The organism is Bradyrhizobium sp. NDS-1 (assembly GCF_032918005.1).
Taxonomy (GTDB): Bacteria; Pseudomonadota; Alphaproteobacteria; order Rhizobiales; family Xanthobacteraceae; genus Bradyrhizobium; species Bradyrhizobium tunisiense.
Map to the genome: position 1 here is coordinate 7,047,502 of NZ_CP136628.1, position 114,435 is coordinate 7,161,936.

Genomic DNA, 114,435 nt, shown 5'->3' on the forward strand with positions numbered 1-114,435 from the left:
ATGTCCGCATCACCACCTCGACCAGCCTGGTCGATTTCCAGCGCGACAATGTCGATGCTGCGATCCGCTACGGCCGCGGCCAGTGGCCCGGCCTGCGAGCCGACTGGCTGATGGCCGATGAGCTGTTTCCGGTGTGCAGCCCGTCCCTGCTGCGCGGCGACAAGCCGTTGCGCCGTCCAGAGGATCTCCGACACCATCCGCTGCTGCACACCTCGAGCTCCAACAGCGATGATTGGCGGCTGTGGCTGACCGCGGCGGGCCTGCCGGCCGACATCGCCAGGCACCCCGGCATCACCTTCGACATGATCTTCATGACCATCCAGGCAGCGATCGACGGCATCGGCGTGGCGATGGGGCGGACGTCCTACGTCCAGGACGACATAGCCAAGGGCCGCCTCGTGGTCCCCTTCAAGATCGCACTGCCGGCGGATGCCGGCTTCTACCTTGTGGCGCCCGAGGGGCGCCGGGAAGCGCCGAAGCTGATGGCCTTCCGGAACTGGATGCTTGCTGCAACGCAAAATAAGGCCTGAAAAACCAGCGGCTTCCGCGGCAAAAGCGATTGACTTGCACCGCCCCGCGCGGGAAGGGGTATGACAGATTGTCGCAGCATCAATCTGTCGCCTTGCCGGGAAGACGATTTCCGGTCGGCGCGCCTTTCCAAGGGGAGAACGCCATGGCTGGATCAGCCGCATCGACCAATTCACGCGCGATCAAGTCGCGCGTCGGCGCGATCCTGCGCGCCACGTCAGGCAATTTCCTCGAGCAGTTCGACTTCTTCCTGTTCGGCTTCTATGCGGCCGCGATCGGCAAGGCGTTCTTCCCCTCCTCCGACGAGACCGCATCGCTGCTCAACACCTTCGGCGTGTTCTGGCTCGGCGCCTTGATGCGGCCGGTCGGCGCGATCGTGCTCGGCTCTTACATCGATCGCATCGGCCGCCGCCAGGGCCTGATCGTCACGCTCGGCATCATGGCCTTCGGCACCGTGGTGATCGCGTTCTGCCCGAGCTATGCGACCATCGGCATCGCCGCGCCCGTGATCGTGCTGCTCGGCCGGCTGCTGCAGGGCTTCTCGGCGGGCGTCGAGCTCGGCGGTGTCTCGGTCTATCTCGCGGAGATCGCAACGCCCGGCAATCGCGGCTTCTACACCTCGTTCCAGTCGGCGAGCCAGCAGGTCGCGATCTTCGTAGCCTCGATCCTCGGCTTCATCCTGTCCGAAGTGATGCCCGCCGACACGGTGGCCGCCTGGGGCTGGCGCATTCCCTTCTTCGTCGGCTGCCTGATCATTCCGCTGATCTTTGTCCTGCGGCGGACGCTCGAGGAGACGCCGGCCTTTCTCGCCATGAAGAAGCATCCGACAACGAGCGAGGTATTCGCTTCCGCGCTCGCCAACTGGCGCATCGTCGTCCTCGGCATGATGATCGCGATCCTGACCACGACGACGTTCTATTTCGTCACCGTCTACACGCCGACCTTCGGCAAGACCGTGCTGAAGCTGTCGACACAGGACGCGTTGCTGGTGACCCTGCTGGTCGCGGTGAGCAACTTCATCTGGAATCCGGTCGGCGGCGCGCTGTCCGATCGCATCGGCCGCAAGCCGGTGCTGCTCGCCATCGCCGGCCTCTCGCTCGTCACCGCCTACCCTGCGCTGCACTGGCTGGTCATCGCGCCGAGCTTCGGCAAGCTGCTCGCGGTCGAGATGATGTTCTCGTTCTATTTCGGCGTCTACAGCGGCACCATGTTAGGTGCGCTCGTCGAGATCGTGCCGGCGCATGTCCGCACCACCTGCTTCTCACTCGCCTTCGCGCTCGCCGCCGCCCTGTTCGGCACCTTCACGCCGTTCGCCTCGACCTGGTTGATCGAGCGCACCGGCGACAAGGCTTCTCCCGGCTTCTGGCTGATGCTCGCCGCCCTGCTCGGCATCATCGCGGCAACCACGGTGTATCGCGGTGGCGGCAAGGCGGCGCAGGTATATGATGGGGTCCCGGAGCCGGTCGCGGGGCGTTAGGACAGTGTCATTCCGGGCGCCTCTTACCCTCCCCTCCAGGGAGGGTCATGCGCCGCCTACAGCTCCACCACCACGTAGTCGCTCTCGATCCTGACCGGGATGGTCTCGGCGACATACGGCCCCTTCACGACGCTCGCGCCCGGCTCGACATGGGCGGGATAAGCTTTCACGCGGAAGCGGCGAGGGTCGCAATAGGACTGGCCGGTGCGGATGTCGAACTCCCAGCCGTGCCAGGGGCAACGGATGATCTCCCCTAATTTGGTATATTCGATTTCGCCGGGCTCGCTGGATTGCGCGAGCCCGATCAATGGCCCCTCGCACAGCGCGGCGCCCTGATGCGGGCAGCGGTTCATCAGGCCGAAATATTCGCCCTTGATGTTGAAGACCGCGATCGGCCGTCCGTCGATCTCCAGGAATTTCCGCGTGCCCGGCGGAAGCTCGTCGACCGCGGCGATGACGTGTCTTGCCATCAGGAAACGCCGTAGAGCTTCTTCGCATTGCCGAGGTAGAACGCCTCGCGATCGGCCTCGCTGACGCCCGCCGGCAGCACGCGCGACGGCTCGTCATAGTCCCAATGCGGATAGTCGGTGGCGAACAGAAGCCGGTCCCAGCCGATCCAGTTGATGACGTCGAAAAGATCCTCGCGCCGCTCCGGATCCTCCATCGGCTGCGTCGTCCACCACACCTGCTCGCGGATATATTCCGACGGCGGCCGCTTCACATGCGGCACCTCGCTGCGCAGGCGCTGCCAGGCCTTGTCGAGCCGCCACGCCAGCGACGGCGCCCAGCCGAAGCCGGCCTCGATCATCACCATCTTCAGCTTCGGGAAGCGCTCGAACACGCCTTCCAGAACGAGGCTCGCCAGCGCGGATTGCTGGCACTGCGAATGCCCCACCATCTCCTCGATGTAATAGGAGGGCCAACCCGACGGCGTGATCGGATTGCCGCCGAAGCCGAAGGCGTGCACGCCGACGGGCAGCCCTGCTTCTTCCGCGGCCTGATAGATCGGCCAATAGCGGCGCTGGCCGAGCGGCTCGACATTGCGGCTGAGCAGCAGCACTTGCACGAAGTTCTTGTCGCCGGCGCGCTCGCGGATCTCGGCGGCGGCCGACAAACCATCCTCGTTACCGACGACGATCGACGCCTTCAGCCGCTTGTCCCTACTGGTCCATTTGTCGATCTGCCAGTCGTTGATCGCCGAGCACAAGGCGGCCGAGAGCTCGTGATTGCGGATGCCCTGCCCTGTGTTGAGCGGATTGAGCACGCCCAATTGCACGTTGTTGGGATCGAGCAACTGCTTCTGCATGAAGGAAAGCGAGGAGCCCTGCGGCCCGCCTTCCGGTGGATAGGCATCGCGGCGCGAGGCATTGGGCTGGGCTTTGGGATAGGGCGGGCCGTCCATCATGCCCTGATAGGCATGAACCCCGTAGACTTCGAGATGATGCTGCCAGCGTTTGGCGAGATAGGGATAGAGCTCGGTGCGGGTGGCGCGGGCCGGATGGATGTCGCAATCCGCGATCGCGGTTTTCGTCGTCAGTGGGGAAGCAGCGTCTTGGCTCTCGCGGAACTGGATATTCATCGCCTTGCCTCCTTTGGCAGCGGGCTCACCTCAGGCGGGGATAGGTCGCATGCGGATTGTCGATCATGATCTTGCGCACGAGATCGGGGGTGAGACCTTCGGGCAGCGCGTCCTGGCCGTCGAACTGCCAGTGCGGATAGTCCGTGGAGAATAGGACCAATTCGTCCGACTGCATATGATCAAACAGGCGAATTAATGTCGCCTCGTCTGGCGGTGCATCAAATGGCTGCAACGAGAAGCGGATGTTGCTGCGCACAATCTCCAGCGGCGCGCGATCGACCCAAGGCGTCTCCATCCGCACCCCGCGCCAGAACTTGTGCAGGCGCCAGAGATAGGGGGAGATCCAGGAGACGCCCGACTCCAGCATCACCATTTTCAGCCGCGGATATTTGGCAAACACGCCCTCGACGACCAGGCTGGTGAGCTGGGTCTGGAACGCCTGGGCCTGCCCGACATAATCCTCGATATGGTAGGACCCCCATCCCACGGCGGTCGGCGGATTGTGATAGGCGGAACCCGCGTGGACACCCACGGGAAGTTCCAGCCGTTCCGCGGCTTCGTAGATCGGCCACAGCGCGCGCTTGCCGAGCGGCGTGTCACCCATGACCAGCACCAGCACCTGCACGAATCGCTTGTCCTGTGCGCAGCGCTCGATCTCGGCAACGGCCTTCTCGACGCTTTGCGTCGGAATCACGATCGAGCCGCGCAGCCGGGAATCGCGATCGAGCCATTCCTTCGCGAGCCAATCGTTCAGCGCGCGGCAGAAGGCTGCCTGCATGTCTTCCGAAAATACCATCTGCACGCCGTAGAGCGGATTGCATATGACGAGTTCGAGCTTGAAAGGATCGAGCACATGGCGCTGCATGTCCTCCAGGCTCTCGCCCGGCTTGCCGCGTTCGGGACGCCAGTCGGGCCGCGCCGTGATCGGCGAATTCTCCGGATAGGATTGCGAGACCAGATCGACCATGCCGCGCGTCGTCACCTGATCGCGCCAGTAGTCGTTCAGGTACGGCAAAAGGCTGGTCAGATGCGGCACGGCCGGATGCACATCGCAATCGACCCCGCCCGCGATCAGGGACGCCATGAGGTCTCCTTTGCGTTTCCTCGTCTCTCGACTTGTGTTCCCACTATTCAAGCAGGCCTGCCCGTCGCCCGCAACTCGGCTAAGGCTTCCGTCATATGCTAGGAAGGCTGAGCTCGATTGCGAGGGAATGAGAGGTCAAAAGGGATGAAAGAGCTCGTCGGCATTGCGGAACGGGTCGCCGCCAAACTGATCGCAAGCAAACAGACCATCGCGGTGGCTGAATCCTCGACCGGCGGACTGATCTCCGCCAGACTGCTCGCGGTGCCCGGCGCCTCCGCTTATTTCCTCGGCGGCGCCGTGGTCTACACCCGCGATGCCAGGCGCGTGCTGATGGATATTTCGGATGAAGGAATGAAGGGCTTTCGCTCCTCGTCGGAGCCCTACGCAAGCCTGCTGGCCGAGCAGATGCGGACGCGCTTCAAAAGCGACTGGGGCCTGTCCGAGACCGGGGCCGCCGGCCCCACCGGCAACCGCTATGGCGACGCCGCCGGTCATAGCTGCATGGCAGTGGCGGGAGCCGTGCCCGAAGTGATCACGCTGGAGACTGGCAGCAACGACCGGCTTGCGAACATGGAGATGTTCGCGGCGGCGGCACTGAAGTTGCTGCTGAGGAAGCTGGAGGGGTGATGCCGGTGCCGCAAGTGAGTGAGTAGAGACCGCCTCACCACCAACACCACTGTCATCGCCCGGCTTGACCGGGCGATCCAGTACTCCGAGACGGCAGTGATCGAAACGAGACGCCGCGGCGTACTGGATTCCCCGCCTTCGCGGGGAATGACGGCAGAGAGTATGGCGACCTCACCGCCCCAGGTGCCGCATGAAAATCCGCACCACGTAGCCCTGGAATCGCGGTGCCTCGTCGTACAGATCCGACGCGATCCGCTCGATGGTCTCGCGCAGCGACAGGAACTGCGCCTGCCGCGCGCTACTTTCGGTGCCCTGCATGCCCGCGAGCTCGTCCATTGCGGCGTCGCTGATCTGGCACTGCACGACCTCGTCGTCGTTCAGCATGGTGAAGCGAAAGGCCAGCCGTTCGAGATCATGGCCAATGATCTTGTCGCGCATCAGCGGCATCAAGTCGTCCCGGTCGAGCCCCCGCGCCGACAATGCTGAAAATCCGCCGCCTTGTCAGCAGCAAAGAGCGGCTTCGTCCTACTGGAACGCGACTTCGGCGAAACTGCGGAGCTTTCGCGAATGCAGCCGCTCCGATTCCTGCTGCTTGAGCCGCTCCAGCGCCTTCAGGCCGATCTCGAGATGTTGGCCCACGCGGCGGCGGTAGAATTCGCTGGCCATGCCGGCGAGCTTGATCTCGCCGTGCAGCGGCTTGTCGGAGACGCAGAGCAGCGTGCCGTAGGGCACGCGGAAGCGGTATCCATTGGCGGCGATCGCGGCCGATTCCATGTCGAGCGCGACCGCGCGCGATTGCGACAGGCGGCGGATCACCTCAGGACCGCTGATCTCCCAATTGCGATTGTCGACGCTCGCGACGGTGCCCGTGCGCATCAGCCGCTTCAGCTCGAAACCTTCCAGCCCGGTGACGTCCTCGACCGCCTCCTCGAGCGCGACCTGCATCTCGGCCAGTGCCGGGATCGGCACCCAGAGCGGCAGCTCGCGGTCGAGCACGTGATCCTCGCGCACGTAGCCATGCGCGAGCACGTAGTCGCCGAGCCGCTGTGTGTTGCGCAGGCCGGCGCAATGGCCGAGCATCAGCCACGCATGCGGGCGCAGCACCGCGACGTGGTCGGTGACGTTGCGCGCGTTGGACGGACCGGTGCCGATGTTGATCAGGGTGATGCCGCGATAGCCCGGCGCGACCAGGTGGAAGGCCGGCATTTGCGGCGTGCGCGCAGGCGCGCCCCCGCTGATCGCGCCACCGCTGCGCGTGATGACATTGCCGGGCGCGACGAAGGCTTCGAGGCCGGCTTCGCCGGACTGGAGCCGCTGCTGGCAGGCTTGCGCAAATGCGTCGACATAGAACTGGTAGTTGGTGAAGATTACGAAGTTCTGGAAATGCTCGGGATCGGTGCCGGTGTAATGATAGAGGCGGCGCAGCGAGTAATCGACGCGAGCCGCACGAAAAAGCGACAGCGGCTCGGGCGCGCCCGGCTGCAGCTCAAACGTGCCGTCGGCGATGGAATCGTCCATCGTCGCGAGATCCGGCACGTCGAACGCATCGCGCAGCGACCGCGTCACAAGTGAATTCTCGCTGGTGGTGATGGCGGCCTCGATGTTGATGTCGCGGCGGTAGGCGAAGTGGATGGGAATCGGCTCGGAGGATTCCCCGATCTCGACAGGCACGCCATGGTTCTGGATCAGCAGCCCGATCTGTTCGACCAGATAGCTGCGGAACAGATCCGGCCGCGTGACGCTGGTCTCGTGCACGCCGGGACCGGCGACGAAGCCATAGGCGAGACGCGAATCCAGCCGCGCGTGCGTCGCGGTGGTGACGCGCACGAACGGATAGTAGGCCCGCACCCGCGTCGTGATCGCTTCGCCGCCAACATAGGCCTCGAACCGGTCGCGCAGGAACTTCGTGTTGCGCTCGTAGATCTCTTCGAGGCGGGCAACGGCAAGGGCCGCGTCGGAGAAGGATTCGGTGGCGATGGAGGGGAGAGATCGCATGGGTCGACCGCCGGGCTGTCTGAGCTTCGAGTCGAACTATAGCAAAGAAGGCGGTGTCGTAGGATGGGTTAGCGCAGCATAACCCACCACTTCTGCTTCTGCTGACGCAGAAGCGGTGGGTTGCGGCTTCGCCTAACCCACCCTACGAGATCTCCGGAATCACGCGCTTTCGCGCGTCACTTCTCGCGGAACGCGCGCATCAGCTGGTCGTGCAGCGGCTTCATCAGATAGGACAGCATGGTGCGGTCGCCGGTCTGGACGAAGGCTTCCACGGGCATGCCGGGAATCATCTTGACGTCGCCGAGGCGGGCGATCTCCTCGGCCGGCATCGAGACGCGGATGGTGTAGTAGCTCTGACCGGTGCGCTGGTCGGTGGTGACGTCGGGCGAGACGCGGCTGACGAGGCCGTTGAGCTCCGGCGTGGTGCGCTGGTTGAAGGCAGAGAGGCGCAGCAGCGTCTTCTGGCCGATCTGGAGCTTGTCGATGTCCACCGGGTTGACCTTGGCTTCGACCTGGAGATCGTCGGCCTGCGGCACGATCAGCATCAACGCATCGCCGGCGGTGATGACGCCGCCGACGGTGTGCACCGTCGATTGCAGCACCATGCCGTCCTGCGGCGCGCGGATGTCGATGCGGCGAAGCTGGTCTTCGGCGGCGACCTTGCGCTCGATCAGCTCGCCGATCTTGTCGTTGGTCTCGCGCAGGTCCTTGGAGACTTCGCTCACCACGTCCTTGTCGACCTGGATGATCTGCAGCTCGGTCTCGGTGATCTTGCCCTTGGCCTGGGCGCGCGCGGCGATGTACTGCGCGCGCTCACCGTTAAGGCGGGCCGAGTCGCGTTCGAGCTGGGTCAGGCGCGAGATCTGCACCAGGCGCTTGTCGTAAAGCTCCCGCACGCCGGTGAGCTCGTTCTGCACCAGCGCGATCTCCTGGTCCTTGGCCTTCTCCTGGGCGCTGAGGCCGGAGATTTCCTCGTTGAGCTGCGTGATGCGCTCGCGTAGCTGGGCCTTCTGTCCGGTGCGGCCGTTGACACGGACGTCGAACAGCTTGGTTTCGGCGGAAAGCAGCAGCTTGACGTCAGGATCGACGGCGCGATCGAGCAGGGCCTGCGGAAATTCGATTCTGTCCACACCGCGCTGCTCGGCCTGCAACCGCGCCGCGCGCGCCTGCGCGGCGTCGAGATTCTTGGTGACGATGGCAAGGTTCGCCTTGGTGACGGTGTCGTCGAGCCGAACCACGATGTCGCCGGCCTTGACCCGGTCGCCGTCGCGGGCGCGCACCTCGCCGACCACGCCGCCGGTCGGGTGCTGCACCTTCTTGACGTTGGATTCGACCACGATCTGCCCCGGCGCGATCAGCGCGCCCGAGATCAGCACCGTGGACGCCCAGCCGCCGAGACCGACGACCAGGACCAGCACGATCACGAGGCCGAGGATCAGGTGAAACTTGATGGATTCGCGCACGGTCCTCTTCGCGGCAGGCTTCGGGCCGCCGATGGCCATCGTGCTCATGGCTTGGCCACTCCGCCTTCGCTGACGATCTTGATCGGTGCGGGCGGCGACACGCGCGGCTGCAGCACCTGGGCGAGCACCTGCTCTTTCGGGCCGAACGCCTGCATGCGTCCGTCGCGCAGCACCAGGATCTGGTCGACCGCCTCGACGCCGATCGGGCGGTGCGCCACCACGACGACGATGGCGCCACGCTCGCGCGCGGCACGGACGGCGCGGGTCAGCGCCTCATCGCCTTCGGTGTCGAGATTGGAGTTGGGCTCGTCGAGCACGATCAGGAAGGGGTTGCCATAGAGCGCACGCGCCAGCGCCACGCGCTGCGCCTGGCCTGCGGAAAGCGCAGCGCCCTGCTCGCCGACTTGCGTGTTGTAGCCCTCGCGCATCTTGATGATCATCTCGTGCACGCCGGCTTCTTTCGCCGCCGCGATGATGGCGTCGGAGGTCGCCTCGGGATCGAACCGGCTGATGTTCTGCGCGATGGTGCCGCCGAACAATTCGACGTCCTGCGGCAGATAGCCGATGTGCCGGCCGAGCATGTCGGACGACCATTGATCGAGCGCCGCACCGTCGAGCCGCACCTTGCCGCGCACCGGCTGCCAGACCCCGACCAGCGCGCGAATCAACGACGACTTGCCGGAGCCGCTCGGGCCGATCACGCCGAGACCGTTGCCCGCCACGAGCGCGAAGGTGATGTCCTGCACGATGAGGCGTTGATCCCCGGGCGGCACCATGGCGATGCCTTCGACCGAGAGCCGGCTGGTGGGCGCCTGCAACTGCGTCGGCATCGTCTGGGCCGGCATCTGCTCCAACAGGCGGGTGAGGCGATGCCAGCTCTGGCGTGCCGCGACGAAGGATTTCCAGTGCGCGATGGCGAGATCGACCGGTGCAAGCGCGCGGGCGGAGAGGATCGAGCCGGCGATGATGATGCCGGCGGTCGCCTCCTGGTGAATGACGAGATAGGCACCGACCGCGAGCACGGCCGATTGCAGCATCATGCGGAGCACCTTTGCGACCGCGCCCAGACCGCCAGCGACATCGCTCGCACGCTGATTGCCGGCAAGGTATTTTTCGTTGGCCTCGCTCCAGCGCGCGTTCATCCGGCCGGCCATGCCCATCGACACCATGACCTCCGCGTTGCGGCGGCTGGCCTGAGCGATATCGTTGCGCTGCGCGGCAAGTCCCATCGCCTCCTTCGCCGGCTGGCGGGACATGAATTCGGTGACCAGCGTCAGGCCGACCAGGATGATGGCGCCGATCAATGCGGTGACGCCGATCATGACGTGGAAGGCGAAGCAGATGGCGAGATAGAGCGGCAGCCAGGGCAGATCGAAGAACGCGCTCGGACCCATGCTGCCGAGGAAGGAGCGGACATTGTCGAGATCACGCAGCGGCTGGAGCCCTTCGTTGCGGCTGCCGACCAGCAGCGGCAGGCGCACGATGGTGTCGAACACGCGCTTGTTGAGGGCTTCGTCCAGCGCGGTGCCGATCCGTCCGAGGATCCGGTTGCGGATCATGTCGAGCAGGCCCTGCGCCATGTAGAGGAAGCTGGCGAGGATGATGAGGCCGACGAGGGTGGGGATGCTGCGGCTCGGCAGCACCCGGTCGTAGACCTCCAGCATGAAGATCGACCCGGTCAGATAGAGCAGGTTGATCATGCAGCTCATCAAGCCGACGCCGACGAACGCCGTGCGACAAGCGCGCATGGCGTCACCGAGCTCTGAACGGCGGGCGCCAGGGATGGCTGCCATCAGTCTGATCTCTTTCCGGTGAGAGGCAAAGCCCCTGATTTCAAAGGCGAAATCAGGAGTACTTGACTCGGATTAATATGGCGTTTTCCGCCTGTCCAACGCGGCCGACCTAATCCAGGCCTTCATGAGCCACATCTACCCTTGGTGGCCTCACGCGCAAGTCCGGATTTTCACAGGCTTGCGGCTTTTTCTTGCGGTCTTTCAGGCTCTTCCCGGAAAACCAGAGCGCGAAAGTTCCGATCCGTCGGGGCGCGGGCTAGAACCGACCCCCGCCACGCACCAGCCGCACCACCAGCAGCAGGATGACCGCGCCGATGGCGGAATAGACGATCTCCGACACGAGGCCGGTGCCAAGACGAATGCCGAGCTTCGGAAACAGGAAGCTCGCCACCAGCGCGCCGGCGATGCCGACACGATATCGCCGATGATGCCGAACCCGGTCCCGCGCACCACCTTGCCGGCGAGCCAGCCGGCCACCAGGCCGACGAACAGGATGACAAGCAGGCGTTCGTTAGAAATGTGCATAAGTGAGGTCCCTCTCCGTGAACCGCGCCATGGAACGGGAACCGGAATGAATGCGGAGTGAATGCTGTTCCCCGGGGCCGGTTGAGGCCGGAAAGAGGAAAAGTCGAAAAACAACCCCATGCACAGTAGCCAAGTCGGTGTTGTCGCAGAGAAATTTCGAAGGGCGTATTACGGCATCGCGGCCGCCTGCTCCGCCAGCACACATCGCGCCGCCCGGCCCGGCCCGACCTCCACATTTGCAGGCAATTGCTCCAGGCAACGAGGCTGGGCCGCCGCGCAGCGGGGAGCGAAGGAGCAGTTGTGGGGCTGTTCGGCCAGCGAGGGCGGCGTGCCGGGAATGGTTTCGAGGCGCTGCCCGCGCTTGGCGCCGTGGACGGTCGAGGCAAGCAGGCCCTTGGCGTAGGGGTGCACCGGGCTGCGGACGATGTCGCGCAAGCTGCCCTGCTCCACGATCTGGCCGGCATACATCACCGCAACCCGGTCGCAGATCTCGATGGCGACGCCGATGTCGTGGGTGACGAAGATGACGGACATGCCGAACTCGCGCTGCAGCTCGCGCAGCAGCAACAGGATCTGGATCTGCACGGTGGCATCGAGCGCCGTGGTCGGCTCGTCCGCGAGCAGGATCTTGGGCCGGCAGGCCAGCGCCAGCGCAATCATCGCGCGCTGGCGCATGCCGCCGGACATCTCGTGCGGATAGGCGTCCAGCCGGCGCTTGGCCGAGGGAATGCGCACGACCTCGAGCATCTCGAGCGCCCGCGCCCTGCCCTCCGCATGAGATTTTCCTTCGTGCCGCACCACGCTTTCAGCGATCTGCGCCCCGATGGTGTAGACCGGGTCGAGTGCCAGTGCCGGCTCCTGGAAGATCATCGAGACGGTCTGGCCGCGGAACGACGACAGCTCCTCGTCGTTCATGGCGAGCACATCGCGGCCCATCACGTTGACCCTGCCCGAGATCTGCGTGCGCTTCTTCGGCAATAGCCGCATCAACGCACGCAATGTCACGCTCTTGCCGGAGCCGGACTCGCCGAGCAGGCCCAGCACCTCGCTGGTTCCGAGCGAGAGGCTGAGATCGTTCACGGCATAGACCGTGCGCTCGCCGGTGAAGCGGATGTTGAGGCCTGAGATCTCGACGAGGTTGGTCATGACGGCAGTTTCGGCAATCGATCGTGATAGTCGGTGACGCGCTGGAAGGCGGCGCCGATGGTGAGCAGGGTCGCCTCGTCGAAGGAACGGCCGATCAGTTGCATGCCGACCGGCAGGCCGCTTCTGGTGAAGCCGGACGGTACGGTGAGCGACGGCAGGCCGAGATAGTTCACCGGGCGGGTGAACAACGTCAGGCGCTGCACCATGGCCGGCGCGTTCGGTCCGCCGCCGACATCGCTCTCCTCGATGGTCGGCGCAGGCACCGGCGAGGCCGGTGCGATGATCGCGTCGACGCCGGCGGTGGCTGCGTTGTGCGCGGCGAGTGCCGGACCGCGCCAGCGCATCGCCTCGAGATAGGTGATGGCGGGAACGGCGAGGCCGTTCTGAAGCCGCATCAGCACCTGCGGGCCATAATCCTGCGGACGCTCGATCATCCAGCGCTTGTGGAAGGCGGCAGCTTCCGCGGCGAGCACGAGCTGGCTCGCCGCGGACAATTGCCGCTGGTCCGGCAGCTCGACCTTGACGATGTCGGCGCCCTCGCGCTTGAGCACCGCGATGGTCTCGTCCAGCACGCGCGCGACCTCGCTGTCGAGATCGTCGACATAGAAGGCGGCGGGCACGCCGATCTTGAGACCCTTCAGCGAGCCCTTGGTCGCGGCGACATAGTCCGACAGCGGCTCGTGGCTGCATGTCGAATCGGCGGGGTCTGGGCCGGCCATCAAGGCCAGCAGCAGCGCGCAATCCTCGGCGGTCCGTGCGAGCGGACCGACCGTGTCGAGCGATTGCGACAGCGGCATTGCGCCGGCGCGGCTGACGCGGCCCACGGTCGTCTTGAGGCCGGTGACGCCGCAGAAATGCGCGGGCATGCGGATCGATCCGCCGGTGTCCGAGCCAAGCGCCGCATAGGTCAAACGCGCGGCAACCGCCGAACCCGAGCCCGACGAGGAACCGCCGGTAATGTGGGCGACGTTCCAGGGATTGCGCACCGGACCATAATGGGCGTTATGGCCGGTCGGGCCGTAGGCGAACTCCGCCAGATGCAGCGTGCCGAGGCGCACCTGCCCGGCGTCCTTCAGCCGCTGCAAGGCGGTGGAGGTCACGGTCGGCACGAAGTCACGGCGGATCAACGAGCCGCAGGTCGAAACCTTGCCGGCATCGTAATACATGTCCTTGTGCGCGAGCGGCACGCCATGCAAGGGACCGCGGACATTGCCCTTGGCGAGCTCGGAATCGGCAGCTTCGGCCGCCTTCAATGCTGCCTCGGCCTCGACCGACATGAAGGCGTTGAGATGCGGCTGCCACTGCGCGATGCGGTGCAGCAGCGCGCGCGTCGCCTCATGCGAGGATACCTGCTTCATCGCGATCGCGCGCGCGACCTCGGTGAGCGTCATCAATGCAGGCTCAGTGCTCATTTCGAGACCTTCTGCGTCTGCGCGAGCACATAGCCGGCGGGCTCGAGGTCGAACGACAGCGTGCCGGCGATGGCCTCGAAGCCTTCGAAGGCGGGCCCGATGGAATTGGAGATGCGCGTTGCGATCTCATCATCCACGGGGACGCCTGCGGTGTGCGCGATGGGCTTGATCTCTTTCGGTGTGGGTCTCGTCATGCGGTCTTCTCCCTGGGCGCGCGGCTATGGCCTGAGCCCGGTATCGCCATGTAGCACGCGGCCTCGTGGCCCATTTTATCCAGAGCTGTGAGCTTTGGTGTCGCATTTGCGCAGAGCGGCTCCGCAAACGGGCAGCGCGTGTGGAAGCGGCAGCCCGAGGGCGGATCGATCGGATTGGGCGGATCGCCCGTGATCGGCGGCGTCTCGGTGCGCCTGTCGGGATCGGAGGACGGCATCGCGGCCAGCAGCGCGCGCGTGTAGGGATGCGCAGGCCGATCCCAGACCTGGTCGACCGGGCCGAGCTCGACGACCTCGCCGAGATACATCACCAGCACGCGGTCCGAAATGTAGCGGACCACGTTGAGGTCGTGGCTAATGAACAGGTAGGTCAACCCGAACTCGCGCTTGAGGTCGGCGAGCAGATTGAGCACCTGCGCCTCGACGGATTTGTCAAGCGCGGAGACGGCCTCATCCAGGATCACCAGCCTTGGCGACAATGCCAGCGCGCGCGCGATGTTGACCCGCTGGCGCTGGCCGCCGGAGATCTCGTGCGGATAACGGCTCGCGAAGTTCTCCGGGCGCAGGCCGACCTTGCCGAGCAGCTCGCGCGCGAGGGCGCGCGCCGCGCCGTCGGCCATGCCGTGGACCTTGGGGCCGAAGGCGATCGATTCCTCGATTGTCAGGCGCGGATTGAGCGAGGCGTAGGAATCCTGGAACACCATCTGCATGCCGCGGCGCAGCTCGCGCAGCGACAGCGACTGTCCGACGGTCATGCCGTCATAGATGATGTCGCCAGTATCGCGCGGCATCAGATGCATCAGCAGCCGCGCCGTGGTCGACTTGCCGCAGCCGGACTCGCCGACGATGCCGACGGTCTCGCCCTTGGCGACAGTGAAGGAGACATCGTCGACGGCGCGCACGGTACGCTTGGCGGCGAACAGCCCGCCGCGCACGGGAAAATGCTTGGTCAGCCCGTTGACCTGAAGCAGCGGCTGCGCCACGCCACCGACGTCCTCGACCTGCTCCAGCATTTCGACGGATGCGCTGTTCTCGCTCATGGCTAGTTCCTGATGTCCATGGCGCTGCGCAGGCCGTCCGAGAGCAGGTTGAAGCAGATCGAGACCGCGAAGATCATCGCGCCCGGCAATGCTGCGACCCAGGGATTGACGTAGATCGCGGTTCGCAAGGTGTTCAGCATCAGTCCCCATTCCGGCTCGGGCGGCTTGGTGCCGAGACCGAGGAAGGAAAGACCGGCGGCGAGGATCATCGAAACCGAAATGAGACTGGTCGCATAGACGAAGATCGACCCCAGCACATTGCCGAGGATGTGCACGCGCATGATTGTGAAGGGCCCTGCGCCAGAGGCACGCGCGGCCTCGACGAAGTCCATGTTGCGCACGCCCGTGGTGACGCTCTCGGCGACGCGGGTGATCTGCGGCACGAACACGACCGTCAGCGACACGATGGAATTGAGGATGCCGGCCCCCAGCGCGCCGGAGATCGCAATCGCCAGCAACACGGAAGGAAAAGCGTAGAACACGTCGATCGTGCGCATGATCGCGGTGTTGAGCTTGCCGCCAACATAGCCGGCAACGAGACCGAGCGAGGTGCCGATGCAGAAGGCGAGGATCACGGGCAGGATGCCGATGACCAGCGACAGCCGTCCGCCATAGATCAGGCGCGCCAGCATGTCGCGGCCGAGTTCGTCCGTCCCGAGCGGGTAGCCCGCTGTGCCGATGTGGCGCAGGCGGCGGATCATCGATCCCTTGTAGGGATCCTCCAGACCCAGCCATGGCGCGAGGATCGCGGAGAGGACGATCAACAGCAGCACCACCGCGCAGGCCATGCTGACCTTGTCGCGCCTGATGCGGCGGCCGACGGTCGCCCAATATCCGCGCGCCCTGGTGGCGGGCGCGACCTGCAGCGCGGAATCGGCGGTCGCAGACAATGGAAGCTCGCTCATTCCGCTAGCCCCGCTTGATTCGCGGATCGATCGCGGCTTGCGCGATGTCGACCAGGAGATTGAGGAAGACGAAGAACAGCGCCAGGATCAGGATCGTGCCCTGCAGCAGCGGCAGATCGCGCTGGAAGATCGCCGAATTGAGCAGGAAGCCCGATCCCGGCCAGGAGAACACGGTCTCGATCAGGATCGAGCCGCCGAGCATATAGCCGAGCTGAAGTCCCATCACCGCGAGCGCCGTGGGCGCGGCGTTCTTGATGACGTGGCGGAAGACGCCGCGCTCATGGAGGCCTTTTGCGCGCAAGGCCTCGACGAAGTCCTGGCTGAGGATGTCGCCGGTGAGCGCGCGCACGGTGCGGGTGACGATGCCCATGGGGATCACCGACGTCGTGATCGCCGGCAGCACCAGATATTTCAGATGCGCCCAGTCCCAGGCCCAGGAGTTGGAGCCGTTCGGCCCGGCGCCGACCGCGGGCAGCCAGTTCAGCTGCACCGAGAAGATGATGACCAGCACCATGCCGAGCCAGTAATGCGGCACCGACACGCCGGCGATGGCGAAGGAGGTCGCGATCTTGTCGATCCAGGTTTCGCGGAAATAGCCGGCGATCAGGCCGAGCAGGATGCCCATGGTGAAGCCAATGATCGCGGCGGCGATCGCCAGCGTGACGGTGTTGCCGACGGCGCGCATAACCTCGGCGAGCACGGGGCGGCCGGTGGCGATGGAATTGCCGAGATCGCCATGAAGGGCCCGGAGCAACCATAGCCCGAACTGCACCGGCAGCGGGCGATCGAAGCCATAGGCGGTACGCAGTTGCGCGGCAAGCTCCTGCGAGGCGTCGGCCGGCAGCACCGCCACAAGCGGATCGCCCGGCGTGATGTGCACGAGCAGGAAGCACACCAGCGCCACGCTGATGACGATCGGAACGACATAGACAATGCGTCTGGCGATATAGGCGAGCACGTTGTTTCTTCTTCTTCCCTTCCCCCCTTGTGGGAGAAGGTGGCGCGAAGCGCCGGATGAGGGTTCTATCCGCGGAGAGAGTCGTTACGAACGCGAGAGGGTTATCTGCGGAGAGAGACCCCTCACCCGGCTTCGCTTTCGCGAAGCCACCCTCTCCCACGAGGGGAGAGGGTGCACTGAGCCTATGGCACGCACTACTGCGCGATCGACACCGGCGAGAAGTCGATGAACCAGCTCTTCGGCTGCACGACGCCCGTCACCTTGGGGCTCATGGCGCGGGGGCCGACGTCGTGGGCAACGTAGAGGAACGCCGCGTCGTCGACCGAGGCCGCGTGCAGCTCGGCGAGCGCGGCATCACGCGCGGCGGGATCGAAGGTTTGGCGAGCCTTCTTCACCAGCTCGTCGAACTTGGGGTCGTTGATGAAGCCCCAATTGTTCGAGACCGGCGGAGCCATACCCGATTGCAGGAAGCGCACCAGCGCGAAGAACGGGTCCATCGCCGCATAGGTGACGTTGGTCGCGTTCGAGCCGTTGGCCGAGGGGTCCTTGGCGCCGCGGCGCCAGTTGGTGAACAGCGTATTCCATTCGATGACGTCGAGCTTCACGTCAAAATAGCAGTCGGCGAGCGCCTGCTGGAGATATTCGTTCATCGCCAATGGCTGCATCTGTCCCGAGCCCGACGCCGAGGTCTGGGTCTTGACCGTCAGCTTCTTGCTCGGACCGAATCCGGCCTCCTGCATCAGCTTTTGCGCAGCCGCCTTGTCATACTTGATCTGGAAGCTCGGCTTGCCGCGCCAGGGATGGCCGGGCTCGAAAGTGCCGGTCGCGGGCACCATCAACCCGGCGAGCAGACCGTCCCTGAGGCCTTCGCGATCGATGCAGAGGTTCGCCGCCTTGCGCACGCGAATATCGTTCCAGGGCGAACCCTCGACGCGCGAGAACTGCCAGGGCCAGACATGCGGCTGCTCGTTGGCGTAGAGCTTGAAGCCGCGCTGCTTCAATTCGGGCAACGCATCCGGCGCGGGCGCCTCGACCCAATCGACCTGCCCGGAGAGCAGCGCCGCGGTGCGCGCGTTTGCCTCCGGCATCGGCAAGAGCACCATCTTGTCGACCTTGGGCACGCGATCCTTGTTCCAGTAGGCCGCATTCTTCACCAGCTCGAGCCGCTCGCGCGGCGTGAAGCTCGCCATTTTCCACGGACCGGTGCCCGCTGCGTCCTTGGCAAACGCAGTCCATGCGGCCTGCGATTTCGCCTTGGCATCAGCGCCTTCGGCCTTGTCATAGAAGTGCTGCCACTTCGCAGGACTCGCCATGAAGAGGTTGGTGAGGTTGATCGGCAGGAAGCTGTCGGGCTCCTTGGTGGTGAGCTCGACGGTCATGTCGTCGATCTTCTTGGCGGAGGCCAGCGTCGGCATGCGCGAGGCCGTGACGCCGACCTGGCTGGCGTCGAATTGCGGCGCATCCTGCTTCAGCACCTTCTCGACGTTCCACACCACGGCGTCCGCATTGAAGGGCGAGCCGTCGTGGAAAGTCACGCCGGGGCGCAGCTTGAAGACCCATTTGGTCTTGTCGGCATCATCGACCTTCCACTCGGTGGCAAGGCCAGGGATCACCACGCTCGCCTTGTCGGCGGAGGACAAATCCCAGCCGGTGAGCGCGTCATACATGGTAAGGCCGGTGAAGCGGTTGCCCTCAAAGCCCTGATCCGGCTGGCCCAGCGTGCGTGGAATATCGGCAGCGGTCATGCCGATACGCAGCACAGTCTGGGCGCTGACCGCACGCGGCCATGCAGCGGCAGTCGTTAGCGCGAGCACCGCGATCAATGCCGCGCGTGTAGTCTTCTTGGTAAGCATCGCCTTAATCCTTTTCCGGCTTCGATGACTATTTTTGATGCAATCGTATGCAATGGCTATGCCAAAGAGAAACTTATTCTGTCATTTGTCACTGCGACGACAAGTCCTTGTGGCCCGCGCGCGGTTAAGTGCATCACGCTGCCTATTCTGGCATCAAGATTGCAGGTCAGGCTCCGAAATTCGTTGGGAGCTTTGGGCCATGCGTCTTCGTTTATCGACCTGTCTCGCCGTGCTTGCGCTGGCGTCGTTCGCACTCTCGGCGCGCGCCGAAACGGTGGTGCGCTACGGCATCTCGATGGCGGATATCCCGCTGACGACGGGGCAGCCCGATCGCGGTGCCGGCGCCTATCAGTTCACGGCGTACACGATCTACGATCCCCTGGTGGCCTGGGAGATGGACGTCAGCGACCGTCCCGGCAAGCTGGTGCCGGGGCTCGCGACCGAGTGGAAGGTCGATGACACCGACAAGACCAAATGGCGCTTCACGCTTCGCAAGGGCGTCAAGTTTCACGACGGCAGCGAGTTCAACGCCGATGCGGTGATCTGGAATCTGGACAAGGTGCTCAACGACAAGGCGCCGCAATTCGACAAGCGGCAGAGCGCGCAGGTCAAGACCCGCCTGCCCTCCGTTGCAAGCTACGCCAAGATCGACGACTTCACGGTGGAGATCACGACCAAGACGGTCGATTCCTTCTTCCCCTACCAGATGCTGTGGTTCCTGGTCTCGAGCCCCGCGCAATATGAGAAGCTGGGCAAGGATTGGGACAAGTTCGCGAGCCAGCCCTCCGGCACCGGGCCGTTCAAATTGACAAAACTGGTGCCGCGCGAGCTCGCCGAGCTCAGCAGGAATCCGGATTATTGGAACAAGAAACGCATCCCAAAGGCCGACAAGATCGTGCTGGTGCCGATGCCGGAAGCGCTGACACGCACCAATGCGCTGCTCGCGGGGCAGGTCGACCTGATCGAGACGCCGGCACCGGATGCCGTGCCGCAGCTCAAGGCCGCGGGCATGAAGCTCGTCGACAACGTCACGCCCCATGTCTGGAATTATCATCTCAGCGTGCTGCCGGGCTCGCCCTGGACCGATATCCGCCTGCGCAAGGCGCTGAACCTCGCAATTGATCGCGATGCGGTGGTCGGCTTGATGAATGGCCTCGCAAAGCCCGCGAAGGGCCAGGTCGACCCGTCGAGCCCATGGTTCGGCAAGCCGGGCTTCGAGCTCAAATATGATCTGGCCGCGGCGAAGAAGCTGGTCGAGGAGGCCGGCTATTCCAAGGCGAAGCCGCTGAAGGCCACCTTCATCATCGCGCAAGGCGGCACCGGCCAGATGCTGTCGCTGCCGATGAATGAATTCCTGCAGCAGAGTTTCAAGGAGATCGGTATCGACATCGACTTCAAGGTGGTCGAGCTCGAGACGCTCTACACGCACTGGCGCAAGGGCGCGGCCGACGAGATGAACGCCGGCATCACCGCCAACAACATCGCCTATGTCACGTCAGATCCGCTCTACGCCATCGTCCGCTTCTTCCACTCGGGCCAGATCGCGCCCGTCGGCGTCAATTGGGGCGGCTACAAGAACCCGAAGGTCGACGCGCTGATCGACGAGGCCAAGCAGACGTTCGATTCCGTCAAGCAGGACGCGCTGCTGGCGCAGGCGCATGCCCTGATCGTGGACGATGCCACGCTGGTGTGGGTCGTCCACGACACCAATCCGCACGCGCTGTCGCCGAAGATCAAGCAGTTCGTGCAGGCGCAGCACTGGTTTCAGGATCTGACGACGATCGGGATGGAGTGAGAGCGGCAACGCCGGACATCGCTGCGGTAGCCAACCATCACCTTCGTCCCGGGCAAGCGGCAGCGCAGACCCGGGACCCATAACCAGAGGCAGTCCCTGCGTTCGGGACGGCAGCGCATATGTGGCTGCCTTCAAACCACATCTGACTCCACTACTTCGTCAGCAGCGCATACGCTCCGGTCCAGCCCTCGGCCGGTGGATTGATCTGGAACTCCTTGATGCGGGCCTCGTAGAGCCTGAACAGCTTTTCCAGCGTGTCGGCATCTTCGCTGCGACGGCCGCGTTCGATCGCATCCAGCGCACCCTGCCAGTCGCGGCCACGGTAGCAGCCGAGCATCTCGATGGTGATGTTGCGCAGGCGCTGGAAGGCGGCCGAATGCATCACGTCCTCGCGACCGGCGATGGCATAGATCACCTCCGGCTCGGTCTTGCCCTTCACCATGATGAAGTCGAGCTCGAGGATCGCGAATTTATCCTTGACGGCAAGCGCGGTCCTGGAGCCCACGATGATGGGAAAGCCGTATTCCTTCGACTGGCCTTCCAGACGCGAAGCGAGGTTCACGCTGTCGCCGAGCACCGAATAGTTCTTCTTCAGGTCGGAGCCCATATTGCCGACGACGCCGATGCCGGTGTTGAGGCCGATGCCGACATTGAGCGGAATGTAGACATGGCCGCCCTCGGCGGCCTCCTCCTCGCGCTCCTTGTTGACCGCGTCGATCTGCTCGAGCATCCGGATCGCGGCCTCGCAGGCATTGACCTCATGTTCGGCATCGTCGAGCGGCGCGTTCCAGAACGCCATGATGGCGTCGCCCATGTACTTGTCGATATACCCCTTCCGGTCGATGATCACGTCGGTCAGCGGCGTCAGGAAGCGATTCATCAGCGCGATCAGGCCTTGCGGGTCGTGCTTGTAGCTTTCCGAGATCGTCGTGAAGCCGCGCACGTCGGAGAACATGATCGTCATCTCGCGCTCCTCGCCGCCGAGCACGAGCTTTTCCGGCGACTGCGCCAGCTGCTCGACCAGGACCGGCGACATGTACTGCGCGAACATGCCGCGGATCTGCACGCGCTGGCGCTGCTCGCGCACGAAGCTGGCGAAGATCAGGGTCAGATAGATCGCGGTGGTCGAGAGCAGCGGATAGGTGAAGTCGATGAGGTAGCGATGCTGCGCGTAGAAGAACCAGGACACGCCGACCAGGATGGCGGCAAAGGCAGCGCCAGCGAGCACCAGGCGCACCGGTCCGAGATTCGGCGTGAAGATGATGACCAGCAGGCCGATGATCAACGCCGCGATCAGCTCGACACCGAGCGCATAGTTCGGCTGCGAAATGACCGCCTTGCTCAGCACGCTTTCGAGCACCTGAGCGTGGATCTCGACCCCCGGCATGGCCCGGGACACCGGCGTGGTCTTGATGTCGTTCAACCCGCCGGCGGAGGTGCCGACCAGCACCAGCTTGCCGGCGATCTTGGCGGCCGGTACGATGTTGTCGATGACATCGACGGCCGAGACATAGATCGAGGGATCGCGGCGGGCATAGTGGACCCAGAGCTGGCCGTTCCGGTCGGTCGGGATTTCCACGCCCTTGAGGCGGACGCCCTTGAGGCCGGTCTTGTCGGTCCTCACAAGCAGCGTCGGCGTGCCGGTCGCAACGCGCAGGATCTCGAGGCTGAGCGAGGGCATGATGTTGCCCTGGGCGAGCATGATCATCGGCACGCGGCGAATCAATCCATCGCGCTCGGTCCTGATCGAGAACAGGCCGCGGCCGGCCGCGGCCTTCTCGATGACCGGCACGTTGCGCAACAAGCCGGGGAATTCGAACAGGAACCGTTCGGCCCCCTCCTCGCCGACGGTCGCGACGCCGGTGAACGGAAGTGACTTGTCCAGCTCGGACAGGACCTCGGGCAGCCCGGTCTCGCCCAGCACCACGCGCGAGCGCTTGATCGCGTCGGCGAGGATCTGGTCGTTGCTCGGCAGTTCGCGGAGCTTGGCGCGGGTCGCCTCGTCCAGCGAGCGCATCTGGCCCGCGACCAGATCCGGATTGAGACGGTCGGCCTCCGAGAACACCACGTCGAAACCGATCACGACCGCGCCGTGATTGGTCAGGTTCTGGATCATATCCGCGATCCGCGTCCGCGGCCACGGCCATTGCCCGAGCCTGGCGAGGCTCTTGTCGTCGATGTCGACGATGGTGACCGGCCGCGCCGCCTTCTGGCGGGGGTCGATCAGCTGGAACATGTCGAAGGTGCGCAGCCGCAATTCCTGGATCGGCGGCGGATCCCAGAGGCGCGCGCCGGCAAACAGGACCAGCAGCGCAAGGCACATCAGCCGCGCAAGGCCGAACTTGCGCGCAAACCACCGCCGCAGGATTTTGAGCCGTTTCATGATGGATGGATATCACGCTTTTGCGGCGGGCGGCAGCGCGGATCGGCTGAGCAGTCGTTCACGTATCAAGCGGCCATCAGGCGTGGAGTATGTCGTTCGTCTGAAGGCTGCTGACGCCCTTGAGGACCACCGTGTTTGCCGCATCAATCGTGATCAGGGTGTCCTCCGTCCCGGACGGGGCCACATGCTGATTCATCCACGCCGCGATGTCACTGATCGGCCCCAAGGCCGACAGGTCGATGTGATCCGTGCCAGACGTGAAGTCCAGGATCACATCGTGGTTCGAATTGGCAGCGAACACGAACTGATCCTGATAGCCGGTCCCGAACAGCACGTCCTTACCGTTGGTGCTGGCGAGGGTCACCGGGCCTTGTTCGGACAGATTGAAGATCAGGTTGACCGTATCGCTCACGCCGTGGCCGTCGGTGACGGTGATCGCGACCTTGTCCGTCGCAGGCGCGGTCGGGCCCGGATCGGTGTAGGTCAGCGTCTGCAGCGCCGAATTGACGTTATCGAGCGTATCGGAAGTCGATGCTGGGTCCACACTGGTTTGTGAATCTGCCACCGCCGTGAGCGCGAAGGTTTCGTCGGCGAGCGCGTCGGCATCGCTGACCGAGAGGCCGTGAACGAAGACCTGATCACCCTCCTGGGTCACGCTGATCTCAGCGATGTTGATCACGGGCGCATAGGTCGTTTCGTTCGCGCCCGTCACGTCCACCGTGAGCGTGGCCGTGCCGGTCGCGCCATGAGCGTCTGTGGTTTGGATGGTGAACGTATCGACATACGATCCGTCCGCCAGCGCGTTGATCGCCGTCGCGCTGGGAACGTAACTGTAGCTGCCGTTAGGGTTGACCGTCAGCGAGCCGTAGTGCCCGGCTAGCGTCGTCACCGCATGGTGGTCCGCATCCAGAATGGCATAGGACAGCGTTGCCGTCTCGCCGCTGTCGTCGTCGGTTCCGGACAAGAGGCCAGTGAGCTCGGGGAAGGTGTCGGCCGCAGCGGTATCCGCGAGCGTGCCGATGTTGGCATCGGCGAGCGCCGGCGCGTCGTTCGTGCCGGCGATGTTGATGGTGACGACTGCACTCGCACCCATATCGTACCCGTCATCCGGAACGATCGTGTATTGCAGCGACAGCGTCTGCCCGGCGGCGAGGAAATCCAAGGCCTGGCTGCCCGAGCTGAATTGCCAGGCGAACTGGGCGTGCGTCGCCGTGCCGTTGAGAACGGCGCCAGCCGGGACAGAGAGATAATTCAACAGGGTCTCGTGCGACAGCCCGCCGACGCCGGCGGCTTGCGGCGCGCCGTTGAGCGAGACCTGCACCTGGCTGACCGACACCGTGACGTGATCGGTGGCGTCGACGTCGGAGACCGCCAGCACTCCACGCGAGAGCTGGCCGGCATTGGTTTCGATGAGATCGGCGATGGCGCCGCCCGGCCCCGTGGTGCTGCTTCTCCAGTCCGCATCGCCATCGATTGCGAGGTTCTTGTCGGGGTCGACCGTATTGGAGGCCGCGCTTCCGCTGCCATCGCGAAGCTGATAGTACGCGGCCAGATCCGCCTCGTTGCCGGTGAGTGCTGTGAAGTCGATCGACTGGATCTGCGCCTGCGTGAGCGCCGTGGTCCAGACGCTGACGTCGGCGATCGAGCCGGTGAAGCCTTGGGCTGCGAAGCCAGGGGCGTACCTGTCGCTCGCCGCCCCGATCATCATGTAGGACGGCTCCTGGCCGTTCCCGAACGGGTTCACGTTCCCGCTGCCGGAATAGACGGCGTTGCCGTCGACGTAGAGCGTGAAAATGCCATCGTCGCGCGTGAGGGCGAGGTTGTGCCATTGCCCTGCCGACAGCGCGAAGCCGGTATCCTGGATCTCGACGCCTCCCTCGAGGATCTCGAGCTCCAGCTTGCCGGCGACGACCGTGCCGATGACGCCGAAGCCGGCGCTCGAGGTATTGCCGTTATAGAACAAGACCTGACCGTCGGGCGAAGCGTCTCCGTTCCAATTCACCCAGCCGTCCAGCGTCACGTCATCGGTGGCGACCGTCGGCACCTCGCCGACCGCAATCGTCTCGCCGTCGAAGTTCATGTAGTCCGATGTCACATAGGAGACGGCGGGCTCATCGTTGGTGCCGGTGATGGTGACGGTGACGTCCTGCGAGACTTGAGCGCCGTGATTGTCGGTGAAGGTGACGGTGTAGACTTGGGTGATGGTCTGGCCTTCGGCCAGCGACTGCAGCACCGGATTGCTGTTGTCCAACGTGAACTGCCAGTTCAGCGTCGCACCGTTGCTGGTGTCGGCATTGGACTCGGACACCGAACCGATCGAGAAGGTGCCGATATGCGAACCTGTCTCGAAGCCTGGCAGAGCCGAGCTGATCGACGACGACTTGAATCCCGCCTGTGCCGTGTGCGTGTCGATCAGGTCGACGTCCTGGATCGCCAGCGTGCCGCTGGCCGTCAGAGTTGCGCCGGCATCCTCGGTGACGCCGCCCTCTGCCGCGCCTGCATTGCTCGCGATCGTCGGTGCGTCGTTGGCGCCGTTGATGGTAACCGTGACTGCCTGCGAGACTTGCGCACCGTGATCGTCGGTGAACGTGACGGTGTAGACCTGGGTGATGGTCTGGCCCTGCGCCAGCGACTGCAGCATCGCATTGCTGTTGTCGAGGCTGAAGTGCCAGCCCAGCGTGGCGCCGTTGTTGGTGTCCGTGCTGCATTCCAGCACCGACGGATCGATCGTGAAGGTACCGATGTTCGCGTTGGCACCGAACCCCGGCAGGGGCGAGCTGAGGGATGACGACGTGAACACCGCCTGTGCCGTATGGGTGTCGATCAGGTCCAGATCCTGGATCGCCAGCGTGCCGCCGATCGAGAGCGTCAGGCCGCTGTCCTCGGTGACGTCTCCCTTTGCTGCGTCCGCATCGCTCGTGATGGCCGGCGCGTCGTTGGTGCCGGTGATGATGACCGTGACGTCCCGGGTGACGATCCCACCGTGATGGTCGTCGACGGTCACGGTGTAGACTTGCGTGATGATCTGGCCCTCGGCCAGCGACTGTAGCACCGGATCGCTATTGTTGAGCGTGAAGGTCCAGCCTACCGACCCTCGTGTGCTGACACCAGGGTTCTCGCTCACCGCCGTTAGCGCAAAAGTGCCGATATGCGAGGTGCCGCTACCGAAGCCGGGCAGATGCGCGCTCGACGTCGTCGACTTCAAGACAAAGCTCGCGCTGTGCGTGTCCGTGAGGTCGGGATCATTGAAGGAAACGGTGCCGTTCGCCGTCAAGGTTGTCGCCGAATCCTCAGTGACCGCGCCGGTCGGCGTCGTCGAGTCTTCGACGATCGTCGGCAGGTCATTTGTGCCCTCGACATTGACGTCCGCGCCATCGATGGACACCGTCAACGGCGTGCTGACGACACCGCCGTGGCCGTCATCGACCTGTACCACGTAGTTGAGGATCAGCTTCTCGTCCTCGCCGAGGAAATCGAACAGATAGTCCGGAACGCTGTAGGTCCAGGTGGCCGAGCCGTTGTTGCCGTTTCCAGCGCCCTGAACCACGGTCAGCGGCACCTCGACGGCGGCGATCGCCGCGCGCTGCTCCGGCGTCAGCGTTGCGGTGATATCGTTGCCTTCGGCGTCGAGATATTTGAACGGCTGGGCGGACGAGAGCGCCGCACTCACGATCGGCCGGTCGGTCAGATCGACGTCGGTGAAGGTGACCGTGCCCGTGATGACGTCCAGCGCCTCGTTGCCGGTTCCGACCTGCTCGATGACGGTGCCGCCCGACGTCGCGACCGTGGGCTTGTCGTTCGTTCCCGTGACCGTGATGGTGATGGGAATGAACTTGCTCTCGGGGCTCACCGAGAAATTGGTGTCGACGCGGACCATGTAGGTCAGCGTCACCGTTTCGCCGGCGGCAAGGAAGTCGAAGACCTTGTCCGGGATCGTATAGGTCCAGACCGCCGAGCCGTTGTTGTTGTTGCCGGGGTCGGGGGCCACGCTGATCTGGATCTGCGTCGCCGCGATATTCTGCTTCTGGAGCGCGCTGAGCGAGCCGGTGACGTCCTGCTGGCCGGCATTCTTGTAGACGTAGTTCGGCGCCTCGGCGAGGCTGATGCTCACCGTTGGGCGGTCGCCGAGGTTCTGATCGACGAAGGTGATCCGACCGGAGACCGTGTCGGGCTGCGCGTCACCCGTCGTGTCGGCGCGCTCGGTCAGCGCGAACGCCGTCTTCACGTTACCGCTCGAATCGAGGCTTTGCACCAGCGGCTGGCCGGGCATACGGGTGACGATCGGCGTGGAAGTGCCGGGACTGTCCTGTCCCTGCGGATTGAGGTTGACGAATGTCGCGGTCACGATGGCGCCGGCCGCCGACTTCAACAACACTTCCTGGTAGATCGGCGTGAGCGTATCGGTGAAGTTCGTGGTCAGCTTGGTGTTGGTGTTGTTGTCGGTGAACTTCAGCGTGAACACGTCGGTGATCAGCTTCTGCACGTCCGGCGACATCAGTGCATTGGAGATCGAGACGTTGCCGCCGCTGATCTGGATCATCTGGCCGGCCTGGTTGACCGTCGCGATCGGCAGCAGCGTGACCTTGTCGAACAGGATGTAGGAGCCCGTCGTGCCGTTCGGCTCGACCAGCACCTGGAAACTCGCCTGCGGCTGCGGATCGCCGCCGCCGGCGGGAACGACGAAGTTGATCTGGGTCAGCACGGCGGTGCCGCGGATGCCCATGGTCGCGACCGGCGTGTCGATCTTCATGTCGCCGTGCTTGGCGGTCTCGCCGGCGACGAAGGTGATGGTGCCGGCAACCAGGCTCAGCAGCGAGGAATTGCTCGACCCGTTCGGGTCGTAGACCATCTCATTCAGCACCATCCGCGCGTTGGAGGACAGGCCGAACACGGTGCCGTCGATGAAGGTGATGCCGAGCGTCGAGTCGGCGCCGGTCGAGACCACGTCGCCTTTTTCGACGTTGTCGCCGTTGTTCAGGATGACCGAGACGCCGTTGCGGATCGCGGTCGCGCTGCCCACGAGCTTGGTGACGTGGCCGATGACCTGGGCCGCGGCCGCGCCGGGCGCGGCTTGCGCAACCTGGACATGGCCCGTGAGCGCGTTGACGACGTCGCCGGTGAGGTGGGCGCCGTCGGGCGAGGCAAGCGCGGCGCGCTTGTCGCCCCTGAAATAATCGTGAACGACGAACTCGTGCCCCTCGTGGGACAGCACCAGATCGAGACCCGTGCGCTTGAACTCGCCGTTGAAGATCAGATTGGGATCGGGAACAACGAACGCGCCCTCGGGCACGTGCCCCTGCGCCTTTGCCGTAAAGGAATCGACATGGGTCCCCAAAGGCGAACGGGAACCTTGGCCGTCCAAAGAAATCGCGGCGTCAAATTGGCCAGCGTAGTTCAACCGGGCACCGTAAAAAGGGTTAAAATTTAAGTAAGTATCGACTGCCTAAGCTTGCATAGCATTAGCTAGTCCTTAGCGATACCACCTATTGCTTGTGTGATTTCGCATCACTTTGCCCCAGAAGGCGGCACGGGTCAGATCACTTCCAGCCAGGCTGAAGTAATCGCTCGGATATTTTGAAGTCGAATTCAGCCTGTTTCCACGCATTTCCAGTCATCCCAAGTATCCTTTCGTATAGTCGTGGAGCAGATACTTGTGTCATCTTCCCTTCGCGGGGTCCCGCAGCATCCTGCGGCAAATACGGAGTTAAATCTGTGACCTAACTAACAGAACCCCATGAAATAGGGGGTCGTTAGCCATGGAACGCAGATTCGACAGTCCTACAACCTGTGTCTGTATTACTTCCCTTTCGCAGCAACAGGACCTCCTAGCCTCCGAATCGTAAAATTTTACGCAATCTGGACAGGCCGGTTTCAGCCTGTTCCCGCTTTTGGGAACCCCTGCCGGGCGCGTTAAGCAGAACAAAACGGCCCGTCTCGCACTATCTCCACGAAAGCAACAAAGCCCGGCGCGTCGAGGTCGAGGGGGACCTGGCGAAGCTCGGAAGGGGATGTCAGATGGAGACCGCTGCTCGCTCGCGCGCCTGGCGCGCAATCCTTGTCCTGTGCGGATTGGTCCTGCTCGGATCGTCCGCCGAGCTTCGCGCCGGCACGCTGCTGTCGCCGGGAGCAGGTCTTCTCGTGCGCAAATCCGCCGAGCCGTTCGGCGTGTTCGCCTTCGCCATCTCGTCCGGCAGCCTGCAGCAGAAATGGTCCGCGCTGAAGACCAGGCTCGACGACGACATGGTGCAGCTCGCGCTCTGCGACGGCGACCGGGACAATTGCGCATCGCCTGCGGCCGTGAAACTGCTCGCCATTGTCGACCAGGCCCGCACCCGCGATGGCCGCGCGCGGCTCGGCGAGACCAACCGGGCCGTCAACCTTGCCATCCGGGCCGCCAATGACGGCATCGACGACGTCTGGAGTTCGCCGCTTGCGACGTTCGCCCGCGGCGCCGGCGATTGCGAAGACTATGCCATCGCCAAGCTGGCCGCGCTGCGGCTGGCCGGCATTTCGTCCGAGGACCTCCGCATCGTCGTGGTGCGCGACACCCGGGCCGGCGAAGAGCATGCTGTCGTCGCAGCAAAGCTCGACGGGCGCTGGCTGATGCTCGACAACCGCCGCATGGCGATGATCGAGGACAACGCTGCGCAGGGCTACCAACCGCTGTTCACGCTCTACCAGTCGGCCGTGATGAAATATGTCGACGAACCCGCGCGGCTATCGATGCTCGCCTCCGAGGCACGTTGATCCATTCGGACGACATCCTCCACAAACCCATTCCACCGCGAGATCCGAGACGCTAGCATGGCGCCTTCCATGCGGAGGCAACTGGAATGCGGTTCGTGGTACCGACTGTGCTTGCGCTGCTGGTGTTGCCGGCGGCACCGGGCTTCGCGCAGTCCGGCACATCCGACCGCTCCGTCGCCGACCGGCTGCCGCTGTTTGCCAGAAATAACTGCCAGCAGATTCGTGATCCCGGCAATCAGTTGTTCTGCGGTGATGCCGCGCTCGCCGCCGCCGCCGAGAAGCTGAGCGCAGCGATCGAGGCGCGGCTCGCCCGCCTGCCCGATCGCCTGCCCGCGATCGAGGAAAACGCGATCTGGATCCGCCAGCGCAACCTCGGCTGCGGCATCGTCGGCCAGACTTCGATCCGCACCGACGATTTCGATCGGGTCAAAGCCTGCCTGCTCAAGGTGACGGAGGAACGCACCGCAATCGTGCGCGATCCTGATTTCGACTGTCTCGCAGCCAACACCGCAGCGGGCGCACTGATCTGTGCGGACCCGTCGCTGGCGCTGGCCGAAACCGAGCTCAACGGCCAGATGCTCGGCCTGATTGGCAAGCTGGACCCGACCGCGGCACGCTTTGCCTTCGCCGAATATGGCAGGTGGACACGCGAGCGCGATCGCAAATGCAATCTGGTCGGCAAGGAGAATGTGCCGCTCCAGGAGCTCGAAGCCGCGGAGGAGTGCCTTGCGGAGCATTCGCGGCGCAAGACCGACGAGATCCGCGCGGCCAAGGGCGACCCGAAGAAGGTGTTCGGCCGGCAGGTCGCGGCCCGCATCCCCGACACCGACGCGGTCGACTTCTGCGCAGCGCGCATCCATGCCGCCAATTCGTGCGGCAGTTTCCTCCGCATCAACCGCGTCTACGCGCTCGACAGCCAGGTGACAGGGCAGGAGGCGCAGGTCACAGGCGAAATCGAGATGGCCGTGCTCGCGCCCTTCAACATGTGCAGCAGGGTCGCCTCCACCTGCACCGGCACCTGCTGGGACGCCAAGACGGGTCGTCCGCAGCCGGGAGCCGGCAATGAGCGTTCCGCCGAGGCCTTCAACGTCACGCGACGCCTGCGGATCCAGCGAACGTTCGCTTTCGTGAAAGCCGCCGACGGCTGGCGTTGCCGGGAGGACGAGTTGGCGCCGGTGAGTTCGGGCACGGCAAGCGGGGGGTCGTAGGCTCTTACCCTCCCCTGGAGGGGGAGGGTCGCCACGCACGTAGCGAAGCGGAATGCGTAGCGGGGTGGGGTGACAGTCTCTCTACCGGAGTAGTGCCCGTTTAGAGAGATCACCCCACCCCGCTCGCGCTTCGCGCGATCGCCCCTCCCTCTCCAGGGGAGGGCGAATGCGAAGCATCAGAACATCAGATTGTCCTTCACCAGCACCCAGCGGCCGTTCTTCACCTGCTGCACCTGGGTGATGGTCGTGGCGAGATGGTTGGTCTTCGAGAATACGGTCGGCGGCGAATTGAAGATATCCTGGAACTTGTCGCCGGACTCGAGCGCGTCGAGCATCTTCTGGCCCGTGAGATCCTTGCCAGCCTTGTTGGCGTAATGCGCGAACGTCATCACCGCGTTGTAGCCGATGATGGCCTGGGTGTTGGCGTCGGCGCCAAACATCTTCTTGTAATTGACGAGCCAGTCCTTGACCTTGCCTTTCGCGGTGTCTTCATAGGGAATTTCGAAGCCGCTCGCGGCGTAGAGACCTTCGACGGCCTCCTTGCCGAGCGCCGGCACTTCGAGCACGTTAACGGGCGTGGCGCCGAGGAAGGTGACGTCCCATCCGAGCTTCTTCGCTTCACTCATCGTGCCGATCGGCTCACGCAGCACCGCGCCGAGCACGACGAGGTCGCAGCCATCGGACTTCATCTTGGCGACCTGCGCGCTGAAATCGGAGGCGCCGCGCTTGTAGCTCGTGATCGAAGCCGGCTGCACCTTCATGGCGGTGAGCTGCTGGTTGAAGCCGTCGAGCACGTTTTTGCCGTACTCGTCATCCTGATGCATGATGCAGGGCTTCTTGAAGTTCTTCCACTCCATCATGTATTTCAGCGCCGCGCGCGTGCTCTCGACATAGGGCAGGAGGTTGTTGAACTTCAATCGCTCCTGCGGCTTGGCCGGATCGAACTTGAAGGTGAACTCGGCCGCAGTCAGTGGAAAGAGCTGAAGCACGCCGGCGTCGAGCAGGATGTCCTGCGCGGCGAGCACGGTGGGCGATCCCATCGGCCCGACCATCGCGAAGATCTTGTCGCGCTCGATCAGTTTTTGCGACGCCAGCACGGCCTTCTTCGGATCGTAGCCGCTGTCCTCGACCACCAGCCGGATCTTGCGGCCGTTGATCCCGCCCGCAGCGTTGACCTCCTCGACGGCCATCTTCATGCCGTTGGAAACCGGGACGCCCCAGCCCTTGATCGGGCCCGACAGGTCCTGATGGGTGCCGATGACGATCTCGGTTGCCGAGATGCCCTCGTTGGTGATCTTGGTCTGCGCTGTGGCCGGCACACAGGTGAGCACCACGGCACCCACAGCAAGGCCGAATGCGCTGAACGATTTCGACATTGACGTCTCCTCTCCTAAGGGCCCGTATTACGCGAAGGGCGGGGGCCATCGCTCCTTCGCTTTCCCGAACGTGCTTTTCTCTTTTGCGCATGCCCCTTCTCGGAAAACCGGTTCCCACTTTTCCGGGGCATGCGTATGCGTCACGCCACCGCGCGCTGGCGATACATCGCTTCGATCTCGGCGGCGTAGCGCTTGTTCACGAAACCGCGCTTCAGCTTCATGGTCGGGGTCAGTTCTTCGTCTTCCGGCGTAAGCTGGCGCTCGATCAGGTAGAACTTCTTGATGGTCTCGACGCGGGCAAAATTGCCATTGACCTGCTCGATCTCGCGACCGATCAGATCCTGGATCTCCGTCGCCCGGCACAGGCTGGCATAGTTGGTGAAGGGGATGTCGTGGTCCTGGGCGAACTTCTCGACATTCTCCTGGTCTATCATCACGAGGCAGGTCAGGTACGGCCGCTTGTCGCCGATCACCACGGCGTCGGAGATGTAGGGCGAGAATTTGAGCTGGTTCTCGATCTCCGAGGGCGTGATGTTCTTGCCGCCGGAGGTAATGATGATGTCCTTCATCCGGTCGGTGATCCGGACGAAGCCCTCGTTGTCGATGGTGCCGACGTCCCCGGTGTGCAGCCAGCCGCGGGAATCGATGGTCTCGGCGGTCTTCTCCGGCTGGTTCAGATAACCCATGAACAGGAAATCGCCCTTGATCAGGATCTCGCCGTCGGGCGACAGCGCGACCTCGCCCCAGGGCACCGCCGTGCCGACCGAACCGAGCTTGATCCGCTCCGCCGGCATCATGGTGGCGACGCCGCAATTCTCGGTCTGACCGTAGAGCTCGTGCACGTCGATTCCGAGCGCGAGGTACCAGCGGATGAGCTCCGGCGCGATCGGCGCGGCGCCGGTGAAAGCGATACGGCAACGGTCGAGCCCGATCATGCGGCGGATGTTGCGGAATGCGATGCGATAGGCGAGACCATTGGCGATGCGCAGCGACAGCGGCGGCGTCTTGCCTTCGAGCCGATAATCGACCATGCGGTAGCCGATGCCGATGGCACCGCGATAGACCCATTGCTGGAGCGGCGTCGCATCCTTCAGCGCGATGGTGATCGCGGAATAGAATTTCTCCCAGATGCGCGGCACCGCGAGGAAGACGGTCGGCTGCACCTCGCGCAAATTGTCCGGCACGGTCTCCGGGCTCTCGGCAAAATTCATCACCGAACCGAGCGCGACCGAGATGTAGTAGCCCCCGACGCGTTCGGCGACGTGGCAGAGCGGCAGGAAGATCAGCCGCTCATCGTCATCTCGCGCCGGGATGAAGTCATTGGCATGCCGCATCTGGTGCGTGACGCTGCGGTTGGCGTGCATCGCGCCCTTGGGCGGACCGGTCGTACCGGACGTATAGACGAGGATGGCGAGATCGTCGGCGCCGCGGCTGTCGATCATTTCCTGCCACAGCGCTTCGCGGCCGACCATGTGATTGCGGCCCAGCGCGCGAAATTCGTCGAGCGACATCACCATGTCGTCGGAGAAGCCGCTCAGGCCTTCCATGTCGAACACGATGATCTTCCGCAAGCTCGCGCAGCGCGCGCGGCAGGCGAGGATCTTGTCGAGCTGCTCCTCGTCCTCGGCGAAGATCACCTTCGTCCTGGAATCATTGACGACATATTCGACCTGGGACGACGCATCGGTGGGATAGATACCCGAGGAGACGCCGCCTGCGCACAGGACGCCCATGTCGGCATGGACCCATTCGGGAACCGCGTTGGCGATGATGGAGGCGACGTCGCCGGGCATGAAGTCGATCGCGCGAAGCGCGTAGGCGATTTCCTTCGATGCCTCCAGCCACTCGCGCCAGCTCGTCGGCTGCCAGATGCCGAATTTCTTCTCGCGGATCGCCGGCCGCTCGCCCCGCGTCTCGGCAGCGCGCAAAAAGCTTCTTGCGATCGTATCAGCGACCGTCAGCACCGCCGGCCGGACCATGCGCCTCTCCTCCCTGTCGCCCCCGCCGCTGCCTGCCTTGCCGGCGGTCTTTGCTTGCGGATGGGCCATCACATCTTACTGCCGGCTCTTCCTCACCGCCACGTCTTCTTCTTTTTCCAGCGCCGCTCGCCCCGCGCGCCAGCTTCCTTGGCGCCAAGGTAGAACTCCTGGATGTCCTGGGAATGCATCAAGCGGTCGCAGCTGTCGTTCATCACGATGCGGCCGATTTCCAGCACATAGCCGTAATGCGCGGTCTCCAGCGCCACCTTGGCGTTCTGCTCGACCAGCAGGATGGACATGCCCTGCTCCTCGTTGACGCGGCGGATGATGGTAAAGATCTCCTTCACCAGCAGCGGCGACAGGCCGAGCGAGGGCTCGTCGAGCAGAAGCAGCGTCGGCCGGTTCATCAGGGCACGCCCGATCGCCAGCATCTGCTGCTCGCCGCCGGAGAGCTGGCCGGCCGGCTGGTTGATGCGCTCCTTCAGCCGCGGGAAATAGCCGTAAACCCGCTCCAGATCCTCCGCGACGCCGTCGCGGTCCTTGCGCGGATAGGCCCCCATCATCAGGTTCTCGCGCACGGACAGGAACGGAAACACCTCGCGCCCCTCCGGCACGTGACTGAGGCCGAGCCGCACGATCCTGTCGGCTTCCATGCGCTGGATCGGCTTGCCCATGAATTCGATCGAGCCCTTCTGGGGATCGAGAATGCCCGAGATTGTCTTCAGGACCGTGGTCTTGCCGGCGCCGTTGGCCCCCAGCAGCGTGACGATGCGGCCGCGCGGCACTTCCAGCGAGATGCCGCGGATCGCCATGATCGGCCCGTAATAGCTCTCGATATTGGAGAGCTTCAGGATCGTCTCGGGTGTCACCGCGGCATCCATACGTCAGGCTCCCAGATAGGCGGCGACGACATCGGGATGCTGCTGAACCTCTGCGGGCGATCCCATCGCCAGCACCCTTCCATAGTTCAGCGCGATGACGCGGTCGGAGACGCGGTTGACCAGCGACATGTCGTGCTCGACCATCAGCACGGTGATGCCGAGCTCGTTCTTCAAGTCGCGGATCCAGAACGACATGTCGTCGGTCTCCTCGACATTGAGGCCGGACGACGGCTCGTCGAGCAGGATCAGCTTCGGCTCCGAGCACAGTGCGCGCGCCAGCTCGATCACCTTGCGCACGCCGTACGGTAGGCCGGAGATCAACTTGTCGCGATAGGGCTCGAGATCGAGGAGTTCGATGACCTGCTCGACCCGGCGGCGGTGCACCTTTTCGTTGGCCCGCACGCTCGGCAGGAACAGGAATTCCTGCCAGAGCTGCGTGGTCGAATGCCGATGGCGGCCGACCAGGAGGTTGGCGAGCACGGTCGCATTCTCGAACAGCTCGATGTTCTGGAAGGTCCGGGCGATGCCGAGCTTCGCGATGTCGTAGGGTGGCTCCTCCGTGATGTCCTGGTCCTCGAAGAAGATGCGGCCCGAGGTCGGCCGGTAGATCCGCGAGATCAGGTTGAAGATCGAGCTCTTGCCGGCGCCGTTCGGCCCGATGATCGACAGGATCTCGCCCTTCTCGACCGCAAAGGACACCGCATCGACGGCCTTGAGGCCCCCGAAATGCAGCGACAGGTTCTCGGCGCGAAAATAGCTCATCGGTTCCGCTCCGACTTCACGTAGATCTTCTGCCGCTTGAAGGTGGCGCGCTTGTAGAGCGGGAACAGCTGGAAGAAGAGCTTGATCTTGAGCCAGCGGCCGTAGAGTCCGAGCGGCTCGAACAACACGAAAAGCACGATGATGATGCCGTAGATCGCGCCCTTCAGGCCGTTGAGCGAGGCGAAGGCCGCGACGCTCGACTGGATGTTGGCCGCGGTCGCCGCGCCCGCGCCGAACGCGGCGGCGATGCCGGCGATGATGCCGGGCATGTCGTCCTTCAGGTAGGTCAGGAACGGATCGATCATCACGATGAAGATCGCGCCCAGGACCGCGCCGTGCAGGCTGAAGGTGCCGCCGATCAGGATCACGATGATGAACTCGATCGAGAGCTGGAGCGTGAACATCTCCGGCGAGATGAAGGAGAGCTTGTGGGCGAACAGCACGCCGGCAAAGCCGGTGATTGCCGCCGAGATCGCAAAGGACTTCACCTTGTAGAGCGCGACGTTGACGCCCATGCTGCGCGCCGCCGTCTCGGAGTCGCGGATCGCAACAAAGGCCCGGCCTGTCGGCGAGCGCAGCAGATTGAGCGTGCCGACGATGGTCAGCACCAGCACGGCGAGGCAGAGGAAATAGAAGGCCGGGCTGTCGCGCGGCACTGCGACGCCGAGCAGCGACAGCGTCTTGACCCGCATGCCCTCATTGCCGTGAGTGACGCTCTCCCAGCGCGCCAGAATCTCCTCGACGATCAGGGCAAAGGAGATGGTGGCGATGACGAGATAGATGCCGGTCAGGCGCAGCGCCGGAAAGCCGACCATCGCTCCGATCAGGCCGGCCAACGCGCCGGCGGCGAGGAAGTAGACCGGGAACGGAACATTGTATTTCTGGAGATATGCGGCAGTGTAAGCGCCGATCGCGAGGAACGCGGCGTGGCCGAGCGAGGCCTGGCCGGTAAAGCCGGTCAGGATCAGCAGCGCGACTCCGACGGTCGCATAGATGCAGACGAAGACGAGCTGGCTCATCAGATAGCTGGAGAGCACAAAGGGTGCGATCAGCAGCAGCGTGAGCAGGATGCCGTAGGTGACGATGTAGCCCGAATGCGGGAACAGCTTGATGTCGTCTTCATAGTCGGTCTTGAACAGGAAGCGCATGGCGTTCAGACCTTCTTGCGGACGTGATGGCCGAACAGACCTTCCGGCTTCAGGAGCAGCACCGCGAGCAGCACGAGGTACGGCGCGACGTCCTTCCAGCCCTCGGGCAGGTAGAAGCCCGCCATGCTCTCGATCACGCCGATCAGGACGCCGCCGACCACCGCCCCCGGGATCGAGCCGAAGCCGCCGAGGACCGCGGCGGGAAACGCCTTCAGGCCGAGCACGAGGCCGACATTGGAATGGATGAAGGTGATCGGCGCCAGCAGCACGCCGGCGCAGGTCGCGACCGCCGCGCTGATCGCCCAGACGATCGACACCACGCGCTTGACCGGGATGCCCATGTAGTAGGCAGCGAGCATGTTCTCGGAACTGGCGCGCATCGCAGTGCCGAGCGTGGTCTTGTTGAAGAAGAGATAGAGCAGCGTGCACAGGATCATCGTCGCCGCGATCACCGACAGCTTGTCGTAGGCGAGCACCAGCGATCCGATCCGCAGCACGCCCTGGCTGAACGGTGTCTCGATCTTCAGATCATCGGTGCCCCATATCATGCCGGCGATCGAGCGCAGGAAATAGCCGAGGCCGATGGTCGCCATGATGATCGAGAACTGGGGATAGCCGAGGATCGGCCGTACCACCACGCGCTCTGCCACCATGCCGAACAGCGCCATTGCGGCCACCGCGCCGGCAAAGCCGAGCCAGTAGTTCAGGCCCATCATGCCGATGAAGGTGAAGGCGAAGAAGCCGCCGAGCATCATCAGATCGCCCTGGGCGAAATTGACGACCTCGGTGGCCTTGTAGACGAGCACGAAGCCGAGCGCGATCAGGCCGTAAACGCAGCCGAGCGCAACACCGCTGACCAGCTGCTGAACGAAATCCAGCATTGACGCGCGTCCTCCCGATACAACGGGCGGTTCTTCCCGACCGCCCTGCCGCATCTTGTGTCCAGTCGCTACGCAGTCGTTTCGCCGCGTCAGCGCCATTTGTCCGGAACCAATTCAGCCTGAACCGTCCAGCGCTGTCAACAAACGGTGACTTGTCGGGGTGGCTTGCCTTTAGTCCAATCCGGAGCACGGAATTTGCGGCAGCGCGATTCACGGTGCCGAAACATCTTCGAGTCATGGTCGCGGGCGATGCAGAACCGCATGGTATGGCCGTCATGAAGCCGGATAGCTCGGCGCTGGAAGTGCTGGGGTTAACGAAGCGTTTTGACCGTCTGGCGGTCGACGGCCTCGATCTCACCATCCACGCCAGCGAATTCTATGCGCTGGTGGGGCCCAACGGCGCCGGCAAGACCACGACGCTGCGCATGGTTGCGGGCCTGCTGCGCCCCGATGCCGGCTCGGTCTCGATCTTCGGCGTCGATGCGCTCCAGGACCCCGTCGCGGCCAAGCAGATGATGGCGTGGGTCTCCGACGAGCCGATGATCTACGACAAGCTGACCCCGCTCGAATATCTCGAATTCGTCGCCGGCCTCTGGGGCATCGCACCATCGGCCTCGGAGCCGGTCGCGCAGGAGCTCCTCACCTCGCTCGGCCTCGCGCCGCACCGGCACGAGCGCTGCGAGGGCTTTTCCAAGGGCATGCGCCAAAAGGTGGCGCTGGCCGGCGCGCTGGTCCACGATCCCCGCCTCATCATTCTCGACGAGCCGCTGACGGGGCTCGATGCCGTCTCTGCCCGCCACGTGAAGGGTCTTCTCGGCGAGCGCGTCCGCGCCGGCTGCACCGTCATCATGACCACGCATATTCTCGAGGTGGCCGAGCGGATGGCCGACCGCATCGGCGTGATCGCCTCGGGCCGCCTCGTCGCCCAGGGCACGCTGACCGAGCTGCGCCAGCAGAACGGCCACGCCGACACCAGCCTGGAGGATCTCTTCATCGCGCTGGTGACGCTTCCGGAAGCCGCATGAGCTCGGCAACCGCGCTCTCCTGGTTTGCCCGCCACGAGCTGCGGCTCGCCTGGCGCGAATGGCTCGCCATGATGACCGGCGGACGACGCAAGCGGACGCGCGCCGCCATCATCGGCCTGATCTGCTTCGCCGCGCTGCTGCACCTGCCGGCCTGGGCGGTGATCGGCCGCTTCGCCGATCTGCAATTGCCGCTCGACAAGGCCTCGCTGATCGTGATCTCGGCGACGATTTTTCTCGCCTGGACCTTGATGCTGTCGCAGGCCATCGAATCGGTGACGCGGGTGTTCTACGCCCGCGCCGATCTCGACCTGATCATGTCCTCGCCGGCGAGGCTGGCCAATCTGTTCTCGGTCCGCATCGCCGCGATCGCGCTGACCGTCACCGCGATGGCGCTGCTGTTCTCGACACCCTTCATCGACGTGCTCGTGATCGGCGGCGGGGCACGCTGGCTCGCGACATTCGGGGTGGTCGTCGCCATGGGCCTGTCGGCCGCGGCGATCGCGATCGCCGTCACCATCCTGCTGTTTCGTCTGATCGGCCCGGCGCGGACGCGCCTCATCGCCCAGATCCTCGCCGCGATCATCGGCGCCGGATTCGTGATCGCGCTCCAGGTCGCCGCGATCATGTCCTACGGCACGCTGTCGCGCATCACCATCCTGACCTCGGGCAGCGTGGCCGCTCATGCCCCCGATGTCGACAGCATCTGGTGGTGGCCTGCGCGGGCTGTGATGGGCGACAGCGAAGCGCTGCTGCTGCTCCTCGCGCTCGCTTTGGTGCTGCTCGGAAGCGTCATGGCGATCTTCTCGCACCGCTTTGCCGACACGGCGATCGATGCCGCAGCCTACGGCACCTCCGGCAGCAAGCGCACCAGGGAGCGTCCGTTCCGCCGCGGATCGCGGCAGCAGGCGCTGCGGCGCAAGGAATTCTCGCTGCTCTGGCGGGATCCCTGGCTGATCTCGCAGACATTGATGCAACTGCTCTATCTGGTGCCGCCGGCGCTGCTGCTCTGGCGCAACTTTGCCGACAGCTCAGCGGCGCTGACGCTGATCACGCCCGTCATCGTGATGGCGGCCGGACAGCTTGCCGGCGGGCTCGCCTGGCTGACGATCTCGGGCGAGGACGCCCCCGACCTGGTCGCGACCGCGCCGCTGACACCGTCGAGCGTCACCCGCGCCAAGATCGAGGTGGTGCTGATCGCCATCGCCGTCATCTTCTGCCCGCTGGTGGCGGCACTCGCCTTCGCCTCGCCCTATCAGGCCGCGATCAGTGCCGGCGCGATCATCGTCAGTGCGGCTTCGGCAACCGCGATCCAGCTCTGGTTCCGGGTGCAGGCGCGGCGCAGCCAATTTCGCCGTCGCCAGACCTCGTCGCGGCTCGCGACCTTCGCCGAAGCCTTCTCCTCGATCGGCTGGGCCGCGACGGCAGCGCTGCTGCTTGCGCTCCCCATCGCGGGCCTCATCAGCGGCCTGATCACCGCGAGCCTCGTTGCGATCACCTGGAAGCTCCGCCCAAGACGCGAGCAATAGGTGCGACACTGACGCGCTGTTGATCCCAGCCCATTGGCGAGGCGCTGCATTGCACGTTAGACTTCGCCGTGAAGTCATCGGGGACGGATACATGCGGCGACTGGTTTCGGCGGCTCTGGCTCTGTTCGGTGCATTCCTCACCCCTGCTCTCGCCCAGCAACCGCAGCGCAGCGAGTGCCTGGCGATGGCCAATGCCGCGCCGCGGGCCATGCCGGTCGCGTTCCGGCAGGCCGCCGGCTCCGCCGAGGTCGAGATCACTTACGCCGGCCATTCGACCTACTACATCGACACGCCCGCCGGCTTGCGTATCGCCACCGACTATAGCGGCGCCTATCAGGTCGGCCGGCTGCCCGACGTCGTCACCATGAACCGCGCCCACAGCACGCACTACACCTTGTTCCCGGACAGGCGTATTCCCCATGTGCTGCATGGCTGGAGCGAGGACGGCAAGCCCGCGATCGTGTCGACCCGCGTCGGAGACACCATCATCCGCAACGTCACGACCGACATCCGCCGCTATTTCGGTGATGATGCCGGCGCCGACATGATCCGCGACGGCAATTCGATCTTCATCTTCGAGGTCGCCGGCCTCTGCATCGGCCATCTCGGCCATCTCCACCACAAGCTCGACGACAGCCATTTCGCCCAGATCGGACGGCTCGACATCGTGATGGTGCCGATCGACGGCACCTATACCATGTCGCTGGGAGGCATCTCCGAGATCACCAAGCGCCTGCGCTCCTCCGTGGTGCTGCCGATGCACCGCTTCGCCACGCCGCTCGACGATTTCATGCGCCGGATCGGCCAGGACTTCGAGATCGACCGCCGTACCGAACGCTCGTTCCGGATGTCGCGGGATGGACTGCCGTCGAAGCCGACGGTGATCATCCTCGACGGGGTCTGAGGCGCAATTTTCTCCAAGTCGTCTGCGGCCGGTCGTGCTGGTCTCCTCGCAACAGGAGATCGACATGACCGACTTTGCAAGATTGTTGCACGCGGACGGGCCAAACCTCGAACATGAGGCGGCGCTCCAACTTTACGGCCGCTTCGTCGGGGACTGGGATGCCGAGATCACCGCTTACAGCTCCGATGGAACGAGGCATACCGCGCCAGGCGAGATCCATTTCGGCTGGGTGCTGCAGGGCCGCGCCGTGCAGGACGTCTGGATCATCCCCCGGCTTGCAGGCGCGCCGGAATTTCCGATCGCCGGCAATTGGTACGGCACGACGTTTCGAGTATATGACCCGACCATCGCGGGATGGCGGATTTCCTGGTTCGACCCCGGCCGGAGCTTGTTCCGCCAGCAGATCGGCCGTCCGCGCGGCGATGACATCGTGCAGGAAGGCACGACCGAGGCGGGCGAATCGACGCGCTGGAGCTTCACCGAGATCACCGGCGATTCCTTCCATTGGCTTGGCGAGGTCAAGCCTGCCGCGGCTGCGGACTGGCGGCTCACGGTGGCTGTGAGAGCGAGGCGGCGCAAGGGCTGACGACGACCCGGCTGTGCTCACGACGATAGGCGCGGTTGCATAGCGCGCGCTGCTGCGCGTCGAGATGAAGTGCTAGGCTCCCGCCACAAGAACAAGGAGGGAGCGAATGCCGATGGCTGCAAGCGGAGTGCCCGCCAACACGAGCGGGCTGTTCGTCGAGCCGCGCGAGGACTGGCTCGCGCTGCACCAGGAGGAGATCATCGATCCGGCGCGGCCGATCGTCGATCCCCATCACCATCTCTGGAATCGCGGGCACCGTTATCTGATCGAGGAGATGGCCGCGGACATCGCGAGCGGCCACAACGTCATCGCCACGGTCTATGTCGACTGCCGCTCGATGTACCGCGCGCATGGGCCGGAGGCGTTCCGGCCGGTCGGCGAGGTCGAGTTCGCCAACGGCGTCGCCGCGATGAGCGCGAGCGGCGCTTACGGCAAAGCGGCGATCTGTGCCGGCATCGTCAGCCACGCCAATCTGTTGCTCGGCGACGCCGCCAAGGGGGTGCTGGAAGCCGAGATCGCGGCCGGCAACGGCCGCTTCCGCGGCATCAGGCATTCCTCGGCCTGGGACCAGGACCCCGTCGTCGCCGGCATGTACGCCAACAGGCAGAAAGGCCTGTTGCAGGACCCAGCCTTCCGCCGAGGCTTTGCTTGCCTCGCGCCGCTGAACCTTAGCTTCGATGCCTGGCTGTTCCACCCGCAGATCGGCGAACTGACTGAACTGGCCCGCGCCTTCCCCGATACCAGGATCGTGCTTGACCATTGCGGCGGCCCCGCCGGTATCGGCCGCTTTGCAGGACGGCGCGAGGAGGTGTTTCCGCAATGGCGCGCCTCGATCCGGGAAATCGCAAAATGCGAGAACGTGGTGGTGAAGCTCGGCGGGCTCGCCATGTGCCTGCTCGGCTACGACTTCCATCTGCGCGAGAGGCCGCCGTCATCCGAGGAGCTTGCCGCTGCCTGGCGACCCTACATCGAAACCTGCATCGAGGCGTTCGGACACAAGCGCGCGATGTTCGAAAGCAATTTCCCGCCGGACAAGGGCCAGTGCAGCTACCAGGTGATCTTCAACGCCTTCAAGCGCATCGCATCGCCCCTGAGCGAGGCCGAGAAGACAGCGCTGTTCTCGCAGACCGCGATCGACGTCTATCGGCTCGAATTGCCGTCATGACGAGAAGAGGGGCCGGGATGTAATCCCGACCCCTCTTCCGTCGTAGCCGCTGGGAAGCGTCCTTGAAACCTGATTGCGAACTCTAGCCGGCACCCATCAGCGAGGCCGGACGGCGCTCGCCGCCGAAAGCGAAAATCTTCTTGAGCTTGTTGACGACGCGGATCAGGAAACCGATCATCACGGGATTGGTCTTGCGGCAGAAGGCGATCTTCTTGACGTGGCATTCGACATGCCATTTGGCATGCGCGCCGTCGCGGAAGAAGATGACATCGCCGGGGCCATAGCGCTTCGGCGGCATGCCGTCGCTTTCGAGCACGATCGAACCTTCCATGATCATGATCGTCTCGTCGATATCGTAGTACCAGTTGAAACGTCCTTCGGTGCACTGCCAGATGATGGTCTGGGCCGTGCCGTCGGCGCTGGTCGACAGGACGCGTGAGCGCGATACCGGATTACCCTCGATGACCCAGGACGGCTCGATCGGCCGCAGCTCGAGATCCACATTGCAACTACCGACTTCAATCAATGCGCGCGACATTTGCTTCCTCGGAAATGATATTTGCGGCCGATCCGGGCCGGGATTGTTTCGAAAGATATTGGGACGCTAGTCATCCGTTTTTAATTCTTTCTTACATCGACTTCGAGAATCAGCCGGATGCGAAACGTGCTCACGGTTAACGTCGCAATTCCCTTGCAAATCCGCGGACATGCCCCGGTCGTCTTCCCGGGTGCGACAAAATGCGCGAAGGCACGGACGATGCCTATGCCTCGACGCTCGAGCCTCTGCTAGTCGCTCCGGTCGCGCGCTCAACGCTGCCCGGATGAGGGCGGGACCTCTTCAAGGAACGGCGCAACAACTATGGCCGGAGAATCGACCACAGAAAATATGTCGCGCGGCGCTCACGTCTCCCAGAAGAAAGGTACGCGCGCTACTTCGCCCACTCGCCCTTGCGGAATACCGGCACCTTGCTGCCATCGGGCAAAATGCCGTCGATATCCGTCTCGGCCGAACCGATCATCCAGTCGATATGGATCAGGCTCTGGTTGCCGCCTTGCGCCGCGATCTGCTGCGGGGTGAGCTGCGCGCCGTTGACGAAGCATTTCGAATAGCACTGGCCGAGCGCGATGTGAGACGCCGCATTCTCGTCGAACAGCGTGTTGTAGAACAACAACCCGCTTTGCGAGATCGGCGATGAATGCGGCACCAGAGCCACTTCGCCGAGACGGCGTGCGCCCTCGTCGGTGTCGAGCACCTTGTTCAGCACTTCCGCGCCGCGCGAGGCCTTCGCGTCCACGATCTTGCCGTCCTCGAAGCGCACGGCGATGTTGTCGATCAGCGTGCCCTGATAGGACAGCGGCTTCGAACTCACGACATGGCCGTAGACCCGGCGGCAATGCGGCGTGGTGAACACCTCTTCGGTCGGGATGTTGGCGTTGCAGCTGATGCCGTTCTTGGACAGCGAGGCGCCGCCCTCCCATTCGTGGCCGTCGGCAAGGCCGATGGTCAGGTCGGTCCCCGGCCCCGAATACTGCAGTGCGCGGAAACGCTGGCCATTCAGCCAGTTGGTACGCTCCCGCAGCACCGCATTGTGGCTCGCCCAATTGCCCATCGCGTCCTCGCGGTCGACGCGCGAGGCCGCGAAGATCGCATCGGCGAGCTTGCCGATCGCGACGTCCTCGGGGTCATTGGGAAACACCTGCCTGGCCCAGGACGGGCTTGGATAGGCGATGATGTTCCAGTTGGTGTCGAAATTGACGATCTTTTCCAGTGCGGGCTGATAGGCCATCGAATTGGCCTTGCTGGCGCGCGCCACTTTCGACGGATCCTCGCCGGACAACAGCATCGGATTGTCGCCGACGATAGCGAGCCGCGCGGTGTTGTCCGAGAACGCCTTGGCCATCCCCTCGTACAGCCAGCCGGCGGCACGATCGAAACTGCTGTCGTGGCCATGGCGGTAGCGCGCCAGCGTCATCTCCTCGTCCGACAGGATCGGCGTCACGATGCCGGCGCCGGCCTTGTAAGCGTGCACCGCGATCCGCCGCACCAGCGGCAGCGCGATCGCAGGCGCGGTCAAAAGAAGATCCTGCCCCGGCCGCAAGCCCAGGCCCACCTTCACCGCCACCTCGGCCAGCCGGTCGAGTTTGGCGGGATCGATGGGGGTAGCGGAATTGCGGTGATCAGTCATGCGGGTCCCTCTGCCGAAAATCTCTCGTTCAATCTAAGTCTAGCATCGTGGGGCGCAAGTACGCGAGCACCTTGCGACGTCGAGAAGATACGCAGTTTCGCGCATTTTGGTTTTCAACGCGTTGCCGATTTCAGCACCCGGTCAACCATGGCAGGCGCAAGCCCGAGGTAATTTTTCGGTGAGGTGAGCGCCTCGATTGTGGCGCGATCGATGCGGCTCGTGATCCGCGTGTCCCCTGACAGCGCATCGGCCAGGCTCATTCCCTCGTCGTTGGCCCGACGGCAGGCGTCATAGACCACGTCATGGGCCTCTTGCCGGCCGAGTTGCGGCGCGAGCCCCATCATGACCGCTTCGGCCACGATCAGGCCACGGCTGATGGCGAGATTGTCGTTCATCTTCGCCTCATCGACGATGAGACCTGCGAGCGCAAACTTCGCCTGGTGCAGCGCGCCGGCGGTCAACACGAAGCTCTCGGGGATCGCCATCCATTCGGCGTGCCAGGGACCCGTGGCGCGCTCGAAATCCTGCACCATGGCATCGAGCATCAGGCCGGCGTGCTGGCGTACCGCCTTGGAGGCCGCCAGCATCAGTTCCGACGAGATCGGGTTGCGCTTCTGCGGCATGGTCGAGGAAGCGCCGCGTCCCTTGACGAAAGGCTCGTAGACTTCGGCGAACTCGGTCGAGGCCATGATCATGATATCGAGCGCGATCTTGCCGAGCGAGCCGGTGACGAGCGCGAGGAAGTTCACGGCCTCGGCAAAGCCGTCGCGCGCGACGTGCCAGGTCGAGGCGGGAACGCCGAGCTTCAGCTCGGCGCAGAGCGCCTCCTGCACCTCGAAGCCCTTGTCGCCCAGCGAGGCCAGCGTGCCCGCGGCACCGGCGAACTGGCCGACCAGGACGCGCGGCTTCAGCTGCGCCAGCCGCTCGGCATGGCGATCGAACATGGCGAGCCAGATTGCGGTCTTGTAGCCGAAGGTCACCGGCAGCGCCTGCTGGAGATGGGTGCGGCCCGCCATCGGCGTGTCGCGATGGCGTTTCGAGAGGCTCGCCAGGACGCGGCGAAGCTCGTCGATGTCGCGCGCGACGATCTCCAGCGCGGCGCGGAGCTGCAGCACCACGGCGGTGTCCATGATGTCCTGCGTGGTCGCGCCCCAATGCACGTAGCGGCCGGCCTCGCCGCATTGTTTCACCATCTGGTGCACCAGCGGGAGGATCGGATAGCCGACGATGTCGGTCTCCTGCCGCAACAGCTCGAAATCGAGCGCGGCAACGTCAGTCCGCGCAGCGATCTGATCGGCAGCCTGCTGCGGGATCACGCCACATTTCGCCTCCGCCTTGGCCAGCGCCACCTCGACCTCGGCATAGCGCGCCACCAGCGCAAGGTCGGAGAACACCTCCCGCATCTCCGGCGTGCCGAAGGCGTCGCGGAACAGCATGGAATCGAGCACGGTGGTGGAAGCGGCAAAGGCGGGCATGGGCGTTTCTTCGTGGTTAGTGTTTGGTGTGCGCGACAGCTTACGCAGTCGGCGCAGCTCGGCAAAGGACATTCGCCGATCACCACATCTGCCGCGCGACGGCATTATAACGACACCTCACGCTCTCACGCCGTCGTCCTGAGGTACGAGACATGGGACGCACCGCGTCTCGTGGTGAGCCCGGAAGGACGAGCGGCCGCGCTGGAGCCGAGCCGTCCATCCTTCGAGGCCTCCGCCCAGCGGCGCAATTGCGCCGCAAGACTCCGGCGCCTCAGGATGACGGAGCTGGATGGGCGAACATGATACCCATCGGCAATCGGCCCGCAACATTCTGGCCGCGATTGTATTCGCGCCCCGAAAACGACATGACAGCCATCTTTCGATGGCGGTGAACCAATCATGACCTTCGGCAGACTCACAGTTTTCAACCCAATTTTTCACTTTTTGTCATTCTGCCTGTCCGATTTCGTAACGAAGCCTGAGTTTTCGACGTGCAGTTTCTGTTCAGGGACCATCTTCTCGATACCGACCTGCGCGAGCTGAGCCGCGAGCAGGTTCCCGTTGCCGTGGAGCCGCAGGTTTTCGATCTCGTCGTCCACCTCATGCAGAATCGCGACCGGGTGGTCAGCAAGGACGAGTTGATCGACAAGATCTGGCACGGCCGCAGCGTCTCCGAATCCACCCTGACCAGCCGGATCAACGCCGCGCGCAAGGCGATCGGCGACAGTGGCGCGAGTCAGGCGCTGATCCGCACCATCGCCCGCAAGGGTTTTCGTTTCGTCGGCGACGTCGAGGCCAAGGGGGGCGAGCTCACCCCGGAGCACGGCCGCACCGCATGGGCGTCGCGGGCGGCACTCGCGCTTCCCGAGCGGCCCGCGATCGCCGTGCTGCCCTTCACCAACATGAGCGGCGAGGCAGAGCAGGATTATTTTTCCGACGGCATCAGCGAAGATATCATCACCGCGCTTTCGAAGCTGCGCTGGTTCTTCGTCGTCGCGCGGAACTCCTCCTTCGTCTACAAGGGGCGCGCCGTGCACATCCGCGAGGTGGCGCGCGAGCTCGGGGTACGCTACGTGGTCGAAGGCAGCGTGCGGCGGAGCGGCGATCGCGTGCGCATCTCGGCCCAGCTCAACGACGTCTCGACCGGCAGCCATCTCTGGGCCGAGCGCTATGATCGTGAGCTCGCCGACATCTTCGCCGTGCAGGACGAAATCACCGAGGCGATCGTCGCCGCGATCGAGCCTCAGCTCTATGCCGCCGAAAACTTTCGCGCCCAGCAGAAGCCGCCGGGCAGCCTGGACGCCTGGGACCTCGTGATGCGCGCCTTGTCGCATCATTGGCGCAGCACGCGCGAGGACAATGCCGCCGCGCAAGAGCTGCTCGAAAAAGCCATCGCGATCGATCCGGCCTATGGCAAGGCGCTGGGCCTGCTCGCGACGAGCCATATCTTCGGTGCGCATATGGGCTGGGCCGACATGGCCGCGACGGTGCCGATCGCCGAACGCGCGGCGCTCGCGGCGGTGGAGGCCGATCGCGAGGATGCCTTTGCCCATCACGGCCTCGCCTACACCTATCTGTTCCGCCGCCGCTTCGACGACGCGCTGGCGGAGTTCGAACTGGCGCTGCAGCTCAATCCGAATTTTGCAATGGCGCACGCATTCTATGGCGTGACGCTTTGTTATGCCGGACGATGGCAGGATGGCGATGCTGCTGCGCGCCGCGCGCTGCGGCTCAGCCCGCGCGACCCGCTCGCGGCGATCTATTGCGGGATTGCGGCCTATGCCCGGTTCGTCGGCCGCGACTACGGGGGGGCCGTGCAGATGGCGCGGGAGTCGCTGCGGCAACGCGGCGATTTCGTCGGGGCGCATCGCGTGCTGACCGCCGCCGCCGGGATGTCAGGCGATACGGCGCTCGCGGCTTCCGCCCTCGCTGGCCTGCGCCGCGCGCAACCCGCGGTCTCGCTCGCCTGGATCACGCGCGAGCTGCCGATGCTGCGGGACGAGGATCGTGCGCATTATCTCGAGGGATTGCGGCGCGCGGGACTGAAATGACGGCGGCGCGATCGTGACGGCGCACCTTCCACCATTGCGGCCGCGATCCCGGGCCAGCCGCTAATCGTCGTCGGGCCCGAACAGCCTGATCTGCGGGAAGCTGCTGCGCGGCCGGCCGGCGTAATCGCGCGCCTCGGAATCTTCGCGGACGTTGCGGGCGACGTCGTCCCAATCGGGACGGCCGCGCGGCTCGCGGGAATCGTAGTAGCGGCGCTCGGCCCAGCGGTCACGGCGCTCCATCCGGCGCCGCTCGGACGCCGCACGCTTCACGTCGGACTCCCTGGCCTTGGCATAGGCGTTCTCGGATGAGGACGTCGGATCGGCCGAGGCCTGCTGCTCGGTGGATTTAGCGGCCTTCGAGGAGGAGCCGATTGCTGGCTTGGCCTGTTCCTTCGGCGGCTCGACAGCGGCCGCTTGTGAAGGCGGCGGTGCCGGCGGTTCGGCGTTCGCCTGAGTCGGCTGCGTGTCAGGCTTTGCGGTTTCAGGCTTGGTGGTCTCGGGCTTGGTGGTCTCAGGCTTGGCTTCGGCTTGCGCCGGCGCGGCCATGATCGTGCCGAAGGCTTGCGAACCGGTGAGGTAATTGACGCGTTCCGAAGCTGCGTTTGCCGAAGGCGCGTTTGTCGCCGCCGTCGCGCCGGCGGATTCGGCACGCTGCGCCATCTTGCTGGTGTCCGGGCCCCGTTTGGACGTGACCGGATTCATGATGTTGCCGGCAACGATGCCGCCGCCGAGGCCGATAGCAATCGCTGCAACAATGGTTCCGGCACCGACGAAATAGGCGGTCGAGGCGCGCATTGATCCACTCCCTCTTTGGGGCGAGCAACGCACGTTGATTGCCAGATGTTCCTGATGCGAGAGCGGTTCCGAAAGGAACCCGCGTCAGATCTGCTGCGCGACCTTTTCAAGCCCGATGAGGCGGGCCAGCTTACGCACTTCTTCCTTCTGATCGTCACGCAGCTGGAACAGCAGGGGCATTGCTGCCGACTTCAACTGCTGGACCTCATCGCAATTCGGATCGATCTGCGCGCTAGGTGGCGCGTGCGGATTGGAGAGCCTGTTGGCCGAGATCTTGCGGACGACGTTTCTCAGCGCGGTCTCGACCGAAGGCCAGTAATATTCCTGCGACGAGGACAGCTTCAGACGATCCCTGATCCCCGCGATCTGTGCGTCGGAGAGCAGCGAATAGTTTTTCTGCGGCTGCGGCTTCGCCACAACCTTCGGCTTGGCCGGGACTTCGACGGCGGGAACCTCCGCTGCGGCGGGCGCCTCATGCGCGCTTGGTTTCGGCATCGGAAAGTCCGACGGCGTGGCGGCAGCGAAGGCCTGGCGCAACGGCTCGGTCAGCACGGGAGCCTGGGCAAGCCTGTCGGCGGGCACCTGGACCGGCTCATACGCGGCCGAAGCCAGCGCCAGCGTCGGAACCAGGCGGTCGGCCTTGGCGGCGCGGTTGGCTGCTAGCGGCTTCGGCGGAGGGGTCTGCGAGATCATCTCTTCGCTGACGCTGGGTACGCTGTCGCGGCCAAGGATGGCGGTGGTGGCGGCGCCCAGAACGAGGAAACAGGTCAGCACAACGATGGTGATGGCTTTGGACAAACGTCTCTCCGGGAACGGACGCTTCACGAGTTTGTTAACGTTGCCCGGGAAAAGGGCACGAATTAAGGCTTGAGTGTGCCATCGTTGCGACAATCAGTATGTTTGCCGCGACATAGCCCCGTAAAAATCCTGGTAAATCAAGCAGCTACGGCCAGCTCGTAGGCGTCTTGGATGTCGGCGACGATCTCCGAGGCCTCCCAGACCGCGCGCGGCTCGACCGATTGCAGCGCCACCGTCCAGTTACCGCCTCGGCGGGTGCGGGGGACGCTGACGATGTCGAAACGGACGTTGCGGCACAGCGGGTGGCGGGCCAGGGCATGAGCGACGCGAACGCGGATTTCGTCCAGCGAAGCCGCCGTCTTGGTATTGAGATAATCGAAGTCCATCGCCTGTCCCTCTCGGTCCTGATTGGCGGCCGTGAGGGATTCTTGGCGGGCGTTGGTTAATCTGCCGTTAAGCGTGGCGTTTCGAGCGCGCCCTGGATTAACTGTGATCGGACGAGCGCCCCTGACTTTCCGCATTCTTACGGGGAGAGACGTGCCCTCGCCTCACGATATTCGACCCCCGTCCGCGCAACGAGTTCGTCGACAGGGAGCACGTCGGTGACACCAGAGGTGGAGTGCCCGCCGCTCCAGATGTCACGCCACCGCTTCGGCCGGTTTTCGCGCGCGGCCAGATCGATATCCTCGGCGATGTCGATCGCGCCGCGCGCCGGCAGATCGTCGGGATCAAGCCCGGCGGCCACGATCGACGGCCTCAGCATACTGGTCTGCAGGCCGGTAAAGGCGGTGGTGAGCAGGACGTCGTCGGCGCTGCTCTCGACCAGCATCCGCTTGTGGCGGTCGTCCGCCATGCTCTCGCGCGTCGCGATGAACTTCGTGCCCATATAGGCGAGATCGCAGCCGAGCACTTCGGCCGCGTGCAGCGAATGGCCGTCGCTGATGCCGCCCGCGAGCACGATGACGCCGTCGTAGAATGCACGGACCGCGCGGACGAAGGCGAACGGGTTGAGCCAGCCGGTCTGGCCGCCGGCGCCCGCGGTGAGCAGCACCAGCCCGTCGGCACCTGCTTCCGCCGCGCGTTCGGCATGGCGGATGGAAGCGACATCGGCCAGCACAAGCGCACCGGCATCGTGCAGCGGCTTCAACACGGGCGCGGGCGAGCCGACCGACGTAATGACGACCTCGGGCTTGTGCCGCAGCAGCACGGCGAGATCCTGCTCCAGCCGCGCATTGGAGCGGTGCACGATCAGGTTCGGACAGAGCGGCGCCGCCTTGCGGCCGGTCTGGTCTTCGTGCTGGCGCAGCCGCGTCTCGATCGCGGTGAGCCATGCATCGATCTGGTCCGTGCTGCGGCAATTCACGGTCGGGAAGCTGCCGATGACCCCGTTGCGGCAGGCCGCGACCATGAGCTCGACGCCCGACACCAGGAACATCGGCGCAGCGATCAAGGGCAGAGCGAGACGATCGCGAAAGCGTTGCAGTCGATCGGATGCCACCCAATTCTCCTTGTCACTCTTGCCTCGCAGCACGGGCTTTGTCGTTTCATCCCGCGGTCCCTGTGCTAGCGTCATCAGCAACATTGGCACGCCAGAAGCCGGTGACAAGCAACGAGGAAACATATGTCCGATCCGCTCCACGCATCGTCCCCGACTTGCGCGCAGACGCTACGGGCGCTGTCGCGCTATCCCGGCCGCACCGCTTTCGCATGGCCCGGGGGATCGCTGAGCTATCAAGGCACCATCGATCTGATCGGACGCATCCAGGGCGTGTTCGTGCGGCTTGGATTGCAGGCGGGCGCGCGCGTCGCCTTTCTCACCGCGAACCGTGCCGATACCTGGTGCGCCGGCGTCGCCGCGCAATTGTCGCAGCTCTGCATCACCTGGCTGCATCCGCTGGGATCGCTGGAGGACCAGCTGTTCCAGCTCGAGGATTCCGAGGCGGAGATGCTGGTGGTCGATGCAGCCGCCTTCCGCGACCGCGGCGGCGAGCTCGCTGCGAAAGCGAGCCTGCTCAAGGCGGTCTTCACCATGGGGCCGGCCGGCTACGGCGTCGATCTGCTGGCGGCCATCGAGAGCGCGGGACACGCCAGCGCGCAATGTCTTGCCAGCCTCGACGATCTCTCCACGCTGAACTACACCGGCGGCACCACCGGCAAATCCAAGGGCGCGTTGCGCTATCACCGCGAGAATGCCGGGGCCGCCGCTGCGATCCTCGCCGACTTCGAGATCCCCGACGCGGCACGCTACCTCACCGTCGCCCCGATCAGTCATGTCGCCGGCACGAAAGTGCTGCCGACCCTCATGCGCGGCGGCACCGTGCACATGCTGAGGGGATTCGATCCCGATGCCGTGCTTGCCACGATCGCGCGCGAGCGCATCGACTTCACGCTGTTCGTGCCGACCATGATCTACGTGCTGCTCGACCATCCTGCGCTTGACAAGACCGATCTGTCCTCGCTCGATCTGGTGCTCTACGGAGCGTCCGCGATGTCGCCGAGCCGGCTCGTCGAGGGCATCGAACGCATCGGACCGGTGTTCTCGCAGCTTTACGGCCAGACCGAATGCTATCCGGTCTCGGTGCTGCGCAAGGCGGACCACGATCCCAGGACGCCCGAGCTGTTCCTGTCCTGCGGCTTCCCGATCGCGGCCTGCGAGGTCAGGATCCTCGACGATAACGATCAGGAGGTGAAGACGGGCGAGGCCGGCGAGATCTGCGTGCGCGCCCCGCATGTCATGGCCGAATACTGGAAGCGGCCCGACATCACCGCCGAGACGCTGAAGAACGGCTGGGTCCACACCGGCGACATCGCGCGCAAGGACGAGCGCGGCTACATGTTCATCCTCGACCGCAAGAAGGACATGATCGTGTCCGGCGGCTTCAACATCTTCCCGCGCGAAGTCGAGGACGTGCTGTCGCAACATGCCGATGTCGCCATGGTCGCGGTCGTCGGCATCCCCGACGAGAAATGGGGCGAAGCCGTCACCGCCATCGTCGTGCCGCGCGAGGGCGCACGGCCCGATCCGGACGAACTGATCAACCTGGTCAAGACACGAAAGGGCTCGGCACATGCGCCCAAGCAGATCCAGTTCGTCAACCAGCTCCCGATGACCGGCGTCGGCAAGGTCGACAAGAAGGTACTGCGTGCGGGCTTCTGGAGCGGAAGGGACCGGATGGTGGGGTAAAACCCCCGGGATTCTACGGTGTCGTTGTGGCGCCGACACCACAGCGCGCGACGGAGTGCCTGGCGGCGATGCCCACGCAATTGCCTGCGAATCGGGGAATCACCTAGACCGCTGACGGGGCTGGGAAGCGGAGAGTAGGATGAGAGTCGCTTCCCTGGAAAGTGCAGTCGCCGCGATCGCGTTGATCACGGCTATCATCGTGGTGCTGTGGGAGATCAAGATCTTCTACGGAATCTGAACAGGCAGGATGCCTCTGAACACGACCAAGCATCCCTTCCGCGGCGGCGGAAGCCTGCCGTTCAATCGGACCAAAGAGCAATCGCGGCGCTCGCCGTCACGCTCACCGCCTCTCGATCACGAGGCTCTGCACCGCGCGGCCGAAATAGCCCTGGCGGTCGGCGAGGCGCGACATTGCGAGCCCGGTGCCGTCAGCGCCGATCCAGGACTCACCGTCGAGCAGGATCCACTCGCCGACCGGCTGGCGCGAAAAACTCACGGTGAGATCGGCATTGATGTAGGTCCAGGCGCGGAAGTCGAGCATCGAGGCGGTGCCGTTGGAAAAGTCGGCGGCGACCACTGCGCGCATCGCCTGCGAGATCGCCTCGCCCTCGATCAGCGGATTGTCGACGCGAAACCAGATCGCGCCGGCGCCGGCCTGGCCGAAGCGGCCGCGCGCGGCGCGCATCGAGACCAATCGCACGAACGGGCTGGTGACGGCGGCACTCTCCTCGACCAGCGAATCCTCGGGCGAAGGTAATGTGACCGGCAGCTCCTTGACGCCATCGGGCAGCGTCAGCGCCTGGCGCCTGATCTTGAGCACGGTGGCGCCGACCACCTGCACGCCGTCGGCGAGCAGCTTGATCTGGCAGAGCTGAATCTTGCGGCCCTCGCGCAAGACTTCGGTCGCGATCGTGAGCGGCCCGACCGGCACCGGGCGCATCAGATCGATCGTGACGCGCGCGATGTCCATCGCAACAGGCGTCGGAATGCGCTCGGCCGCCCATGTCACCAGCGAAGCCGGCGCCGAGCCGTGCTGCATGCGCGGGTCCCAGGGGCCGGCGGCATCCGGACTGCTGACGACATTGTTGCCGTCGACGCGGTAGACGGGGGGCATATCTGTTCGATACCTCGGCTGGCGTTCCCCGGACGCAGCGCAGCAGCGTTACACGCTGCAGCGCGTCCGGGACACGAGAACTACAACGGCGGATCGATGGCTTCGTCGTATTCCTTCTTGAAACGCGCGATCAGTTCGGCGGCAGGTACGATGCCGTCGATGCTGCCGATGCCCTGGCCCGAGCCCCAGATCTCCTTCCAGGCCTTCGGCTTGGCGCGCTCGCCGGAGGCGTCGGTGCCGAAATTCATCTTGGAGGGATCGGAGGTCGGCAGATTCTCGGGATCCATGCCGGCAGCGAGGATAGAAGGTTTCAGGTAGTTGCCGTGCACGCCAGTGAAGAGGTTGGAATAGACGATGTCGTCGGCCGTCGCGCCCGCGATCATCTCCTTGTACTTCTCGACCGCATTGGCTTCCTTGGTCGCGATGAAAGCCGAGCCGATATAGGCGAAGTCGGCGCCGAGGATTCGTGCGGCGCGGATCGCCTTGCCGTTGCCGATCGCCCCTGACAGCGCGATCGGACCATCGAACCACTTGCGGGTTTCGGCGACGAAGGCCAGCGGTGAGATAGTGCCGGCATGGCCACCGGCGCCGGCCGCGACCAGGATCAGACCGTCAGCGCCCTTCTCGATCGCCTTGTGCGCGAATTTCTGGTTGATCACGTCGTGGAAGACGATGCCGCCCCAGCCGTGCACGGCCTGGTTCAGCTCCTCGCGGGCGCCGAGCGAGGAGATGATCATCGGCACCTTGTACTTGGCGCAGAGCTGCATGTCGTGGTCGAGCCGGTTGTTCGACTTGTGCACGATCTGGTTGACCGCGAACGGCGCCGACGGCTTGTCGGGATGGGCGCGGTCATAGGCCGCGAGTTCTTCGGTGATGCGCGCGAGCCATTCGTCGAGCAATTCCGGCGGCCGGGCATTCAGCGACGGAAACGAGCCGACCACCCCCGCCTTGCACTGCGCGATCACGAGATCGGGCACCGAGATGATGAAGAGCGGCGAGCCGATCACGGGGATCGACAGGCGTCCCTTGAACAGGGCAGGCATGGACATAGCGAAACGATCCTCTGTTGGCCGGTCAATGGAAGGTTGGGCAACATACCAACAAGGCAATCTTTCCACTGTCAAGTATTGCGTTTTGGCGCCGTAGGCGGCCCCAGCGATACTATTCCAAGGTGCGGAATTCTCTCCTCGTCATTCCGGGGCGGCGCGTCAGCATCGAACCCGGAATCCATCGGGCGTCAGCATGCGTGGCGAAATGGATTCCGGGCTCGCGCTGCGCGCGTCCCGGATGACGGCGCCCCCTACCCAATCAAATCCGGATTGATCAGCCGCTCGAACGAGAACATCTCGTCCCACTTCTCCTGCGTCAGCAGCTTGCGCTCGACCACGACGATCTGGTGCAGCGACTTGCCGCTCTTGTAGCCCTCGCGGGCGATCTCGGCGCATTGCTTGTAGCCGAGCAGCGGCTTCAGCACCGTGACGATGCCGAGGGAATTGAGCACCATGTTGCGGGTATGCTCCTCGTTGGCGGTGATGCCGACGATGCAGTTTTCGCGCAGGCTGTTGACGGCGCGTTCCATGGTGCGGATCGAGAAGAACAACGCGAACGAGATCACCGGCTCCATCACGTTGAGCTGGAGCTGGCCGGCCGAGGCCGCGAGCGTCACCGTGGTGTCGAGCCCGATGACGAGGAAGCTGGTCTGGTTGACGACCTCGGGGATGACGGGATTGACCTTGCCGGGCATGATGGAGGAGCCGGGCTGAAGCTGCGGCAAGTTGATCTCGTTGAAGCCGGCGCGCGGGCCGGAGGCAAGCAGGCGGATGTCGTTGCAGATCTTCGTCAGCTTGCTCGCGGTGCGCTTCAGGACGCCGGAGAGCTGCACATAGGCGCCGGTGTCGGACGTCGCCTCGACAAGGTCGCCGGCGAGGATGAAATCGACGCCGGTCAGGGCACTGAGATGCCGGACCGCGAGCTTGGGATAGCCGACGGCCGCGGTCACGGAGGTGCCGATCGCGGTGGCACCGAGATTGATTTCGCGCAGTAATGCTCGCGCTTCCGAGATGCGATCGACTTCCTCGCCGATCGTGGTGCCCCAGCCCCGGAATTCCGCGCCGAGCGACATCGGCACCGCGTCCTGAAGATGCGTGCGTCCCATCTTCAGCACGCGGTCGAACTCGCGGCCCTTGGCGAAGAAGGCTTCCTGGAGCTGGCGCAGCGCCGTCATGTAGCTCTCGAGCCGCAGGATCAGCGCCAGGCGAAAGGCCGTCGGATAGGTATCGTTGGTGGACTGACCATAATTGACGTGATCGTTGGGGCTGACGTGCTGGTAGTCGCCCTTGCCGAAGCCGAGCGATTCCAGCGCGAGGTTCGCGATCACCTCGTTGGCGTTCATGTTGGTCGACGTACCGGCGCCGCCCTGGATGAAGTCGGTGACGAACTGATCCATCATGTCGCCGGCGATGACGCGGTCGCAGCCCAGGATGATCGCGTCCGCGACCCTGGCGTCGATCGCGCCGAGATCGCGATTGGCCATGGCGGCGGCCTTCTTGACGTAACCGAGCGCCTTCACGAAGTAAGGCTCCTGGTTCATCGGAATGCCGGTGATGTGGAAGTTCTCCTTACCCCGGATGGTTTGAACGCCGTAATAGATGTCGTCGGCGATCTCACGCTGTCCGAGGAAATCCTGCTCCGTACGGCTCATGGGCGCTCCTTGCTGCATGCGCGCGAGGCCTTCACGTCAGTTCTGGCACAGCGCGCTGGTCACGAAAGTATCGGTGCGGCAGTCGTCGGGCTTGCGTTGCCGGCCCGGGATCAGGACCTTGGCCGAGCATTTCTCGGCGGAGTCGGCATTCAGGCTCTTGCCTTCCTTGTAGCCCTTGCTCTGGCAGAGCTGGTCGGCGGCCTGCTTGCAGTCGGGCGCGCCGTTCGACGAGGCTGGACAGGCGACGCGACCCGAGACCATGGTCGACGGCTTGGCGAGCCGCGACAGGTCGTTCATGGTTTCACTGGGGCTTTTGATCGGCGGCAGGATCGAGGGCAGCTTGTCGAACAGCTTGCCCATTTCATTGATCAGGCCGGGATTTTCCTCGCGCGCCGGCGGCGCCGATGGAGCGGGCGTCGACGGCTGAGGCGCGGCTTGTTGCCCCTGCTCCTGCAAACCCAGCGCCGGCGGAGCGGATTGCGCCCACCCGGTCCCGTCGGCGCCGAGCAGCACCAGCAGCACTGCTGAAATCAGCGTCCCGAGCCGCAAGGCCGGATTGCCGGATCGAACCATCATGACGGCAACCGTAGCCGAAGCCGGCGCGGCGGCAAAGCCGCTCGCCTCTAGATCAGCTTGATGGCGACGACGAAGCCGAGCACCAGCACGATGGCGCCGACCGCCACCACGAGACCGAGATGCTTCTCGATCTTCACGCGGATCCAGTCGCCATAGCGGTTGAGCAGGATCGCGACGACGAAGAAGCGTCCGCCGCGCGCAACGATCGAGCACAGGATGAACAGGATGATGTTGTAGCCGGCAAAGCCCGAGGTGATGGTGACGAGCTTGTAGGGGATCGGCGTCAGCCCCTTGAGCAGGATGATGACTGCCCCCCATTCCGCATAGGAGGCGCGGAAAGCCTCGACCTTGCCGCCGAGGCCGTAGACGTCAATCAGCCATTGGCCGACCGAGTCGAACAGCAGCGCGCCGATGGCATAGCCGACGATGCCACCCAGCACCGAGGTCACGGTGCAGACCGCGGCATAGAGCCAGGCGCGCTGCGGACGCGCCAGTGACATCGGAATCAGCATCACATCCGGCGGCACCGGAAAGAAGGAGCTTTCGGCGAAAGACACAATGCCCATGATCCAGAGTGCGTAGGGCTTGTGGGCGGCGTCGATGCACCAATCGTAAATACGTTTCAGCATGGCGCCGCGATGAAGCACCATGGGATGGATTTGTCCATGCCGAGATTGAGGCGAATTATGACGTTTCGAGCATGATCCGGCCCCGCGTGACCGCGCCAGCGCAAGGTGCGCAGCGGTCTTCCAAAAAGATCATGCTCAAACAAGAGGCTGAAGCGCGATGCCCCATTCACCCCGGTTTCATCGCGGTTTAGTGGCGCTTGCGCGCGGTGCGGCCCTCGAGCGCGACAATTGGCCGCCTGGCGGCCACGCGAGGTGACGCGACTTTGGGCAGCTTCATCGCGGATTTCGGCAGCTTCTCGGCGATGCCGAGCATGTCTTCACGCCGCGTCATTTCGCGCCAGACGTCCTCGGGGCGCACGCCGGCCGATGCCCAGAGCACGGTGAGATTGTAGAGGAGATCGGCGCTTTCCCGGATCACGGCCTCGCTGTCGCCGTTGACCGCGTCGATCACGACTTCGATGGCCTCTTCGGCCAGCTTCTTCGCCATTTTGGAAGGCCCGCGCTGAAACAGCCGGGCCGTACGCGATGTTGCCGGATCAAGATCTCTGGCCGCGAGCACAGCCAGATATAGCCGCTCTAGCGAATCACTCATGTACTCAAAATTACTCTAAACCCGTGGCGCGGGCGTTAACGCGCGACAATAAAAGCAGAAAACAGGCCGGCGCGGCAAGCGCGACGGCCTGTTCGCCGATGGCGTATGGCCGATCAGCTAATAGCAGCTGTAGCCGGAATAGCCGTGGGCGCAGGGGTTCTTGTAGCCGCCATAGGTGTAGCGGTTGGGCGAGTCGTAATAATAGGATCCATAGCCGGGGCTGCTGTAATAGACCGGGCCGCCGCCGTAATAGTAACCCGGGCCCGGATCGTAGGCGTAGGCGTCCCGGGTGGCTGCGATCGCAAGACCGGTCGCGGCCAGGCCGAACATCGCTGCAGCGGCGGCGCCGCCGCCACCACCATGCCAATGACGACCGCCCGCGTAGGAGGCGGTGGGTGCAGCGGCAGTCAGAGCCACCACGGCGGCCGTGGCAAGGACGGCCTTGCGGCCGACAAACTTCGAAAGGCTGTCAAACATGATTTGGACCCTCCTTGGGACCTCGGATGGTGCCTGACGACAGGCTGATGTCTGTCAAACACGCGCGACCTAAGTAGGTTCCCCAACCCCAACACAAGCTGAACGGGGTTGCGTAACGATGCCGCAACGCCGCTCATCCTCCGTTCATGTTGGCGCGGACAGACTGACTGCCGGCCGGCGCTGCGAGCGTCACGAAGCCATAACAATGCGGGACCGGCGCAACTGATGTCGGAATTCAAGACGATCGCGCTTCGTTGCCTGCTGGCCCTCTCGATCCCGCTTGCGATGCTGATCGCCCGCAATGTCTGCGCGGCCGAGACTGCTTCGCCTTCCGTTGCGATCCACTTCAGCTTCGACCGACCATTGGATGCGAGCATGGCACCGTTCTTCCTTGCGGCGAAGGACGGCAGGTTCAGCGCCGAGCGTCTCAACGTGTCATTCGCCAGCGCAACCGGATCGCCGGAGGCGCTCGCACGCGTCGCCAAGGGCGACAGCGAGCTTGCGCTCGTCGACATCAACGAGCTGATCCGCTTTCGCGACAAGGAAGATGCGGCGCCGGTCAAGGCGGTGTTCGTGCTGTTCAATCGCGCGCCCTACGCGATCGTCGCGCGCAGGAGCCGAGGCATCCAGGTATTGCCGGATCTCGACGGCAAGACCGTCGGCGTTGCCGACGGCGATCTGTCGATGCGGCTGTGGCCGGCGCTGGCACAGCAGAACGGCATCAAGGCATCGCGCGTCAAATTCCACAAGATTGGCGCCGCGGTGCGCGAGCCGATCCTGTCCGCGGGACAGGTCGATGCGGTCGCGGGCTTCAACTATCTCTCGGCGGTGAATTTGCGCGACCGCGGCGTGCCCGGAGCCGATCTCGTCGTGCTGCGTTACGCCGACTATGGCTGCGAAGCCTATGGCTTTGCCGTGGTGGTCAATGCCGCCTTCGCCGCAGCAAGGCCGGATGCCGTGAAGGGCTTCGTCCGCGCCTTGATCGCCGGCATCGCCGCGACCGTCAAGGAGCCTTCGCGTGCGGCTGACGAGGCCGCGAGCCGCATCGACGGCGGCGAGCGCGACCTGGAGCTGGAGCGCCTGCGCACCGTCCTCGCCGAAAACGTCCTGACCGACGAGGTCAGGCGCAACGGTCTCGGCGGCATCGAACCGCCGCGCCTGGAGCGCTCGATCGACCAGATCGCGCAGGAGTTCAAATTCCGCAAGCGGCCGACCGCGGCCGATATCTTCGACGACCGGTTCCTGCCGCCGGTGGCGGGGCGGCTGATCAACTGAGCAAAACTGACAGCTTCCGCTATATCTCGCGGAAATCCCTGCTTAGAATACGGGCACCGTCATCCGTTCGAGTTCGTCGCCCGCATGTCCATCCTCCGCCTCTACACCCGCGTTCTCGAGCTGCTCGGCAAGGAGGCGCGGCTGGGCTGGCTGCTCGCGGTCGCCAATCTCCTGCTGGCGGCTTCGCAATTCGCCGAGCCCGTTCTGTTCGGCCGGATCATCGACGTGCTCTCGGGCAAGACGGTGGCCGGTTCGAACTCGGCCTGGCCGTTCCTCGTGGCCTGGGTCGCATTCGGGATCTTCACCATCCTGTGCAGCGCGCTCGTGGCCTTGCAGGCCGACCGGCTCTCGCACCGCCAGCGCCAGGCGGTGCTGACAGATTATTTCGAGCACATCCTGCAGCTGCCGCTGACATTCCATTCCGGCACGCATTCGGGCCGGCTGATGAAGGTGATGCTCAACGGCACCGATGCCTTGTGGCGGCTGTGGCTCGGTTTCTTCCGCGAGCATTTCGCTGCCATTCTGTCGGTCGTGGTGCTGCTGCCGCTGTCGCTCTACCTGAACTGGCGCCTTGCCATCCTGCTGTTCGTGCTCTGCATCGTCTTCACCGCCCTGACGACCTTCGTGGTGCGCAGGACCTTCGGCATGCAGATGGAGGTCGAGGAGCATTACAGCGAACTCTCGGCTCGCGCCTCGGACGCGCTCGGCAATGTCGCGCTGGTGCAGAGCTTCGTCCGCGTCGAGTCCGAGGTCAAAGGGCTGCGCTCCGTCGCCGACGAACTGCTGGCCGCGCAGATGCCGGTGCTGTCGTGGTGGGCGCTCGTCACCGTCATCACGCGCGCCTCCACCACCATCACGGTGCTTGCGATCTTCACCTTCGGCATCGCCCTGCATGATCAGGGCCTGACCTCCGTCGGCGAGATCGTGATGTTCGTGAGCTTCGCGACCATGCTCATCCAGAAGCTCGAGCAGGTCGTCAGCTTCATCAACAACGTATTCATGGAAGCCCCGCGCTTGCGCGAGTTCTTCAATGTGCTCGACGCCGTGCCTGCGGTGCACGACCGGCCCGACGCAATCGATGCCGGCAGGCTGTCCGGCCTCGTCGAGTTCAACGACGTCACCTTCTCCTATGACGGCAAGCGGCCGGCGATCGAGGACCTCACCTTCACCGCGCTGCCCGGCCAGACCATCGCGCTGGTCGGCCCTACCGGCGCCGGGAAGTCGACCGCGATCGCGCTCCTGCATCGCGCCTTCGATCCGCAATCCGGCTTCATCAGGATCGACGGCATGGACGTGCGCGGCGTGACGCTGACGTCGCTGCGGCGGAACATCGGCGTCGTGTTCCAGGAAGCGCTGCTGTTCAACCGCTCGATCGAGGAGAATTTGCGCGTCGGCAAGCCGGACGCGACCGAGGCCGAGATGCGCAAGGCGGCCGAGCGCGCGCAGGCGCTGGATTTCATCGAGCGCAGCGGCGGCTTCACGACCAATGCCGGCGAGCGCGGCCGCATGCTGTCCGGCGGCGAGCGGCAGCGCCTGTCGATCGCCCGCGCGCTGCTGAAGGACCCGCCGATCCTGATCCTGGACGAAGCCACCAGCGCGCTCGACGCCGTCACCGAGACCAAGGTGAATGCCGCTCTCGACGAAGTGATGAAGGGCCGCACCACCTTCGTGATCGCCCATCGCCTCTCCACCATCCGCAATGCCACCCGGATCCTGGTGTTCGAAAACGGACGCGTGATCGAAAGTGGAACTTTCGATGAACTCGTGGCCAAAGGCGGCCATTTTGCCGAGCTCGCCAGGGCCCAGTTCATGGTCCATGAAACCGCTCAAGCGAGCACACGGGCCAGCATGACAGCGGCTGAGGCTGCCGCGACGGCGGCCAAATCCCCGTAGCAATTCCTCGTAACATCGTCGAAATTCGGCCTATTTCATTGCGGAATACCGCACTGATCCCCCTATTCTCGACGCACCAGCCGGTATAGGTTTGCGGCGCCGCAAGCGGCGGCGCTGGATTTCAAAACCGAACATCAGATCACGAGGACCGTCCGGAACCGGCCGGTCTCCAAGGACCGGAATCGGATAGTGCACGCCCTACGCCCGCTGCTTCGCAAATCCCTGTTCAACCTGTTGGCTGCGAGCCTCGCATGCGCCGCATTGCTCGCGCCGCGCGCGGCGAGCGCCGAGGCGCTGCTGCTGATCGAGGCCGACACCGGCAAGGTGCTGCAGGCGGATAACGCGACCATTCCCTGGTACCCCGCTTCCGTCACCAAGATCATGACGACCTATGTGACGTTGAGGGCGGTCAAGGACCGCAGGCTCACGCTGGACACGCTCCTCACGGTATCGCCAACGGCAGCCTCGCAATCGCCGTCGAAAATGGGTTTCCGTCCGGGAACGCAGGTCACGGTCGACAACGCGCTCAAGATGATGATGGTCAAGTCGGCTAACGACATGGCCGTGGTGCTCGCCGAAGGCGTCGGCGGTTCGGTCGACGGCTTCTCCGCGATGATGAACGACACCGCGAAGAAGCTCGGCATGACGCAGACGAGCTACGTCAACCCGAACGGCCTGCCTGCCGACGGCCAGGTCACGTCGGCGCGCGATCTCGGAATCCTGGCGCGCGCGTTCCTGCGCGATCTGCCGGAATACGAGTACTTCGTGCACATTCCGGCGATCCGCTTCGGCAAGCGCGTCACCGGCAACTTCAACAAGCTGATCGGCCGCTATCCCGGCGCCGACGGGTTCAAGACCGGCTTCATCTGCGCCTCCGGCTACAACCTCGTGGCCTCGGCGACCCGCAACGGCCGCCGGCTGATCGCGGTCGTGCTGGGTGCGAGTTCCGGCACCGCGCGCGCGGTGAAGGCGGCGCAACTGCTCGAGCGCGGCTTCGCGCAGGACAATCTCACTTGGCTGCGCCCCTCTCTCGGCACGGTCGACAACCTCGTGCCGATCGACGCCTCGCCGCCGAACCTGCGCGACGAGATGTGCGGGCCCCACCGCAAGCGGCCGGCCAGCGACGACGACGGTGCACTGATTGCAGCAAATGGCAGCACCGCCGGATCGGCCTCGGCCACCGGCGGAGAAGCCCAGATCACGTTCTTCACCGCCGGCCTCCAGCCGCCCCCGATGAAGGCGTCCGAGCTGATGGCCTTGCCTCCGGCGGCCGCCGAGCCCGTGCCGGTCTATACCGGCCCAACCCGCACCGGCACCGCCCTGATTGCGGCGGTCGCGGCCGATGCCGATCAGCAGGCCGCCTCCAAGCCGCGTGGCAAGAAGTCGCGCGTCGCCAAGAAGCCCGACGCGGCCGACAAGCCGAAAGATCCGGGCAAGGACAGCAGCAAGGATACCAAGACGGCGGCGGCCAAGCCGGATGCTAAGCCGGATGCCAAGCCGGATGCCAAGCCGGCTGCGGCCAAGAGCGACAGCAAGAGCGACACCAGGACAGCGGCGAAGCCGGCGGCGCCCAAGCACGCCGCCGCCAAGCACGATACGGCGGCAAAACCCGCCGAGAAGCCTGCGGCGAGCGGCGATCCGAAGCCCGCCAAGCCCAAGGCCGCGACCAAGCCCGCCGCCAAGCCGGCCAACAACAGTTAAGGGCCCCCTCACCGCGACAGCCGGCGCTTCGCACCTGCGGCAGCGCCGTTCAGGATAATTCCAGTGGCGACACCCCGACCTTTGCCCTAAGCGTCGACCGCTTGCCACGCGTTCCGGCAGGTTCGATACTGGCGGCAATGAGGCAAGCCCGAGACACAACGGGCTCTGGTCAATGAGGGGAGTTTTCCATGGAGCGCATCTGGCTCAAGCAATATCCGCCCGGCGTGCCCGCCGATATCGAGCCGACGCAATACGCATCGCTGGTCGACCTGCTGGAGGAGAGCTTCACGAAGTTCGCCGACCGCAAGGCGTTCATCTGCATGGACAAGTCGATCAGCTACCGCGACCTCGACCAGATGTCGGTCGCGCTCGCGGCTTATTTGCAGGGCCGCGGCCTGCAGCGCGGCGCCCGCGTCGCCCTCATGATGCCGAACGTACTGCAATATCCGGTCGCGACCGCCGCGGTGCTGCGGGCCGGCTTCGCGGTCGTCAACGTCAACCCGCTCTACACCCCGCGTGAGCTCGAGCATCAACTCAAGGATTCCGGCGCCGAAGCCATCATCGTGCTGGAGAACTTTGCCCACACCGTCGAGCAGGTGATCGGGAAGACCGCGGTGAAGCATGTCATCGTCGCCAGCATGGGCGACCTGCTCGGCTTCAAGGGCGTGATCGTCAACCTCGTCGTCCGCCGCGTCAAGAAGATGGTGCCGGCCTGGTCGCTGCCGGGCGCGGTGTCCTACAACGAGGCGGTTTCGGCCGGCCGCGGCATGACCTTCAGCAAGCCGAAGCTCTCGCCGGGTGACGTCGCCTTCCTGCAATATACCGGCGGCACCACCGGCCTCTCCAAGGGTGCCACCCTGCTCCACCGCAACATCGTTGCCAACGTCCTGCAGAACGACGCCTGGCTCCAGCCGGCGATGGCCGCGCCGCCGCATGTCGATCAGCTCATGATCGTCTGCGCGCTGCCGCTCTATCACATCTTCGCGCTGACGGCCTGCTACCTGCTCGCGGTGCGCGCCGGCGGCTGCAATCTCCTGATTCCCAATCCGCGCGACATTCCCGGTTTCATCAAGGAGCTGGCGAAATACCAGGTCAACAGCTTCCCGGCCGTGAACACGCTCTACAACGGGCTGATGCACCATCCCGATTTCAAGAAGCTCGACTTCTCCAAGCTGAAGATCTCGAATGGCGGCGGCATGGCGGTGCAGCGTCCCGTCGCCGATCAGTGGAAGGCGATCACTGGCTGCTTCATCGCCGAAGGCTACGGCCTGTCGGAGACCTCGCCGACGCTGACTTGCAACCCCGCAACCGCGACCGAGTTCACGGGCTCGATCGGCATCCCCGTGCCGTCGACCTACATCTCGATCCGCGACGACGACGGCAACGAGGTGCCGCTCGGCCAGGCCGGCGAGATCTGCGCCAAGGGTCCACAGGTGATGTCGGGCTACTGGAACAGGCCGGAAGAGACCGCGAAGGTGATGACTGCGGACGGCTTTTTCCGCACCGGCGACATCGGCATCATGGACGAGAGGGGCTACACCAAGATCGTCGACCGCAAGAAGGACATGATCCTGGTCTCCGGCTTCAACGTTTATCCAAATGAGGTCGAGGAAGTGATCGCGAGCCATCCGGGCGTGCTCGAATGTGCCGTGATCGGCATTCCCGATTCCAAGTCGGGTGAAGCGGTGAAGGCTTTCGTGGTGAAGAAGGACCCCAACCTCACCGCAGAGGCGGTGATAAAGTTCTGTCACGAGCAGCTCACCGGCTACAAGGTGCCCAAGCACATCGAATTCCGCACTGACCTGCCCAAGACCAATGTCGGCAAGATCCTGCGCCGGCAGCTCCGCGACGAGAAGAAGGCGGAGGCGGCGTAAGGCCGCCTTTGGTTCATGACTGACGTCGGGCACATCACGCCGTCAGGCATTCTCGCCTTCTGGCGCGAGGCCGGCCGCGAGCGCTGGTACAAGCGCGACGCCGTTTTCGACGCGGAGGTCCGACGCCGCTTTCTCGCCCTGTGGCAGAAGGCGGCCTCCGGCGAGCTTGCATCATGGGAGACCAGCGACGACGGCGCGCTCGCGCTGGTCATCGTGCTCGACCAGTTCCCTCGCAACATGTTTCGCGACACGCCGCAGGCCTTTGCCACCGATGCGCTGGCGCGCGACGTTGCCCGCCGCGCCATCGAAAGAGGCACGGATCGCAGGGTCGATCCCATCCTGCTCGAATTCCTTTATCTGCCTTTGATGCATTCCGAGCACCTGCCCGATCAGCTGCATTGCGTCGCGCTGTTTCAAAACGCCGATAATGCCGAGAATCTGAAATACGCCCGCGAGCACGCCGACATCATCCGGCGGTTCGGTCGCTTCCCCCACCGCAACCGTCTCCTCAACCGGGACACCACCGAGGAAGAGCAGGCCTTCCTCGACGGGGGCGGCTTCGCCGGCTGATGACATCATGGTGAAGGGTCCAGACAGAGGCGCGGCTTCCGCCGCCGGCAATATTGTGCAGGCCGGCGCACCGGTCTAAAAAGCGGGATCGATATTCAGGGAGACTGACGATGGCGATCCAGACTGGCGACAAGCTGCCCGAGGCGAAATTCCGCGTGATGACGGCGGAAGGCCCGCAGGTGAAGACCACCGACGATATCTTCAAGGGCAAGAAGGTGGCGCTGTTCGCGGTGCCCGGCGCCTATACCGGCACCTGCCACAAGATGCATCTGCCGAGCATCTTCCTCAATGCCTACGCCATGAAGGACAAGGGCGTCGACACCATCGCCATCGTCTCCGTCAACGACGCCTTCGTCATGAACGCCTGGAAGCGCGACACCGACCAGCGCGACGAGGCCGTCTTCCTCGCCGACGGCAATGCCGAGTTCGCCAAGGCGATCGGCATGGAGCTGGACGCCTCCGCCAACGGCCTCGGCATCCGTTCCAAGCGCTATTCGATGCTGGTCGAGGACGGCGTGGTGAAGAAGCTGAACCTCGAGGCGATGCCCGGCAAGGTCGAGGTCTCCGGCGGCGATACGCTGCTGGGGCAGCTGTAAGGCTCTCGTCGCGACAAGAGACGCTGTCATGCCCCGGCTTGGCCGGGGCATCCAGTGCGCCGAAGCTTCTCGGCTCAATTACGGCCGTCTCTGGGATACTGGATCGCCCGGTCAAGCCGGGCGACGACAGTTGAGAGTGGAGCGCCGATTGCGCCCCCTACTCGCTCACCCTCTGCTGCAACCGTGCCTTCACGATCCCGTCGCGTGCCAGCTGATCCGCACGTTCGTTCTCGGGGTGGCCGGCATGGCCCTTGACCCAGTGCCAGCGGACCTCATGCTGCTTCAGCGCGGCATCCAGGCGCTGCCATAGCTCGACGTTCTTCACCGGCTTCTTGTCGGCGGTGCGCCAGCCGTTGCGCTTCCAGCCGAAGATCCAGCCCGTGATGCCCTGCCGGACATACTGGCTGTCGGTGTAGAGATCGACGGTGCACGGCTTCTTCAGCGCTTCGAGCGCGGAGATCGCCGCCATCAGCTCCATCTGGTTGTTGGTGGTGTGCGGCTGGCCGCCGTTCAGCTCCTTCTCCTTGTCGCCGAACCTCAGGATCGCGCCCCAGCCGCCCGGCCCGGGATTTCCCGAGCAGGCGCCGTCGGTATAGATCGTGACATTGGGAAGCTCGCTCACGCCGCCTGCCCCGACGGCATCAGCCCATAGTCGCGCACGCTCGTCACGCTCTGGTGAAAGCGCAGCTTGCGGACATATTCCAGCGGATCCTTCGGCTTGACCAGCGCGCCCACGGGCACGTTGAGCCAGTCCACCAGCCGCGTCAGCAGGAAGCGGATCGCAGCGCCACGCGCGAGCAGCGGCAGCGCGGCCTCTTCCGCCTCCGAGAGCTTCCGCACCCGGCCATAGGCGTTGAGGAAGGCCCGCGCCTTGGTGACATTGAAGGAATGATCCGGCTCGAAGCACCAGGCGTTGAGGCAGATCGCGACGTCATAGGCCAGCATGTCGTTGCAGGCGAAGGTGAAGTCGATGATCCCGGAGAGCTGGTCGCCGAGGAAGAAGACATTGTCGTTGAAGAGGTCGGCGTGGATCACGCCCTCCGGCAGATCGGTCGGCCAGACCCCGCTTGAGAGATGATCGAGCTCGGCCGCGAGAAACGCGCGCAGGCCCGGCTGCACTTCGTCGGCACGGTGTGAGGCCGCATCGAACAGCGGCCGCCAGCCGGAGACCGACAGCGCATTGGCGCGCCGAATCGCAAAGTTCGCGCCGGCCAGATGCATCTTCGCCAGCGCCGCGCCAACGCCGGCGCAATGAGCCACGTTCGGCTTGCGTGGCCACATGCCTTCGAGAAAGGTGATGATCGCCGCGGGACGCCCCGACAGCTCGCGCAGCGCCTCGCCGTCCGTTCCCTTCACCGGCAGCGGGCAGTTGATGCCGTGCTCCGCCAGATGCGTCATCAGGGCGAGGAAGAACGGCAGATCGTTCTTCGCCACGCGCTTCTCGTAGAGCGTGAGGATGAACGAGCCCGTACTCGTATGCAGCAGGAAGTTGGTGTTCTCGACGCCCTCGGCGATGCCCTTGTAGGAGAGCAGTTCGCCGAGATCATATTGCTTCAGGAAATCCGCAAGCTCGTCGGCGGCAACGTCGGTGTAGACCGCCATAAAAGTCTACTCGGCGGCGGCTTCAGGGCGCACCTGACGGGGCAGCGGGAAGAACTCGTTCTCCTCCGCAGCCGAGACCGTCTCCACATGCAGCGTGTAACGCTCGGCGAACGCGTCCATGATCTCCTCGACGATCACCTCCGGCGCGGATGCGCCTGCGGTGATGCCGAGACTCGTGATGTTGCCGAACTTGGTCCAGTCGATGTCGGTGGCGCGCTGCGCCAGCACCGCGATCCCGCAGCCCTCGCGCTCCGCGACCTCGCGAAGGCGCTGCGAGTTCGAGGAGTTCGGCGCACCGACCACGATCAGCGCGTCGACCACCGGCGCCACCTTCTTCACCGCGAGCTGGCGGTTGGTGGTGGCGTAGCAGATGTCTTCCTTGTGCGGCCCGTTGATGTTCGGGAAGCGCTCCTTCAGGAGCGCCACGATCTCCGCGGTGTCGTCGATCGACAGCGTGGTCTGGGTCACGAAGGCGAGGTTGTTGGGGTCCTTCGGGGCGATGGTCTTGGCGTCCTCGGCAGTCTCGATCAGGGTCACGGCCCCGGTCGGAAGCTGGCCGAGCGTGCCGACCACCTCGGGATGATGGGAGTGGCCGATCAGGAATATCTCGCGGCCACGCTTGAAGTGGATCGCGGCCTCGCGGTGCACCTTGGTCACCAGCGGGCAGGTCGCATCCAGCGAGAACAGATTGCGCGACTGGGCGTCGGCCGGAACCGATTTCGGCACGCCATGGGCCGAGAACACCACCGGTGCGGTGGTGTTTTCCGGGATTTCGGCGAGCTCCTCGACGAAGATGGCGCCCTTCTTCTTCAACCCATCGACGACGTACTTGTTGTGCACAATCTCGTGGCGAACATAGACGGGGGCGCCGTATTTATCGAGCGCCCGTTCCACGGTGTCGATCGCCCGGACCACCCCGGCGCAGAAGCCACGGGGAGAACAAAGCACGATCTTGAGGTCTGGTTTGGCTGACATTGAGCGATCTCGGGACCGAATCACCTCGCCAAATGGGCGGGGAGCGGTCGATGAATGGAATAGGGCTTAGGTACGGGCTTACAGGGAATTGGGCCCCCTTTCGGGCGCTGTCAAGGCACTATCTATAGCAGAACCATTGCGTGGCTACCCCCTCCCGGCTTATATAGCGCGAATTCCCAGTCATCGCTGATGACCACCGGCTTCGCCTCCAGAGGGGTGGGCGAAGCACAAAGGAGATTTGCCATGAGCAACGCACCTCTGATGCCCAAGGCGACCGCCGTCTGGCTGCTCGACAACACCGCGCTGACCTTCGACCAGGTCGCCGATTTCACCAAGATGCATCCCCTCGAGGTGCGCGCGATCGCCGACGGCGATGCGGCCCAGGGCATCAAGGGCATGGATCCCCTCTCCAATGGCCAGCTGACCCGCGAGGAGATCGAGAAGGGCGAGAGCAATCCGGATTACCGGCTCCGCCTCCAGGAAAGCAAGGTGGTGCTGCCACCCCAGCCCAAGCGCAAGGGCCCGCGCTACACCCCGGTCTCGCGCCGCCACGAGCGTCCGAGCGCCATCCTCTGGCTGCTCCGCAACCATGCCGAGCTCAAGGACGCCCAGATCATGCGCCTGGTCGGGACCACCAAGAGCACGATCGCGAGCGTGCGGGACCGCACCCACTGGAATACCTCCCAGCTGACCCCGATCGACCCCGTCACCCTTGGCCTCTGCTCGCAGATCGAGCTCGATTTTGAGGTGGCGCGCGCGGCCAAGGAGAAGCCGATCGACGCAGCCTATGGCGGCGCAACCCTGCTGCCGGCGTCCGAGACCACCAAGAAGGACGAGTTCGAGCCGGCCGAGCGATCGAGCGACGACCTCAACCTCGACGCCGTATTCGCCAAGTTGAAGACGCTCGGCGGCAAGAAGCAGGAAGACGAGGAGGAGTAGTTCCTCTCTCGTTCATTCACCATCGAATGCAAACGCGGCGGGAGAACCCGCCGCGTTTTTGTTTGTGAGAGGGCTTTGAGCGATAGAGCGCGCCACACCCGCGCAGTCGTCCCCGGGACGACTGCGGAGTTGTCGTTCTATGCGAGCGTCCCTCAGAACTTGTACGTCACGCCCGCGCCGACCAGCCACGGATCGATATGCGCGGTGCCGGTGACCGGCAGGCCGGAGACGGTCGCGCTGTAATCCGGACGCAGCCAGAGCTTCTTGACGTCGACGTTGAGACCCCAGTGCCGGTCGATCATGTAGTCGAAGCCGAACTGCACGGCGCCGCCCCATGCATTGCTGACGTGCAGGTTGGTGGTGGTGGCGACGATCGCGGGCGGACCGGCGATGGCGGCCGGCGCATTGGCCGCCGAATTGTTGAAGAACACGGTGTAGTTGACGCCGGCGCCGATATACGGCTTGAACGCGCCGAACTGGTCGAAGTGATATTGCAGCGTCAGCGTCGGCGGCAGCAGCGTGGTCTTTCCGATCGGCAGGTTCGCAAGCGAGCCGGTGCCGCTGATCGAGTGCCGGGTGACGCCGAGGATCAGTTCGGCCGCGATGTTCTTGGTGAAAAAATAGCTGATGTCGAGCTCGGGGACGACCTGGTCGCTGATCGACAGGCCGGAATTCGGCGACGACAGCGAGGGCACGCCCGCCACATTGACGGTCGAGCCGCCGGCATCGGGCAACACGCCGAGCACGCGCAGGCGCACCATCCACGGATTGAACGCCTCCACCTGCGGCGGCGCCTTCTTGTAAACCGGCAAATCAGCCGCCTGCACCGATGCAAACATGCCCGCGATCATCGCACCAACCGTCGCAAGCCGCGCCAGGTTTCTTGTCGTTCTCTGCATTTCAATCCCCTTCAGCCGTCTCTCGCGCGTCGTTGCGCGACAAGAGCGTCAGAGCAGAAAGGGGATGGTGAAGGATTTGATGCCGATCAAACCAGGCGAAGGCCGCCACGATTTGGCCACGGCGTTGCAGATGTGCCACGGAAACAGCGCATGCGTTGTGCGCGGCGCGGCAGGAAAATGCCGCAGCTCACATCAAGGCCGCTCGGGATGGTTCAGCATGTATTCGCCGAGGTCGCGCTGGCGACGGTCGGCACGCGCGGTGGCGGCGTTGCGCTGGACGTCGCGGTCCTTGCGGCAGGCCACGTATTCCGGCGAGCCTACCGCATAGCCGCGGCTCTGGCAGACCGCGTCGTCATCGTCACCACCCGCCGCCACCGGCGTCTGATAGCGCGAGGAGCAGGCGGAGAGCATGAGGCCGGCAAACACAATCGCAAGAAACGGCTTCGAATTCATAGCAGCTCTTTCGTCCTCATGGCGAGGAGCCCGCGCAGCGGGCGTCGCGAACCATGCAGGCCCGGATGCAGCAGCGGGGCCTTTCATCCTTCGAGATGCGCCGGGCGCGCGCCTCAGGATGAGGGTTGAGCGGAAAAATGCGGCCTATTCAAGCCCCATCTGATCGCCTCACACCCTCCCCTTCAGCGCCTCCCCGATCTCGTCGAGCGTCTTGGGATCTTCGATCGTCGCCGGCATGGTCCAGGACTCGCCGTCGGCGATCTTCTTGATGGTGCCGCGAAGAATCTTGCCGGAACGCGTCTTCGGCAGGCGGCCGACGGTGATCGCGAGCTTGAAGGCGGCGACCGGGCCGAGCTTGTCGCGCACCAGCGCGACGATCTCCTTCTCGATCTCCGCCGGCGCACGCTTCACGCCGGCCTTGAGCACCAGGAAGCCGCAGGGCACTTCGCCCTTGATCGCGTCCTTGACGCCGAGCACGGCACATTCGGCGACATCGGGATGCGAGGCCAGAATCTCCTCCATGCCGCCGGTGGAGAGCCGATGGCCGGCGACGTTGATGATGTCGTCGGTGCGGCCCATGACGAAGACGTAGCCGTCCTCGTCCTTGTAGCCGGCATCGGATGTTTTGTAATAGCCGGGGAATTCGGTGAGATACGCCTCCCTGAAGCGCTCATCCTGATTCCACAGCGTCGGCAGGCAGCCGGGCGGCATCGGCAGCTTGATGACGATCGAGCCCATGGTGTTGGGTCCCACGGGCTTTGCCGCCTCGTCGACCACGTCCACCTGGTAGCCCGGCATCGGCACCGTCGGCGAGCCGTGCTTCACCGGCAGCATGCCGAGTCCGACCGGGTTGCCGGCGATGCACCAGCCGGTCTCGGTCTGCCACCAATGGTCGATCACCGGCACCTTCAGCTGCTGCTCAGCCCATTCCACCGTCGGCGGATCGGCGCGCTCGCCGGCCAAAAAGAGCGTGCGGAACTTCGACAGGTCGTACTGCCGGATGAACTTTCCTTCCGGATCCTCTTTCCGGATCGCGCGGAACGCGGTCGGCGCGGTGAAGAACGCGACCGCCTTGTGCTCCGAGATGACGCGCCAGAACGCGCCGGCATCGGGCGTACCGACGGGCTTGCCCTCGTACATGATCGTCGTCGCGCCGTGCAGCAGCGGACCGTAGACGATGTAGCTGTGGCCGACCACCCAGCCGATATCGGAGCCGCACCACCACACCTCGCCCGGCTTGACGCCGTAGAGGTTGAACATCGACCATTTCACCGCGACGAGATGGCCGCCATTGTCGCGCACGACGCCCTTGGGAATGCCCGTGGTGCCTGAAGTATAGAGGATGTAGAGCGGATCGGTCGCGGCGACCGGGACGCAAGGCGCTTTCTTGCCGTCGTTCAGCGCCTTGCGGCGCAGGCTCGCCCAATCATAGTCCCGGCCCGGGGTCAGGTCGCAAGTCAGTTGTGGACGTTGCAGCACGATGCAGGCCTTCGGCTTGCTGCCGGCAAGCCTGATCGCCTCGTCGAGCAGCGGCTTGTACTGCACGATCCGGCCCGGCTCGATGCCGCAGCTTGCGGAGAGAATGAGTTTCGGCTGCGCGTCGTCGATTCGGGTGGCGAGCTCTTTCGCGGCAAAGCCGCCGAACACCACGGAATGCACCGCACCGATCCGCGCGCAGGCGAGCATCGCGACCACGGCCTCCGTCACCATCGGCATATAGAGGATGACACGATCGCCCTTGGCGACGCTGAAATCCTGCATGATCGCGGCGAGCGCCTGCACCTCGTTCAGCAGTTCCGCATAGGTCAGTTGGGTGACGCTGCCCGTCAGCGGCGAATCATGGATCAGCGCGACCTGGTCGGCGCGGCCGCGTTCGACATGGCGATCGAGCGCGTTGTAGCAGGTATTGACGACACCGCCGGCGAACCAGCGGCCGTAGGTCCCCTGCGAGGGATCGAAGATCGTCTTCGGCGGCTCGATCCAGTCGATCTCCTTCGCCGCCTCGGCCCAGAAGCCTTCGGGATCGGCCAGCGAGCGCGCATGGACTTCGTGATAACGACTTTTACCGTCGGCGTTCATTCCCGCGCTCCCGTCCCTTTATTGGCCTGACCTTGAACCTTGCGGCAGAACGGTCGCCCCGCCATGACCCGGATCAAGTATCGGACTTGTTTGGGGGCTATTTTCCCGGGAACGAGCCGCGGTTCAAGCTGAAAAGGATGGGGCATTACTCCCACTCCCTCTCGCGGAGGAGGGGTGGGGGTGCCGCCGCGCCGGGATTGCCAGAGGCGTTCGAGGAAATCCCCAAGGCGAGAAAGCCCTCACCCGCCGCGCTCTTCGAGCGCTGCGACCTCCCCCCAAGCGAGAGAGGTAACCGGAGCCAGCCGCGCGACTTCGGCTCTCGGTTCTCAGCTCTCCATCGCATTCAGCCGTTGCAGATGGTCCTGCATGATCTTCTTCAGGTCGTAGCCGGGACGACCAAAGCTGGCGTTACGGAGGCTGAGGAAATCGCGCTGGGTCTTCCGCAGCTCGCCGGCCGCGCGCTTGCCCGCCGATTTGAGCACGCGCTCGAACGTCTCGGCGATCTGGCGGTCAAGCACGCCCAGTTGCGGATCGGCACAGATCACCTTCTCGACCTCACGCCTGGCCGTCGCGCATGGGAAGGACGGACCATTGCCGGACGCCGCATTCAGCGCCCGCGGCGGCTCGCCGCCGAACTTGGCGATCTCCGCCATCGTGCTGCGGCGGCCGTTCGCTGCATTCTCGTTGCCGGGGTCCAGCTTGAGCGCCGTTTCATAATCGGCCAGCGCCTTCTTCCGCTCTCCCATCTTCTTGTAGAGCACGGCGCGGTTGTTGTAGGTCTTTGCGAAATTCGGATCGAGCTCGAGCGCGGCATCATAGTCGCTCAGCGCAGCTCCGAGCTCGCCCTTGAACTGATGGGAATCGCCGCGATTGGTCAGGAAATTGGCGCGCCGCTCCCGCCGGATCGCCTGGTCGTAATCGGCAATCGCCTTGTCGTACTCGCCCATCGCAGCGTAGGTCAGGCCGCGATTGCCGTAGTATTCCGGCACCTTCGGATCGAGCCTGATCGCCTCGCCGTCATCGGCGACCGCCTTGTCGAGCTGGCCGAGCTTCTTCCAGGCCGCGCCGCGGTTGGTGTAGGTGCGGGGCCGGTCGGGGTCGAGCCGCAAGGCCTCGTCGAAATTCTTGATCGCCTTTTCGTTGTCGCCGCCGAGGTAATAGGCCACGCCGCGGTCGGACCAGGCCTGCGCATAATCCGGCTTCAGCTTGATGGCCTGGTCGTAATCGGCGAGCGCGCGGTCGAGCCGGCGCTGATTGGTATAGACGACGCCGCGCAGCTCGAAGGCTTCCGCATTCTCGGGATCAAGCTCGATCGCCTTGCTGAGGTCAGCCGCAGCGCGGTTGAGGTCTCCGCCGGCCTCGCGCAGAAGGTCTCCCCGCAGGCGCCAGGCCTTTGCATCCTTGCCGTTGAGCGCAATGGCGCGGTCGATGTCTCGCAGCGCCTGAGTGAGGCCGCCCGAGGTGCGCGCATGGGCGTCGGCGCGAACCAGCAGGGCCGCGGCGCGGTCGGAAGCGGGATTGGCGGCCTGGTCGATGATGGTGCTGCAGGCCAGGATCAACTCGGCCGGAGCAGCCTTGCTGCCCGGCACGCAATCGGCGGCAGAGGCCGGGGCGGCGACAAGGAAGCTCATTGCCGCGCTGAACAGAAAGATTCGCAGCGAACTCTTGGCAAACGAAGAGGTTTGCGCGGAAGGTAGCGTGCCGCACATGGCAGAGGACTCCGTGACGTCGGGTTCTCACCATTGTCGCGGCTGGCAAGGGATGGGTTCAATGAGGGCTGTAGTCAGGGGCAGACGATGCTTGCACTCGCTCGCCCCGCTTGCGGGGAGAGGCGAAGAGCTCAAAACCCGTCCACCCCGTTGAGCCGTTGCAATCGCTCCTGCATCGCCTTCTTCAGATCGTACCCCGGCCGGCCGAATTCGGCATTGCGGCGCGCGATGAACTCGTCCTGCTCGCGCTGGAGGTTCTTCGCTTCCGCCGCATTGCGCGCCTCCCGGATCGCACGTGCGTTCGACCCAAAAATCTCGCGATCGAGATCGGCGAGCTCGCGATTGCCGCAGATCGCTTTCTCGACGGCTCGGGCCGCACGCCTGCAATTGAAGCTGGGCTTGCCGGCGAGGGCCATCTGCGCGCCGATCCGCTCGAGCTCGCGTGCCATCGCCTTGTGATTGGCCTTGGCCTTCTCGTGGTTCGGATTGATCTTCAGTGCCGCGCCGAAATCCTGGACCGCCTTGGGCTTGTCGCCCTTCCTGAGCCAGAGCTCGCCGCGCGCATTGAAGATGTCGGCAAGGGTGGGGTCGAGCAGAAGCGCGCGGCTGTCGTCGGCGATGGCCCGATCGATCTGGTCGTGCCGCGCATAGAGCGCCGCGCGTGCGATCAGCGCCTTGATCAGATCCGCCTTCGCCGTCTTTTCATTGTCGATCACGGCGGCGCAGGCTGTGGCGGCCTTGTTCATGTCGTCGACTGCTGCCGCCGCAAGGCATGAGGCAATATCGACCTGTATGACCCCAGCCGGCTCGCCGCCGGTCGCAGCCTGAGCGACGGCGAGCGGGAGCGCGCAAAGCAACAGGCCAGCTGACGATTGAATGAGGTTTCGGAAACGCATGCTCATTGCAGTCGGAGTCTTGCTTTCGGTCTCTTAACTCTTGCTTCAAGTCTTGCCTCGGGGCCGTACTATCCATCATAGACCCGGATTGGTGCTAGCTTGTGGCGCCGCTCATATCGGCTTCGGGGATCATCGTGTCGACATTCGAATGGATCATCACGCTTTTGCTCGGCGCCGTTGCCTTATCGGCGCTGGCGCGGCGGATCAAGGTCCCTTACCCGACCTTTCTCGCCATCGGCGGCGCACTGATCGCCTTCGTGCCATCCAGTCCGTCCTGGACGCTGGAGCCGGACCTGGCATTAGCGCTTTTTGTCGCACCGGTGCTGCTCGACGCCGCCTTCGACACCTCGCTGCGCGATCTGCGCAACAACTGGGTTCCCGTCTCGACCCTGGTCGTCGCCGCGGTCGGCCTGACCACGGCCGGCGTCGCCTTCGTCGCGCACCGGCTGATGCCCGATATGCCGTGGGCCGCCGCGGTTGCCCTCGGCGCCATCGTGGCGCCGCCCGATGCGGCCGCGGCGGTCGCGATCCTGAGCCAGGTCAAGCTGCCCCACCGCATGGTGAAGGTGCTGGAAGGCGAAAGCCTGCTCAACGATGCCACCGCGCTCCTGATCTATCGCATCGCGGTCGGTGCGGTCGCCGCCGAGCATCTGACATGGAGCCAGGTCGCGCCGACCATGGCACTGGCGCTGGTCGGCAGCGTCGTGGCGGGATTCGTCGCAGGACGCATCATTCCGCTGTTCATGGAGCGCGTGACCGAGGCGCCGAGCGCGATCATCGTGCAATTCGCCACGACGTTCATGATCTGGATCGCCGCAGAGCATCTCGGCCTCTCCGGCATCCTCACCATCGTGGTCTACGGCATCACCCTCGCGCGCACGGCGGGGGCGCGCATGCCGGCACGGCTGCGGGTGCCATCCTATGCGGTCTGGGAGACGATGGTGTTCGTGCTCAACGTGCTCGCCTTCATGCTGATCGGCATGCAGATGCGGCCGATCTGGACACGGCTGGACGCGGACGTGCGCTGGGAATATTGCGTGGCAGCGGCCTGGATCCTGCTCACCGTGGTGCTGGTCCGGCTGCTCTGGGTGACGTTCTACCGCACGAGCTTGCGTGTGCTGGTCGCGCAGGGGATCTATCACCCGAAGGATCCGAAGCAGGTCGCTTCGGCCAAGGGCGGCCTCATCATCTCCTGGTGCGGCATGCGCGGTCTCGTCACGCTCGCCACCGCCTTCGCACTGCCGGAGAATTTTCCCTATCGCGACTTCATCGTCTTCATCGCCTTTGCGGTGGTGCTGGGATCGCTGGTGATCCAGGGCCTGACGCTGCGGCCGCTGATTCTGGCGTTCGGCCTCAGGGACGACGATCCCGTCGGCACCGAGGTCGCGCACGCCCGCGCCGTCGCCTATCGCGCCGCGCTCGATGCGATCGAGAGCGATCCGTCGGAGGAAGCGGAGATCCTGCGGCTCGAATATCGCGCGATCCTGATGCAGGCCGAAAACGATCCAGGCGGCGGCATCGCCAATAGCGAACTGCCCGCCGATCCCCTGCGCCGCCGCGCCATCGAGGCGGCGCGCAGATCGATTTTCGATCTCCGCGCCACCGAGGTGATCGGCGACGACGCCTTCCACCGGATCGAAGAGGAGCTCGATCGCGCAGAATTGAGCGCGGGGGGATGAGGCACATACAAAGCCGGTGTCGGCCGGCATTGAACCAAACCCCACCGTCCCAGACTCACTCCTGATGACGACTCTGACCGACGACCGTCGTGTCCGCGCGCGTGATGCGTCGCCTGCACGATATTTTTATCTGCATATGGCCCTGGCTTGCGCGGCCACCGCGTTTCTCGGCTTCGCGCCGACCTATTGGCTCCCCCTCGCCCGCGGTGCGTTGTCCGCAAGCCCCGTGGTTCACTTTCACGGACTCTTGTTCTTCACCTGGTCGCTCTATTTCGTGCTCCAGACCTGGCTCGCCGCCTCGGGCCGCATCGCCAATCATCGTTCGCTCGGCATCGCCGGCGTCTCGCTGGCGACCGCGATGACGATCTTCGGCTTCCTCGTCTCGGTGCACGTGATGCAGCATGCCGCCGCGCTCGGGCAGAAGGAGGCCGGCATCGGCTTCTCGATCGTGCCGATGAGCGGGATCGCGTTCTTCGCGATCGTCTTCGTGCTCGCGATCATGAACACGCGCAGGCCCGAAATTCACAAGCGCCTGATGCTGCTGGCCGCGGTCTCGATCCTCGATGCCGCGATCGCGCGCTGGTTCCTGACATTCCTGGCGCCTCCAGGACCGCCCGGCCCGCCCCCCGTGCCGGTGACGATCGCACCGGCTGTCGTGGCATCGCTGCTGCTCGTCGTCGCCATGGTGCGCGACTGGCGCGCGGAAGGCCGCGTGCATCCGGTCTACGTCTACGGCACGATCGCGCTGCTGGCGGTGAAGGTGCTGAACTGGCCGATCAGCGAGAGCGCGGCCTGGCACGCGTTTGCCGGCGGGATATTGGCGCTGTCGCAGTAACCCCCGCTGTCGTCCCGGACAAGCGAAGCGCAGATCCGGGACGACGGCGAAGGTTGAAGCTACGCCCCCGCCTTGCACGTGATGCCGCCGTCCACCACGAGCTCGATCCCGGTCACATATTTCGCTTCGTCCGACGCAAGGAACAGCGCGGCGTTGGCGACGTCGAAAGCATCGCCCATGTGCCCCATCGGCACTTGCGCGTCGCGGGCGCGCCACATCGCCTCGACGTCGCCTTTGGCGTAGCTGGCGGCAAGGCCTGCGGAATGCTCGACCATCGGCGTCTTCATCAGGCCGGGCAGGATCGCATTCACCCGCACATGATGGCGCGCGAACTCGATTGCGGTCGTACGCGTCATCTGGTTCATCGCCGCCTTCGAGGTGCCGTAGGTCACGTAGGAGATGCCCATGTGCCGAATCGAGGCAATCGACGAGATGTTGATGATCGAACCGCCGCCCTGCTTCACCATGACGGGGATGACGTGCTTCATGGCGAAATAGGCGCTCTTCAGGTTGACGCTGAAGACACGGTCCCAGCTTTCCTCGGTCACCTCGACCACGCTGCCCATCTCGGCGATGCCGACATTGTTGTCGAGAACGTCGATGCGGCCATAGGCCTTCAGGCACGCCGCCACCATCGCCTCGACCTCGGCAGGCCGCGAGACGTCCGCGGTGAACGCGATTGCCTTGCCGCCCTCGCCGGTAATGATCTTCGCGGTCTCCTCGGCCGCAGTGCCATTGCGATCGACGCAAAACACCTGCGCCCCCTCGCGCGCGAAGGTCGCCGCGGTCGCCTTGCCATTGCCCCAGCCCGGCCCGATCGAGCCGGCCCCCACCACCATCGCAACCTTGCCTTTGAGCCGATCCATCGCGTCTCTCCCTTGTTGTTTCTTCATGGCCCGGATGAGCGGAGCGATATCCGGGGACAGTGGTCCGGCATATCGCTCAGCTCATGCGGGCTAGCGATCGTTGCAGGCGCTCATCGTCGTCACGTTAGCACCAATGGGATGTCCGACAATCTCCGACAGCGTCCGGCACTGTCCGTCGTGGCACAGCCGCCACTCCCCCGCCGCGCCCGAATTGCCCAGCACGACCTCTTGCAGGGCTGCGCGCTTCGGCTGCCACTGAAACCAGCCGTCGACCAGCCGCGCCTCCTGCGGCGGCTCCATGCCCGGGCCGGTGCCCTTGATGCGGGCCTGCACCAGCTCCAGGCCGGCGGGCGTGACGCGCCAGTCCTCCTGCCATTCGACCTTCGCGATCGAATGCGTCCAGGCCAGCGTGAAGGTGGACAGCGCCAGCGCCTTCACGCCTGCAGCCGTTGCGAAGCAAAGGCTCACACCGCCTCGACCGTTACAGCCGGACGCTGCCGCCATTGCCACAGCGCGAGCACTGCGGCGAGCACAAAGCCCGCGGTGTCGCTGAACGGGAATTCGCCGAGCAGGCAGAACGCGGCGCCGAGTGCGACCAGGCGTTCGATCAGCGTCAACCGCGTGAACAGGAATCCGATCGCGACCATACCGAACAGCGCAATTGCCACCAGCGCCTTGAAGCTCGCGAGCGCCACTGCGCCGTAGAAGCCGAGCGTGGCTGCCATGGGATCGCCGGGCTGCAGCATCAATGCCGGTGAGAAGACGAAGATGAAGGGGATGACATAGCCGGCGAGCGCGATACGCATCGCTTCCCAGCCGATCTTGTCCGGATTCTCCTTGGCGATCGGCGCGGCCGCGAGCGCCGCCAGCGCGACGGGCGGCGAGAGGTCGGCCATGATGCCGTAGTAGAACGCGAACATGTGGCTCGCGATCAGGGGCACCCCTAACTTGGCCAGCGCAGGCGCGGCGAGCGCGGCGGTGATGATATAGGTCGGGATGGTCGGGATGCCGGTGCCGAGCAGGATCGACAGCAGCATGGTCATGACCAGCGCCAGGAAAATGCTCTTCTCGCCGAGCCCGATCACCCAGCCGCCGAAGATGGTGCCGACGCCGGTCTGCGACATCATGCCGATGATGACGCCGACGATGGCGCAGGCCATGCCGACGGTGATGGCGGATTTGGCGCTTTCGGCCAGCGCATCGCGGCAGGCGCGCAAGGCCGCGAAGCCGCCGCGCACGAATGCCGTGATCACGATCAGGGCGACCACCACGGTTGCGACCGGCGCGATCTGCAGGCCGTCACGCGACAGCGCAGCAACCACGAGCGCAAGCCCGATCCAGAAGATGTAGCGGATCACATTCGAGGAGGCCCCGGTCGTGATGGCGGTGCCGAGGATCAGCGTCACCGTCAGCGCAAGGCCCATGCTGCCGGCATAGAGCGGCGTAAAGCCTTCGAACAGCATGTAGACCAGCGCGGCCAGCGGCAGCACGAGGTACCAGCGCGTCACCAGAGCCTTCCAGGCGCTCGGGATCTCCGAACGCTTCATGCCGACGAGGCCGTGCTTGCCGGCTTCCAGGTGCACCATCCAGAACGCGGACGCGAAATAGAGGATCGCGGGGATCGCCGCTGCCTTCACGATCTCCGAATATTGCACGCCCAGCGTCTCCGCCATGATGAAGGCGACCGCGCCCATCACCGGCGGCATGATTTGTCCGCCCATCGAGGCCGTGGCCTCGACGCCGGCCGCGAAGGCGCGGCGATAGCCGAACCTGATCATCAGGGGAATCGTGAACTGGCCGACGGTGACGACGTTGGCGACGCCCGAGCCGGAAATCGTGCCCATCATGCCCGAGGCGAACACCGCGACTTTCGCAGGTCCGCCGCGGGTGCGGCCGAACAGGCCGAGCGAGACGTCGGTGAAGAGCTGGATCATGCCGGCGCGTTCCAGGAACGAGCCGAACAGGATGAACAGGAAGATGTAGGTCGCCGAGACGTAGATCGGCACGCCGTAGAAGCCCTCGGTGCCGAACGACAGATGCGTGACGATCTGGTCGAAATCGTAGCCGCGGTGATTGAGCGGCGACGGCAAATACTGGCCGAAGAACCAGTAGACGAGGCACGCGCCGCACATCAGCGGCAGCGCCGCGCCCATCAGCCGCCGCGTGCCTTCGAAGATCAGCACCGCGAGCAGCGTGCCGACCGCGAGATCGAGTCGCGTCGGATCGCCGTCGCGTGCGATCAGATCGGCGTAGAAGATCCACTGGTAGAGCCCGCAGAAGAAACCGGCAGCGCCGATAGCCCAGCCGAGCACGCGGCCGAAACTGCTCCTCGCGGTGAAATTGGCGATCAGGCCGAAGGTGAGCAGGACTAGGAAGCCGACATGGACTCCGCGCACCACCTGGCTCGGCAGATAGTTGAAGGCGGCGACATAGAGCTGGAAGGTGGCGAAGGCGATGCCGATCCAGTAGGCGAGACGGCCCCACCAGCCCGGGCCGAAGCCTTCGGGAAAGCCGTGCTCGAAATTGTCGAACTCGACCTTGACCTTCTCGGGCGCCGTCTCGGTGCCCTCTGGCTTTTCCAGCATCTATTCGTCCTCAGTCGTCCAGCGCGTATGCTGCGCGGTCCACCCGCCGTCATGCCCGGGCTCGTCCCGGGCATCCACGAACTTTCTCACCTAGCCCAAGAACGTGGATGGCCGGGACGAGCCCGGCCATGACGCCCTGCTGCGAGAGCCGATCTTACTTGATCAGCCCTTTTTCCTTGTAATAGCGGATCGCGCCGGGGTGCAGCGGAACCGGGCTGCCGCTGGCGGCGGTCTCGAGCTTGATCTCCTTGCCGGCGGCGTGCGCGTTCACGAGTTCCGGCAGCGACTCGAAAACCAGCTTGGTCATCTGATAGGCGAGATCGTCCGACACCGCGGAGCTGGTGACGAGATAGTTGATCACGGCCGCCGTCGGCACGTCCTTGTCTTGGCCGCTATAGGTGTTGGCCGGAATGATCGCGGAGACGAAGGGCGGGCCGATCTTGTCGACCGTCTCCTTCGGCACCGACACCACCGTGATCGGGCTCGAGGTCGACAGGTCCTTCAGCGAGGCGACGCCGAGACCGGCCGATTGCAGGGTTGCGTTGAGCTGCCGGTTCTTCATGAGATCGACGGATTCGGCGAACGGCAGATACTCGACCTTGCCGAGATCCTTGTAGCTCATGCCGGCGGCGCTGAGGATCGCCCGCGAATTCAGCTCGGTCCCCGACTTCGGCGCACCGACCGAGAGGCTCTTGCCCTTGAGGTCGGCCAGCGTCTTGATGCCGGATTCAGTGGTGGCGACGATCTGGATGTAGTTCGGATAGATGGCGCCGATGGTCCTGAGCTTGTCGAGCTTGGTCTTGAAGCCCGCCTCCTCCTCGCCGTCCCAGGCGGCCTTGAGCGAGTCGCCCAGCGTGAACGCCAGCTCGCCGCGGCCCTGCTGCAGCAGGATCAAATTCTCGACCGACGCCTTGGTGGCCTGCACCTGCGTCTTCACGTTCGGAATCTTGTCGCCGTAGATCTTCCCGATCGCGACCCCCAGCGGATAATAGACGCCGGAGGTGCCGCCGGTCAGCACGTTGATGAAGGATTGCGCCTGCGCGCAAGGTGCCGACGCCGCCAGAGCAAGTGCCGCGGCCGCGCCGAAAATCGTCCGTTTCATGGTTGTTGTACTCCCCAAACCGGCGGGGAAATTGGCCGGATGAAGCGAGCGGGTCAACCCATCCAAAAGGCAAAACAGGACTGCGGTAAACGGCCTTTCCGGCTCGATTATTCGGGAACTGACGGGTGCGGCGAGGTGGCACAGCGGGTTGGAGCGGCGTCAGGCGCGATGGTTGGCACGGCTTGCTCGGTCACCTCTCCCGCTTGCGGGAGAGGTCGCGCCGAAGGCGCGGGTGAGGGTTCTTTCCTCCAGGGGAATGCCCTTGTGGAGACACCTTCTCCCCGCCTCCCCCGCGAGCGGAGGAGGGAGCGCACCGTCTACGAGACGATCAACCGCGCGCTCACTGGAACGTCATATCCAGGCACTTGGAGATATCGGAGCCGAGGCCCGAGGAGATGGTGATGCAGCCGCGGATCTTCTGCGCGCCGACGTCGGCGGCCCAGATCGAATAGCCGCCGGGGCCGAAGAACGAGTTGGTGTTCGGCGGCTCGGTCTCGGTGGCGTCGAAATCGTATTTGCCGTCGGTCTCGAAGATGCGCGGCTTCTTGATGCAGCCGCCGTCGGTCTGGACGTTGATGACTTCCTTGTTGTCGCGGGTCAGCGCCAGCGAGACCTGGCAGCGGAAATATTCCGAGGTCTTGGTGTTGAAGAGATAGGTGTAGGATCTGCAGGTCGCCGTGTTCAGCTTGCCCGGCGCAAGACCGCGGCTGCATGAGATGCGCTGGTTGTGGCTGAGCTGGTAATCATCGGCCCGGGCGGCCGGCGCCAGCGCCGTCAGTGACAATGCAGCAGCCCAGCAAAGTTTGATCACATGGCGCATCCGAATCATCCCTACCCCTAATTTTGTCGAGTTGCGTTCTAGACGGAAAGCGGAACATAGTCGCGAGGGGACGAAGGGAAAATCACAAACTACTGGACAAGACGTGATGCGCTGCGGCGCTATCGCAAATTGACCCGGGCACGCCGTTCGTGATTTGTTCAAACCCGGAATGTCCCGACGTGGGAGGATGGGAATGACGGTATTTTCAATCAAGACATTTGCAATCGTAGTCGCGCTCGGCGCCTTCGCCGCGCCCGCATCGGCGCAAGCCCCGGCAACGCCGTGGGAGCTCAAGTCCGACACAGGCTATGCCTATGACAAGGAAGGCAAGACCTTTTCCTACAAGATGGGCACCAGCAACGCCGGCGAACTGCTGAAGGGTGCCAAGAAGGTGCCGAAGGGCACGCTGTTCTTCATTGGTCACAACGGCCAGCTCTACATGCGCAGCGGCCCGTACCTGGAAGGCGACGGCAAGTTCAAGTTCGGCCCGGATCAGTAGGGGCGCCTGAGACAGTCTCGTAGGGTGGGCAAAGGCGCCCTTGCGCCGTGCCCACCATCTCTCTCTATCGCAAAAGGTGCGTGGGCATGCTTCCGCCTTCGCTCTTCGAGCTACGGCGGACAAGTCGCTTTGCCCACCCTACGGCAGCTCGCCAGCGGCTAAAACGCCGCCGCCAATTCCCTTGCGCCGGGCTTGCCGCTGTTCACATCCATGCGCTCATCCGTCACCGCGAGCAGCTTGGCCACCGTGTTGTGGCGGATCGCGACCGGGTTGCGCTCGTAGCCGCCGCGCTGGAAGAAGTTCGAGGTCGGCACCTGCTCGCGCATCGCCTGCGGCATCGTCACCATGTCGAGGCCGGTGCCGTCGCCGGTGAGGTTCATCATCTCGAGCTCGGCCGCGGAGAGCGGACGGGTGTAGCCCTTGGCGCGCGCGAACAGCACCGAGGTCAGGAGCTTATGCGTCTGCAGCATCGGACCGATATCGATGTCGAGCACCATCGCATGCATGGCCCAGCCCTGCGGGGTGACGCCCATCTTTTCGTGCTCCGACCAGGTGTCGGGCACTGACTTGGCATGCGCCACCATCTTCTTGAGCACCACGAGCTTGTGCTCGAGCGCCTGCCGCGCCGGGCCCGTGCTGCGCGCGACCTTATCCGAAAGCGCACGGATGATCTCATGGCCCTGCTCGGCCAGCAGCTCGACGCTGTTGGTGGTCAGGAGCTGGTTGTACCCCATCGCGGTCGAGATCGCGCGCTTGCCGCCATGCTCGATGCCCGCCTGCACGTCGTGCGTGCCGGTGCCGCCGGTCTCGAAGGCGTAGACCCGCACCGCCTGCTCGCGCGTTAGGCCGTTGGCGAGCGCGTAGCGCGCATAGGCGCGTTTGAACTCGACCTCGCTGGAGGGACGCTGCGGCGTGAACTGGTAGAGCTCCTGCGCCGCGCGCAGGAAATCGGTGACGACGGGGATCGGCTTGCGGGGCGGCCGGTCGGGCGTTTCCTCGGGATCCGGGTTCACCGGCTTCTTGGGCCCGTTGTAGAGCGGTGGATGCACCAGCACGTAGTCATCGAGCGTGATCTGCTGTCCGCTGCGCCGCTTGGCGTTGCGGCCTTTCCGCTTCTCCGAGATCTGACTCCAATAGGCGCCGGCCTCGGCGTCGAAAGCGGCACGGGCCGCCTGATATTCGGCGAGCTTGCGGCGATATTCGAGCACGGCCGGCGAGGCCCCGCCTTGCGCAAAGAACTGCGACAGCAACTGGGCGTTGGCATCGCGGATGGCGGGTGGCAACGCGTCGGCCTCGCCGCTCTGCGCGGGCAGCGTGAACAGGGCGAGCGCGAGCGGAACCAGCGCGAGGCTATGTCGAATCGGATGATGCATGATGCCCTCTTAGCAGGCATCCGGTAACCGTCACGTTAACGCGCCGTTTACCATGTCATTTCCACGCGAAAACCGGCTGTTCCAGCTCGGTCACGCGGGTGTGCCGGCCCGCCAGCACCTCGCGGAACTGGTAGATCAGCGCCGCGGTCGGCGCGTGGATCAGGCTCATCTGGTGGTGAAAGCGGATCACGCGGCGCGCGCTCTCGGCGATGGCGACGAAGTCGAAGGCGTCCTCGCGCTCGATCGTGGCGAGCGCGATGCGATGGACGGAAGCGACCTCGTCCGGGTTCGGCCTGATTGCCGTGCTATTGGCGACCCAGACCACGACCGGCGTGATCAGATAGCCGGAGCGTGTCGGATAATCGTCGAGCGTGCCGAGCACGTCCGCGCTGGTGAGGCGAAGACCAAGCTCCTCGTCGAGCTCGCGCAGCGCCGCCTCGACCGGCGTCTCGCCGCCGTCGCAGCGTCCGCCCGGCAAGGCCCATTGGCCGCGATGGGCGCGCAGATGCGACGCGCGCAGCGTGAGCAGGAATGCGGTCTCGTCGCGCTCGCTCGCGGTCAGCGCAACCGCCACCGCAGCACGCTTCAACGCCATTGGTGCTTCTTCCTCCGGCAGACGCGTGAAGGCGGCGCAGGCAGCCGCGATATTCCGCCGTGTGGCATCGTCGAACGGTCTCATGATGCTTGACTACACCACGTGCGGCCCCGATGAAACGAAAACGCAAGCACAGGAATGGACGAGATGACCAGCAAGGCCGCCGCAAGGCTCAAATCAGACGGCTGGAGCATTCTGGAGACCACGGGTTTCCTGCACCTGATCGGCCCCTTGTGGGAACGCAAGGTCGACGGCCATTACGAATTCGCGCTCGCGACCGAAGACAAGCACCACAACCGGCGCGGCATGGTCCAGGGCGGTGTGATGATGACCTTCGCCGACCGCACCTGCGGCATGGCCGCCCGCTACGCGTCGGGCAAGGAATTTTTGGCGACGGTGCAGCTCGACACCCATTTCGTCGAGGCCGGCCAGATCGGCGACATCCTGTTCTCCCGCCCGCGCGTGGTGCGTTCGACGCGCAGCCTGATCTTCATGAGCACGGAGGTGATGGTGGATGATCGTTGCATCGTGATGGCGAATGGCGTGTTCAAGATCTTGAAGGGGCCGGGGTAGATCTGCTCGGCGAGGCTGCCACCGTCGCCAGCCATACACTCCGCGTCATCCCCGCGAACGCGGGGATCCATAACCCCAGGACGTAGTTGTTGCCCGAAGCTGATCACTCCGAGTCTTCGCCAAACAACTCCCTGGGGTGATGGGTCCCGGATCTGCGCTTCGCTTGTCCGGGACGACGAGAGAATGAAGGCGGGCCTTCCTCACCTCGTCATTGCGAGCGACGAAGCAATCCAGCATCTCCCCGCGCACGCAGTTCTGGATTGCTTCGCTGCGCTCGCAATGACGGGCGTTGCTGGCTATGCTGCCTCTCACCAATATCGAGGACCCGCCCATGCAATACCGCCAGCTTGGCCGCAGCGGCCTGAAAGTATCGCCGATTTGTCTGGGCACCATGATGTTTGGCGGGCCGACCAATGAGGCGGCCTCCAAGAGGATCATCGACAAGGCGCACGGGGCCGGCATCAACTTCATCGACACCGCGGACGCCTATTCGAAGGGCGCCTCCGAGGAGGTCGTCGGACGTGCCATTGCCGGCAATCGCCACGCCTGGGTGCTCGCCACCAAGCTCGCCAATCCCATGGGCAACGATCCCAATCGCGTCGGGCTGTCGCGGCGCTGGGTGTTGCAGGCCGCCGACGAGAGCTTGCAGCGGCTCGGCACCGAACACATCGACATCTACTATCTGCACAAGGAAGACCATGCGACGCCGCTGGAGGAGACGGTGCGCGCAATGGGCGATTTGATCCGTGCGGGCAAGGTGCGCTATTTCGGCGTGTCGAACTACCGCGCCTGGCGCGTCGCCGAGATCTGCAACATCTGCGACCGCCTCGGCATCGACCGTCCCGCGGTGAGCCAGCCCTATTACAACGCGATGAACCGCATGCCCGAGGTCGAGCATTTTCCGGCCTGTTCCTATTACGGCCTCGGCATCGTGCCCTACAGTCCTCTGGCGCGCGGTGTCCTTACCGGCAAGTACAAGCCCGATGCCGCCCCGGACAAGGAGACGCGCGCGGGCCGCAACGACACCCGCATGATGCAGACCGAATGGCGGCCGGAATCACTCCAGCTCGCGCAGGAGATCAAGGCGCACGCGGAGAGGAAGGGCATCACCGCCGGCCAGTTCGCGGTTGCATGGGTGCTGAATTCCGCCTTCGTCTCCTCGATCGTCGCGGGCCCACGCACCGAGGAGCAGTGGGACGGCTACGTCAGTGCGCTCGATTATCGCTTCACTGGAGATGACGAGGCGCTGGTCGACAGGCTGGTCGTCCCAGGCCATCCCTCGACGCCCGGCTATAACGATCCCGCCTACCCGATCGAAGGCCGCCACGCGCGGACGGCTTGAACCCCGGAGACGTCCATGGCGCTTGAAGACCGCTACGGCCTGCCGCTCTCCACCGCATCCGACGCAGCGGCATCAGCCTATCGAGAAGGCGTCGATCTCATGCTCTCGGGCTGGACCGGAACGGCAGAGGCGCTGGAGCGTGCGATTGCGGCCGACCCGGATTTCGCGCTGGCCCATATCGCCCGCGCCCGCGTGCACGCCTTCTACCAGCAGGGCGACCTGGCGCGGATCAAGGCGGCGCTCGCGCGCGAGCTGGTGGCGAAGCGCGGCACCGCGCGCGAGCGCTCGCATGTCGCGACGCTGGCACTCGCGATCGAGGGCCGCTTGCCGGAAGCGATCGCATCGACGCTGAAGCACATCGACGAATGGCCGCGCGATGCATTGGTGCTGTCGCTGCCGCTCGGCGCGTTCGGCCTGTTCGCCTTCTCCGGCATGGCCGATCACGACCGTGCGCGGCACGAGCTGTGCGAGCGCGTGGCGCAGTATTACGGCGAGGACTGGTGGTTCCTCACCATGCATGGCTGGGCGATGACCGAGAATGGCGATGTCGCGCGCGGCCGCGGCGTCACCGAGCGCGGCTTCAATTTGCACCGGGCGAACGCCCATGCCGCGCATGCGGTGCTGCATGCGATGTTCGAGGACGGCTCGATCGATGCGGCCGATCGCCTGGTTGACGAGTGGATACCCGGTTACGACCGCGCCGGAATCCTGCACGGCCATATCCGCTGGCACCAGGCGCTCGGCGCGCTCGAGCATGGCGATGCGGTTCGCGCGCTGTCGATCTATGCCGACGTGCTCCGGCCATCAGTCACGCAGGCGCCGCCGCTCAACGTCATCACCGATGCCGCCTCGCTGCTCTGGCGCCTGTCGGCGTATGGCCACACCGTACCGGAGACGCTGTGGCTGGAAGCCGACAACGCAGCGCAAAAACTGTTTCCGAAGTCGAGCCTGTCTTTCGCCGATGTCCACATGGCGCTGTTCGCGGCGGCGACGCAGAACCGCGAGGCGCTCACCGCGCGCCTTGCGGTCATCGAGCAGCGGCTCGCCGAGGGCAAGCTGCCGGCCGGCCCCGTCGTGCCGGCTGTCTTCCGCGCGCTGGCCGCCTTCGCGGATGAGGACTACGCCGCATGCGTGCAAACGCTCGCCCCGGTGCTCGGCGAGGTCGTGCGCATCGGCGGCAGCCATGCCCAGCGCGAGTTGATCGAAGATACCTATATCGTCGCCCTCATGCGCGGCGGTGAACTGCCCCGCGCCCGCGCCCTGCTGGACGCCCGCCTGCACCGCCGGCCCTCCTTACGCGACAGGCGCTGGCAGGCGGCCATGGGTTAGCTCCGCCACGAAAAAAACACCGGCCTCACGGCATGTGGCGGCGGGACGGGTTGGCGATTTGGGTTAATCGCCTTTGGGGTGGCGCAGTGGTATTCCATGCGGGGTCGGCGAGACAAACGGGATCGCAACCAATTTGCGGTTCGATGGTTATGGTGCGGAACCTGTCCCTGGTTCCCTGGCATGTGAGCCCTCCGATGCGCCTCTGCCGACCGCCGCTGGCCGCCATTCTTGCTTTGGCCATCACCCTTGCCGCTTCGGCAAGTCCTTGTTTTGCCGAAACTTCCAGGCCGATTCCGGTCAACAATCCGTCGGCACAGCAGAACGCCTATATCGACCTGCTGGCGCTGATGTCCGGTCACTGCAAGACGTTCAAGGTGGCCGGCCGCACCTTCGCCTGCAAGACGGTGGCCTACGCCCATGGCGACAAGGGCCGGGTCAATTTCGCGGTCGCGGTCGACGATCCCTCGGACGACAGCCACGTGGTGTCGTTCTCCGGCGAGAACGGCAAGCGCGCCGACGACAATTCCTACGAGCTGCCGATCGACCGCATGCTGCTCAACTCGAAGGACCGGCCCAAGGTCGACGGTCTGCCGGTACCGGCCGAGCAGACCTCCACCGGCGTCTGCCGCCAGACCGGCAATTTCGCCGCCAGGAAGGTGACCGACGTCACCTGCTCGGCGACCGACAACGAAGGCCGTCGATATGAACTGCTGTTTGTCTCCGACGGTACGCCGGTGAGCGTGCGCCGCATCCGGCAGTCCGCGCCGTCGATCCAGGATCCGTTCAAGTAGCGACACTTCCGCCCGGCTTGGCGTGGTAGCGCAACCGTCACGCATCGCTCCGTTGAAACTCCAGGCGAGGCGGTTATGCTCACGCGAGCGTCCTCATCGCGGAGACGCGATCGCAGTGGGGACGGGCCGACGGTCCAGTAGCGCGCGTATGATCACCGGGCTGGTGCGCATCCTGATCGTCTGCCTGCTCGCAAGCTTGTCGCGCGACTGCATCGCGGCCGAGAGCAAGCGGCAGCGTTCGATCCTGGTTCTTGAAGAAGCCGATTTTCGCTCGCCGTTTTATTCCGAGATCTTTACCGGCATCCGCGCCGCTGCGAAGCAGAGCGGGACGGCTCACACGGTGATCTACGGCGAGAGCCTCGATCTCAGCCGCTTCCCGGGGCCCGGCTATGAAGAGAGCCTGGTCGGCCACCTCAGGGCCAAATATGCACAGCGGCCGATCGACGTCATCGTTTCAATTGGCGTCACATCGGCGAAATTCCTTCAAAAGCGCAAGCAGGAGATTTGGCCGGCCGCGCCAGTCGTCTACGGCTTTGTGCCTGATCTGCCCGAAACGCGCGCGCTGTTTCTGCCCGATACCACCGCGGTCTTCGCCCGCGTGACGCCGGCACATTTGCTGAAAGCTGCGCGCGCCATCGTCCCCGACCTGACCCGTGTCGTCCTCGTGGGCGATGCCTGGAGGAATCCGCTGGTGTATGGACATTGGAGGCAGGACTTCGCGGCCATGATGCCAGGCCTCGAAGTCACAGATCTCTCCGATGCCGTGCTGCGCGACGTCCGCAAGCAAGTCGCTTCGCTGCCCGACCGTTCCGCGATCCTGACCTCCGCGATGTATTCCGACGGCGAAGGCACCTATTATTCCCCGGCGTCGGCGCTCGCGCTCGTCGCCGAGACTGCGAACCGTCCGATTGTCATCACGTCCGACACATTCCTCGGGCGATCGGGCGTAGGCGGCTTCCTGCTGATGCCGGAGATCATCGGACGGGAAGCCGGCGAAGTCGCTATGCGGATACTCGACGGCGAAGCGCCGTCGAACATCGTCCCCTTCGGCGGGGACAACGTAAAGCCGATCTTCGACTGGCGCCAGCTGAAGCGCTGGAACGTGAACGAGGCCAATCTGCCCCCCGGCAGCGAGGTACGTTTCCGTGAACCGACCTTCTGGGGACAGTATCGCTGGCACGTCACCATCGTTGCGAGCATCGTTCTGCTGCAGGCGATGATGATCGCGATTCTGCTGCGCGAGCGCCACCTGCGCTTCATGGCCGAGGTCGAAGCGCGGCAGCGCATGTCGGAGCTCGCCCACTTGAATCGCCGCGCCACCGTGGGCGAGATGACTGCCTCGCTCGCCCACGAGCTGAACCAGCCGCTCGCCGCCATCATGATCAATGCCGAGTCCGCCCAGCTTATATTGCGGAATCCGGCTCCCGACCTCGGCGAGATCGATGACATATTGGCCCACATTCGCCGAGACGATCAGCGGGCCGCCGAAATCATCAGCCGGCTGCGTGCGTTTCTGAAACGAGACCCGACCGCACGGCACGAGCTCGACCTCAATGCGATGGTCGGCGAGGTGTTTCGCTTCCTATCTGTGCAGGCCTTGACGCACGATGTCGAGCTCGCAACGGAACCCTCGTCCACGGATATCCGCGTCAAGGGCGACAAGGTTCAGCTCCAGCAGGCCATTCTGAATCTGGCCATGAACGGCATCGACGCCGTGGCCCATCTACCGAACAAGCGGCGCCGCGTGGTCGGCCGAACCAGTCTCGCCGAGGGCAATCTGGCTCTCGTCTCCGTCGCCGATGCCGGTGACGGAATCCTTCCAGAGAAGGTGACGGAGATATTCAAGCCGTTCTTCACGACCAAGGCGCAAGGCATGGGCATCGGCCTGTCGATCGCCCATACCATCGTCGAAGCGCATGGCGGGCGGATCTGGGCCGAGAACGCGCCCTCAGGCGGCGCCGTCTTTCACGTCGCCCTGCCGCTGGCGGCGCCGCCATAGCCGCGATCGCAGGCACCAGCGCCGCCGAACCGGCATCACGCGAACGCCTTCTCCAGCGTCGCGAAGATCACCGCGAGCGACCTGTCGTGCCGCGTCACCGGCGGCACCGGGCGATCGACCTTCATGAGCTGATAGACCGCCATCTGTGCTGCCCGCACCGAATATTCGACGGTGAACACGACGTCGTCGGGGATTTCGACGAACTGGCTGACGAACGCGAGGTTGACCGAATTCTTCGGCACCGGCAGCGGCCGATCAGTCAGGTTACGCGGCATGAACATGCTGGTGATGTAGGGCATGCGGCAGGGAACGCAGATTGCGTCCTCGAACACATCGGGATCGAAGTTCAGGTGCCCGCACAGCTCCTTCAAAATATCCGCGCCGCCGCCGTCGGACATCGGCTTGCCGACGAAATTGCCGACGCGATCGGGATGCAGCGCATAGCCCCAGAACACCTGCACGTTCTTTGGCTGCCCTGCGAAATGCGGCTGGTGATAGAGCACGACCGACATCAGCCAGTTGGAATCCTTGAACGTCACGAGCCCGCCGGTGCCGGCCCTGTTGCCGGAGAACGCCTCCATCCGGGCGAAGAAGCGTGGATCCCGGCAGGTGACGGTGAAGGACAGCCAATAGGATTCGGGGATCGAGCTGTTGAAGGCGGCGGGATTGCCGAACTCGGGACGGCCTTTCGCGATCGTCTCCCAGAGCGCCCAACCCTGACTGTCCTTCTTGGTCAGGCGCGGCGGCGGCTCGGTCATCGTGCCCAGGCTCGAGGCGTCCGTCATCGATCCGTTCTGGAAGAACACGAGGTCGCCGTCCTCGATCCGAACGTTGGCGGTGCGGCCGTCGCGGTCGAGCACGAGCTGGCGCACCCGCAAGCGTCCGTCCTCGCTCTCGATCGCCATGTCGGTGACTGCAGTGCCGCGCACGAATTGCACGCCCTGCCGCTTCAGCCAATCGGCGAGCGGCCGCACGATCGCATCATACTGATTGTAGACGGTGCGCTTGACGCCGGCGAGCGTCTCGATGCGCGGAAACTCGCTCATGAAGCGATGCAGATAACGCTTCAGCTCGACCGCGCTGTGCCAGGGCTGGAACGCGAAGGTGGTCTGCCACATGTACCAGAAATTGGACTCGAAGAACTTCGGCGAGAGCCAGTCGGTGATGCGGCTGTTGCCGAGCGTCTCCTCCGACGCTTCGGTGAGCCGCAGCAGCTCCAGCCGGTCGCGTGCGGAAAAACCCATATGCGAGACGTCGACCTTGAAGCGGTTGCGGTCGACCAGCCGCGCCTGCGAGTGCGCCGGGTTCTCCAGATTGAACGCGACGGTCTCGTCGCGCACGCTGAGGCCCGGATGCTCGAGCGAGGGGATGCTGGAGAGCAGATCCCAGGTGCATTCATAATGGTCGGTGGTCAGCATGCGCCCGCCGCGCAGCGAATAGGCGCCGTTCGCGAGCTGGGCGCCGTCGAGACTGCCACCGACCAGCGGCTGCGCCTCGTAGATCACGATGTCACGCCCAGCCTGCTGCGCGTCCCGGATCAGGAACGCCGCGCCCGCGAGCGATCCAATGCCGCCGCCGACGAAATACGCCTTCATGACTTGCCTCGATTGCTGTACGAATTGTCGCGGGCGACATTGCATGCGCAGGCCGCGGCCGAGCTTGCGATGGATCAAGCGCGGCGGACGCGGCGTTCAAGAGCATGTGAGCGCTCTCGCCGGGAGGGCCGAAACGTTCACCTTTCCTCGCATATCTCGTCCGCCTTGATCCTCAGCAAGGCGCCGAAGCTTCGGAGCGATCCATGACGCGCGACCGCCTATTTCTGCTGCGCCCCGGTTTCGAGGATCCGGCCTTTCCGGGGCGCGTGTTCTATTGCTGGCATTGCGCGGTGATTGAGGGCGTGCTGGCCTCTTTTCCGCAGCTCGCCGAAAAGCTGGATGTCGAGCGCATCGCATGGCCGCGTCCCAGGCAGCCGGTGGTCGCGCTTCTCGGCGAGGAGAACCAATCGCTGCCGCTGCTGGTGCTGGCTGACGGAACGACCTCGCCGCACCGGACCGGCATTCATCAGGGTCACGTCTTCATTGCCGACAAGGACGCGATCCTCGCCGCGCTCTCCGAACGGCACGGCTTTCCCGATCCGCATCCGTGACGATGAGAGCGTCGCTCGTCGCATCGCAAGGGAGACGCTGCGCTCAGTCCGGGGCACGAGAGTCACGAAGCCGGTAACGTAATCGCCTTATCCGCGGCCAAGTGATGGCAACAATGCGATCGACGCCGGTGCTGCACGATAAAGCTTACGACATCGTTCATGTCGCGCATGGAACGCCCGCGCTGCGTCCTTTCGACGCCCGCAACTTGCTGGAACGCAGTCGCCGCCCATCTGTTGTCACACGACATTCAACTGGAGTGATGACATGAAGTATCTCATTGTCGCGATGGCCGTCGGAACTGCGGCGCTTGCCGGCGGAACGGCGGCAAACGCGGCCGGCGGTTCAAGCGCGAAACAGAGCGCGCAGGAAAGCCAGACCACCGACATCAGCGCGCATCGCAGGCACCATCGCTGGCATGGTCACCATCATCATTGGCGGCATCATCACGGCTACTACCGTCCGCATTATCGCAGCTACGGCTATTACCCCCGCCACCACGGCTATTACGGCGGTGGACCGTACGGATATTATGGCGGCGGCGGCCCTGGCGTGACGTTCAGCTTCGGCGGCGGACGCTGGTGAGAGATGAGACCGTGAGAGAGATTAAGGCCCGCGGGATGCGGGCCTTTTTCTTGCCGGTCGGTCATCCCCGCAAGATCATCCCCGCCGTTTCCAGACCGCTCGCCAGCGCCGCCTCGACCGTGCCCATGTCGGCTCCGCGATAGAGCGCCTCGCCCGAGAACCGCACCGCGCCATCGGCACGCGCAAGGATCGCTTGCGCCGCGCGCGTTGCCGGCGTCGCCCAGGAATAGGCGCCGCGGGCGAAGGGATCGTGCGCCCAGTTGGTCGCCGTCGCCGCCACGAGCTCGCGCGCGATGGTCTCGCGCGACAGTTTGAAGATGGCGGCGAGTGAACCGAGCCCGGCCTCGATCAGTCCCTGCGGATCGAGGTTTTCCAGTTCCGCCGTGCGCGGACCGCCGAACCAGCCGGTGAGCACGGCATGCCGACTCGGATATTGCGTCCACCACACCGGGATCGTCTCGTCCGATAGCAGGAAGGTCATGCCAGCGAGACCCCGCTCGCGCTCGCACCACCATGGCCGCGCGAAGCCCAGCAGGATCTTGACGACATTGCCGAAGCCGATGTCGCCGCTAGCTGCCAACTTCGCGCGCGCGCTCGCCGGCAGAACCATCTCGCGCAACAGCGGCAGCGGCACGGTGAGGATCACGCGGTCGCAACCATGGACATCGCCGCCGGTGCAGTGAACGGTCAGCATGCGGCCGTCCTCCTCGATCGCCGACACCACACAGCCGAGATGGATGGTGACGCCCAGGCTCCGGCAATCCGCCGCCAGAAAGTCGATCAGCGCGCCATAGCCCCCGTCGATGCGCGCCTGCGGCGCGTGCCCGCCATCCATCCATTCCTCACGCAGCGCCAGCGTCGAGGCGCGCTCGGGGTCGGCCGCGTCATAGCCCTCGACCATTCGCGCGATCGACTGGCGCATCGGCGCATAATCATCTCCGGCAAAATGCCGGCGCAGGAATTCGGCGACGGAGATATCGTCCTTCAAGTCGCGTAGCACGGCCTGAAGCTCCGCCTTGTGCAGATCGTCGCGCCCTTCGCGCGAGAGCGTCGTGCCGTCAAAGCTCCACTGCTCGCCCTCGAGCGCCCGAAGCGACAGCCCGGCCTCGCGCAGCAGTGTGCGCGTGACGGGCGCCTCGCCATGGACGAATTCGGCGCCGCCCGCGGCGGGATAGCCGAACTCTTCAGCAGGCAGCGGATGGATGCGGCCGCCGCAGCGCCTTCGCGCCTCCAGGACCGTCACCTTCCGGCCGGCCCGCGCCAGCTCGCGCGCCGCCATCAGGCCGGCTGCGCCCGCGCCGACGATGACGATATGCTCCGTTGTCTCGGGCATGGCCGCAGCTACCGGCCCGCGGCTTGCGGATCGTTCCTGATCAGATAACGCAGCAGCAGGACGCCGCCGCCGAGATCGCGCGAGCTCTCCAGCGTCATCGCGGCGATCGGCGCGCGCTTGTCGCTGTCCGCCTCCGTCGAAGAGAACACGAAGGGCGCGCCGCTTGCGCCGTCGATCGCGGGGCTGAGGATCAGGTTGAACTCGTCGATGAGACCGGCCCGCAGGAACGCGCCATTGGCGACGCCGCCGCCTTCCACCAGCAGGCGCTTCACACCGAGCTCGCGGCTGAGGATGTCCAGTGTCAGCGCCAGATCGATCTCGGACTTGCCGGCAAAGATGTAGGAGACGCCCTCGCCGCGCAGCCCTGCGAGATGCGAATCCGGCACGCTTTCGGTCAGCACCACCACGATCGGATCACCCCCGATATCCGAGCGGCCCCAACCGATCTTGCCTTGCGCATCGAGCACGACTCCGTAGGTTTTCGCATCGCGTCGCGCGAACCAGTTTTCGCGAGGAAATGTCTCGCGCGTCTCGGTCGGGTACGGCTTGCCCTTGGCGAACTCGGATCCGGTGACGCGGCCGATCACCCAGGCATCGCCGTCGAGCTCGTCATGGATCTTCTCGAACCAGTCCGTTCCCGCCCCCTTCGGGCGCCAACGGCTGGGGTGGGTGCGGCCGTCGAGGCTGGAGTGCATCAGACAGACGACATACGGTTTCATGCAATCCTCCGGGCTGCGCTCAGGCCGCGGATCCATCGCCGCCCGCATTCTCCCTGGCGCGATCATTGACGATCGCCGCGAGCGGGTTGAGCTTCGGCGGCGCGACCAGCTGCAGCGTGTTTGTGTCGCGATGATTGAACGGCGCGCCGCGCACGAACAACTCGGTCTGGATCAGATAGGTCCAGCTGCCGTCGTCGTTGAAGGTGATGTCGCAGCGGTAGGCATCGGGGCGGAAGGCCTGTTCCAGAAAATCGGTCGAGCAGATCCCGTAGGCGGTATCGCCGCGCTTGGCGGTGACGGAGATTGTCCTGTCATCAGGCCCGGACTTGCCCGAGGCCAGCAGCACCTGCCCGCGCGGAATGGCCAGCGTCTGCATGACCAGCCCGGTCGCGGGCTCCCACAACCAATAGCCGACCTGGTCGTGGAAGGTGATGTCCTCCTCGGGCGTGTTGATGTGGATGTGATAGCGCAGCCCGTACAATAGCTGCGGCCCGTTGGCCTGCGGATCGATCGGGTCCATGCGGATGCGCTCGATGAAGGTTCGCCGCTCCGGCCCGTCCGCCTTGGGATTGATGTCGATGCCCTTGTCCGCCTGCCACTGGCCTGCGAGGCGGCGGAGCGGGCCGAGATTGGCAAGGCCGTCGGGCGAAACGTCCTCGGGCTCGGTGAAGATGTCGGCGGGAATGGGGAGCATGGCGGCCTCGCATCGTTGCGATGGCAGCCATAGCATGAGGGCAAGGGCCTGGCGCGGGCGCAGGCCTCACAATCGCGAATGACATGAGCGCCATGCGCAGCGATTTCGCATGTTTCCGCAGCGCCCCGCGAGCCGGCGTCTCCAACGCTTGTCGCCCGGCTTGAAGCTCAACCGGTCGCAGCCGCAGTCCGCTCTCAAGCCGCTTCGGACACTGATTTCGCACGCTCCTCGAGCATGCCGATCGTGGAGACCAGATTGTCGCGCCGCGCGCGAAGGTTGAGCGCAAGCAGCGGATAAGTCGGCTGCTGCGCGTCGAACACCCCGGCTTTAGCCTCCGCTTCGAGAATATCGGTATTCAAGAGGCGAACGCGCCACCACAAATCGGCGATCAACGCGTCGAGCTTGAGTTCACCGGTAGCACCAGAACGGGACACATTCTGCATCGCTTGCCTCAACCTGAAACGGCCTCCCTGCTGAGGCCTGGATTTGGTCATGACACAGCAAGCGGAGTGCCAGGGCCGGACCGCTCTGCCCGCGGGCGGTCCGGAACCTGCAACAATGCGCCTTTCGCGGTGATCCGGCGGCCGACGCCGGTCGTTGTCAACTCGAGAGACCGCTTGTCGAGGCGTCATGATCGCTGCTATCCGGGCTTTGAAGGTGCCGATCCGGGCTGAGGCCGGTTTACCCCGGAGGGTGCCGGCGCGGCTGTCGATTGGTGCGAGCAGAGGGCCGAAGGCAAAGGTGGATTGGGCTGATTTGATCGGACGGGTTGCTGCTGACGGCGACCGCGAGGCTTTCAAGCGGCTGTTCGAGCATTTCGCGCCCCGCATCAAGGGGCTGATGCTGAAAGCCGGTTGCAGCTCCGACGAGGCAGAAGAGATCGCTCAAAGCACCTTGATCGCCGTGTGGCGGAAGGCGCACCAGTTCGATCCTGCGACCGCGGGAGCGCCGGCCTGGATCTTCACGATCGCGCGCAATCTGCGGATCGATTTGTTCCGCCGCAAGGCGCGGACAGACCGTTTGCAAGCCGGTTCCGAACTGCCGGACGGGCCGGATCAAGCCGAGCCGGCCGATATCCTGATATCGCGCGGGCAGGATGCGGCGCGGATCAAGTCGGCCATCCAGCAGCTCTCGGTGGAGCAATCCATGGTGGTGAGGCTGTCCTTCATCGAGGAAAGGCCGCATCCCGAAATAGCGAGCGCGCTCGGGATTCCGCTCGGGACGGTCAAGTCCCGGATCAGGCTGGCGATGAACCGGTTGCGAGACATTTTGGACGAAGAAGCATGACGATCAGCCATCATCCGCCGGAAGATCTTCTGGCCGATTTCGCGGCCGGCAAGCTGGAAGAAGCCCATCAGCTGGTCGTCGGTGTGCATGTCGCAGGCTGCGCGCGCTGCGCCCGTTTCGTGCAGGCCATCGAGCAGCTCGCGGGGGCGGCGCTCGAGGATATCGAGCCAGTGCCGATTGCATCGGATGCGTTCGATCGCGTGATGTCACGAATTCACGAGGCTCCGAATGAGATAGCCGCGCCTCCGCTGGAGTCGGCCACGGATGACGATGTTCCGCCGGCCCTGCGCAAATATCGCATCGGCAAGCGTCGACGGGTCGCGCCCGGTCTCAGCCTGCGGCCGATCGAGCTCTCCGGTTCAGGCACGGCGCGCGCCTTCCTGCTTCGGTCGGCGCCGGGCTCGCGGATGCTCGAGCACACCCACACCGGCACCGAGCTGACGCTCGTGCTCGAGGGCAGCTTCAGCCATGAGGGCGGACGCTTTGGTCCTGGTGATTTCGACTATGGCGACGACGAGGTCGATCACCGTCCCATCGTCGGTGACGAAGGTCCTTGCCTCTGCCTGGTCGCGATGACCGGCGACTTGCGCATGAACGGCTTCCTCGGACGGTTGATCGGCCCCTTCGTGCGGCTCTGAACTGCTGCGTCCCTTTCCCGTCAGGTGATCCGGGCCCGCGCTCGGAGCGTTTCGTAAGGAAACGCAAGGGAGAGACCGGACATGACCTGTTCGAGCCTGGCCAATCGGGCGCAGAGCGAGATGTTGCCCGGACTGCTGGTACGTGTCTCAGCAGGCGAGACACGCGCCTTCGCAGAGCTTCATACGATGACCCGCGGCAGGCTGCGCAGGATTGCGCTGGCCGTCGGGACGGCGCCGCACGATGCGGACGACATCCTTCAGGAAAGTTTCCTGAAGATCTGGCGCAATGCGGCTCGGTTCGATCCCGGTCGGGCATCGGCCATGACCTGGATGGCCGCAATCGTCCGCCACACCGCGATTGACCATCTGCGGACCAGGCGGCAGCCCAGTGTCGAACTGGACAAGGCGCTCGCGGTCCCCGCAACGGCCGGGCTGTCACCAACCGAGCACTTCGATTACGCCAGCGCCGAACCCATTGCGCTGGGCGCATTGGCCCGCTTGCCGGAAGATCGCCGCAGGCTGATCGCACTGGCCTATCTCGAAGGCGAGAGCCGCGCGAGCCTGTCTCAACGCTTCGGTGTGCCGGTGGGCACGATCAAGACCTGGCTGCACCGAACCATCTTGTCGATGCGCAAGGATTGCCTCAGCGCATCGGCTGCGGCGTGAAGCCGACGAGAACGCATGCATGGACGCAGAGATTATTGAATTTCCCGAGCGTGGGCGCGAGAAGCGGCTCGTCTCCTCGACGGCAAGGCTCGAAGCGATCGTGAGAGAAGTCGAAAGTGTCGTTGCTCACGAGCCTGCGGCCGGTGTCGATCGGCTACTCGCAATCATGGAGCGCATGGGCGACCGATTGGTCGATCTCGCAAGCCTCGTACTCGACGAGGAGTCGAAGCTGAAGGCTCAGAAGGTCTTCATATCCTTGTCCGACAAGATCGCGGAAACCAGGGAGGCGGTGGAGCAGCTCGGAGGCCACAAGCGCACGTGACATGATTGGCACGACTCAATGCGACAGCTTTTGAGCGACGAGAAACCCGATCCAGGCACTGACGCCGGCGAGACAGGATCCCCAGCACACGTCGGCGAGGGTCAGTCCGGTTGACCAGTTCCGCAGCGTCGCCTGGTTGGTCAGATCGTAGGTTGCATAGGTGAAGCAGCCAAGCAGCAGGCCGGATGTGAAAGCGCGCAGCGCGCCTCCGTCCTGCTGCGCCGGCAGCACGGCAAACCAGATCAATCCGAGGGGATACAACACGTAGAACGCGGCCGCGGCCGGCAGGTTGGGCTGAGCCCGCAACATATCACCCAGCACGGGTCGATACAGTCTTTCGACCATGATCGTCAGCCAGACCATATCGACGGCAACGAAGGTCACGGCCACAGCCAGGTAGGTCCAGAATAAACTCATGTCCGTGCGTCTCGTCGCTCTCGATCCGGCCGATCGGCCGCCGTCAGTTTAACGCTACACAAGCCGCAGCGGATCACTTGGGGCGCTTATTCGGCTCACCGCCCAGTCAGTAGGCCGGCATCGCGCGCGCCTCCGGGCCGATCACATACGGAAGCGATGAGGAGACTGCGCAACTGTCGTCTCGAATGGCGAGGCGCGCGCTCAGATCCGACGCGGCGGCCATGGGAAGAAGGCGCCGGTGCGCGCCTGATACGCACGATAGCGGTCGCCGCGCGATCGCAGCATCTGCTCCTCGAGCGGCGGGATGCCCGTCACGTGAACCAGGATCCAGTACATGATCACCGGGGCCGCCAGGCTGGCCCAACCCCAGGCATATCCTGATGATAGCGCGATGACCGGGTAAGCCAGCCACCCCAGCCATTCGAAGAAATAGTTCGGATGCCGCGACCAGCGCCACAGACCGACATCGCAGACCTGTCCCTTGCTTGAGGGGGCGCGTTTGAAGCGCCGCAGCTGCCGGTCCGCCAGGGCCTCGCCGGCGACGGCAATCAGGACGATGACGACGCCGATGTAGTCCTGCAGCCGCAGCCCCGGCGCCGGTGCGTGCGCCGCGAGGAACACGGCGAAGGGGAGCGGCAGCGAGACCAGCGCCTGTGATTGCAGGAAGAAGAACATCCGGCGCGGGGCATCCGCCCCCCATTCGCGCGCGTAGTTTGCATATCTGGGATCGTCGGCCCCGGCCGCAGAGCGACGCGCAATGTGCGTGCCGAGCCTCACCGACCAGAGCAGCACAAGCCCTGCAACGAGCACTTGGCGAGCCGGCAGCGCGCCGTCAAGCGGCCACAAGGCAGCGGCTGCACCGACGAGACCGCTCGAATACGACCAGATCGCGTCGACCCAGCCGGAGTTTCCCGTGCGCTGCTGGACGACCCAGGCCAGTCCCATCAAGAGACAGAAGGCCAGCGCCATGCAGCCGATCGCCTGAATATACGGAAGGATCATGCCCTCACCCGAATTGATCCTGTCCGATACGTCATGTCCGGCCTGCGGTTTCGCCCCGGGCGCCGGGATCTGGCGAGTGATCCGCGCCCTTCTGCCGAACGTTTCCTGAAAGTTGCTTCGAGGGCCGTCGCTGACGGTACCGCAGTGGGGGCGAAAAAGCATGCGTTTGGCCGTGATCGGGACGGGAATTGCCGGCAATGCGGCCGCGTGGCTCCTTTCGAAACGTTACGCAGTCACCGTTTACGAGCGTGAGCTGCAGCCGGGTGGGCATAGCCACACCGTTCGCGTCGACTATGACGGCCAGCCGATTGATGTCGATGTCGGCTTCATCGTGTTCAACGAGACCAACTACCCGCAACTGACGTCGCTGTTCACGCATCTCGGCGTGAACACCGTCGAGACTTGCATGAGTTTCGCCCTGTCCGCTGACCACGGCCGGTTCGAATGGCGCGGTGGCGGCGAGAGCGCCCTGCAGACGGCCTGCGGCCTGTTCGCGCAACCCCGCAACCTCGCATCCCCGTCTTATTTCCGCATGCTGGCCGAGGTCGCGCGGTTCAACAAGCAAAGCGTGGCCGATCTGCGCGCCGGCCGGCTGCTTGGCCTGACCCTCGGCGAATATCTGCGCCGGCAATCGTTCGGGCCGCGCGTGTTCTCCGACTATCTCGGTCCGATGGGGGCGGCGATCTGGTCGTCCTCGTCCGACGACATCCTGTCGTTCCCGGCGGAGAACTTCGTCGCCTTCTTCGACAATCATCGCCTCCTGCACCTCGATCGACCGCGCTGGCGCACCGTGGAGGGTGGCAGCCGGCGCTATGTCGACAAGCTGACCGCTTCGTTCAGGCACAACATTCGGCTAGGTTGCGCGGTGACATCGATCGACCGAACGGGGCATGGCGTGACCGTCCGCGACAGTCATGGCGGAGTTGAAAATTACGATGCGGTGGTGATGGCTTGTCACAGCGATCAGGCCTTGGCGACCCTGTCGGACGCCGACGCCACGGAGCGTTCCATCCTTGGCGCCATCAGATATGCTCCAAACACCATCTATCTGCACCGCGATCCCAGCCTCATGCCCCGGCGGCGTCAGGCGTGGGCCTCCTGGAACTTTCTGCGCTGGCCGCGGCAAACGCCTGCCCTGAACGACGTCGCAGTGACCTATTGGATGAACCGGCTGCAGGCGATCGACGAGCGCAGACCATTGTTCGTCAGCCTCAACCCTCCCTTCGAGCCGGCGGCCGGTCTGACGTTCGGAAAATTCACCTTCGCCCATCCGCAATACGATTTGGCGGCATTCGCGGCGCAGCGACGGCTCCCCGCGATTCAAGGACGCCGCCGAACCTGGTTCTGCGGCGCCTGGACCGGCTATGGCTTTCACGAGGATGGCCTGCAGGCCGGCATTTCCGTTGCCGAGGCACTCGGCGTCGAACTTCCTTGGCGTCAACCGGATCCGGCCCTGGCCGAGGCTGCCGAGTAAGGCGATGGTCCGAACCACACCAGCCGAACCCGAGGATGCGACGGCGCCCGCCGCGCTCTATTGGGGGAAAGTGATGCACGCGCGATGGCAGCCGGTGCAGCACAGGTTCACCTATCGCGTGATGAACCTGCTGATCGACCTCGACCGGCTGGGCGAAGCGGGTCGCCTATCCCGGCTGTTCGGCATCAATCGAGCGGCGCCCTTCAGCTTTCACGAGCGCGACCACGGCGACGGCAAAGGCACGGGCCTCAGCCAACACGCCCGACGGCTCGCGGCGGAACGCGGCATCGACCTTTCCGGGGGCTGCATTCTGCTCCTGTGCTATCCCCGGGTCTTCGGCTACGTGTTCAATCCGCTCTCGATCTACTTTTGCTATCGCGCGTCCGGCAATCTCGCGCTGCTGATCTACGAGGTCCGCAACACCTTCGGTGAGATGCATTCCTACATCCTGCCCGTGCAGGAGAACTGCGTAAGCTCCGTCGTCCGCCAGAGCCAATCGAAGTCCTTCTACGTTTCACCCTTCATGGAGATGGAAACGCATTACCGCTTCAGCGTTTCTCCACCACGGCAGGATGTGAGAGTGCGGATCCTGCAGAGCGGCGCGCAGGGCGCGATGTTTGCGGCAGCATTTTGTGGGCGACGCCGCACTCTGACGAGCCGCTCTCTGCTGGCGGCGCTACTCGGATTGCCTTTCCTGACCTTGAAGGTCATCGCAGCCATTCACTGGGAAGCGATGCGGCTCTGGCTGAAAGGCGTTCCGTACGTGCCTCGTTTGAAACAACGCGAGATCTGAACCATGGACCTGGCAGCCACCCATCCCGCCGTTCAATTTGATGGCGTCCCGTTCTTCGCCCGCCTGGCTCTGCGCCTTGCATCACAGCTTCGCTGTGGCACCCTTCATGTGCGTCTCCCCGACCAGAGGATGGTGACGTTGCGCGGCCAGCTTCAAGGTCCGTCGGCCACGATCGAGCTGAAGAACTACAGGTTCGCGCGCAGCCTCGTCATCGGTGGCGACATCGGCATGGCCGAGGCCTACATCCGAGGCGACTGGACCACGCCCGATCTCGCTCAGCTTCTGTACGTGTTCTGTCTCAACGAGGAGCTGGTCGACAGCGCATTCGCCGGGAATATGCTGGTTCGCCTCTGCCGGCGAGCGCTCCATCGCCTGCGCCGCAACACCAAGGAAGGATCGCGGCACAACATCCACCGGCATTACGATCTCGGAAACGAGTTCTTCGCGGCGTGGCTCGATTCCAGCATGACCTACTCGTCGGGGCTGTTCTCGGCCGAGACAGCCGACCTTCCCGCCGCGCAACAGCATAAATATGAGCAGCTGGCGAAAGCGATCGAATTGGAGCCGGGCCAGAGCGTGCTCGAGATCGGTTGCGGTTGGGGTGGCTTTGCAGAATTCACCGCCAAGACTTACGGCGCCAAGGTGTTGGCGCTGACCATCAGCAAGGAGCAACATGATTTTGCCCGTCGCCGGATCCACAGGGCCGGGCTCGCCGAGAAGGTCGAAATCCGCTTGCAGGATTACCGCGACCAGGAGGGCCGCTTCGACCGCATCGCCTCCATTGAGATGATTGAAGCCGTCGGCGAGCAATTTTGGCCTGCCTATTTCAATCAGCTGAAGCAGCGGCTGAAGCCCGGCGGACTTGCCGGCATCCAGGCCATCACGGTTCACGACGAGCTCTTCGGCAGCTATCGGCAGCGGGTCGACTTCATCCAGAGATACATTTTCCCGGGCGGCATGCTGCCGTCGGCCGCCATCCTGCGGACGCTCGGCGAACGTTTCGAAATGCCCATCGTTCGCGAGCGGATGTTCGGGCAGGACTACGCCAGGACGATCTCGCTCTGGCGCGACAATTTCAGCCGGGCCTGGATCGATCTGACCTCTCTGGGATTCGACGAGCCCTTCCGCCGAATGTGGGAATATTATCTGTGTTACTGCGAGGCGGGCTTTCGGGCCGGAAAGATCGACGTCGGGCATTTCGTGTTTGCGCGACAGGGGTGAGGGGGAATCGTGCCGCCCGCTGGCTGCTAGAACCCTGCCGCCGGCACCGTCAGTGGCCGTCCGCGTATCGCCCGTCCCGCAGTGTCCTTGCCGCTCTGGGTGTCGTCGGTCCAGGCCGCGAAGGCCACTTCCTGGCTTGGGCCTGAAGCCGCGACAGCCGCGAGGCTGAAGCGATTGTGGCCGGTGGACGTGTTGAACTGGACGACCTGGCCCAGCGGACCCTTGGTCGAGAAAACCCGCGCCTTCACGTTGGTGGTGGCGGGCTGGTCGACGTTGAGCTGGACCCAGCCGATCAGGAAGCGCCCGCCCGAGAGCGGCGAGAGCGTCGGCCAGGTGGCCTGGATACGTTGCTCGCTGGTCGAGACGAAGTGGAGATTGGCGGGCGAGCCGTCGGCCTTGTACACATCCGCTTCCACGACGATCCGGGTGCTCGCCGTGGCGTCTTCCCCGAAATCGTTCAGATGCGCGATGACGAACTGGCCGCCGTCGATCGCGGCCATGGCTGCCGCGGTGGCAGTCGCTGGCGTGATGTGCTCGCTGCCCATTGCTCCCTTCGCGTTGAAGAGCTGATAGCGGATGTGCAGGGGACCTGTGATCCGCGCCCGCCATGCGATGACGACGTCGCCGGTGGTCAGGCACGCCACCATCGGGATCTTGTGCAGCCCGGCGGTTGTGTTGGCGCGAAACTCGGCGCCGATCCTGCTTCCGTCGGCGCCGAAACGTTGGGCGCGGATGCGCTGGTCGGCCCGCTTGTCCGCCCAGACGACGATAAAGTTTCCGTCCTGCAGGCGCGCCAGAGCGGGCCGCGTCAAAGGCTCGACCGGCGACGTAGAGACCTGGATTTCCGGTCCGGACAGCGTATCGGCATCGAAGATGCGAAGCTTGAGCTGGGTGGTCGCCGTCGCGGCGCTGCCGGCCGCCTGCTCGTTCCAGGCCACGACGAAGCCCGATCCATACTCCACGGCCACGGGAAGCTTTCGACGCGGTCCCGGCGGCGTCGGCAAGTTGATCAGGATCTGGTCGCTGCTCTTGGCGCCGCCCGCACCGAACATCTGGCCCTTGATCGTGTTGTCGCTGTGGTCCTCCCACACCACGACGAATTGGGTGCCCTGAAGGCCGCATACGCTGGGCTGGCTTTGATCGCTGGCTGTGGTCGTGTTGATCAAGACCTCGTCCATGGTGTTTCCCTTCCTCAATCCAAACGTGATGAAAAGCGCGGGGTCGACCGAAAGTTGGGACTCTAACACGAGGGCTTGCGGCGATTGCAACTGAGTAAGGGGGCAATGCGGCCCATGGCGCGCAGGTTCGGCGGGCGACTGGCGTTCTCGCCCTATGTCTACGAGCATTTCCATTTGAGGCTGGGCTTCAACGTGGGGAAGCAACAGCGCCCACCTGGATGCGGCAACGACTTTCCGCGCTGCTGCGAACCATAGTCACTGCCGGTCGGCGACCTTCACGCGTTCGCTGGGGGATGAGCGTGGCTACGCTACACGTAACCGAAGCGTGGTGCCCAGGGGCGGAATCGAACCACCGACACTGCGATTTTCAGTCGCATGCTCTACCAACTGAGCTACCTGGGCGTGCTCCAAGAGAGGGGCCAAAGCCCATCGAGCGGGCGGTTTATAGTGGGCTCGGGGCGGCCTGTCCACCCGGCTTCGCCAAGTGGCTTCGCCGGGCGCGGCCCGGCTGTGCACAAGCTGGGACTGGCCTGCCGCGGCTGGCGCGCGGCGCGCTGGTCAGCCAAGTAATCCATTGATATTATTTATTTATTCTACGTCATCCACGTCGTCGTCGCGGCCGGGGATGACGTAGGAGCCTTTCAGCCAGCGGTTCAAATCGACGTCGCGGCAGCGCGAGGAGCAGAATGGGCGGGCGGCCTCCGACTGCGGCTTGCCGCAGATCGGGCAGGTTTTGAGTGGGCTGGCGGGCTTTTTGATCTGATGGTCCATGATGTCGGCAGCTTGCGTGGGCTGAAGGGGCTCAAGAGCCTGTCGGCCAACGGGTTCCTCGGGCGGCGACGCATGCGCCACGCTCGGCCATTCTACTTTGCATGGGGTTGTTTTCGCGATTTTTGTTGGCCGCGGCCTGTCGGCTCACACCGCGGTGGTGGCGTTGAGCCAGCCGAAGCGGATAGGAAAGCCTTCGCCGCCGAGCAGCGTGGTGGCCTCGTAGAGCGGCAGGCCGACCACGTTGGTGTAGGACCCCACCATCTTGACCACGAAGGAGCCGGCGATGCCCTGCACGGCGTAGCCGCCGGCTTTGCCCCGCCATTCGCCGGAGCCGATATAGGCCTGGATGTCGTCTTCCGAGAGGCGCTTGAAGCGGACGCGGGTCTCGACCAGGCGCTGGCGGAAGGCCTCGCGCGGCGTGACGAGGCAGATCGCGGTGTAGACGCGGTGGTTGCGGCCCGACAGCAGACGCAGGCACTGCGCGGCTTCGTCGACCAGATTGGCCTTGGGCAGGATGCGGCGGCCGACCGCCACCACGGTGTCGGCGGCGAGGATGAAGGCGCCGCGCAGCTCGTCATCGAGCTGCACCGACTTCAGCGCCGCATCGGCCTTGGCCCGGGCGAGCCGATTGGCGCAGGCGCGCGGCAGCTCGCCCCGCCTCGGCGTCTCGTCGACGTCGGCCGGCCGGAGCGCGTCCGGCTCGATGCCGGCCTGGTTGAGCAGCGACAGCCGACGCGGCGAACCGGAGGCAAGTACGAATTTGGGGCGGCCAAGCATCAGGTGATTTGGGGGATGAAGCAGGGGTGAATTGCGCGCGGAACCTATCGGAAGGGGGCCGGTTTCACAACCCGGGAACTCCCGGTTTGCTGATTCGAGGTTTCCGACATGGCTGTGCCCTGCGTCTGTGACGCGGATGTTACGGACGCCGCCTGCTACCCGCTCGCCGCGCCCACCTTCGCGAAGCGCCGGCGGATGCGCATCAATAGCTGATCGCAGACGTCACGGTACGCGGCAAGCTTCTGGTCGCGGCTGCCTTCGATGGTGGTGGGATCCTGCGTCGGCCAGTATTCGACGTCGGCTGCAAGTGTCCGCGTCAGCTCGAGCGCCTTATGATGCGCCTCCGGCGAGAGCGTGATGATGAGGTCGAAATTCAGCCCCTCCCAGTCCTCCAGTTCCTCGAAGGTCTGCGGTTTGTGGGCGGAGATATCCTGGCCGAGTTCGGCCATCACGGACACCGCGAACGGATCGAGCTCACCTTTTCGCGTGCCCGCAGACTTCACATAGAGCCCTTGCGGAAACATGTGCTGCAACAGGCTCTCGGCCATCGGCGAGCGCACGCTGTTCATCGCGCAGGCGAACAGCACCGATTGCGGATCGCGTGCGCGTGGCGGCGCCGCCATCGCGCTTAGCCCTTCCAGTGCAGGACGGTTATGAGCGTGAACAGCCGGCGCGAGGTCTCGAAGTCGACCCGCACCTTGCCCTTCAGCCGCTCCTGCAACGTGCGCGATCCCTCGTCGTGGATGCCGCGACGGCCCATGTCGATGGCCTCGATCTTGTCGGGGGTCGCGGTGCGGATCGCCTGGTAGTAGCTGTCGCAGATCATGAAATAGTCCTTCACGATCCGCCGGAACGGCGTCAGCGACAGCAGATGCGCGACGACGGGCGTTCCGTCTTCGCGCCGGATATCGAACATCAGCCGGCTGCCGGTGATGCCGATATGCAGCGTGAACGGGCCCTTCCCCTCGGCGCCCGCGGGCGCGAACAGGTTCTGCTCAATCAGGTCGTAGATCGCGATCGCGCGCTCGTGCTCGATATCGGGCCCGGAACGGCCGATCGAATCTTCGTCGAGCGTGACGCCGACGATGCGGTTCTGCGAGTCGTCCTGTTCGGGCGGCTTTGTCATGACAGGTTGAGGCGCAATCCAATCGAACGCGAATGGGCGTCCAGCCCCTCCGCTTGTCCGAGCGTCATCGCGGCCGGACCCAGCGCGCGGAGCTGGTCCGGGCCGCATTTCAGGATGGAGGTGCGCTTCATGAAGTCGTGCACCGAAAGCCCCGAGGAGAATCGCGCCGAGCGCGCCGTCGGCAGCACGTGGTTGGAGCCGCCGACATAATCGCCGATTGCCTCCGGCGTGTGGGGCCCGAGGAACACCGCGCCGGCGTTGCGAATCTTAGCTGCGAGCGCGTCGGGATCACCAGTCATGATCTCGAGATGCTCGGCGGCGATGGCGTCCGCGAGCGGGATGGCCTCGCCCAAATTCTTCACGATGATGACGGCGCCGAAATCGGCCCAGGAGCTGCTTGCAATCGCGGCGCGCGGCAGCGTCTTCAACTGAACCTCCACCGCCTTCTCGACGTCGGCGGCAAGCCGTGCCGAGTCGGTGATCAGGATCGACTGCGCGCTGGCATCGTGCTCGGCCTGCGCCAGCAGATCGGCGGCGATCCAGTCGGCATTGCCGGTGTCGTCGGCGATCACCAACACCTCGGATGGGCCGGCGATCATGTCGATGCCGACCTTGCCGAACACCAGCCGCTTCGCGGCGGCGACATAGGCGTTGCCGGGACCGACGATCTTGGCCACGGGCGCGATGGTCGCGGTGCCGTGCGCCAGCGCCGCCACCGCCTGCGCGCCGCCGACGCGGTAGATCTCGCTGACGCCGCCGAGTTGCGCGGCCGCCAGCACCAGCGGATTGAGCTTGCCGTCGGGCGAGGGCACCACCATCACGAGGCGCGCGACGCCGGCGACCTTGGCGGGCACCGCGTTCATCAGCACCGAGGACGGATAGGCCGCGGTGCCGCCGGGCACGTAGAGGCCGGCGGATTCGATCGCGGTGTAGCGCCAGCCGAGCTCGACGCCGAGCGAGTCAGTGAAGCGCTCGTCCGCCGGCAACTGGCGGCGATGATAGGTCTCGATGCGGTCGCGCGCCAGCTTGAGCGCGTCCAGCGTCGCGGCATCGCAGGCCTTGGTCGCGGCTTCGATCTCGGCGGCGGTGACGCGAAGGTTGGAAGCATCCAGCCTCAGCCGGTCGAACTTTGCCGTGGCCTCGAGCAGGGCCGCATCGCCCCGCCTGGCGACGTCGTCGACGATCGCGCGCGCGGCGGCCTCGACGTCGGCCGAAGCCTCGCGCTTGGCGGCGAGGAAGGCCGCGAATCGCTGGTCAAAATCGGCGCTGCTGCGGTCGAGGCGAACGGGCATGTCTGGCTTGGCTTCTGGCTGGTCTTTGGGGCGGATTGGCGCACCAGGTCCCCTGCTCAATGGCGCGGCGGGGAAGCGGCGTCAACCCTCGCAAGGCGCCGTTCTGGCGCGGGGGGCGAGGCGATGCGGCTGGTATACGGTCAACTTCACAGCTCCCCCTCGGTCTCCAACCCCGTTCCCAGCGCGTCCGCCCCGAGGTCAGTCAGCTCGCATTCCAGGCATTCGACGTCGAGCCGGATGGCGCCACCGTCCGCGAATAACAGCAGGGCACTGCCGGCGGGCTCCTCGTCGCGCCCGTCCCTCGGGTGAAATTCGATGCCGACGAGGTCCAGGACCTTGTCGGAAGCAGCCAAGTCGATGTTGCGCGACTTGCAGGCGAGCACGCGGTCGAAGCGGAGCGCGGCGACCAGGCGACGCGGCTCGGCCTCGCCCTCCAGTGTCTGCTCCCAGTCCAGCCGGCTCATCCCGACCACGAGCCGCTTCTCGCTTTGTCGCCAGATGATGTCGGACGCCTGGACACGCGCATCCTGGACATGGGTCGAGATCACGGCGAGATCGTCGGCATCGAGTGCGATCAGTTTGAGCTGGGGCGGCATCGCCGACGCTTCTCCTTCGGAGTGGACCGGGCTCAACGCACACAGGCCCCGAAATTTCCGTCCAAACTAACGGGTCGGCGGGTCAGAGGCTATTGATATCCTCCATCTCCAGCACCTTCCGCGGATACCCCTCGCGGGCGACGTGGATCATGGCGCGGCCGATCTGCTCGGTCGAGGTGACGAGCCGCGGAGAGAGCCGGCGCAGCACCGACCAGAGGGGCCAGGTTGCGGTATAGACCGCCTGCACCCAAGGCGTCTTGGAACGGGCGCCGTGCAGGGGCTGGATCGCGCCGGGCCGGAACATATAGGCGGCTCTGAACGGCAGCTTGAGCAGATCGTTCTCGGTCTTGCCTTTGATCCGCGCCCACATCCGCGAACCCTGCTCCGTGGAATCGGTGCCGGCCCCGGTGACGTAGGTGAAAATCATCTGCGGGTTGAGCCGTGCCAGCGTCGTCGCTGCGGCGAGCGTGAGGTCATGGGTGAGATGCCGGTAGCGCTCCTCGTTCATGCCGATCGAGGAGACGCCGAGGCAGAAAAAGCAGGCATCGTAGCCGGTCAGCTGCGTTTCGATCGCCGAATAGTCCATAAAATCGTCGTGGATGATCTCGACGAGCTTGACGTTGCGCACGCCGGTCGAGCTGCGGCCCACCACGAGCACGCGATCGATGCCGGGATCGATCAGGCATTCGCGCAAAACGCCCTGCCCGACCATGCCGGTCGCGCCGAAGATGATGACTTGCATCGAGCCGTCCCCAATAGGCGCGCGGCTCATGCGGCGGCCGCGATGTCGTCGAAGGATACACCGGTCAATGTCGCCGAGGCATCCCACAGCATGGCCGCCGCAGCGAAATCCTTCGCGTGAGGCATGATCTTCGCCGCCGCGGGCGCCCCCTTCATTTCCAAAAATCCGTTCGGACCGTAGTACCCGCCGGGCTCAGCTGTGGGCGAAGTCGCGGCGAACAGCGTTGGCAGCGCGCCCTCGGCGGCGGATTGGCTGAACAGCGGCTGGAGGAGCCGGCCCACCCGCCACTGGAACGTGTTGGCGCCCGGGCCGTTTGCGATCAGATCGGTCCGCGCGAAGCCTGGATGCGCCGCAATGCTCCTCACACCCCAGCCGGCCGCGTCGCTACGGCGCTGAAATTCGAGCGAGAACATCAGCATCGCCAGCTTCGACTGGCAATAGGCGCGCCACGCGCGATAGGAGTTCTTGGCTTGCAGATCGTCGAAATTGATCGCGCCGGAGCGGTGCGCAAGGCTGGAGAGATTGACGACACGAGGCGCTTCCGCGCGGCGAAGCTGCGGCAACAGGTGCGCCGTGAGGGCATAGTGGCCGAAATAGTTGGTGCCGAGCTGCATCTCGAAACCATCCTCGGTCTGCTGTCGTTTCGGCAGCGCCATCACGCCGGCATTGTTGACGAGGACGTCGAGTTGCTCGTTGCCGGCAGCAAAGCGCCTGGCGAAATCGGCGACCGAGGCGAGGCTGGCGAGATCGAGATGTTCAAAGGCGATCAGCGCATTGGGAAACCGCTCGCAAATGCCTTCGATCGCCCGCAGGCCCTTTGCGTCGCTGCGCCCAGTGAGTATGACAATGGCACCGGCGCCCGCCAGCGCCATCGCCGTCTCGTAACCGAGGCCGCCCGTCGCTCCGGTCACGACCACCGTCTTGCCGCTGAGAGAGGGGATGTCTGCCGTGGTCCAGTCGGTCATGCCAAGTCTCCCGGAGCTTTCACGGTGGAAAAGGGCCCGCGGCTCATCTAAATGTGCACTGAGTGCAACTTTGCAAGAGGTGAACAATTTGAAGGCTTCGAAGGTTGCCCGGAAATTGCCTGCGGGCGGAAAATCTCCTGATGGCACCGGCCTGCGCCAGCGCAAGCAGCAGGAGACCCGCGCGCGGCTGACCCGGGCGGCGATGACGCTGTTCCTGGAGCGCGGCTTCGAAGCCACGACGATCGACGACATCGCAGCAGCGGCGGAGGTGTCGCGCCGCAGCTTCTTCCATTATTTCGCGTC

General features: G+C 64.7%; 105 protein-coding genes, 1 tRNA gene and 1 pseudogene (2 of these 107 cut by a window edge). 38 read left to right on the top strand and 69 right to left on the bottom strand.

Annotated features, from left to right (window positions below):
- Both RX330_RS32900 and RX330_RS32905 read left to right on the top strand, forming a co-directional pair.
- Window positions 1-530 carry the 3' portion of a transcriptional regulator GcvA gene (locus tag RX330_RS32900; RefSeq protein WP_212087655.1) on the top strand. It extends 370 nt beyond the left edge of the window, so only the last 530 of its 900 coding nucleotides appear in the window; its start codon lies beyond the left edge, outside the window; it ends in the stop codon at window positions 528-530.
- Between the two features lie 143 nt (window positions 531-673).
- Entirely contained in the window at window positions 674-2,005 is a 1,332-nt protein-coding gene (locus RX330_RS32905; RefSeq protein ID WP_317241245.1) for an MFS transporter, read from the top strand.
- A 56-nt stretch (window positions 2,006-2,061) separates the two neighbouring features.
- Here the strand turns inward: RX330_RS32905 and RX330_RS32910 are convergent, their stop codons facing one another.
- From RX330_RS32910 to RX330_RS32920, 3 genes are read right to left on the bottom strand one after another with little or no spacing between them, the layout of a single operon-like run.
- The gene (locus RX330_RS32910) at window positions 2,062-2,475 is read right to left on the bottom strand and encodes a Rieske (2Fe-2S) protein (protein WP_212087651.1); all 414 of its coding nucleotides are present in this window, start codon (window positions 2,473-2,475) and stop codon (window positions 2,062-2,064) included.
- On the bottom strand, window positions 2,475-3,584 hold the full coding sequence (locus tag RX330_RS32915; protein ID WP_317241246.1) for an amidohydrolase family protein: 1,110 nt from the start codon (window positions 3,582-3,584) through the stop codon (window positions 2,475-2,477). Before RX330_RS32915 ends, RX330_RS32910 begins: the two co-directional genes overlap by 1 nt.
- 25 nt (window positions 3,585-3,609) lie before the next feature.
- The gene (locus tag RX330_RS32920; protein ID WP_317241247.1) at window positions 3,610-4,668 is read right to left on the bottom strand and encodes an amidohydrolase family protein; all 1,059 of its coding nucleotides are present in this window, start codon (window positions 4,666-4,668) and stop codon (window positions 3,610-3,612) included.
- A gap of 144 nt (window positions 4,669-4,812) precedes the next feature.
- Between RX330_RS32920 and RX330_RS32925 the strand changes: the two genes are divergently transcribed.
- Window positions 4,813-5,295, top strand: a complete 483-nt coding sequence (locus RX330_RS32925; RefSeq protein ID WP_317241248.1) for a CinA family protein — start codon at window positions 4,813-4,815, stop codon at window positions 5,293-5,295.
- Window positions 5,296-5,466: 171 nt separating this feature from the next.
- On the opposite strand, the gene RX330_RS32930 is transcribed toward RX330_RS32925, so the two are convergent.
- From RX330_RS32930 to RX330_RS32985, 12 genes and pseudogenes are all read right to left on the bottom strand, one after another.
- The gene (locus RX330_RS32930) at window positions 5,467-5,742 is read right to left on the bottom strand and encodes a DUF1488 family protein (RefSeq protein WP_317241249.1); all 276 of its coding nucleotides are present in this window, start codon (window positions 5,740-5,742) and stop codon (window positions 5,467-5,469) included.
- Window positions 5,743-5,820: 78 nt separating this feature from the next.
- A complete protein-coding gene (locus RX330_RS32935) occupies window positions 5,821-7,290 on the bottom strand; it encodes an AMP nucleosidase (protein ID WP_317241251.1) in 1,470 nt (489 codons plus the stop codon).
- A gap of 176 nt (window positions 7,291-7,466) precedes the next feature.
- On the bottom strand, window positions 7,467-8,801 hold the full coding sequence (locus RX330_RS32940) for an HlyD family type I secretion periplasmic adaptor subunit (RefSeq protein WP_317241252.1): 1,335 nt from the start codon (window positions 8,799-8,801) through the stop codon (window positions 7,467-7,469).
- Window positions 8,798-10,546, bottom strand: coding sequence for a type I secretion system permease/ATPase (locus RX330_RS32945; RefSeq protein ID WP_317241253.1), 1,749 nt, complete (start codon window positions 10,544-10,546; stop codon window positions 8,798-8,800). Before RX330_RS32945 ends, RX330_RS32940 begins: the two co-directional genes overlap by 4 nt.
- A gap of 256 nt (window positions 10,547-10,802) precedes the next feature.
- Window positions 10,803-11,071, bottom strand: a pseudogene (locus RX330_RS32950) (GlsB/YeaQ/YmgE family stress response membrane protein).
- A gap of 168 nt (window positions 11,072-11,239) precedes the next feature.
- Complete coding sequence (locus tag RX330_RS32955; protein WP_212087635.1) at window positions 11,240-12,217, bottom strand: ABC transporter ATP-binding protein; 978 nt, start codon at window positions 12,215-12,217, stop codon at window positions 11,240-11,242.
- Window positions 12,214-13,629 (bottom strand): amidase, encoded by a 1,416-nt coding sequence (locus tag RX330_RS32960; protein WP_317241254.1) that lies wholly within the window; start codon window positions 13,627-13,629, stop codon window positions 12,214-12,216. Before RX330_RS32960 ends, RX330_RS32955 begins: the two co-directional genes overlap by 4 nt.
- A complete protein-coding gene (locus RX330_RS32965) occupies window positions 13,626-13,823 on the bottom strand; it encodes a hypothetical protein (protein ID WP_317241255.1) in 198 nt (65 codons plus the stop codon). The genes RX330_RS32960 and RX330_RS32965 overlap by 4 nt, the downstream gene beginning before the upstream one ends.
- On the bottom strand, window positions 13,820-14,881 hold the full coding sequence (locus RX330_RS32970) for an ABC transporter ATP-binding protein (protein ID WP_212087631.1): 1,062 nt from the start codon (window positions 14,879-14,881) through the stop codon (window positions 13,820-13,822). The genes RX330_RS32965 and RX330_RS32970 overlap by 4 nt, the downstream gene beginning before the upstream one ends.
- 2 nt (window positions 14,882-14,883) lie before the next feature.
- Window positions 14,884-15,786, bottom strand: a complete 903-nt coding sequence (locus RX330_RS32975) for an ABC transporter permease (protein ID WP_212087628.1) — start codon at window positions 15,784-15,786, stop codon at window positions 14,884-14,886.
- Window positions 15,787-15,790: 4 nt separating this feature from the next.
- Window positions 15,791-16,744 carry an ABC transporter permease gene (locus tag RX330_RS32980; RefSeq protein WP_212087627.1) on the bottom strand — a complete coding sequence of 318 codons (954 nt, stop codon included), beginning with the start codon at window positions 16,742-16,744 and terminating at the stop codon, window positions 15,791-15,793.
- A gap of 194 nt (window positions 16,745-16,938) precedes the next feature.
- Entirely contained in the window at window positions 16,939-18,597 is a 1,659-nt protein-coding gene (locus tag RX330_RS32985; RefSeq protein WP_212087626.1) for an ABC transporter substrate-binding protein, read from the bottom strand.
- Window positions 18,598-18,796: 199 nt separating this feature from the next.
- On the opposite strand from RX330_RS32985, the gene RX330_RS32990 reads away from it, so the two are divergent.
- Window positions 18,797-20,392: an ABC transporter substrate-binding protein gene (locus RX330_RS32990; protein WP_212087624.1), complete on the top strand. Its 1,596-nt coding sequence runs from the start codon at window positions 18,797-18,799 to the stop codon at window positions 20,390-20,392.
- A 151-nt stretch (window positions 20,393-20,543) separates the two neighbouring features.
- Here RX330_RS32990 and RX330_RS32995 read toward each other — a convergent pair whose 3' ends face one another.
- Entirely contained in the window at window positions 20,544-22,775 is a 2,232-nt protein-coding gene (locus RX330_RS32995; RefSeq protein ID WP_317241256.1) for an adenylate/guanylate cyclase domain-containing protein, read from the bottom strand.
- 76 nt (window positions 22,776-22,851) lie between these two features.
- Complete coding sequence (locus tag RX330_RS33000; protein ID WP_317241257.1) at window positions 22,852-28,065, bottom strand: VCBS domain-containing protein; 5,214 nt, start codon at window positions 28,063-28,065, stop codon at window positions 22,852-22,854.
- Window positions 28,066-28,790: 725 nt separating this feature from the next.
- Between RX330_RS33000 and RX330_RS33005 the strand changes: the two genes are divergently transcribed.
- Together RX330_RS33005 and RX330_RS33010 are read left to right on the top strand one after the other, a co-directional pair.
- Window positions 28,791-29,522 (top strand): transglutaminase-like cysteine peptidase, encoded by a 732-nt coding sequence (locus tag RX330_RS33005; RefSeq protein ID WP_212087617.1) that lies wholly within the window; start codon window positions 28,791-28,793, stop codon window positions 29,520-29,522.
- Window positions 29,523-29,608: 86 nt separating this feature from the next.
- Entirely contained in the window at window positions 29,609-30,730 is a 1,122-nt protein-coding gene (locus tag RX330_RS33010) for a lysozyme inhibitor LprI family protein (RefSeq protein WP_317241258.1), read from the top strand.
- A gap of 176 nt (window positions 30,731-30,906) precedes the next feature.
- Here the strand turns inward: RX330_RS33010 and RX330_RS33015 are convergent, their stop codons facing one another.
- The 6 genes from RX330_RS33015 to RX330_RS33040 form a co-directional block, all read right to left on the bottom strand.
- Window positions 30,907-32,106: an ABC transporter substrate-binding protein gene (locus tag RX330_RS33015; protein WP_212087613.1), complete on the bottom strand. Its 1,200-nt coding sequence runs from the start codon at window positions 32,104-32,106 to the stop codon at window positions 30,907-30,909.
- 140 nt (window positions 32,107-32,246) lie between these two features.
- A complete protein-coding gene (locus RX330_RS33020) occupies window positions 32,247-34,085 on the bottom strand; it encodes an AMP-dependent synthetase/ligase (protein WP_212087611.1) in 1,839 nt (612 codons plus the stop codon).
- A 92-nt stretch (window positions 34,086-34,177) separates the two neighbouring features.
- Window positions 34,178-34,966: an ABC transporter ATP-binding protein gene (locus tag RX330_RS33025; protein WP_212087609.1), complete on the bottom strand. Its 789-nt coding sequence runs from the start codon at window positions 34,964-34,966 to the stop codon at window positions 34,178-34,180.
- 3 nt (window positions 34,967-34,969) lie between these two features.
- On the bottom strand, window positions 34,970-35,728 hold the full coding sequence (locus tag RX330_RS33030) for an ABC transporter ATP-binding protein (protein ID WP_212087607.1): 759 nt from the start codon (window positions 35,726-35,728) through the stop codon (window positions 34,970-34,972).
- Entirely contained in the window at window positions 35,725-36,876 is a 1,152-nt protein-coding gene (locus RX330_RS33035; protein WP_212087605.1) for a branched-chain amino acid ABC transporter permease, read from the bottom strand. Before RX330_RS33035 ends, RX330_RS33030 begins: the two co-directional genes overlap by 4 nt.
- A gap of 5 nt (window positions 36,877-36,881) precedes the next feature.
- Complete coding sequence (locus RX330_RS33040; RefSeq protein WP_212087603.1) at window positions 36,882-37,757, bottom strand: branched-chain amino acid ABC transporter permease; 876 nt, start codon at window positions 37,755-37,757, stop codon at window positions 36,882-36,884.
- Window positions 37,758-38,032: 275 nt separating this feature from the next.
- Between RX330_RS33040 and RX330_RS33045 the strand changes: the two genes are divergently transcribed.
- The 5 genes from RX330_RS33045 to RX330_RS33065 all read left to right on the top strand — a co-directional run bounded on the left by RX330_RS33045 (window position 38,033) and on the right by RX330_RS33065 (window position 42,963).
- Window positions 38,033-38,782, top strand: coding sequence for an ABC transporter ATP-binding protein (locus RX330_RS33045; RefSeq protein ID WP_317244018.1), 750 nt, complete (start codon window positions 38,033-38,035; stop codon window positions 38,780-38,782).
- Window positions 38,779-40,308 carry a permease gene (locus RX330_RS33050; RefSeq protein WP_212087602.1) on the top strand — a complete coding sequence of 510 codons (1,530 nt, stop codon included), beginning with the start codon at window positions 38,779-38,781 and terminating at the stop codon, window positions 40,306-40,308. The genes RX330_RS33045 and RX330_RS33050 overlap by 4 nt, the downstream gene beginning before the upstream one ends.
- A gap of 91 nt (window positions 40,309-40,399) precedes the next feature.
- Window positions 40,400-41,212 (top strand): MBL fold metallo-hydrolase, encoded by an 813-nt coding sequence (locus RX330_RS33055; protein ID WP_212087601.1) that lies wholly within the window; start codon window positions 40,400-40,402, stop codon window positions 41,210-41,212.
- A 64-nt stretch (window positions 41,213-41,276) separates the two neighbouring features.
- Window positions 41,277-41,798, top strand: coding sequence for a hypothetical protein (locus RX330_RS33060; protein WP_317241259.1), 522 nt, complete (start codon window positions 41,277-41,279; stop codon window positions 41,796-41,798).
- A gap of 112 nt (window positions 41,799-41,910) precedes the next feature.
- Window positions 41,911-42,963 carry an amidohydrolase family protein gene (locus RX330_RS33065; RefSeq protein WP_317244019.1) on the top strand — a complete coding sequence of 351 codons (1,053 nt, stop codon included), beginning with the start codon at window positions 41,911-41,913 and terminating at the stop codon, window positions 42,961-42,963.
- An 82-nt stretch (window positions 42,964-43,045) separates the two neighbouring features.
- Here RX330_RS33065 and RX330_RS33070 read toward each other — a convergent pair whose 3' ends face one another.
- From RX330_RS33070 to pcaB, 3 genes are all read right to left on the bottom strand, one after another.
- On the bottom strand, window positions 43,046-43,501 hold the full coding sequence (locus tag RX330_RS33070; protein ID WP_317241260.1) for a cupin domain-containing protein: 456 nt from the start codon (window positions 43,499-43,501) through the stop codon (window positions 43,046-43,048).
- A gap of 391 nt (window positions 43,502-43,892) precedes the next feature.
- On the bottom strand, window positions 43,893-45,149 hold the full coding sequence (locus tag RX330_RS33075) for an aminopeptidase (protein WP_317241261.1): 1,257 nt from the start codon (window positions 45,147-45,149) through the stop codon (window positions 43,893-43,895).
- A 113-nt stretch (window positions 45,150-45,262) separates the two neighbouring features.
- A complete protein-coding gene (gene pcaB / locus RX330_RS33080) occupies window positions 45,263-46,624 on the bottom strand; it encodes a 3-carboxy-cis,cis-muconate cycloisomerase (RefSeq protein WP_212087598.1) in 1,362 nt (453 codons plus the stop codon).
- Window positions 46,625-47,115: 491 nt separating this feature from the next.
- On the opposite strand from pcaB, the gene RX330_RS33085 reads away from it, so the two are divergent.
- Complete coding sequence (locus tag RX330_RS33085; RefSeq protein ID WP_317241262.1) at window positions 47,116-48,675, top strand: winged helix-turn-helix domain-containing protein; 1,560 nt, start codon at window positions 47,116-47,118, stop codon at window positions 48,673-48,675.
- Window positions 48,676-48,735: 60 nt separating this feature from the next.
- Here RX330_RS33085 and RX330_RS33090 read toward each other — a convergent pair whose 3' ends face one another.
- The 4 genes from RX330_RS33090 to RX330_RS33105 all read right to left on the bottom strand — a co-directional run bounded on the left by RX330_RS33090 (window position 48,736) and on the right by RX330_RS33105 (window position 51,766).
- Window positions 48,736-49,470 (bottom strand): hypothetical protein, encoded by a 735-nt coding sequence (locus RX330_RS33090; protein ID WP_317241263.1) that lies wholly within the window; start codon window positions 49,468-49,470, stop codon window positions 48,736-48,738.
- Between the two features lie 84 nt (window positions 49,471-49,554).
- Complete coding sequence (locus RX330_RS33095) at window positions 49,555-50,268, bottom strand: hypothetical protein (protein WP_212087592.1); 714 nt, start codon at window positions 50,266-50,268, stop codon at window positions 49,555-49,557.
- A gap of 137 nt (window positions 50,269-50,405) precedes the next feature.
- The gene (locus RX330_RS33100) at window positions 50,406-50,654 is read right to left on the bottom strand and encodes a hypothetical protein (RefSeq protein ID WP_212087590.1); all 249 of its coding nucleotides are present in this window, start codon (window positions 50,652-50,654) and stop codon (window positions 50,406-50,408) included.
- Window positions 50,655-50,791: 137 nt separating this feature from the next.
- Window positions 50,792-51,766 (bottom strand): NAD(P)H-dependent flavin oxidoreductase, encoded by a 975-nt coding sequence (locus RX330_RS33105; protein ID WP_317241264.1) that lies wholly within the window; start codon window positions 51,764-51,766, stop codon window positions 50,792-50,794.
- A gap of 123 nt (window positions 51,767-51,889) precedes the next feature.
- Here RX330_RS33105 and RX330_RS33110 point away from each other — a divergent pair, with 123 nt between their 5' ends.
- The gene (locus tag RX330_RS33110) at window positions 51,890-53,452 is read left to right on the top strand and encodes an AMP-binding protein (RefSeq protein WP_317241265.1); all 1,563 of its coding nucleotides are present in this window, start codon (window positions 51,890-51,892) and stop codon (window positions 53,450-53,452) included.
- 340 nt (window positions 53,453-53,792) lie between these two features.
- On the opposite strand, the gene RX330_RS33115 is transcribed toward RX330_RS33110, so the two are convergent.
- From RX330_RS33115 to RX330_RS33145, 7 genes are all read right to left on the bottom strand, one after another.
- Window positions 53,793-54,566, bottom strand: a complete 774-nt coding sequence (locus tag RX330_RS33115; protein WP_317241266.1) for a thioesterase family protein — start codon at window positions 54,564-54,566, stop codon at window positions 53,793-53,795.
- 80 nt (window positions 54,567-54,646) lie between these two features.
- A complete protein-coding gene (locus RX330_RS33120; protein ID WP_212087581.1) occupies window positions 54,647-55,615 on the bottom strand; it encodes an NAD(P)H-dependent flavin oxidoreductase in 969 nt (322 codons plus the stop codon).
- A gap of 251 nt (window positions 55,616-55,866) precedes the next feature.
- Complete coding sequence (locus tag RX330_RS33125; protein ID WP_317241267.1) at window positions 55,867-57,267, bottom strand: aspartate ammonia-lyase; 1,401 nt, start codon at window positions 57,265-57,267, stop codon at window positions 55,867-55,869.
- Window positions 57,268-57,303: 36 nt separating this feature from the next.
- Window positions 57,304-57,843 (bottom strand): hypothetical protein, encoded by a 540-nt coding sequence (locus RX330_RS33130; protein WP_317241268.1) that lies wholly within the window; start codon window positions 57,841-57,843, stop codon window positions 57,304-57,306.
- 47 nt (window positions 57,844-57,890) lie between these two features.
- Window positions 57,891-58,493 carry a YqaA family protein gene (locus RX330_RS33135; protein WP_212087574.1) on the bottom strand — a complete coding sequence of 201 codons (603 nt, stop codon included), beginning with the start codon at window positions 58,491-58,493 and terminating at the stop codon, window positions 57,891-57,893.
- A 166-nt stretch (window positions 58,494-58,659) separates the two neighbouring features.
- Window positions 58,660-59,064, bottom strand: a complete 405-nt coding sequence (gene hisE, locus RX330_RS33140) for a phosphoribosyl-ATP diphosphatase (protein WP_007597487.1) — start codon at window positions 59,062-59,064, stop codon at window positions 58,660-58,662.
- Between the two features lie 117 nt (window positions 59,065-59,181).
- The gene (locus tag RX330_RS33145; RefSeq protein WP_212087571.1) at window positions 59,182-59,541 is read right to left on the bottom strand and encodes a hypothetical protein; all 360 of its coding nucleotides are present in this window, start codon (window positions 59,539-59,541) and stop codon (window positions 59,182-59,184) included.
- 225 nt (window positions 59,542-59,766) lie between these two features.
- On the opposite strand from RX330_RS33145, the gene RX330_RS33150 reads away from it, so the two are divergent.
- From RX330_RS33150 to RX330_RS33175, 6 genes are all read left to right on the top strand, one after another.
- Window positions 59,767-60,816: an ABC transporter substrate-binding protein gene (locus tag RX330_RS33150; RefSeq protein ID WP_317241270.1), complete on the top strand. Its 1,050-nt coding sequence runs from the start codon at window positions 59,767-59,769 to the stop codon at window positions 60,814-60,816.
- Between the two features lie 84 nt (window positions 60,817-60,900).
- The gene (locus RX330_RS33155; RefSeq protein ID WP_212087566.1) at window positions 60,901-62,709 is read left to right on the top strand and encodes a glucan ABC transporter ATP-binding protein/ permease; all 1,809 of its coding nucleotides are present in this window, start codon (window positions 60,901-60,903) and stop codon (window positions 62,707-62,709) included.
- Between the two features lie 189 nt (window positions 62,710-62,898).
- A complete protein-coding gene (locus RX330_RS33160) occupies window positions 62,899-64,410 on the top strand; it encodes a D-alanyl-D-alanine carboxypeptidase family protein (RefSeq protein ID WP_317241271.1) in 1,512 nt (503 codons plus the stop codon).
- Window positions 64,411-64,598: 188 nt separating this feature from the next.
- On the top strand, window positions 64,599-66,284 hold the full coding sequence (locus tag RX330_RS33165) for a long-chain fatty acid--CoA ligase (protein ID WP_212087560.1): 1,686 nt from the start codon (window positions 64,599-64,601) through the stop codon (window positions 66,282-66,284).
- Between the two features lie 15 nt (window positions 66,285-66,299).
- Complete coding sequence (locus tag RX330_RS33170; RefSeq protein WP_212087557.1) at window positions 66,300-66,854, top strand: DUF924 family protein; 555 nt, start codon at window positions 66,300-66,302, stop codon at window positions 66,852-66,854.
- Window positions 66,855-66,964: 110 nt separating this feature from the next.
- Window positions 66,965-67,450: a peroxiredoxin gene (locus RX330_RS33175; protein ID WP_212087554.1), complete on the top strand. Its 486-nt coding sequence runs from the start codon at window positions 66,965-66,967 to the stop codon at window positions 67,448-67,450.
- 157 nt (window positions 67,451-67,607) lie between these two features.
- Here the strand turns inward: RX330_RS33175 and rnhA are convergent, their stop codons facing one another.
- From rnhA to ispH, 3 genes are read right to left on the bottom strand one after another with little or no spacing between them, the layout of a single operon-like run.
- Window positions 67,608-68,072: a ribonuclease HI gene (gene rnhA, locus RX330_RS33180; RefSeq protein ID WP_212087551.1), complete on the bottom strand. Its 465-nt coding sequence runs from the start codon at window positions 68,070-68,072 to the stop codon at window positions 67,608-67,610.
- Complete coding sequence (locus RX330_RS33185) at window positions 68,069-69,052, bottom strand: homoserine kinase (protein ID WP_212087548.1); 984 nt, start codon at window positions 69,050-69,052, stop codon at window positions 68,069-68,071. Before RX330_RS33185 ends, rnhA begins: the two co-directional genes overlap by 4 nt.
- A gap of 6 nt (window positions 69,053-69,058) precedes the next feature.
- Window positions 69,059-70,027: a 4-hydroxy-3-methylbut-2-enyl diphosphate reductase gene (gene ispH / locus RX330_RS33190; protein ID WP_212087544.1), complete on the bottom strand. Its 969-nt coding sequence runs from the start codon at window positions 70,025-70,027 to the stop codon at window positions 69,059-69,061.
- A gap of 243 nt (window positions 70,028-70,270) precedes the next feature.
- Between ispH and RX330_RS33195 the strand changes: the two genes are divergently transcribed.
- On the top strand, window positions 70,271-70,966 hold the full coding sequence (locus tag RX330_RS33195) for a DUF1013 domain-containing protein (protein WP_212087541.1): 696 nt from the start codon (window positions 70,271-70,273) through the stop codon (window positions 70,964-70,966).
- A 152-nt stretch (window positions 70,967-71,118) separates the two neighbouring features.
- Here the strand turns inward: RX330_RS33195 and RX330_RS33200 are convergent, their stop codons facing one another.
- The 5 genes from RX330_RS33200 to RX330_RS33220 form a co-directional block, all read right to left on the bottom strand.
- A complete protein-coding gene (locus tag RX330_RS33200; protein WP_317241272.1) occupies window positions 71,119-71,865 on the bottom strand; it encodes an OmpW/AlkL family protein in 747 nt (248 codons plus the stop codon).
- A gap of 192 nt (window positions 71,866-72,057) precedes the next feature.
- The gene (locus tag RX330_RS33205; RefSeq protein ID WP_212087535.1) at window positions 72,058-72,318 is read right to left on the bottom strand and encodes a hypothetical protein; all 261 of its coding nucleotides are present in this window, start codon (window positions 72,316-72,318) and stop codon (window positions 72,058-72,060) included.
- Window positions 72,319-72,486: 168 nt separating this feature from the next.
- A complete protein-coding gene (locus RX330_RS33210) occupies window positions 72,487-74,397 on the bottom strand; it encodes a propionyl-CoA synthetase (RefSeq protein WP_317241273.1) in 1,911 nt (636 codons plus the stop codon).
- Window positions 74,398-74,723: 326 nt separating this feature from the next.
- Window positions 74,724-76,106, bottom strand: coding sequence for a tetratricopeptide repeat protein (locus tag RX330_RS33215; RefSeq protein WP_317241274.1), 1,383 nt, complete (start codon window positions 76,104-76,106; stop codon window positions 74,724-74,726).
- A 131-nt stretch (window positions 76,107-76,237) separates the two neighbouring features.
- The gene (locus RX330_RS33220; RefSeq protein WP_317244020.1) at window positions 76,238-77,002 is read right to left on the bottom strand and encodes a tetratricopeptide repeat protein; all 765 of its coding nucleotides are present in this window, start codon (window positions 77,000-77,002) and stop codon (window positions 76,238-76,240) included.
- A 101-nt stretch (window positions 77,003-77,103) separates the two neighbouring features.
- On the opposite strand from RX330_RS33220, the gene RX330_RS33225 reads away from it, so the two are divergent.
- Entirely contained in the window at window positions 77,104-78,681 is a 1,578-nt protein-coding gene (locus tag RX330_RS33225) for a cation:proton antiporter (protein ID WP_317241275.1), read from the top strand.
- A gap of 64 nt (window positions 78,682-78,745) precedes the next feature.
- Window positions 78,746-79,516 (top strand): hypothetical protein, encoded by a 771-nt coding sequence (locus RX330_RS33230; RefSeq protein WP_317241276.1) that lies wholly within the window; start codon window positions 78,746-78,748, stop codon window positions 79,514-79,516.
- Window positions 79,517-79,575: 59 nt separating this feature from the next.
- Here RX330_RS33230 and RX330_RS33235 read toward each other — a convergent pair whose 3' ends face one another.
- From RX330_RS33235 to RX330_RS33255, 5 genes are all read right to left on the bottom strand, one after another.
- Entirely contained in the window at window positions 79,576-80,382 is an 807-nt protein-coding gene (locus RX330_RS33235; RefSeq protein ID WP_317241277.1) for an SDR family NAD(P)-dependent oxidoreductase, read from the bottom strand.
- 90 nt (window positions 80,383-80,472) lie between these two features.
- Window positions 80,473-80,886, bottom strand: coding sequence for a DUF1850 domain-containing protein (locus tag RX330_RS33240; RefSeq protein WP_317241278.1), 414 nt, complete (start codon window positions 80,884-80,886; stop codon window positions 80,473-80,475).
- Window positions 80,847-82,967 carry a TRAP transporter permease gene (locus RX330_RS33245; RefSeq protein WP_317241279.1) on the bottom strand — a complete coding sequence of 707 codons (2,121 nt, stop codon included), beginning with the start codon at window positions 82,965-82,967 and terminating at the stop codon, window positions 80,847-80,849. Before RX330_RS33245 ends, RX330_RS33240 begins: the two co-directional genes overlap by 40 nt.
- 154 nt (window positions 82,968-83,121) lie before the next feature.
- Entirely contained in the window at window positions 83,122-84,069 is a 948-nt protein-coding gene (locus tag RX330_RS33250) for a TAXI family TRAP transporter solute-binding subunit (protein WP_212087510.1), read from the bottom strand.
- A 340-nt stretch (window positions 84,070-84,409) separates the two neighbouring features.
- Entirely contained in the window at window positions 84,410-84,889 is a 480-nt protein-coding gene (locus RX330_RS33255; RefSeq protein ID WP_212087507.1) for a hypothetical protein, read from the bottom strand.
- Between the two features lie 193 nt (window positions 84,890-85,082).
- Here RX330_RS33255 and RX330_RS33260 point away from each other — a divergent pair, with 193 nt between their 5' ends.
- A complete protein-coding gene (locus RX330_RS33260) occupies window positions 85,083-85,388 on the top strand; it encodes a hypothetical protein (RefSeq protein WP_212087504.1) in 306 nt (101 codons plus the stop codon).
- A 158-nt stretch (window positions 85,389-85,546) separates the two neighbouring features.
- Here RX330_RS33260 and RX330_RS33265 read toward each other — a convergent pair whose 3' ends face one another.
- Both RX330_RS33265 and RX330_RS33270 read right to left on the bottom strand, forming a co-directional pair.
- Window positions 85,547-86,761 (bottom strand): hypothetical protein, encoded by a 1,215-nt coding sequence (locus RX330_RS33265; protein ID WP_317241282.1) that lies wholly within the window; start codon window positions 86,759-86,761, stop codon window positions 85,547-85,549.
- A 55-nt stretch (window positions 86,762-86,816) separates the two neighbouring features.
- Window positions 86,817-87,443, bottom strand: a complete 627-nt coding sequence (locus RX330_RS33270; protein WP_375848265.1) for an NUDIX hydrolase — start codon at window positions 87,441-87,443, stop codon at window positions 86,817-86,819.
- A 60-nt stretch (window positions 87,444-87,503) separates the two neighbouring features.
- On the opposite strand from RX330_RS33270, the gene RX330_RS33275 reads away from it, so the two are divergent.
- The 5 genes from RX330_RS33275 (at window position 87,504) to RX330_RS33295 (ending at window position 93,390) form a co-directional block, all read left to right on the top strand.
- Window positions 87,504-87,929 (top strand): PaaI family thioesterase, encoded by a 426-nt coding sequence (locus RX330_RS33275; RefSeq protein WP_212087497.1) that lies wholly within the window; start codon window positions 87,504-87,506, stop codon window positions 87,927-87,929.
- A gap of 331 nt (window positions 87,930-88,260) precedes the next feature.
- Window positions 88,261-89,271 (top strand): aldo/keto reductase, encoded by a 1,011-nt coding sequence (locus RX330_RS33280; RefSeq protein ID WP_317241284.1) that lies wholly within the window; start codon window positions 88,261-88,263, stop codon window positions 89,269-89,271.
- A gap of 15 nt (window positions 89,272-89,286) precedes the next feature.
- A complete protein-coding gene (locus RX330_RS33285) occupies window positions 89,287-90,600 on the top strand; it encodes a tetratricopeptide repeat protein (protein ID WP_317241285.1) in 1,314 nt (437 codons plus the stop codon).
- 194 nt (window positions 90,601-90,794) lie between these two features.
- A complete protein-coding gene (locus tag RX330_RS33290; protein ID WP_317241287.1) occupies window positions 90,795-91,391 on the top strand; it encodes a hypothetical protein in 597 nt (198 codons plus the stop codon).
- Window positions 91,392-91,539: 148 nt separating this feature from the next.
- A complete protein-coding gene (locus RX330_RS33295) occupies window positions 91,540-93,390 on the top strand; it encodes an ATP-binding protein (protein WP_317241288.1) in 1,851 nt (616 codons plus the stop codon).
- A 35-nt stretch (window positions 93,391-93,425) separates the two neighbouring features.
- Here RX330_RS33295 and RX330_RS33300 read toward each other — a convergent pair whose 3' ends face one another.
- Window positions 93,426-94,985, bottom strand: a complete 1,560-nt coding sequence (locus tag RX330_RS33300; RefSeq protein ID WP_317241289.1) for an oleate hydratase — start codon at window positions 94,983-94,985, stop codon at window positions 93,426-93,428.
- 203 nt (window positions 94,986-95,188) lie between these two features.
- Between RX330_RS33300 and RX330_RS33305 the strand changes: the two genes are divergently transcribed.
- Together RX330_RS33305 and RX330_RS33310 are read left to right on the top strand one after the other, a co-directional pair.
- Window positions 95,189-95,536: a DUF3088 domain-containing protein gene (locus RX330_RS33305; protein ID WP_317241290.1), complete on the top strand. Its 348-nt coding sequence runs from the start codon at window positions 95,189-95,191 to the stop codon at window positions 95,534-95,536.
- 265 nt (window positions 95,537-95,801) lie between these two features.
- A complete protein-coding gene (locus RX330_RS33310) occupies window positions 95,802-96,119 on the top strand; it encodes a hypothetical protein (RefSeq protein WP_212087477.1) in 318 nt (105 codons plus the stop codon).
- A gap of 61 nt (window positions 96,120-96,180) precedes the next feature.
- On the opposite strand, the gene RX330_RS33315 is transcribed toward RX330_RS33310, so the two are convergent.
- The 4 genes from RX330_RS33315 to RX330_RS33330 form a co-directional block, all read right to left on the bottom strand.
- Complete coding sequence (locus RX330_RS33315; RefSeq protein ID WP_317241291.1) at window positions 96,181-97,452, bottom strand: flavin monoamine oxidase family protein; 1,272 nt, start codon at window positions 97,450-97,452, stop codon at window positions 96,181-96,183.
- Window positions 97,453-97,460: 8 nt separating this feature from the next.
- Window positions 97,461-98,171 (bottom strand): RibD family protein, encoded by a 711-nt coding sequence (locus RX330_RS33320; RefSeq protein WP_317241292.1) that lies wholly within the window; start codon window positions 98,169-98,171, stop codon window positions 97,461-97,463.
- 19 nt (window positions 98,172-98,190) lie between these two features.
- Window positions 98,191-98,865, bottom strand: a complete 675-nt coding sequence (locus tag RX330_RS33325) for an FABP family protein (RefSeq protein ID WP_317241293.1) — start codon at window positions 98,863-98,865, stop codon at window positions 98,191-98,193.
- A 194-nt stretch (window positions 98,866-99,059) separates the two neighbouring features.
- Window positions 99,060-99,308 (bottom strand): hypothetical protein, encoded by a 249-nt coding sequence (locus tag RX330_RS33330; protein WP_212087468.1) that lies wholly within the window; start codon window positions 99,306-99,308, stop codon window positions 99,060-99,062.
- A 298-nt stretch (window positions 99,309-99,606) separates the two neighbouring features.
- On the opposite strand from RX330_RS33330, the gene RX330_RS33335 reads away from it, so the two are divergent.
- The 4 genes from RX330_RS33335 to RX330_RS33350 all read left to right on the top strand — a co-directional run bounded on the left by RX330_RS33335 (window position 99,607) and on the right by RX330_RS33350 (window position 101,778).
- A complete protein-coding gene (locus RX330_RS33335; protein WP_317244021.1) occupies window positions 99,607-100,152 on the top strand; it encodes a sigma-70 family RNA polymerase sigma factor in 546 nt (181 codons plus the stop codon).
- Window positions 100,149-100,790, top strand: coding sequence for a ChrR family anti-sigma-E factor (locus RX330_RS33340; protein ID WP_317241294.1), 642 nt, complete (start codon window positions 100,149-100,151; stop codon window positions 100,788-100,790). The genes RX330_RS33335 and RX330_RS33340 overlap by 4 nt, the downstream gene beginning before the upstream one ends.
- 186 nt (window positions 100,791-100,976) lie before the next feature.
- Window positions 100,977-101,456: an RNA polymerase sigma factor gene (locus RX330_RS33345; RefSeq protein WP_317241295.1), complete on the top strand. Its 480-nt coding sequence runs from the start codon at window positions 100,977-100,979 to the stop codon at window positions 101,454-101,456.
- Between the two features lie 19 nt (window positions 101,457-101,475).
- Window positions 101,476-101,778, top strand: a complete 303-nt coding sequence (locus tag RX330_RS33350; RefSeq protein WP_317241296.1) for a hypothetical protein — start codon at window positions 101,476-101,478, stop codon at window positions 101,776-101,778.
- 15 nt (window positions 101,779-101,793) lie between these two features.
- Here RX330_RS33350 and RX330_RS33355 read toward each other — a convergent pair whose 3' ends face one another.
- Complete coding sequence (locus RX330_RS33355) at window positions 101,794-102,195, bottom strand: DUF2177 family protein (RefSeq protein ID WP_317241297.1); 402 nt, start codon at window positions 102,193-102,195, stop codon at window positions 101,794-101,796.
- 201 nt (window positions 102,196-102,396) lie between these two features.
- Window positions 102,397-103,164, bottom strand: coding sequence for a DUF1295 domain-containing protein (locus RX330_RS33360; protein WP_317241298.1), 768 nt, complete (start codon window positions 103,162-103,164; stop codon window positions 102,397-102,399).
- A gap of 193 nt (window positions 103,165-103,357) precedes the next feature.
- Between RX330_RS33360 and RX330_RS33365 the strand changes: the two genes are divergently transcribed.
- The 3 genes from RX330_RS33365 to RX330_RS33375 are packed head-to-tail and all read left to right on the top strand — an operon-like array spanning window position 103,358 to window position 106,685.
- Window positions 103,358-104,671, top strand: a complete 1,314-nt coding sequence (locus tag RX330_RS33365) for an NAD(P)/FAD-dependent oxidoreductase (RefSeq protein WP_317241299.1) — start codon at window positions 103,358-103,360, stop codon at window positions 104,669-104,671.
- 4 nt (window positions 104,672-104,675) lie between these two features.
- Entirely contained in the window at window positions 104,676-105,464 is a 789-nt protein-coding gene (locus tag RX330_RS33370) for a DUF1365 domain-containing protein (RefSeq protein WP_317241300.1), read from the top strand.
- Window positions 105,465-105,467: 3 nt separating this feature from the next.
- Entirely contained in the window at window positions 105,468-106,685 is a 1,218-nt protein-coding gene (locus RX330_RS33375) for a cyclopropane-fatty-acyl-phospholipid synthase family protein (RefSeq protein ID WP_317241301.1), read from the top strand.
- Window positions 106,686-106,711: 26 nt separating this feature from the next.
- Here RX330_RS33375 and RX330_RS33380 read toward each other — a convergent pair whose 3' ends face one another.
- From RX330_RS33380 to RX330_RS33425, 10 genes are all read right to left on the bottom strand, one after another.
- Window positions 106,712-107,863, bottom strand: coding sequence for a hypothetical protein (locus RX330_RS33380; protein WP_317241302.1), 1,152 nt, complete (start codon window positions 107,861-107,863; stop codon window positions 106,712-106,714).
- A gap of 326 nt (window positions 107,864-108,189) precedes the next feature.
- Window positions 108,190-108,265: transfer RNA gene (locus tag RX330_RS33385), tRNA-Phe, on the bottom strand.
- A 186-nt stretch (window positions 108,266-108,451) separates the two neighbouring features.
- The gene (gene yacG / locus RX330_RS33390; RefSeq protein WP_317241303.1) at window positions 108,452-108,634 is read right to left on the bottom strand and encodes a DNA gyrase inhibitor YacG; all 183 of its coding nucleotides are present in this window, start codon (window positions 108,632-108,634) and stop codon (window positions 108,452-108,454) included.
- 144 nt (window positions 108,635-108,778) lie between these two features.
- Entirely contained in the window at window positions 108,779-109,411 is a 633-nt protein-coding gene (locus tag RX330_RS33395; RefSeq protein ID WP_317241304.1) for a Maf-like protein, read from the bottom strand.
- 155 nt (window positions 109,412-109,566) lie between these two features.
- Entirely contained in the window at window positions 109,567-110,034 is a 468-nt protein-coding gene (locus tag RX330_RS33400) for a low molecular weight phosphatase family protein (RefSeq protein ID WP_212087425.1), read from the bottom strand.
- Between the two features lie 5 nt (window positions 110,035-110,039).
- Window positions 110,040-110,537 (bottom strand): UPF0262 family protein, encoded by a 498-nt coding sequence (locus RX330_RS33405; protein WP_212087423.1) that lies wholly within the window; start codon window positions 110,535-110,537, stop codon window positions 110,040-110,042.
- Window positions 110,534-111,829, bottom strand: a complete 1,296-nt coding sequence (gene hisD, locus RX330_RS33410; protein ID WP_317241305.1) for a histidinol dehydrogenase — start codon at window positions 111,827-111,829, stop codon at window positions 110,534-110,536. Before hisD ends, RX330_RS33405 begins: the two co-directional genes overlap by 4 nt.
- A 146-nt stretch (window positions 111,830-111,975) precedes the next feature.
- Window positions 111,976-112,425: a DUF2948 family protein gene (locus RX330_RS33415; RefSeq protein ID WP_317241306.1), complete on the bottom strand. Its 450-nt coding sequence runs from the start codon at window positions 112,423-112,425 to the stop codon at window positions 111,976-111,978.
- An 82-nt stretch (window positions 112,426-112,507) separates the two neighbouring features.
- On the bottom strand, window positions 112,508-113,167 hold the full coding sequence (locus RX330_RS33420; protein WP_212087415.1) for an epimerase: 660 nt from the start codon (window positions 113,165-113,167) through the stop codon (window positions 112,508-112,510).
- A gap of 26 nt (window positions 113,168-113,193) precedes the next feature.
- Entirely contained in the window at window positions 113,194-114,132 is a 939-nt protein-coding gene (locus RX330_RS33425; RefSeq protein ID WP_317241308.1) for an SDR family oxidoreductase, read from the bottom strand.
- 88 nt (window positions 114,133-114,220) lie between these two features.
- Between RX330_RS33425 and RX330_RS33430 the strand changes: the two genes are divergently transcribed.
- A protein-coding gene (locus tag RX330_RS33430; protein ID WP_317241309.1) for a TetR/AcrR family transcriptional regulator crosses the window boundary here: on the top strand, window positions 114,221-114,435 show its start. It continues 415 nt past the right edge of the window; only the first 215 of its 630 coding nucleotides appear in the window; it begins with the start codon at window positions 114,221-114,223; its stop codon lies beyond the right edge, outside the window.

Coding starts and splice junctions, on each gene's coding strand:
- RX330_RS32905 (WP_317241245.1), top strand. CDS start 674: ATGGCTGGATCAGCCGCATCGACCAATTCACGCGCGATCAAGTCGCGC.
- RX330_RS32910 (WP_212087651.1), bottom strand. CDS start 2,475: ATGGCAAGACACGTCATCGCCGCGGTCGACGAGCTTCCGCCGGGCACG.
- RX330_RS32915 (WP_317241246.1), bottom strand. CDS start 3,584: ATGAATATCCAGTTCCGCGAGAGCCAAGACGCTGCTTCCCCACTGACG.
- RX330_RS32920 (WP_317241247.1), bottom strand. CDS start 4,668: ATGGCGTCCCTGATCGCGGGCGGGGTCGATTGCGATGTGCATCCGGCC.
- RX330_RS32925 (WP_317241248.1), top strand. CDS start 4,813: ATGAAAGAGCTCGTCGGCATTGCGGAACGGGTCGCCGCCAAACTGATC.
- RX330_RS32930 (WP_317241249.1), bottom strand. CDS start 5,742: ATGCCGCTGATGCGCGACAAGATCATTGGCCATGATCTCGAACGGCTG.
- RX330_RS32935 (WP_317241251.1), bottom strand. CDS start 7,290: ATGCGATCTCTCCCCTCCATCGCCACCGAATCCTTCTCCGACGCGGCC.
- RX330_RS32940 (WP_317241252.1), bottom strand. CDS start 8,801: ATGAGCACGATGGCCATCGGCGGCCCGAAGCCTGCCGCGAAGAGGACC.
- RX330_RS32945 (WP_317241253.1), bottom strand. CDS start 10,546: ATGGCAGCCATCCCTGGCGCCCGCCGTTCAGAGCTCGGTGACGCCATG.
- RX330_RS32955 (WP_212087635.1), bottom strand. CDS start 12,217: ATGACCAACCTCGTCGAGATCTCAGGCCTCAACATCCGCTTCACCGGC.
- RX330_RS32960 (WP_317241254.1), bottom strand. CDS start 13,629: ATGAGCACTGAGCCTGCATTGATGACGCTCACCGAGGTCGCGCGCGCG.
- RX330_RS32965 (WP_317241255.1), bottom strand. CDS start 13,823: ATGACGAGACCCACACCGAAAGAGATCAAGCCCATCGCGCACACCGCA.
- RX330_RS32970 (WP_212087631.1), bottom strand. CDS start 14,881: ATGAGCGAGAACAGCGCATCCGTCGAAATGCTGGAGCAGGTCGAGGAC.
- RX330_RS32975 (WP_212087628.1), bottom strand. CDS start 15,786: ATGAGCGAGCTTCCATTGTCTGCGACCGCCGATTCCGCGCTGCAGGTC.
- RX330_RS32985 (WP_212087626.1), bottom strand. CDS start 18,597: ATGCTTACCAAGAAGACTACACGCGCGGCATTGATCGCGGTGCTCGCG.
- RX330_RS32990 (WP_212087624.1), top strand. CDS start 18,797: ATGCGTCTTCGTTTATCGACCTGTCTCGCCGTGCTTGCGCTGGCGTCG.
- RX330_RS32995 (WP_317241256.1), bottom strand. CDS start 22,775: ATGAAACGGCTCAAAATCCTGCGGCGGTGGTTTGCGCGCAAGTTCGGC.
- RX330_RS33005 (WP_212087617.1), top strand. CDS start 28,791: ATGGAGACCGCTGCTCGCTCGCGCGCCTGGCGCGCAATCCTTGTCCTG.
- RX330_RS33010 (WP_317241258.1), top strand. CDS start 29,609: ATGCGGTTCGTGGTACCGACTGTGCTTGCGCTGCTGGTGTTGCCGGCG.
- RX330_RS33015 (WP_212087613.1), bottom strand. CDS start 32,106: ATGTCGAAATCGTTCAGCGCATTCGGCCTTGCTGTGGGTGCCGTGGTG.
- RX330_RS33020 (WP_212087611.1), bottom strand. CDS start 34,085: ATGGTCCGGCCGGCGGTGCTGACGGTCGCTGATACGATCGCAAGAAGC.
- RX330_RS33025 (WP_212087609.1), bottom strand. CDS start 34,966: ATGGATGCCGCGGTGACACCCGAGACGATCCTGAAGCTCTCCAATATC.
- RX330_RS33030 (WP_212087607.1), bottom strand. CDS start 35,728: ATGAGCTATTTTCGCGCCGAGAACCTGTCGCTGCATTTCGGGGGCCTC.
- RX330_RS33035 (WP_212087605.1), bottom strand. CDS start 36,876: ATGCGCTTCCTGTTCAAGACCGACTATGAAGACGACATCAAGCTGTTC.
- RX330_RS33040 (WP_212087603.1), bottom strand. CDS start 37,757: ATGCTGGATTTCGTTCAGCAGCTGGTCAGCGGTGTTGCGCTCGGCTGC.
- RX330_RS33045 (WP_317244018.1), top strand. CDS start 38,033: ATGAAGCCGGATAGCTCGGCGCTGGAAGTGCTGGGGTTAACGAAGCGT.
- RX330_RS33050 (WP_212087602.1), top strand. CDS start 38,779: ATGAGCTCGGCAACCGCGCTCTCCTGGTTTGCCCGCCACGAGCTGCGG.
- RX330_RS33055 (WP_212087601.1), top strand. CDS start 40,400: ATGCGGCGACTGGTTTCGGCGGCTCTGGCTCTGTTCGGTGCATTCCTC.
- RX330_RS33060 (WP_317241259.1), top strand. CDS start 41,277: ATGACCGACTTTGCAAGATTGTTGCACGCGGACGGGCCAAACCTCGAA.
- RX330_RS33065 (WP_317244019.1), top strand. CDS start 41,911: ATGGCTGCAAGCGGAGTGCCCGCCAACACGAGCGGGCTGTTCGTCGAG.
- RX330_RS33070 (WP_317241260.1), bottom strand. CDS start 43,501: ATGTCGCGCGCATTGATTGAAGTCGGTAGTTGCAATGTGGATCTCGAG.
- RX330_RS33075 (WP_317241261.1), bottom strand. CDS start 45,149: ATGACTGATCACCGCAATTCCGCTACCCCCATCGATCCCGCCAAACTC.
- pcaB (WP_212087598.1), bottom strand. CDS start 46,624: ATGCCCGCCTTTGCCGCTTCCACCACCGTGCTCGATTCCATGCTGTTC.
- RX330_RS33090 (WP_317241263.1), bottom strand. CDS start 49,470: ATGCGCGCCTCGACCGCCTATTTCGTCGGTGCCGGAACCATTGTTGCA.
- RX330_RS33100 (WP_212087590.1), bottom strand. CDS start 50,654: ATGGACTTCGATTATCTCAATACCAAGACGGCGGCTTCGCTGGACGAA.
- RX330_RS33110 (WP_317241265.1), top strand. CDS start 51,890: ATGTCCGATCCGCTCCACGCATCGTCCCCGACTTGCGCGCAGACGCTA.
- RX330_RS33115 (WP_317241266.1), bottom strand. CDS start 54,566: ATGCCCCCCGTCTACCGCGTCGACGGCAACAATGTCGTCAGCAGTCCG.
- RX330_RS33120 (WP_212087581.1), bottom strand. CDS start 55,615: ATGTCCATGCCTGCCCTGTTCAAGGGACGCCTGTCGATCCCCGTGATC.
- RX330_RS33125 (WP_317241267.1), bottom strand. CDS start 57,267: ATGAGCCGTACGGAGCAGGATTTCCTCGGACAGCGTGAGATCGCCGAC.
- RX330_RS33130 (WP_317241268.1), bottom strand. CDS start 57,843: ATGATGGTTCGATCCGGCAATCCGGCCTTGCGGCTCGGGACGCTGATT.
- RX330_RS33135 (WP_212087574.1), bottom strand. CDS start 58,493: ATGGTGCTTCATCGCGGCGCCATGCTGAAACGTATTTACGATTGGTGC.
- hisE (WP_007597487.1), bottom strand. CDS start 59,064: ATGAGTGATTCGCTAGAGCGGCTATATCTGGCTGTGCTCGCGGCCAGA.
- RX330_RS33145 (WP_212087571.1), bottom strand. CDS start 59,541: ATGTTTGACAGCCTTTCGAAGTTTGTCGGCCGCAAGGCCGTCCTTGCC.
- RX330_RS33150 (WP_317241270.1), top strand. CDS start 59,767: ATGTCGGAATTCAAGACGATCGCGCTTCGTTGCCTGCTGGCCCTCTCG.
- RX330_RS33155 (WP_212087566.1), top strand. CDS start 60,901: ATGTCCATCCTCCGCCTCTACACCCGCGTTCTCGAGCTGCTCGGCAAG.
- RX330_RS33165 (WP_212087560.1), top strand. CDS start 64,599: ATGGAGCGCATCTGGCTCAAGCAATATCCGCCCGGCGTGCCCGCCGAT.
- RX330_RS33170 (WP_212087557.1), top strand. CDS start 66,300: ATGACTGACGTCGGGCACATCACGCCGTCAGGCATTCTCGCCTTCTGG.
- RX330_RS33175 (WP_212087554.1), top strand. CDS start 66,965: ATGGCGATCCAGACTGGCGACAAGCTGCCCGAGGCGAAATTCCGCGTG.
- RX330_RS33185 (WP_212087548.1), bottom strand. CDS start 69,052: ATGGCGGTCTACACCGACGTTGCCGCCGACGAGCTTGCGGATTTCCTG.
- ispH (WP_212087544.1), bottom strand. CDS start 70,027: ATGTCAGCCAAACCAGACCTCAAGATCGTGCTTTGTTCTCCCCGTGGC.
- RX330_RS33195 (WP_212087541.1), top strand. CDS start 70,271: ATGAGCAACGCACCTCTGATGCCCAAGGCGACCGCCGTCTGGCTGCTC.
- RX330_RS33200 (WP_317241272.1), bottom strand. CDS start 71,865: ATGCAGAGAACGACAAGAAACCTGGCGCGGCTTGCGACGGTTGGTGCG.
- RX330_RS33205 (WP_212087535.1), bottom strand. CDS start 72,318: ATGAATTCGAAGCCGTTTCTTGCGATTGTGTTTGCCGGCCTCATGCTC.
- RX330_RS33210 (WP_317241273.1), bottom strand. CDS start 74,397: ATGAACGCCGACGGTAAAAGTCGTTATCACGAAGTCCATGCGCGCTCG.
- RX330_RS33215 (WP_317241274.1), bottom strand. CDS start 76,106: ATGTGCGGCACGCTACCTTCCGCGCAAACCTCTTCGTTTGCCAAGAGT.
- RX330_RS33220 (WP_317244020.1), bottom strand. CDS start 77,002: ATGCGTTTCCGAAACCTCATTCAATCGTCAGCTGGCCTGTTGCTTTGC.
- RX330_RS33230 (WP_317241276.1), top strand. CDS start 78,746: ATGACGACTCTGACCGACGACCGTCGTGTCCGCGCGCGTGATGCGTCG.
- RX330_RS33235 (WP_317241277.1), bottom strand. CDS start 80,382: ATGGATCGGCTCAAAGGCAAGGTTGCGATGGTGGTGGGGGCCGGCTCG.
- RX330_RS33240 (WP_317241278.1), bottom strand. CDS start 80,886: ATGGCGGCAGCGTCCGGCTGTAACGGTCGAGGCGGTGTGAGCCTTTGC.
- RX330_RS33245 (WP_317241279.1), bottom strand. CDS start 82,967: ATGCTGGAAAAGCCAGAGGGCACCGAGACGGCGCCCGAGAAGGTCAAG.
- RX330_RS33250 (WP_212087510.1), bottom strand. CDS start 84,069: ATGAAACGGACGATTTTCGGCGCGGCCGCGGCACTTGCTCTGGCGGCG.
- RX330_RS33255 (WP_212087507.1), bottom strand. CDS start 84,889: ATGCGCCATGTGATCAAACTTTGCTGGGCTGCTGCATTGTCACTGACG.
- RX330_RS33260 (WP_212087504.1), top strand. CDS start 85,083: ATGACGGTATTTTCAATCAAGACATTTGCAATCGTAGTCGCGCTCGGC.
- RX330_RS33265 (WP_317241282.1), bottom strand. CDS start 86,761: ATGCATCATCCGATTCGACATAGCCTCGCGCTGGTTCCGCTCGCGCTC.
- RX330_RS33275 (WP_212087497.1), top strand. CDS start 87,504: ATGACCAGCAAGGCCGCCGCAAGGCTCAAATCAGACGGCTGGAGCATT.
- RX330_RS33280 (WP_317241284.1), top strand. CDS start 88,261: ATGCAATACCGCCAGCTTGGCCGCAGCGGCCTGAAAGTATCGCCGATT.
- RX330_RS33285 (WP_317241285.1), top strand. CDS start 89,287: ATGGCGCTTGAAGACCGCTACGGCCTGCCGCTCTCCACCGCATCCGAC.
- RX330_RS33290 (WP_317241287.1), top strand. CDS start 90,795: ATGCGCCTCTGCCGACCGCCGCTGGCCGCCATTCTTGCTTTGGCCATC.
- RX330_RS33295 (WP_317241288.1), top strand. CDS start 91,540: ATGATCACCGGGCTGGTGCGCATCCTGATCGTCTGCCTGCTCGCAAGC.
- RX330_RS33300 (WP_317241289.1), bottom strand. CDS start 94,985: ATGAAGGCGTATTTCGTCGGCGGCGGCATTGGATCGCTCGCGGGCGCG.
- RX330_RS33305 (WP_317241290.1), top strand. CDS start 95,189: ATGACGCGCGACCGCCTATTTCTGCTGCGCCCCGGTTTCGAGGATCCG.
- RX330_RS33310 (WP_212087477.1), top strand. CDS start 95,802: ATGAAGTATCTCATTGTCGCGATGGCCGTCGGAACTGCGGCGCTTGCC.
- RX330_RS33315 (WP_317241291.1), bottom strand. CDS start 97,452: ATGCCCGAGACAACGGAGCATATCGTCATCGTCGGCGCGGGCGCAGCC.
- RX330_RS33320 (WP_317241292.1), bottom strand. CDS start 98,171: ATGAAACCGTATGTCGTCTGTCTGATGCACTCCAGCCTCGACGGCCGC.
- RX330_RS33325 (WP_317241293.1), bottom strand. CDS start 98,865: ATGCTCCCCATTCCCGCCGACATCTTCACCGAGCCCGAGGACGTTTCG.
- RX330_RS33330 (WP_212087468.1), bottom strand. CDS start 99,308: ATGCAGAATGTGTCCCGTTCTGGTGCTACCGGTGAACTCAAGCTCGAC.
- RX330_RS33340 (WP_317241294.1), top strand. CDS start 100,149: ATGACGATCAGCCATCATCCGCCGGAAGATCTTCTGGCCGATTTCGCG.
- RX330_RS33345 (WP_317241295.1), top strand. CDS start 100,977: ATGACCCGCGGCAGGCTGCGCAGGATTGCGCTGGCCGTCGGGACGGCG.
- RX330_RS33350 (WP_317241296.1), top strand. CDS start 101,476: ATGGACGCAGAGATTATTGAATTTCCCGAGCGTGGGCGCGAGAAGCGG.
- RX330_RS33355 (WP_317241297.1), bottom strand. CDS start 102,195: ATGAGTTTATTCTGGACCTACCTGGCTGTGGCCGTGACCTTCGTTGCC.
- RX330_RS33360 (WP_317241298.1), bottom strand. CDS start 103,164: ATGGCGCTGGCCTTCTGTCTCTTGATGGGACTGGCCTGGGTCGTCCAG.
- RX330_RS33365 (WP_317241299.1), top strand. CDS start 103,358: ATGCGTTTGGCCGTGATCGGGACGGGAATTGCCGGCAATGCGGCCGCG.
- RX330_RS33370 (WP_317241300.1), top strand. CDS start 104,676: ATGGTCCGAACCACACCAGCCGAACCCGAGGATGCGACGGCGCCCGCC.
- RX330_RS33375 (WP_317241301.1), top strand. CDS start 105,468: ATGGACCTGGCAGCCACCCATCCCGCCGTTCAATTTGATGGCGTCCCG.
- RX330_RS33380 (WP_317241302.1), bottom strand. CDS start 107,863: ATGGACGAGGTCTTGATCAACACGACCACAGCCAGCGATCAAAGCCAG.
- yacG (WP_317241303.1), bottom strand. CDS start 108,634: ATGGACCATCAGATCAAAAAGCCCGCCAGCCCACTCAAAACCTGCCCG.
- RX330_RS33395 (WP_317241304.1), bottom strand. CDS start 109,411: ATGCTTGGCCGCCCCAAATTCGTACTTGCCTCCGGTTCGCCGCGTCGG.
- RX330_RS33400 (WP_212087425.1), bottom strand. CDS start 110,034: ATGGCGGCGCCGCCACGCGCACGCGATCCGCAATCGGTGCTGTTCGCC.
- RX330_RS33405 (WP_212087423.1), bottom strand. CDS start 110,537: ATGACAAAGCCGCCCGAACAGGACGACTCGCAGAACCGCATCGTCGGC.
- hisD (WP_317241305.1), bottom strand. CDS start 111,829: ATGCCCGTTCGCCTCGACCGCAGCAGCGCCGATTTTGACCAGCGATTC.
- RX330_RS33415 (WP_317241306.1), bottom strand. CDS start 112,425: ATGCCGCCCCAGCTCAAACTGATCGCACTCGATGCCGACGATCTCGCC.
- RX330_RS33420 (WP_212087415.1), bottom strand. CDS start 113,167: ATGCAAGTCATCATCTTCGGCGCGACCGGCATGGTCGGGCAGGGCGTT.
- RX330_RS33425 (WP_317241308.1), bottom strand. CDS start 114,132: ATGACCGACTGGACCACGGCAGACATCCCCTCTCTCAGCGGCAAGACG.